Origin of the sequence: Pedobacter sp. ok626, assembly GCF_900100435.1 — a bacterium.
Classification (GTDB): domain Bacteria; phylum Bacteroidota; class Bacteroidia; order Sphingobacteriales; family Sphingobacteriaceae; genus Pedobacter.
This window is the reverse complement of sequence record NZ_FNEX01000003.1, coordinates 1-115,343: the sequence shown is the minus strand read 5'-3', so window position 1 is coordinate 115,343 and position 115,343 is coordinate 1. Positions and strand designations below refer to the sequence as shown.

99 protein-coding genes and 1 pseudogene (1 of these 100 running past the window's edge) are annotated in these 115,343 nt (G+C 39.6%); 71 read left to right on the top strand and 29 right to left on the bottom strand.

What is annotated here, in order from left to right:
- Both BLS35_RS04825 and BLS35_RS04820 read left to right on the top strand, forming a co-directional pair.
- Positions 1–17, top strand: partial view of a potassium channel family protein gene (locus tag BLS35_RS04825; protein ID WP_090778372.1) — the final stretch only. 667 nt of this gene lie to the left of the window's left edge; only the last 17 of its 684 coding nucleotides appear in the window; its start codon lies off the left edge, out of view; the stop codon is at positions 15–17.
- A 25-nt stretch (positions 18–42) separates the two neighbouring features.
- On the top strand, positions 43–1,470 hold the full coding sequence (locus BLS35_RS04820; protein WP_090778370.1) for an SDR family oxidoreductase: 1,428 nt from the start codon (positions 43–45) through the stop codon (positions 1,468–1,470).
- Here the strand turns inward: BLS35_RS04820 and BLS35_RS04815 are convergent.
- Positions 1,433–1,870, bottom strand: coding sequence for a helix-turn-helix domain-containing protein (locus tag BLS35_RS04815; RefSeq protein WP_090778368.1), 438 nt, complete (start codon positions 1,868–1,870; stop codon positions 1,433–1,435). The genes BLS35_RS04820 and BLS35_RS04815 overlap by 38 nt on opposite strands.
- Position 1,871: 1 nt before the next feature.
- On the bottom strand, positions 1,872–2,204 hold the full coding sequence (locus tag BLS35_RS28355; protein WP_090778366.1) for a type II toxin-antitoxin system HigB family toxin: 333 nt from the start codon (positions 2,202–2,204) through the stop codon (positions 1,872–1,874).
- A 377-nt stretch (positions 2,205–2,581) separates the two neighbouring features.
- Between BLS35_RS28355 and BLS35_RS04805 the strand changes: the two genes are divergently transcribed.
- Complete coding sequence (locus BLS35_RS04805; protein WP_090778364.1) at positions 2,582–3,208, top strand: hypothetical protein; 627 nt, start codon at positions 2,582–2,584, stop codon at positions 3,206–3,208.
- Positions 3,209–3,253: 45 nt separating this feature from the next.
- On the opposite strand, the gene BLS35_RS04800 is transcribed toward BLS35_RS04805, so the two are convergent.
- The 3 genes from BLS35_RS04800 to BLS35_RS04790 form a co-directional block, all read right to left on the bottom strand.
- A complete protein-coding gene (locus BLS35_RS04800) occupies positions 3,254–4,438 on the bottom strand; it encodes a hypothetical protein (protein WP_132225932.1) in 1,185 nt (394 codons plus the stop codon).
- A gap of 14 nt (positions 4,439–4,452) precedes the next feature.
- Positions 4,453–5,475, bottom strand: coding sequence for an LLM class flavin-dependent oxidoreductase (locus BLS35_RS04795; RefSeq protein WP_090778361.1), 1,023 nt, complete (start codon positions 5,473–5,475; stop codon positions 4,453–4,455).
- A 66-nt stretch (positions 5,476–5,541) separates the two neighbouring features.
- Entirely contained in the window at positions 5,542–6,750 is a 1,209-nt protein-coding gene (locus BLS35_RS04790) for an MFS transporter (protein WP_090778359.1), read from the bottom strand.
- A 116-nt stretch (positions 6,751–6,866) separates the two neighbouring features.
- On the opposite strand from BLS35_RS04790, the gene BLS35_RS04785 reads away from it, so the two are divergent.
- The gene (locus BLS35_RS04785) at positions 6,867–7,163 is read left to right on the top strand and encodes a hypothetical protein (RefSeq protein ID WP_132225931.1); all 297 of its coding nucleotides are present in this window, start codon (positions 6,867–6,869) and stop codon (positions 7,161–7,163) included.
- A gap of 17 nt (positions 7,164–7,180) precedes the next feature.
- Positions 7,181–7,555: a nuclear transport factor 2 family protein gene (locus BLS35_RS04780; RefSeq protein WP_090778354.1), complete on the top strand. Its 375-nt coding sequence runs from the start codon at positions 7,181–7,183 to the stop codon at positions 7,553–7,555.
- Between the two features lie 21 nt (positions 7,556–7,576).
- Here BLS35_RS04780 and BLS35_RS04775 read toward each other — a convergent pair whose 3' ends face one another.
- Both BLS35_RS04775 and BLS35_RS04770 read right to left on the bottom strand, forming a co-directional pair.
- Positions 7,577–8,056, bottom strand: a complete 480-nt coding sequence (locus tag BLS35_RS04775) for a DinB family protein (RefSeq protein ID WP_165973221.1) — start codon at positions 8,054–8,056, stop codon at positions 7,577–7,579.
- 40 nt (positions 8,057–8,096) lie between these two features.
- Positions 8,097–8,741, bottom strand: a complete 645-nt coding sequence (locus tag BLS35_RS04770; protein WP_132225930.1) for a hypothetical protein — start codon at positions 8,739–8,741, stop codon at positions 8,097–8,099.
- A gap of 205 nt (positions 8,742–8,946) precedes the next feature.
- On the opposite strand from BLS35_RS04770, the gene BLS35_RS04765 reads away from it, so the two are divergent.
- The 5 genes from BLS35_RS04765 (at position 8,947) to BLS35_RS04745 (ending at position 12,591) form a co-directional block, all read left to right on the top strand.
- Positions 8,947–9,471 (top strand): DUF2199 domain-containing protein, encoded by a 525-nt coding sequence (locus BLS35_RS04765; RefSeq protein ID WP_090778348.1) that lies wholly within the window; start codon positions 8,947–8,949, stop codon positions 9,469–9,471.
- 40 nt (positions 9,472–9,511) lie between these two features.
- Positions 9,512–9,940, top strand: coding sequence for a GNAT family N-acetyltransferase (locus BLS35_RS04760; RefSeq protein WP_090778346.1), 429 nt, complete (start codon positions 9,512–9,514; stop codon positions 9,938–9,940).
- A gap of 14 nt (positions 9,941–9,954) precedes the next feature.
- Entirely contained in the window at positions 9,955–10,416 is a 462-nt protein-coding gene (locus BLS35_RS04755; RefSeq protein ID WP_090778344.1) for an NUDIX hydrolase, read from the top strand.
- Positions 10,417–10,655: 239 nt separating this feature from the next.
- On the top strand, positions 10,656–11,969 hold the full coding sequence (locus BLS35_RS04750) for an AAA family ATPase (protein WP_090778342.1): 1,314 nt from the start codon (positions 10,656–10,658) through the stop codon (positions 11,967–11,969).
- Positions 11,959–12,591: an RloB family protein gene (locus tag BLS35_RS04745; RefSeq protein WP_090778340.1), complete on the top strand. Its 633-nt coding sequence runs from the start codon at positions 11,959–11,961 to the stop codon at positions 12,589–12,591. Before BLS35_RS04750 ends, BLS35_RS04745 begins: the two co-directional genes overlap by 11 nt.
- A 50-nt stretch (positions 12,592–12,641) precedes the next feature.
- Here BLS35_RS04745 and pepE read toward each other — a convergent pair whose 3' ends face one another.
- Positions 12,642–13,352, bottom strand: coding sequence for a dipeptidase PepE (gene pepE / locus BLS35_RS04740; RefSeq protein WP_090778338.1), 711 nt, complete (start codon positions 13,350–13,352; stop codon positions 12,642–12,644).
- A gap of 73 nt (positions 13,353–13,425) precedes the next feature.
- Here pepE and BLS35_RS04735 point away from each other — a divergent pair, with 73 nt between their 5' ends.
- Positions 13,426–13,827 (top strand): hypothetical protein, encoded by a 402-nt coding sequence (locus BLS35_RS04735; protein WP_090778336.1) that lies wholly within the window; start codon positions 13,426–13,428, stop codon positions 13,825–13,827.
- Between the two features lie 41 nt (positions 13,828–13,868).
- A complete protein-coding gene (locus BLS35_RS04730) occupies positions 13,869–14,213 on the top strand; it encodes a hypothetical protein (RefSeq protein WP_090778334.1) in 345 nt (114 codons plus the stop codon).
- A gap of 79 nt (positions 14,214–14,292) precedes the next feature.
- On the opposite strand, the gene BLS35_RS04725 is transcribed toward BLS35_RS04730, so the two are convergent.
- On the bottom strand, positions 14,293–14,799 hold the full coding sequence (locus BLS35_RS04725) for a hypothetical protein (RefSeq protein WP_090778332.1): 507 nt from the start codon (positions 14,797–14,799) through the stop codon (positions 14,293–14,295).
- A gap of 552 nt (positions 14,800–15,351) precedes the next feature.
- Between BLS35_RS04725 and BLS35_RS04720 the strand changes: the two genes are divergently transcribed.
- Positions 15,352–15,810, top strand: coding sequence for a hypothetical protein (locus tag BLS35_RS04720; RefSeq protein ID WP_132225929.1), 459 nt, complete (start codon positions 15,352–15,354; stop codon positions 15,808–15,810).
- 1 nt (position 15,811) lies between these two features.
- On the opposite strand, the gene BLS35_RS04715 is transcribed toward BLS35_RS04720, so the two are convergent.
- Both BLS35_RS04715 and BLS35_RS04710 read right to left on the bottom strand, forming a co-directional pair.
- Positions 15,812–16,072: a MerR family transcriptional regulator gene (locus BLS35_RS04715; protein ID WP_090778328.1), complete on the bottom strand. Its 261-nt coding sequence runs from the start codon at positions 16,070–16,072 to the stop codon at positions 15,812–15,814.
- Between the two features lie 17 nt (positions 16,073–16,089).
- Positions 16,090–16,731 (bottom strand): DUF6266 family protein, encoded by a 642-nt coding sequence (locus tag BLS35_RS04710; protein ID WP_090778325.1) that lies wholly within the window; start codon positions 16,729–16,731, stop codon positions 16,090–16,092.
- A gap of 358 nt (positions 16,732–17,089) precedes the next feature.
- Here BLS35_RS04710 and BLS35_RS04705 point away from each other — a divergent pair, with 358 nt between their 5' ends.
- The 6 genes from BLS35_RS04705 (at position 17,090) to BLS35_RS04680 (ending at position 28,297) form a co-directional block, all read left to right on the top strand.
- Complete coding sequence (locus BLS35_RS04705; protein ID WP_090778324.1) at positions 17,090–17,749, top strand: Crp/Fnr family transcriptional regulator; 660 nt, start codon at positions 17,090–17,092, stop codon at positions 17,747–17,749.
- A 13-nt stretch (positions 17,750–17,762) separates the two neighbouring features.
- Positions 17,763–18,392, top strand: coding sequence for a hypothetical protein (locus tag BLS35_RS04700; protein WP_090778322.1), 630 nt, complete (start codon positions 17,763–17,765; stop codon positions 18,390–18,392).
- Between the two features lie 106 nt (positions 18,393–18,498).
- Positions 18,499–19,227, top strand: a complete 729-nt coding sequence (locus BLS35_RS04695; RefSeq protein ID WP_090778320.1) for an ImuA family protein — start codon at positions 18,499–18,501, stop codon at positions 19,225–19,227.
- A 2-nt stretch (positions 19,228–19,229) separates the two neighbouring features.
- Positions 19,230–20,738, top strand: a complete 1,509-nt coding sequence (locus BLS35_RS04690; RefSeq protein ID WP_090778318.1) for a Y-family DNA polymerase — start codon at positions 19,230–19,232, stop codon at positions 20,736–20,738.
- A 6-nt stretch (positions 20,739–20,744) separates the two neighbouring features.
- The gene (locus BLS35_RS04685) at positions 20,745–23,930 is read left to right on the top strand and encodes an error-prone DNA polymerase (RefSeq protein ID WP_090778316.1); all 3,186 of its coding nucleotides are present in this window, start codon (positions 20,745–20,747) and stop codon (positions 23,928–23,930) included.
- Positions 23,931–24,064: 134 nt separating this feature from the next.
- Positions 24,065–28,297, top strand: a complete 4,233-nt coding sequence (locus BLS35_RS04680; protein WP_090778315.1) for an NACHT domain-containing protein — start codon at positions 24,065–24,067, stop codon at positions 28,295–28,297.
- 56 nt (positions 28,298–28,353) lie between these two features.
- Here the strand turns inward: BLS35_RS04680 and BLS35_RS28350 are convergent.
- Positions 28,354–29,082 (bottom strand): annotated as a pseudogene (locus tag BLS35_RS28350) (hypothetical protein); the annotation flags it as partial.
- Positions 29,083–29,388: 306 nt separating this feature from the next.
- Between BLS35_RS28350 and BLS35_RS04670 the strand changes: the two are divergent.
- The 5 genes from BLS35_RS04670 (at position 29,389) to BLS35_RS04650 (ending at position 35,920) form a co-directional block, all read left to right on the top strand.
- A complete protein-coding gene (locus BLS35_RS04670) occupies positions 29,389–30,399 on the top strand; it encodes a hypothetical protein (RefSeq protein ID WP_090778311.1) in 1,011 nt (336 codons plus the stop codon).
- Positions 30,400–30,409: 10 nt separating this feature from the next.
- A complete protein-coding gene (locus BLS35_RS04665; protein ID WP_090778309.1) occupies positions 30,410–30,742 on the top strand; it encodes a nucleotide pyrophosphohydrolase in 333 nt (110 codons plus the stop codon).
- A 537-nt stretch (positions 30,743–31,279) separates the two neighbouring features.
- Positions 31,280–33,208, top strand: a complete 1,929-nt coding sequence (locus tag BLS35_RS04660; RefSeq protein ID WP_090778307.1) for an ATP-dependent nuclease — start codon at positions 31,280–31,282, stop codon at positions 33,206–33,208.
- On the top strand, positions 33,208–35,034 hold the full coding sequence (locus tag BLS35_RS04655) for an ATP-dependent helicase (protein ID WP_090778305.1): 1,827 nt from the start codon (positions 33,208–33,210) through the stop codon (positions 35,032–35,034). Before BLS35_RS04660 ends, BLS35_RS04655 begins: the two co-directional genes overlap by 1 nt.
- A gap of 13 nt (positions 35,035–35,047) precedes the next feature.
- On the top strand, positions 35,048–35,920 hold the full coding sequence (locus tag BLS35_RS04650; protein WP_090778303.1) for a hypothetical protein: 873 nt from the start codon (positions 35,048–35,050) through the stop codon (positions 35,918–35,920).
- Positions 35,921–36,008: 88 nt separating this feature from the next.
- Here the strand turns inward: BLS35_RS04650 and BLS35_RS04645 are convergent, their stop codons facing one another.
- The 4 genes from BLS35_RS04645 to BLS35_RS04625 all read right to left on the bottom strand — a co-directional run bounded on the left by BLS35_RS04645 (position 36,009) and on the right by BLS35_RS04625 (position 40,834).
- A complete protein-coding gene (locus BLS35_RS04645) occupies positions 36,009–36,914 on the bottom strand; it encodes a DUF4145 domain-containing protein (protein ID WP_090778302.1) in 906 nt (301 codons plus the stop codon).
- Between the two features lie 72 nt (positions 36,915–36,986).
- A complete protein-coding gene (locus BLS35_RS04640; RefSeq protein ID WP_132225928.1) occupies positions 36,987–37,322 on the bottom strand; it encodes a hypothetical protein in 336 nt (111 codons plus the stop codon).
- Positions 37,323–37,896: 574 nt separating this feature from the next.
- Positions 37,897–39,051 carry an AbiH family protein gene (locus tag BLS35_RS04630; protein WP_165973220.1) on the bottom strand — a complete coding sequence of 385 codons (1,155 nt, stop codon included), beginning with the start codon at positions 39,049–39,051 and terminating at the stop codon, positions 37,897–37,899.
- 145 nt (positions 39,052–39,196) lie between these two features.
- Entirely contained in the window at positions 39,197–40,834 is a 1,638-nt protein-coding gene (locus BLS35_RS04625) for an amidohydrolase family protein (RefSeq protein ID WP_090778294.1), read from the bottom strand.
- Positions 40,835–41,295: 461 nt separating this feature from the next.
- On the opposite strand from BLS35_RS04625, the gene BLS35_RS04615 reads away from it, so the two are divergent.
- From BLS35_RS04615 to BLS35_RS04585, 5 genes are all read left to right on the top strand, one after another.
- Positions 41,296–42,159, top strand: a complete 864-nt coding sequence (locus tag BLS35_RS04615; protein WP_090778290.1) for a DnaB-like helicase C-terminal domain-containing protein — start codon at positions 41,296–41,298, stop codon at positions 42,157–42,159.
- A 31-nt stretch (positions 42,160–42,190) separates the two neighbouring features.
- The gene (locus tag BLS35_RS04610; RefSeq protein ID WP_090778288.1) at positions 42,191–44,326 is read left to right on the top strand and encodes a radical SAM protein; all 2,136 of its coding nucleotides are present in this window, start codon (positions 42,191–42,193) and stop codon (positions 44,324–44,326) included.
- A 7-nt stretch (positions 44,327–44,333) separates the two neighbouring features.
- Complete coding sequence (locus BLS35_RS04605; protein ID WP_132225927.1) at positions 44,334–44,525, top strand: hypothetical protein; 192 nt, start codon at positions 44,334–44,336, stop codon at positions 44,523–44,525.
- A 118-nt stretch (positions 44,526–44,643) separates the two neighbouring features.
- On the top strand, positions 44,644–45,324 hold the full coding sequence (locus BLS35_RS04600; RefSeq protein WP_165973219.1) for an SPASM domain-containing protein: 681 nt from the start codon (positions 44,644–44,646) through the stop codon (positions 45,322–45,324).
- A 997-nt stretch (positions 45,325–46,321) separates the two neighbouring features.
- Entirely contained in the window at positions 46,322–46,666 is a 345-nt protein-coding gene (locus BLS35_RS04585) for a hypothetical protein (RefSeq protein WP_090778276.1), read from the top strand.
- A 142-nt stretch (positions 46,667–46,808) separates the two neighbouring features.
- Here BLS35_RS04585 and BLS35_RS04580 read toward each other — a convergent pair whose 3' ends face one another.
- Positions 46,809–47,090: a hypothetical protein gene (locus BLS35_RS04580; protein ID WP_132225926.1), complete on the bottom strand. Its 282-nt coding sequence runs from the start codon at positions 47,088–47,090 to the stop codon at positions 46,809–46,811.
- Between the two features lie 88 nt (positions 47,091–47,178).
- On the opposite strand from BLS35_RS04580, the gene BLS35_RS04575 reads away from it, so the two are divergent.
- The 6 genes from BLS35_RS04575 to BLS35_RS04550 all read left to right on the top strand — a co-directional run bounded on the left by BLS35_RS04575 (position 47,179) and on the right by BLS35_RS04550 (position 53,189).
- A complete protein-coding gene (locus BLS35_RS04575) occupies positions 47,179–47,361 on the top strand; it encodes a hypothetical protein (protein ID WP_048905624.1) in 183 nt (60 codons plus the stop codon).
- 114 nt (positions 47,362–47,475) lie between these two features.
- A complete protein-coding gene (gene gwsG / locus BLS35_RS04570; RefSeq protein ID WP_165973218.1) occupies positions 47,476–48,453 on the top strand; it encodes a grasp-with-spasm system ATP-grasp peptide maturase in 978 nt (325 codons plus the stop codon).
- Positions 48,431–48,619 carry a hypothetical protein gene (locus tag BLS35_RS04565; protein WP_090778270.1) on the top strand — a complete coding sequence of 63 codons (189 nt, stop codon included), beginning with the start codon at positions 48,431–48,433 and terminating at the stop codon, positions 48,617–48,619. Before gwsG ends, BLS35_RS04565 begins: the two co-directional genes overlap by 23 nt.
- A gap of 2 nt (positions 48,620–48,621) precedes the next feature.
- Positions 48,622–49,704 (top strand): grasp-with-spasm system SPASM domain peptide maturase, encoded by a 1,083-nt coding sequence (gwsS, locus tag BLS35_RS04560; protein WP_090778268.1) that lies wholly within the window; start codon positions 48,622–48,624, stop codon positions 49,702–49,704.
- A complete protein-coding gene (locus BLS35_RS04555) occupies positions 49,694–51,895 on the top strand; it encodes a peptidase domain-containing ABC transporter (RefSeq protein WP_090778266.1) in 2,202 nt (733 codons plus the stop codon). Before gwsS ends, BLS35_RS04555 begins: the two co-directional genes overlap by 11 nt.
- The gene (locus tag BLS35_RS04550) at positions 51,885–53,189 is read left to right on the top strand and encodes an HlyD family secretion protein (RefSeq protein WP_090778264.1); all 1,305 of its coding nucleotides are present in this window, start codon (positions 51,885–51,887) and stop codon (positions 53,187–53,189) included. The genes BLS35_RS04555 and BLS35_RS04550 overlap by 11 nt, the downstream gene beginning before the upstream one ends.
- A gap of 13 nt (positions 53,190–53,202) precedes the next feature.
- Here BLS35_RS04550 and BLS35_RS04545 read toward each other — a convergent pair whose 3' ends face one another.
- A complete protein-coding gene (locus tag BLS35_RS04545; protein ID WP_090778960.1) occupies positions 53,203–53,892 on the bottom strand; it encodes a TetR/AcrR family transcriptional regulator in 690 nt (229 codons plus the stop codon).
- A 398-nt stretch (positions 53,893–54,290) separates the two neighbouring features.
- Here BLS35_RS04545 and BLS35_RS04540 point away from each other — a divergent pair, with 398 nt between their 5' ends.
- From BLS35_RS04540 to BLS35_RS04530, 3 genes are all read left to right on the top strand, one after another.
- Positions 54,291–55,994, top strand: coding sequence for a hypothetical protein (locus BLS35_RS04540; RefSeq protein ID WP_090778262.1), 1,704 nt, complete (start codon positions 54,291–54,293; stop codon positions 55,992–55,994).
- A gap of 91 nt (positions 55,995–56,085) precedes the next feature.
- A complete protein-coding gene (locus tag BLS35_RS04535; protein ID WP_090778260.1) occupies positions 56,086–57,027 on the top strand; it encodes a hypothetical protein in 942 nt (313 codons plus the stop codon).
- 3 nt (positions 57,028–57,030) lie between these two features.
- Complete coding sequence (locus BLS35_RS04530; protein WP_090778258.1) at positions 57,031–58,029, top strand: DUF2971 domain-containing protein; 999 nt, start codon at positions 57,031–57,033, stop codon at positions 58,027–58,029.
- Between the two features lie 430 nt (positions 58,030–58,459).
- Here BLS35_RS04530 and BLS35_RS04525 read toward each other — a convergent pair whose 3' ends face one another.
- The 3 genes from BLS35_RS04525 to BLS35_RS04515 all read right to left on the bottom strand — a co-directional run bounded on the left by BLS35_RS04525 (position 58,460) and on the right by BLS35_RS04515 (position 61,955).
- Complete coding sequence (locus BLS35_RS04525) at positions 58,460–59,797, bottom strand: PIN domain-containing protein (RefSeq protein ID WP_090778256.1); 1,338 nt, start codon at positions 59,795–59,797, stop codon at positions 58,460–58,462.
- 562 nt (positions 59,798–60,359) lie between these two features.
- Positions 60,360–61,106, bottom strand: coding sequence for an SMI1/KNR4 family protein (locus tag BLS35_RS04520; RefSeq protein ID WP_090778254.1), 747 nt, complete (start codon positions 61,104–61,106; stop codon positions 60,360–60,362).
- Between the two features lie 42 nt (positions 61,107–61,148).
- Complete coding sequence (locus tag BLS35_RS04515) at positions 61,149–61,955, bottom strand: ribonuclease E inhibitor RraB (RefSeq protein ID WP_256375286.1); 807 nt, start codon at positions 61,953–61,955, stop codon at positions 61,149–61,151.
- 214 nt (positions 61,956–62,169) lie between these two features.
- Here BLS35_RS04515 and BLS35_RS04510 point away from each other — a divergent pair, with 214 nt between their 5' ends.
- Genes BLS35_RS04510 through BLS35_RS04500 form a run of 3 tightly spaced genes read left to right on the top strand, consistent with a single transcriptional unit; the run spans position 62,170 to position 63,781 of the window.
- Positions 62,170–62,943 (top strand): hypothetical protein, encoded by a 774-nt coding sequence (locus tag BLS35_RS04510; RefSeq protein ID WP_090778250.1) that lies wholly within the window; start codon positions 62,170–62,172, stop codon positions 62,941–62,943.
- An 8-nt stretch (positions 62,944–62,951) separates the two neighbouring features.
- The gene (locus tag BLS35_RS28140; RefSeq protein ID WP_256375284.1) at positions 62,952–63,326 is read left to right on the top strand and encodes a ribosomal maturation YjgA family protein; all 375 of its coding nucleotides are present in this window, start codon (positions 62,952–62,954) and stop codon (positions 63,324–63,326) included.
- A complete protein-coding gene (locus tag BLS35_RS04500) occupies positions 63,314–63,781 on the top strand; it encodes an SRPBCC family protein (RefSeq protein ID WP_090778248.1) in 468 nt (155 codons plus the stop codon). The genes BLS35_RS28140 and BLS35_RS04500 overlap by 13 nt, the downstream gene beginning before the upstream one ends.
- Before the next feature lie 19 nt (positions 63,782–63,800).
- Here BLS35_RS04500 and BLS35_RS04495 read toward each other — a convergent pair whose 3' ends face one another.
- Both BLS35_RS04495 and BLS35_RS04490 read right to left on the bottom strand, forming a co-directional pair.
- A complete protein-coding gene (locus BLS35_RS04495) occupies positions 63,801–65,132 on the bottom strand; it encodes a paraquat-inducible protein A (protein ID WP_090778246.1) in 1,332 nt (443 codons plus the stop codon).
- The gene (locus BLS35_RS04490) at positions 65,122–66,438 is read right to left on the bottom strand and encodes a paraquat-inducible protein A (RefSeq protein WP_090778244.1); all 1,317 of its coding nucleotides are present in this window, start codon (positions 66,436–66,438) and stop codon (positions 65,122–65,124) included. Before BLS35_RS04490 ends, BLS35_RS04495 begins: the two co-directional genes overlap by 11 nt.
- A gap of 221 nt (positions 66,439–66,659) precedes the next feature.
- Here BLS35_RS04490 and BLS35_RS04485 point away from each other — a divergent pair, with 221 nt between their 5' ends.
- The 8 genes from BLS35_RS04485 (at position 66,660) to BLS35_RS04450 (ending at position 74,051) form a co-directional block, all read left to right on the top strand.
- A complete protein-coding gene (locus BLS35_RS04485) occupies positions 66,660–67,229 on the top strand; it encodes a dihydrofolate reductase family protein (RefSeq protein WP_090778242.1) in 570 nt (189 codons plus the stop codon).
- An 82-nt stretch (positions 67,230–67,311) separates the two neighbouring features.
- Positions 67,312–68,409: a sensor histidine kinase gene (locus tag BLS35_RS04480; RefSeq protein WP_207909083.1), complete on the top strand. Its 1,098-nt coding sequence runs from the start codon at positions 67,312–67,314 to the stop codon at positions 68,407–68,409.
- Between the two features lie 78 nt (positions 68,410–68,487).
- Complete coding sequence (locus tag BLS35_RS04475) at positions 68,488–69,834, top strand: alkaline phosphatase family protein (RefSeq protein ID WP_090778240.1); 1,347 nt, start codon at positions 68,488–68,490, stop codon at positions 69,832–69,834.
- 28 nt (positions 69,835–69,862) lie between these two features.
- Positions 69,863–71,704, top strand: a complete 1,842-nt coding sequence (locus BLS35_RS04470) for a cytochrome-c peroxidase (RefSeq protein ID WP_090778237.1) — start codon at positions 69,863–69,865, stop codon at positions 71,702–71,704.
- 87 nt (positions 71,705–71,791) lie between these two features.
- The gene (locus BLS35_RS04465) at positions 71,792–72,361 is read left to right on the top strand and encodes a dihydrofolate reductase family protein (protein ID WP_090778235.1); all 570 of its coding nucleotides are present in this window, start codon (positions 71,792–71,794) and stop codon (positions 72,359–72,361) included.
- Positions 72,362–72,425: 64 nt separating this feature from the next.
- Positions 72,426–72,656 carry a hypothetical protein gene (locus tag BLS35_RS04460; RefSeq protein ID WP_090778233.1) on the top strand — a complete coding sequence of 77 codons (231 nt, stop codon included), beginning with the start codon at positions 72,426–72,428 and terminating at the stop codon, positions 72,654–72,656.
- A gap of 60 nt (positions 72,657–72,716) precedes the next feature.
- Positions 72,717–73,265 carry a GNAT family N-acetyltransferase gene (locus tag BLS35_RS04455; RefSeq protein WP_090778231.1) on the top strand — a complete coding sequence of 183 codons (549 nt, stop codon included), beginning with the start codon at positions 72,717–72,719 and terminating at the stop codon, positions 73,263–73,265.
- A gap of 48 nt (positions 73,266–73,313) precedes the next feature.
- The gene (locus BLS35_RS04450; protein ID WP_090778229.1) at positions 73,314–74,051 is read left to right on the top strand and encodes a hypothetical protein; all 738 of its coding nucleotides are present in this window, start codon (positions 73,314–73,316) and stop codon (positions 74,049–74,051) included.
- Here the strand turns inward: BLS35_RS04450 and BLS35_RS04445 are convergent.
- Positions 74,044–75,057 carry a Gfo/Idh/MocA family protein gene (locus tag BLS35_RS04445; protein WP_090778228.1) on the bottom strand — a complete coding sequence of 338 codons (1,014 nt, stop codon included), beginning with the start codon at positions 75,055–75,057 and terminating at the stop codon, positions 74,044–74,046. The genes BLS35_RS04450 and BLS35_RS04445 overlap by 8 nt on opposite strands.
- Before the next feature lie 3 nt (positions 75,058–75,060).
- Positions 75,061–75,927 (bottom strand): SMP-30/gluconolactonase/LRE family protein, encoded by an 867-nt coding sequence (locus tag BLS35_RS04440; protein ID WP_090778226.1) that lies wholly within the window; start codon positions 75,925–75,927, stop codon positions 75,061–75,063.
- A 544-nt stretch (positions 75,928–76,471) separates the two neighbouring features.
- Here BLS35_RS04440 and BLS35_RS04435 point away from each other — a divergent pair.
- From BLS35_RS04435 to BLS35_RS04340, 20 genes are all read left to right on the top strand, one after another.
- Positions 76,472–79,633 carry a SusC/RagA family TonB-linked outer membrane protein gene (locus BLS35_RS04435; RefSeq protein WP_090778224.1) on the top strand — a complete coding sequence of 1,054 codons (3,162 nt, stop codon included), beginning with the start codon at positions 76,472–76,474 and terminating at the stop codon, positions 79,631–79,633.
- Between the two features lie 10 nt (positions 79,634–79,643).
- Positions 79,644–81,092 carry a RagB/SusD family nutrient uptake outer membrane protein gene (locus BLS35_RS04430; protein WP_090778222.1) on the top strand — a complete coding sequence of 483 codons (1,449 nt, stop codon included), beginning with the start codon at positions 79,644–79,646 and terminating at the stop codon, positions 81,090–81,092.
- A gap of 104 nt (positions 81,093–81,196) precedes the next feature.
- Positions 81,197–82,324, top strand: coding sequence for an acyltransferase family protein (locus tag BLS35_RS04425; protein WP_090778220.1), 1,128 nt, complete (start codon positions 81,197–81,199; stop codon positions 82,322–82,324).
- Between the two features lie 10 nt (positions 82,325–82,334).
- Entirely contained in the window at positions 82,335–85,112 is a 2,778-nt protein-coding gene (locus BLS35_RS04420; protein ID WP_254778671.1) for a DUF4962 domain-containing protein, read from the top strand.
- A gap of 521 nt (positions 85,113–85,633) precedes the next feature.
- Positions 85,634–88,807 (top strand): SusC/RagA family TonB-linked outer membrane protein, encoded by a 3,174-nt coding sequence (locus BLS35_RS04415; RefSeq protein ID WP_090778218.1) that lies wholly within the window; start codon positions 85,634–85,636, stop codon positions 88,805–88,807.
- A 12-nt stretch (positions 88,808–88,819) separates the two neighbouring features.
- Entirely contained in the window at positions 88,820–90,661 is a 1,842-nt protein-coding gene (locus BLS35_RS04410) for a RagB/SusD family nutrient uptake outer membrane protein (RefSeq protein WP_090778216.1), read from the top strand.
- Positions 90,662–90,684: 23 nt separating this feature from the next.
- Entirely contained in the window at positions 90,685–91,089 is a 405-nt protein-coding gene (locus BLS35_RS04405; RefSeq protein ID WP_090778214.1) for a DUF5018 domain-containing protein, read from the top strand.
- 14 nt (positions 91,090–91,103) lie between these two features.
- Positions 91,104–92,102, top strand: a complete 999-nt coding sequence (locus BLS35_RS04400) for a DUF4466 family protein (protein WP_090778211.1) — start codon at positions 91,104–91,106, stop codon at positions 92,100–92,102.
- Between the two features lie 141 nt (positions 92,103–92,243).
- A complete protein-coding gene (locus tag BLS35_RS04395; protein ID WP_090778209.1) occupies positions 92,244–92,882 on the top strand; it encodes a GntR family transcriptional regulator in 639 nt (212 codons plus the stop codon).
- Positions 92,883–93,108: 226 nt separating this feature from the next.
- Entirely contained in the window at positions 93,109–94,443 is a 1,335-nt protein-coding gene (locus BLS35_RS04390; protein ID WP_090778206.1) for an aspartate aminotransferase family protein, read from the top strand.
- A complete protein-coding gene (gene dgoD, locus BLS35_RS04385) occupies positions 94,443–95,621 on the top strand; it encodes a galactonate dehydratase (protein ID WP_090778204.1) in 1,179 nt (392 codons plus the stop codon). Before BLS35_RS04390 ends, dgoD begins: the two co-directional genes overlap by 1 nt.
- A gap of 17 nt (positions 95,622–95,638) precedes the next feature.
- Positions 95,639–96,412 (top strand): SDR family NAD(P)-dependent oxidoreductase, encoded by a 774-nt coding sequence (locus tag BLS35_RS04380; RefSeq protein ID WP_175459570.1) that lies wholly within the window; start codon positions 95,639–95,641, stop codon positions 96,410–96,412.
- A complete protein-coding gene (locus BLS35_RS04375; protein ID WP_090778200.1) occupies positions 96,409–97,770 on the top strand; it encodes a neutral/alkaline non-lysosomal ceramidase N-terminal domain-containing protein in 1,362 nt (453 codons plus the stop codon). Before BLS35_RS04380 ends, BLS35_RS04375 begins: the two co-directional genes overlap by 4 nt.
- Positions 97,771–97,802: 32 nt before the next feature.
- Positions 97,803–99,374, top strand: coding sequence for an SLC5 family protein (locus BLS35_RS04370; RefSeq protein ID WP_090778198.1), 1,572 nt, complete (start codon positions 97,803–97,805; stop codon positions 99,372–99,374).
- Positions 99,375–99,551: 177 nt separating this feature from the next.
- On the top strand, positions 99,552–100,757 hold the full coding sequence (locus BLS35_RS04365; RefSeq protein WP_090778196.1) for an Nramp family divalent metal transporter: 1,206 nt from the start codon (positions 99,552–99,554) through the stop codon (positions 100,755–100,757).
- 18 nt (positions 100,758–100,775) lie between these two features.
- Positions 100,776–101,792: an NAD-dependent epimerase/dehydratase family protein gene (locus BLS35_RS04360; protein ID WP_090778195.1), complete on the top strand. Its 1,017-nt coding sequence runs from the start codon at positions 100,776–100,778 to the stop codon at positions 101,790–101,792.
- A gap of 3 nt (positions 101,793–101,795) precedes the next feature.
- Positions 101,796–102,866, top strand: coding sequence for a dihydrodipicolinate synthase family protein (locus BLS35_RS04355; protein WP_090778194.1), 1,071 nt, complete (start codon positions 101,796–101,798; stop codon positions 102,864–102,866).
- A gap of 22 nt (positions 102,867–102,888) precedes the next feature.
- Positions 102,889–104,379: a PQQ-dependent sugar dehydrogenase gene (locus BLS35_RS04350; protein WP_207909082.1), complete on the top strand. Its 1,491-nt coding sequence runs from the start codon at positions 102,889–102,891 to the stop codon at positions 104,377–104,379.
- Between the two features lie 19 nt (positions 104,380–104,398).
- Positions 104,399–105,679 carry a Gfo/Idh/MocA family oxidoreductase gene (locus tag BLS35_RS04345; protein WP_090778951.1) on the top strand — a complete coding sequence of 427 codons (1,281 nt, stop codon included), beginning with the start codon at positions 104,399–104,401 and terminating at the stop codon, positions 105,677–105,679.
- Positions 105,680–105,715: 36 nt separating this feature from the next.
- On the top strand, positions 105,716–108,547 hold the full coding sequence (locus BLS35_RS04340) for a DUF1080 domain-containing protein (RefSeq protein WP_254778669.1): 2,832 nt from the start codon (positions 105,716–105,718) through the stop codon (positions 108,545–108,547).
- Positions 108,548–108,621: 74 nt separating this feature from the next.
- Here BLS35_RS04340 and BLS35_RS04335 read toward each other — a convergent pair whose 3' ends face one another.
- Positions 108,622–109,386 carry an SDR family NAD(P)-dependent oxidoreductase gene (locus tag BLS35_RS04335; RefSeq protein ID WP_090778190.1) on the bottom strand — a complete coding sequence of 255 codons (765 nt, stop codon included), beginning with the start codon at positions 109,384–109,386 and terminating at the stop codon, positions 108,622–108,624.
- Positions 109,387–109,450: 64 nt separating this feature from the next.
- The gene (locus tag BLS35_RS04330; protein WP_090778188.1) at positions 109,451–109,858 is read right to left on the bottom strand and encodes a helix-turn-helix domain-containing protein; all 408 of its coding nucleotides are present in this window, start codon (positions 109,856–109,858) and stop codon (positions 109,451–109,453) included.
- Positions 109,859–110,065: 207 nt separating this feature from the next.
- Here BLS35_RS04330 and BLS35_RS04325 point away from each other — a divergent pair, with 207 nt between their 5' ends.
- Entirely contained in the window at positions 110,066–110,506 is a 441-nt protein-coding gene (locus BLS35_RS04325; RefSeq protein ID WP_090778186.1) for an SRPBCC family protein, read from the top strand.
- A gap of 11 nt (positions 110,507–110,517) precedes the next feature.
- Here BLS35_RS04325 and BLS35_RS04320 read toward each other — a convergent pair whose 3' ends face one another.
- Positions 110,518–112,092: a Na+/H+ antiporter gene (locus BLS35_RS04320; RefSeq protein ID WP_090778184.1), complete on the bottom strand. Its 1,575-nt coding sequence runs from the start codon at positions 112,090–112,092 to the stop codon at positions 110,518–110,520.
- A 338-nt stretch (positions 112,093–112,430) separates the two neighbouring features.
- Here BLS35_RS04320 and BLS35_RS04315 point away from each other — a divergent pair, with 338 nt between their 5' ends.
- Positions 112,431–114,986 (top strand): adenosylcobalamin-dependent ribonucleoside-diphosphate reductase, encoded by a 2,556-nt coding sequence (locus BLS35_RS04315; RefSeq protein ID WP_090778182.1) that lies wholly within the window; start codon positions 112,431–112,433, stop codon positions 114,984–114,986.
- A gap of 201 nt (positions 114,987–115,187) precedes the next feature.
- Here BLS35_RS04315 and BLS35_RS04310 read toward each other — a convergent pair.
- A partial coding sequence (locus BLS35_RS04310; protein WP_175459569.1) for a transposase occupies positions 115,188–115,343 on the bottom strand: 156 nt, incomplete at its 5' end.

The window sequence follows — 115,343 nt, the reverse complement described above, 5'->3', positions numbered from 1 at the left end:
GCAAGAAAAAAGGTTAAGTGAAGCCCATAAATATTTAAGTATATGAGGATATTGTTAACAGGAGCTACTGGTTACATCGCTCAGCGATTGTTGCCTGTTTTGCTTGAAAATGGGCATCAGGTGATTTGTTGCGTTCGGGATAAAAGCCGATTTGATAAAAGTAAATATGCCGGCTTTGATTTAGAAGTTGTTGAAGTTGATTTCCTGAACAAGGACAGTCTTAACTATATACCTACAGCTATTGATGTAGCCTATTACCTCATGCATTCCATGTCGGCAACGAAGGGCGATTTTTCTGAAGCAGAACTGTCGACAGCAATTAATTTTAAAAGCATCATAGAACGAACCTCTACAAAACAAGTTATCTTTTTAAGTGGAATTGTGAATAGTGCGCATTTGTCGAAACATTTAAATTCGCGTCTGAGTGTTGAGGAGGCCTTGCAATCGCATCAATATGCCTTAACTACTTTAAGGGCGGGCATTATTGTGGGTTCGGGAAGTGCCAGTTTTGAAATTATCAGGGATCTTGTAGAGAAACTCCCTGTAATGATTGCACCTAAGTGGATCAATACGCGTTGTCAGCCCATAGGTATTCGCGATGTACTTCATTTTCTTGAAGGTGTGCTGATGCAGGATTATGCTTTTAATAAAGCATATGATATCGGCGGGCCCGAGGTGATCACTTACAAGGCGATGCTTTTGCGTTTTGCTAAAGTGCGGGGATTGAAGCGATGGATTTTTTCCATACCCGTAATGACACCAAAGCTTTCTTCCTATTGGCTATATTTTGTGACCTCAGTTTCTTATCCTTTGGCTGGCAGTTTGGTAGAGAGTATGAAGGTTGATGTGGTGGCAAAGCCAAACGATCTGCAAGAAAGATTAAACATTAAGCCCGTTACCTATGAGCAGTCTATCGAATTGGCTTTTGATAAAATAGAACAAAACCAGGTGATCTCAAGCTGGAAGGATGCGATGAATGGCTATGTTTATCCTGATCGGTTTAAAAAACTCATAGAAGTTCCCCAGGAAGGCTGTTTTAAAGACGTGCGATCCATGAAGGTAGCTGATCGGGAACGTGTATTGAAAAATGTTTGGGCTATAGGTGGGACAACAGGATGGTATTATGCAAATTGGCTTTGGGGTATTCGTGGCTTCCTGGATAAGTTGTTTGGCGGAGTAGGATTGCAAAGGGGGAGAACAAATTCCAATACCCTATCGACAGGAAGTGTAATTGATTTCTGGAGAGTAATTCTTGCCGATAAAAAGGATGGGCGGTTATTGTTGTATGCGGAAATGAAATTACCTGGCGAAGCCTGGCTGGAATTTAAAATAGATAAGGAAAATAGGTTTATACAAACGGCTACTTTTCGACCTTTAGGTCTCACAGGAAGGTTGTATTGGTACTCAGTTTTGCCTTTTCATGCTTTTATTTTCAAAGGAATGATGCGGAATATTGTTTCGCTAAATTAGATTCTCGGGATCCATTTAGCACTAATTTGTATGGCCTATTAAATGCTTCTTGCCTTACTTTAAAGTAATCGGCTAACTTTCTAATTACGTCTTTTGAGAGTCCCTTTTTGTAATTTAGGATGTCTGAAACATATCCCTTACTAATTCCTAAAATTAGTGTCATGTCCTGAGGTTTTAAATGATGATCTGACATGAACGAACGGAGGAGAGATATAGGATCTGATTCTTGAAAAGTATTGTTATCCTCGTCATATTTCTCTATCAGTAGGGTAACTAAATCAATTTCATCCTGGAGGTCATTAGTAATATCTTGAGTCACCAGAACCTCTAATTGTTTGCAATAGTCATCATATTGACTTTTTGTTTTTATTATAGTGTATTTTAATGCTACTGATTTCATGCTAATATATGTTGATTGTATACTGTTTATTCTCTTTACATATTTTGTCGTATGCGGAATGAACTCCCATCCAACAAATAAATAGATGTACTTGATTACCCCCAAATACATATTTGCAAATCATTCGAAAATTGTTGCCACCAATATCAAAAACAACCCTGTTGCTACTTTTGCCTAAAATATCAGCACTATTGAAAGTGTCTTTTATATCTATGGGGTGCCTCCAATCTGCAAGTCCTATCTTTTCGGTCCAATCATCCAATGGGGCTCTACCTGTTGGGTTTTTAACTACAAAATCTTCTAACGTTCGCTTTTTGATCAAATGTACCTTCATTTAATTATACAAATATAAGTTTTAGTTCTCTTTTTGTGAACTTTTAGTGTGATAATTTTATCATTATTTATAACTGCGGACAGTTAATAATATGTTACACTACAAACCTCTCTAATTATTTTAAGATAATCAAAAAGAAATAATTTGTTGTTTTAAAGAAAATATTGTAATTAATAGCGATGTTTTGATTGTTTTCTTAAAGAAGTTATGCCCCAGCTCAAAATTCTGTGAATCCACCCAAAATATGGTGAATTATACCACCGAGCGATGAAAAAAAAATCTATATTTAAGCTGTATATACCATCCAGAAATGAAAAACTACAGAATGCGACAGATAATAAAAGGAAATCTGAGTAAAAAACATTGACCAGGATAAGATGAACAAGACGATCGGAAAGCTGATGATGGCAGCGGCCTGCCTGCTGCTGGCGCCTACGGCGGATGGACAAGAATATAGAAACGACACGCTTAGACTCGATATCGATCTCGACCAAAGACCGGATACTGTCATTTTTGACAAGGCCAAGGGCATAATCGTCTGCAAGCTATCAACCCAAGGATTCAGGGAAATCAAAAGCCTGAAGCTGAATTTTGACGGGCGGCAGTCGGGTATCGAAAAAAAAGGAAAGGGGTTTACCTACACCGTTCCGCATATGCGGGCGGGCTACCACTGCGATTTTGCGTACAGTAAGGCGCTTAAAAAAATACATCTTATTGGAATGAACCGATACGAATTCGGCCCGGCCAATAATGACGGGAGCGGAGAATCAAGTGTCAATCTGCTGACTGATAGCTATTCTGGAGTATGGAATTATTATGACATGGAAAACAGCAGGCTGGTTGAAATGCCGGCGATAAGAAGAAAAATGGTCCTGCCCAAGACTTATCTGGAAACTTTCGACGACAAGATCATCAACCAGTACATCAGCCGCTGCGTAAAGCTTTTCGAAAAGGAAAAAGCAGATAGGATAGGGCAACGCAAGACAAGCTTTCATCAGGACTGAACCGAAAATAACAAGACCTGAGACCAAAGAACCAGAACGATGATGCTATTTTTTCTTTGGTTTGACGATATAATAAGTTTTCTCATCCAATCTTAGGAGTGCAAGATCCAGACCTTCGGCACTGTAATAGTCCACCGGCCGCGCCCCGCATCCGCCATCGGCATCCTGGGCATAAAGGCTGTCGATCTTGAACCTCGCCGTGTCGTCCCGATAAAAAATCTGGAAGTATCCCGTGCCGTTCCATCGTACCTGCGAACCGGTCCCACATTCCAGTCTGGCTGTCTTGTGGAAGTACTCCAGTCTGACTGCGGCCGTGTCTTTCTGCAGCTCAGTTATCTCATTTTTGCTGTCCGGCCATCCTTCTTGTACCAGCGTCTTTGTGCCGTCGAATATCCAGAAATATGCGCTTTTGGAATCTGCAGGCCTTACAAGGCCTTTGTCGAATATCAGGCTTTCGCTACTGTTAGTCAGCTCTGCTGCATCCAGGCTGTCTGCGATCTTACCCTGCTTGTCGATCCTGAAGATCTTGAAAAGCGGTGCATTCTTATTTGAACTGGCATAGTGCAGGCTAATAATAAGCTCGCCTCTTTCCTCTAGGTAGTAGGGCTGCGAGGCGGTATAGTCTGACCCGGCATCCAGCAGGGGCGATATCTCCAGATCCTGAGACTGCAGGCCCTCGCCGAGGTTTTTGTAAGTAGTATATTTCGGATCAAGCGGGGGCTGGCTTATCTTTTTTGCCCAATAGAAGGCAGCTGCGCTCAGCACGAAGGCCACAGCCACCGAAAGCGCAAACAGCATATTGGCATTAAAAAGAGACCTTGGTGCTGGGATATCTTTCGGCAGTGAAAAATATAACCCGACTCCAATGATGATTGATACTACAGTGATATATAGCAAGTGCGAGCGGAAAAAGCCGCTCAGGGCGGCCACATATCCCGGGGAGTCTGCAAACGCAGGCATGGAAAAGCTTCCGAATGCCAGCCAGAAGAGCAGCAGGATGCACAGGAATGGGAGCAATATCATGCAGACCGCATTCGGGTAAACCAGCCCGGAAACGGCCATATGCGCAACGAGCCTTACGATCAGCGTGCATATAGCAATCGCCGCACCACATAGGAGCCAGAATGCGATCGCACTGCCAAGGCTCAGGAAAGACCCGCCCTTGCCGGTGTAATAGAAATAGGTGAAGAGAAGAATGGCTGCTGCAACCAGGGCCGACTTGATGTTCATGCTGAGATTGTTGATCATCGCCACCCAAGAGCAGGTGCCACGTGTTCCAAAATAGCAGACAGTACATGGATATTGTAATCTACACCCAAAGTGTTCGGAATAGTCAAAAGTACAGTATCCGCTTCCTGTATAGCCTCGTCCTGAGCCAATTCCCTAATGAGCTGATCGGGTTCAGCCGCATAGCTCTTACCAAAGACCGCCCGTTGAGTAGGCTCGATATAGCCAAAGCTATCAGCGCTCTTTCCCTGCTGTCCAAAGTAATACCTGTCCTGATCGTTAACCAGTGCAAAAATAGAACGGCTTACCGAAACCCTGGCCTCACGTTCGTGTCCTGCTTTTTTCCAGGCATCTTTATAAAGTCTAATCTGCTCGGCCTGCTGGATATGGAAAGGCTTACCGTTTTCATCGAATTTCAAAGTAGAACTTTGCAGGTTCATTCCGTTTTCGGCCGCCCAGACTGCTGTAGCATTGGATGCAGCTCCCCACCAGATGCGTTCTCGCAAGCCTTCGGAGTACGGTTCCAATCTTAACAGACCAGGAGGATTTGGAAACATCGGACTCGGATTGGGCTGAGCAAAACCTTCGCCCTTCAACTTATCCAAAAACTCCAGGGCCTTTTCTCTTCCCATATCCGCATCATTTTGACCTTCCTTAGGAGCAAAACCGAAATGCCGCCAACCTTCGATGACCTGTTCGGGAGAACCTCTACTAATACCCAGTTGCAAACGCCCACCCGAGATCAAGTCGGCAGCACCTGCATCTTCTACCATATATAAGGGGTTCTCATAGCGCATATCGATGACGCCCGTGCCAATTTCTATTTTGTTGGTCTTTGCCCCGATTGCCGAAAGCAGTGGAAATGGTGAGGCAAGCTGCCTGGCAAAATGATGAACCCTAAAGTAAGCACCATCTATACCTATTTCCTCTGCGGCAACAGCAAGATCAATGGACTGAAGCAAGGTGTCGCCTGCTGTACGGGCGAGATACGAGGGATGGTCTGACCAATGACCGAAGGATAAAAACCCTATTTTTTTCATTTTTCCAAGATTACATTCAAAGTTACGAAAGTTTAGGATAGGTCATAACCATGGATGAGTTTCGGTCTATTGCTCATTCCTCATTAGATAATATAGGTAGGAGCAGCAAAGCAGCATACCACTGATGACCATCCAAAGTATATTATAACCATAATTTTCTGCGATAAAAAATCCTGCTGTTGGGCCAACAAGTTGAGCTACAGACCAGCACAACATATATCCTGCAGCATACAGTCCTCGGTTAAACTCATTGGAGCGGTTCATCACAAAGGTATTGATGAAAGGTAAAGCGAACATTTCTCCAATGGTAAATAAAACAATACACAAGGATCCTAATACTACAGGATGGCTGGAAGGCAATAATAACACAAGGAAACAAGCCGCAATAAAGAAAACACCTACAACGATGAAGAATATGGGTGACCGTTTTTTCTCGATTTTATGAATCATCACCATTTCGAACAACGCAATGATAATTCCGTTTAACCCCAGGATTAAACCAATCATAAACTCATCAATTTTCCATACTTCCTTAAAAAACACAGGAACCACTCTAAATACCAGGAATGCGCAAATGATAAAAACGGTACTTAGCAATATAAATTTGATAAATACTGGGTCTTGCCATGGTTTTCTCACTACCAGATCTTTGGTTTTTTCTTTAATGGCTTTTCGATAACCCTTGATTTTTGGAAGGAACCATAGAATGCAGAGTCCGGCAATAATGCTTACTGTTCCATCTACAAAGAACAACATTTTGTAGTCGTAAGAAGCAATTAAGCCACCCATACTTACACCTACAGCCCATCCGATGTTAGTAGCAAGACGGTTTAATGAATAAGATCTTGTTTCTAAACCAGGCTTCGCATAAGCAGCAATGGCAGCAAAGTTTGCAGGGCGGAAGGCTTCAGAGAAAAAGCTGATGACAACAGCAAGTACACATAGGGTATGAAAATGTGTGACATTAGCGAAGACCAGAAAGAATATGCCACTAACTATAGCTGCGACAACCTGTACTGGACGGAAACCGACCACATCAGTGAGCTTGCCACCGGCAGCAGAGCCCAGAATGGAACCCAGTCCGAAGAGGGTAATGATAAGCCCTGCATCCGACGCCGGTCTATGCAATGACTGTGTAACAAAAAGTCCCATGAAGGGGACTGCCATGTATCCGCTTCGGTTTATGAGCATTACAATACTCAGTATCCAGGTTTCGCGGCTTAATCCAGTAAAAGATTGTTTATAGGTGTTAGAAATCTCCTTAAATAGCGACATAATAAGTTAGTCCGACAAAGATAGCAAAGCTTATTATTTAAAAGTTGTTTCCTTTTATGGATTTGGTGTTTATGAAGATAAGTTATTTTAAATTTGGTACTATATTTAAATATTGTATGCTAGATTTCTATTTGTTGGATGATGATGAGAATGCTCCGGGCTATCCTGAAGAAGCTGGGATAAATATTGTTGGTAGTATAGATTTTGAGACTTTTGAAAGGCTAAAAGCAAAAAAGATCATTCCCGAAAGGTTTGATTATCATTCGGATTTTCGGTGGGATATGTCCTTGGTTCAGCAAATCCGGAGTAATATTCAAAAACAAGCACCTAATGATAGTGGTGTAGGGCCATTATTGCAATTGCTTGATATCGCTAAAGCGCATGGTAGCGGATTAATGGCTTTTGCTGATTGACGTATAAACAGATAAACATGGATAATATACTAACAGAAAACGGTATCCTTGAGCAGGAAAATAAGCTTTACAGTGCAATCAAAGATTGCAATATCACCGCGCTTGATGAGTTGCTGCATGATGATTTGTTGTTCATTCTCCCAAGCGGGGAAACAATAACTAAGGAGCAGGATCTGGATACCTATCGCGATGGAGCATTAAAGGTTGACGAACTTCTACCAGAAGTTGAAAAACTAAATATTATCGGTGATATGGCGGTGATCACATTGATCATAAAATTGAGTGGAAAGTTTAATGGTGTACCGTTTGAAGCTGGTTTTCGCTATATCAGGTTTTGGAAAAAATTCGGTGATGGGATTAAAGTAGTAGGCGGAAGCGGAAGTGCTATTTGATCGGTGTTATTACTGATTACATTAGAAGCGCATCACATCTGTGTCTGGTGGAAGATGTCCGAGCAATCGGGACATGGTCATGGCCTGGCCTTTATGGTGAAATTCATGGGTAATGACATGTGTAAAAATACTGTAGGCATCAGTTTCAATGTATTTTTCCGTCCATTTATAACCTTTAACCGGCTGAGTTGGATCTGCGGTGAAATGCGCGATAAAACGGCCCATGATTTCATCAACCCCAGTAAACAGGTTTTTGATTTGGGATATATTTAGGGGCTTTTCCTGATCGTAATAGGGATAAGAGCCGTTCAATGCAAAATTGCCTGCCCATGCTATATAAGTATTGGCGATATGGACATACATATAGGAGATGGTTTTGTCGTTAAAGATTGTAAGCGGCTTAGCCATATCATCCATAACGTTTTCTTCCAGGAACTGAAAAACAACAGCTCTGGACTGCTGAACCAATGTATATTGCGCGTATAGTAAATCTGACTTCACAAGATGAATGTATGAAAAATACTTTTGTGTCGGAGGTTTGTTATTGCTGGTTTTGTTTTCTCCATGCTTCCAGGCTGTGCTCGGTGTCTGCTGCCGGATCGTAGACGTTTATTTGATACTGGGGATAGATGTATACCCTAAATATCAGGAAGCGGGAAAAGTTGTCGGCTTCCCGGGTTCCGGTTTCAACAAGGTAGTAGTTTTTTCCCTCCGAGGGTCTTTCGGCAATTGCTACCTGGTCAGCACCACTCTGAACTTCGGGTATATTTCTAACATCGTGCAGTATTTGTTGTTCGTTGATGGGTGCTACAAAGGGTTTTCCTTTGATTGGTTTAAAATGTGACATGCGATTTGCCGCGTACTTGCTGTCGTTGTCGCCTGCTTCATAAAGGGTATCGGTAAACCATTTTACTTCAAATAGCTTGTTTTTAAAATCATCGGTGATCATGCTGTCGGTGACCAGGGATATAGTATCTTTTGATGAATTCAGGAATATGCAGGACCAATAATCAAAATTTCCTTCAAAGTAGATGAACTGCAAGGTGTCGGTATGAATTTCAGCCTGAAGTTTTGTGTGCTTGTTTTGTGTAGTTGTAGTTTGCTTCAGGGGGTGCTCAGCAGCTTTTTTGTTTTTGCAGGCAGCCAGGAGTAGTGCCGCGACAATAAATAAGGGAAATCTTGTCATTGAGGTTTTGAATATGATTGATGTGTTCATCTCCACCAATATTAAGTAATTGAAATGCTACATTCAATTTTTTTTGTGGAGAGTTAGAAAATGTGGTTGAGCCCTAAATTAGAAATAGAATAGAATCGGTGTTCAAGAGCTGTTGGGCATTGAATTCTATGGAAAATTAATTTTATTTTTGGAGTTAAACGTAAAATAGAAAATTATGAATAGTGAACCTGTAACTTTCACTTGTACATTATGTGGGGAAAAACATGCCGGATGGCCAGCTTTGACTTTCCCATGCCCTTCAAATTATGGCGAGCTGACTGAGGAGAAAAAGCAGTACGGACAAACAGAGCTTAACGATGATTTTTGTGTGATTGATTCTCCGGATCAAACGGACTTTTTTATAAGGGTGACTTTAAACCAAAAAGTAATTGGGAACTGTGAAGGACTGGATTACGGCGTTTGGGTTTCATTGAGTGAAACAAGTTTTGTGGATTATAGTGATAATTTTGATAATGAAAATCATGAAGTGACCTACTTTGGTTGGTTATCCAATTGGCTTCCAGACTATGAATACAGTGGCTCAATTCCAATGAATGTGAACACTAAGAAAGGAAATCAGCGGCCTGAGATTGTTCCGCATGCAAACCCTGATCATCCATTCGTTCGTGATTATTTTGCAGGTATTTCGTTGGAGGAGGCAGAACGCAGGATTGCGGCAATGAGTAAAGTTATATCTTGAATCTATCCATCGATTGCGCTGCGACGAGGCAGTAAACATTATGGTTGGGCGGGAAACCCCCACTAATTTATCACAAAGCCGGGAGTTTATTGCAAAAATAGAGAACATGGTTGAAAGGAAGGAAAGCTTGTACTGGGTGATCACCTTGAAAGAGGAAAATAGTTTGATTGGTACTATTTGTTGCTGGAATTTTGATGTTCAAAATGAAATTGTGGAGATCGGTTATGAAATGCTTCCTGAATTTAGGGGAAGGGGGCTGATGAAAGAGGCTTTGAAGAAGGTTATTGAATATACATTCGATGGATTAAACGCAAAGTTGATTACTGCATTTCCGTCAGGGGTCAATGACCGTTCTGTCGGCCTGTTGGAAGCGCTTGGTTTTCAATTAGAGGATAAATGTTATAATAACAAGCATACTAATGTAACTGATATGGTTACCTATACATTAAAAAAACGAGTGGAAGGTTAGAAGAGAAGTAATTTATGGCTACACAAAGCGCAGGTTTATTGTTGTATCGGTTTACGGAAAAGAAACTTGAAGTGTTACTGGTTCATCCTGGAGGCCCGTTTTTTCGGAATAAGGATAAGGGTTGGTGGACTGTGCCGAAAGGGGAGGTGATGGCTGACGAGCAGGCTTTTGATACAGCTTTAAGGGAGTTTAAGGAGGAGACTGGTTATTTGCCTGAGGGGGAATTTAAGCCTTTGAAATCTGTGCTGCAAAAGGGTGGTAAGGTTGTGCATTGCTGGGCGGTTCTTGGTGATCTGGATGCTTCTCATATTGCTTCTAATACTTTTACTATCGAATGGCCGCCTAAATCGGGAAAGATGACTGATTTTCCAGAGGTGGATCAGGCTAGATGGTTTTCTTTGACTGAGGCTAGGATTTATATAAATGAGCGCCAGCAATCCTTTTTGGCTGAGTTAGAAAATGTGGTTAAGCCCTGAATTAGATTCGTATTTCCCTGTGGAAGTGCTGGCACTAATAGTGTTTCTACGTTGCTGGAGGCTACTTATTCAAGGACAGGAGATATCCGAAACGCTTCCGGAGGTATGGATAGGATTACATAATGTGTAGTAATCGTATTTTTTTATATCAATTTATGTAAGTGATTTACAATAAATGGCATGGAAATGTAGATAATGTAGTTTTTTAGTTATATTTGTTAAAATAATATATATCTGCTATGATTATTGAATTTAGCATTAAGAACTTCGGTTCGATCAAGGATAAACAGACCTTGTCATTTGAAGCGACCAAGTCCGATGATCTCGAAGATTACTACGTTATTCATGGGCCAAACAATTTAAGGCTTTTAAAAATGGCTATGATTTATGGTGCGAATGCCTCTGGGAAAACCACCATTTTGATGGCATTAGAATTTTTAAGAGATTTAGTTTTAGAACCTGAAGATAAGAAAACTGAATTGCTTGATTTTAAGCCATTTCTTTTTGATCCAAATACTCCAAATGAAAATTCCGAGTTAAGTATCGACTTTCTACAAAATAGCATTAGATATTCTTATCAGGTAACATTTACAGAAAAGGCCATAATTACTGAAGAACTTTATTATTTTAACCCAAATAAAGCAAGAGTTTACAGTAGGACTACTGATCTGGATAAACAATTTTCAAATATTTCTTTTGGTAGTAAAATTAAAAAAGATAAAACCTTTGATAAGGTTTTGGAAGCTAATACATTGTGGAACAATACAGTGCTTGGAGGCTTTCTAAAAACTAATCTCGAAAATCATGAATTAACAGAAGCTCAAACGTGGTTTCAAGTCTACTTAAGGCCTTTAATTCTCACCAATACTTCATTAGGAGGTTTTATTACCAGGAATATTGATCATGGTGGAATTGAAAAGAAACATGTAGTAGAGATTCTTAAAAAAGCCGACTTCCATATTTCTGATATCATTATTAGTAAAAGTGAAGAAAGCATTCCAGATGGTCTTATTGAATTCTTGGAAAAAACGGATAAGATAAAAGAAGTAAAGCAGGAAATTGAAAATTTGAGAACAAGAGGCAAGGTTACTGCTATGGATGTCAGTCTCGAACATTATGTTGAAGGGGCTAAATATCGGCTTCCTTTAGAATTGGAATCTCAAGGCACGAGGAGATATTATGGATTCGCGGGTTTGTTGGCCTTGTTGATCAAAAATTCTGTTGTATTTCCAATTGATGAATTGGAGTCTTCGCTACATCCAGACCTATATTTACATTTTATACTTTCATTTTTGATAAATGTTAAGAGCTCACAGTTGTTATTTACTACTCATAATAGAGAGTTGTTAAATAGAAGAGACGTTTTTAGAAATGATGTGATCTGGTTTGCGAACAAAGGCGAGTCTTGTGCTACCGAACTTTATTCTCTTGCTGATTTTAATAGTTCTGTGATTAGAGATACAAGTAACGTTTATAATGCATATAAAACTGGTAAACTGGGTGGTATACCTAATCTTGGTGATTACTACATAGATCTTGATAATGAGGAGTAGTGCTAATATATCCTTTAAAGGGAAAAAGACATATGCTATAATAGTAGATGGAGAGACTGAATTTAGGTACTTTCAAATGCTTTTGAGAAATAACAGATCGCTAAGTGTACACTTGAAGCCAGAAATTCCCCAGAAGAAGAAACTTGCAGATCAGTTTGAAAATGTAAAAGAAAGTGCCAGACACTACGACAAAGTGATTTGGATAGTTGACCTGGATGTTATTTTAGCTGAGGATAAAAAAACTAAGAAAGGGAACAAACCAGCGATGGTTCAGTTTAGGGAGTATTGCGAAGCCCTTAAAAAGGAAAAAAATGTAATGGTGATTGTAAATAATCCGTGTTTTGAATATTGGTTGTTGCTTCATTTCGAACCAACAACCAAATTTTTCAGCAAGTGCGATGACGCTATCAGCCAATTAAAGAGGCATTTACCAGACTATGCAAAGACCGAAAAATTTTACACCAAACAAGACAATGATATTTATCTAATGTTGAGGCCTCGTTTAAAAACAGCAATTGCAAATGCTAAAAAAATAGGGTCTTTTTCATTTGATAATCCCCATACAGGAATGTGTGAAATGTTTAATTTTTTTAACCTTGATCAAATTAATACAGCCATTTAATTGAATTAGGTAGTCAATCGATCAGTTGCAGTCATTTCTGTATGAGGATTTTAAAGGCTTTCAAATGCACAAACAGTTCCAGGTTCAATTTCATAGGGGGGCAATTCAGGAAGAAATACTCTGGAAGAAAACATGCCTTCTGTAGTAATTTTGTCTCCTTTTACACGAATCCAGCTACCTTCTCTTAAACCCAATACAGGTACCTTATTGAAGACATGAAACTCTTTAATCCGGGTTTCTCTGGTCTCTCCATTATGCTTTGAATTGGGGTCAGGATCCAGGTAATGTGCATTTAAATTAAAAGGAATAAGCCCTAGTGTATTAAAACTTGGTGGATATACTATGGGCATATCATTTGTGTTCTGCATATTTAAACCACCTATATTACTTCCAGCACTGGTACCTAAATAAGGAACGCCATTTTCAACAACTTCTTTTAAAACATTCATTAGTTTCTGGTCGTGCAATTGTTTTACCAATAAAAACGTATTGCCACCGCCAGTAAAAATGGCTTCAGCATTTTTCAATGCATGTGCGGGATCTTCGAAACGGTGTAATCCCTTTACTTTGATCCCAATTGGTTCAAAAAATTCAGCTACTTTTTGCGTGTATTCATCATGACTAATGCCACTTGGTCTGGCATAGGGTACAAAAATAAGTTCAGAAATCCCTTGAAATAAAATTTCCACTTCTGATTTCAGATATTCAAGATAAGCTTCACCAAATAAACTTGATGTACTGGCTAGAATTACATTTTTCATATGGCGAAGCTAATGAAAAATTCTAGGCTAGGAATAGGATTAAATAGAGATTAAGTTGTTATTTTGTAATTGTATGGCGACACTAAAATTAGATTACCAGCAGGATGATTATGAATCGCTGCAAGAAGGTGAATTGAGCATAAAGGAGTTCTTAAATGAAGTTTTGTTTAGCGGAAGTTATAATGATGAAAGCCCCGAAGATGAGTTGATTGGACTTTTGCTGGCTTATCATTCAGAGGAGGGTGGCGCTCCGATAGTTTCAGATCTTGAATTGGATGATGTGGAGTATGATGAGGAAAAAGGAACTGGAAAAGCTTATTTCTCTTATCTTCTGGAATATCATTTTGCCTGTTCAGACATGGATTCGGAACGTACTGTTGAGGAAGCTGTAGATTTTGTGATTGATGAAGAGTCTGCTGAAGTGACTTTTACTTTTATAGATCTGACTACACGCTCTACTGCTGATGAGTTTTAACTTTTATTTTTTAAGTTTGCCGAAACTAATATTATTATACTATGAGCGAGCTTGAAGAGGCTGCATTTGACGAGCTAGATCTATTATTAAGTGAAATTGCTGATTATAAAAGGAAAGTTCATGCAATGGTGAATCGACAGTTTTTTTTAATTGAAAAAGCGCTATCCAATGCAATTAGAATTTATCAGTTGTTGCCAGATAAGCAAATGGGTGGCTCCAATTTAAATAGACTAGAGCAGATGATTGCAGAAAGGAAATCGAAGATCAATGCAGATTTAATTCCTTTATTTGAGAAGTTAGGCGATCAAGGAAGGTTAAAGCTTGTTATTGGTTTTAGGACGTCATTGGATCGTTTACAATCCATAATTGACAGTAAACCTAGATGATAACAATGCATATATATGCATTGTTATCATCTAGGTTTACTATGCAGCGGAATATCCGATAATATTGGATTTGTATTGGTCAGTATGCTCTTTTTGTTGTGCCCTTAAATAACTCAAGTAATTTTGCCTTCGCCTTCCTGGCCTCATAATGAAAAGCGCCCATAGTAAGACCATATCCCATAATTAACATACCAAATGGAATCAGCATTTCTGGACCATAATTTCCTTCGATGATTAATTTGCTCGTCAAAAATATGCAGGCAAAAAATACTCCAGACAGCCATAATGTAATGAAAACTAAGACAAACGCCATTAGTCGCATCTTTACAACAACTTTACATCCATTCAGATCGTTGGTGATGCTTCCGTTAATGGTAGGGAGAAAAGAGTTTCTGTAATTGATGTTGCGATGAAGTCTGAATCGGTTGTTTTCGACGAATCCATAGAAATAAGGATCTGATCCTGATGATATAAATTTAAAACTAAAAGGCTTGCGCTTTTTTACTTCTTGTTCCAAAGCGGACTGCGCTTCGGCAGGACTTAGGGGACTGAAGATTTCGATGTTATCGTAAGGTAAGAGTTTCATATTGCGTTAATTGATTCGATAGACTAATATAAAAGTTATCCGCACATGTTCACAGAAAAAACACTTTGAATTATGTAAATGGGATAATGTAAGAATAGATCAATCGTTTTAAACGCCTCAAAATTTTGAGAATTCATCCAAAATGTGATAAACTATTACAATAATTAATATTTTAGAAATATTTGTATCATTTAGTTTAAAATATGTATATTTGATAAAATAAAAATGTATGTAACAAGCTAATATTATATTTTTGCCGAATCTTCAAAATATTTGAAGCATTTAGCACTTAAGAATCTCGATCTAGAAACCTAGGAAATTTCAATGGGAATGAGAGGATAAGTGAAAAGTGCTCACGCTTTGCGTGAGCTCTGCTTATTCGTTCCCGGCCTCCTAGGGCCTCTAGATCGGTAAGTGGGGCTCCACGCTTTTTTGTTTAATTATTTCTGCTTAGCGCTGAAAAATGATGAATCACCTATCATCATATCTGTAAATATTCCCTCCTTATTGGATTCCATTAATATCAGCATTAACCTGAAAATGGACCACCAAATGAAAAGATCAAGGAAACCAACTGAACATGTATTAATTAAAGCCAACTCCAGTAGTGATTCGGACCGTGTAGAATTTGCTATTATATATGCAACCGCGTCCTGGAAAGCGCTCATTAAATCTCGCTTAGAAGCGATTGGTAAATTTAAAGCTGACGAGAACTTCAGCTGTCATAGTTTTTGGGATGCCTCACTAAGCTATTATAAGACTGCGGATCATGGCGCCTTAATGAAAGAAATCTTAAGCTCGCACGAAGACTGGGCATATGTTACCTTAAGCCCGGAGGAAGAACGCACATTTCAGCATCCAGAGAATCAACAGGAAGCGCATCAGCTGCTCATCACAGCCAATGGCATCGCTCATTTTAAGGCCTATGCGAAACATACGTTTGAAGTGTATTGGACTGAAGAATTCAACTTAAATAAATTAATGGCACGCCCTCGCATCCAAAAAAAATAATTCATGCGTTAGTCCTTTCCAAGAAGTTCATTACGCTGCTTTGGAGATAAAAATTGGCACCACCAATTTTTTTACTGATCAGCTTGCCACTTTGGACATAGTTAAACAAGGTTCTATCGCCCTTACGCAGCATTAGCTTAACCGTTTGGGAATCTAACCATTTTTCTTTGTTGGCGGCTTCATACATCTGTAGTCGTGCTGCTCGTTGTTCTTCAAAATAAGTTTGGAGCATAAATTCAATGCGTTTTAAAATTATTGTCATAGATTATATTTAGGGATTTATAAAACATGGTTACCTAGGTATATGCTGTTGCTAATGTTTTTCCTATCGTCGGCGATAAAAGACAAATAGGCGTGGAGGTTTAAGCCCTTTACGTCGGCCGGCATTTCCATAAACTCTGTCATTTCGGTATAACGTGCGCCACTAAGTAAGCTAATTGCTTTGCCGCTTTCTTCTATATAAACCAGTAGCATGACCTGTGCACGCCTATCATCCCAGTTAAATACAGGATGATAGTCCCAGGTAAAACGGATACCATTGCCTTCTACTACTGCTTTTGTATTTGCTGGATTTTCGATGCTCCCCTGGGTTAAGCGTACGCCAGGGTAAAAAATACTAATCTCTGGGTACTCACCCTGTAAGGCATTTCGCAACTGATACGATTTAGCAGCGTTATTGGGAGAGAAAGGTTTGCCATCAGCAGCCCCCTCAAAACCGATTCGTACATAATCGGTCATGCTGTTGACGAAATTGTTTACTACCGACATTCGTTTGCGGCAGGTAAGTCGATTGATAGTTGGAGGAACTTTGGATTTCCTTTTTTTAGTCCTTAGATAGGCTTTTCCATAGCGCACATAACCCTCTACATTTCCCACCTTGCCATTAATGCTGCCTAATATGCCATTGTTAAGTCTTGCCATAATTTTTGTTTTTTTTTCTAAATGTAGAGACTAACTCTTTGATTGTCAAGCTAGCTGTGTTCGATCTGAGTATTGCTAAAAGAAAATCACTTGAGTTCTAATTAACCAGCGTTCAACGGAAGCTGAACGGCTCCACCCGTTGAGTGTCCGTTCAATGTCCGTTCATAAGCCGTTCAAATGCCGTTCATTATATGGGCACTTTGCTTTAACTATAAGGAAACTTCCAGACTTGATGATTAAGTTTGAATGCTCAAACTATTTTAAAAAAGTCAACTATTTTTAATATATGTTAAAAATAGTGTTCTGTGAAGTTATTAGATTTGGAATAATCAACCTTATATCAACTAACGCTATCACGATGAAAGAATACAAGAATAGCGCTCTTGTTCGCAAAGAGCTAATTAGTCCGGCCTACTACGATCAGTTTTTCAATTACTTATCTAGTATTTCTTCAGGATCCATCCAGTACCGCACACATTTAAAAGATAAATTGACAGGGTATTATAGCAAGCGGAACCCCTATTTGTTAAAAGCCGATGAGATTTGCGATAAATGCTGGTTTATCAGCAAAGGAATTGTGTTTGCCTTCTATTACGATCAAAACCACGGATTCTCGGTACACACTATTTTTGAGGCGGGTGAAATAGCCATGCTGCCTGATAGCTTTATGACAGGGGAGCCTGGTAATGTTTTTTTAATGGCTTGTCCAGATACGCACCTGCTGGAAATTAATGCAGTAGATGTAGAAGATATTTATGAACAGTATCCAGAACGGGAACGGATTACAGAGATGATTCTTGCTTATCAGGGGCGTAAGTATCAGGAGCGGGATCGTTTACTAAGATTTATTGGTAAAGATCGGGTAATAGAGTTTTATAGAGTCTTTCCCGGATTGCAGCTGACAGATAAAAAGATGATCATGCAGAAAGTAATCAGTTCGTATCTGATGCTAAGCGGCCCGAGATTAAGTAAGCTTCGCAGAGAGATTATGGACGAACAAGAATTGCAACTTGTTTAAGGAGAATCGCATTATGAAAATATCAAGAAATGATCCTTTTGATTTGAACCTCTGCATTAGAGGTTTGGGGGTGCAAGTGACTTATATGCATTCGGATGTTTATGAATTCGTTTATCATTTTACGTTTAAGAAATCTCTTAGATTGTATGCCAAGGATTTTAAAAATCCTTGGGAACAATCTATAGATGATCATGATTTCTTTCTCAAAATTGAAGATCCTGTTGTTCAAAGTGTGCTTACCGCAATGGAAAAACTTATCGACTATAAGCTTGAAATAGCCTTAAGATTCGGAATAGATGAAGTAGCAGATTTGTCGAACGAATTCATTGTTGCCCAAGCCTGGAGATTCAAAACCTATCGTTTGGTTTATAAGCAGTCTAAAAGCTATAAGAAATTAATACCCTACTATGATCGCACTTTAGCGGGTATTATAGCTACTTTATCTTTATACGCTTGTACTTTAACGGCTCAGAGTTACAAAATACCACGTGTATTGAAAGCTCAGTTAGATCTACCAGATATGGATAATTTCAGACTATTGAATCGGGATGATAACAATGTGGACTTACTCATCAACTTAATCGTGGATTTAAAGAAGAGTCTTGATGGATTTAGGGCTTTAATGATCACCAAATCCAAATAAATGACATCCTTTCCAAAAGATTTTTATAAATACTAATATTTTTAGCATTAACTTTGTTGTGTTATTTTTGTTAAGCTAATTATATTAGTATTATAAATTGGAAGTCATGGAAGCTAAACTAGAAATTCTAAACAAGCTGCGGCAGGATTTACTGCTGTGGCAAGGTTTTAAGCCTGCTGAAGGGGAAGCTGCGCAGTGTGTTGGACTTGGTGAAATTGAAGCGGCCTTTCCAGGCGGGGTATTTCCCAGAAAGGCTATTCATGAATTTATTTGTGCAGCGCCTGATCAAACGGCTGCCACTGATGGTTTTATTGCTGGATTATTGTCTGTATTGATGGCTGATGGGACGGGTTGTGTATGGATCAGTACAGCACGTCGACTTTTTCCACCCTCGCTAGCTGCCTTTAATGTCGAGGCCGACCGTATCATTTTCGTAGATGTACGGAATGATCGCGAGGTGCTATGGGTGATGGAAGAAGCATTGCGTTGTGAAGGCCTGGCAGCAGTAGTGGCTGAAGTAGATAGCTTGAGTTTAGTAGAATCCAGGCGACTCCAGCTGGCTGCAGAGCAGCAGGGCATTCCTGCAATGATTATACGCAAAGATCCCAAAAGATTGGTTGCGGGTGTGTCGACTGCGCGTTGGCAGATTTCTCCATTGCCCAGTTCTGCTGAACAGGGGATGCCTGGGGTTGGCTTTCCTCGCTGGCGCGTAGACTTGTTAAAAGTCAGAAGCGGCAATCCAGGAAGCTGGGTATTGGAATGGGAGGCGGACAGATTTTTACAGGTTCCTGCGCAAAAAGTTTTTGTTCAAAGGGTACAGGAGAAAGTTGGTTAATCATGCAGCGGAGGTTTATTTCCATATGGTTTCGTCATTTACTGGCGGACTGGCAGCTGATATGGCGGCCGGAATTAAAGGAAGTGCCCTTTGTTTTTGCTGCCCCCGATCATGGCAGGATGATCGTTACGGCGGTCAGCCAGCTTGCCGCTGAACATGAGGTAACATCAGGAATGTCAGCGGCAGATGCCAAAGCGATTTGTCCCGGTCTGGAAGTATTGGATGATAAAGTCGGTCGTGCGGGGAAACTACTTAAAGGATTGGGTGAGTATTGTATTCGTTATGCACCGATTGTCGCGATTGATGAATTCAGTATGGATGGCCTGATGCTGGAAGTAAGTGGTTGCGCACACCTTTGGGGTGGCGAGCGTGAATATTTAAAGGAAATTATTTCCAGGTTAAAAAGTAAGGGCTATACGGTTCGCCTGGCGATTGCGGATACACCTGGCGCAGCCTGGGCGGTATCGCGCTTTGGAAAAGTCACGCCGCTTATTGCTCCAGATGAGCATGTCGAAGCTTTACAGCTTTTACCTCCAGAGGCTTTACGATTGGAAGAATCAACGCTTTCTAAACTTAGAAAACTGGGGTTTTACCAGATTAGAAGTTTTATAGGAATGCCCAGGTCGGTCTTGCGCAGGCGTTTTGGTGAAGCATTTTTGCTGCGACTGGCGCAGGCGCTGGGAACAGAGGAGGAAGTACTGCAAGCCTTACGGCAGCCAGTTCCCTTCCGGGAGCGACTGGCTTCTCTGGAGCCGATCAAAACCAAGACCGGAATTGAGATCGCGATTACCAGGCTACTGGAAGTCTTGTGTAAACGTCTGCAAACTGAAGGCCTAGGTTTACGTTCCGGGCTATTGACTGCTTACCGGATTGACGGCAAAATCGTACAGATTGCTATAGGGACCAGTGGGGCTTCTCATAGTGTGGCACATTTGTTCAAACTTTTTCAGTTGAAAATCGACCAGATTAAACCTGCATTGGGAATTGAACTCTTTGAGCTCGAAGCGGTAAAGGTGGATGCCTTAGAAGTTCCCCAGGAAATCCTATGGAATAGCAAGCCGGGACTAAACAATAAGAGTATTTTACAGTTGATCGACCGGGTAAGCGGCAAGCTTGGTGCTGCTGCGGTACATCGTTATATACCGGAAGCGCATTACTGGCCGGAGCGGTCGGCAGGCAGGGCGCGTTCATTAACAGAACTGAGGGTAATGAACTGGAATATGGATAAACCCAGGCCTACAGAGCTATTGCCCCGTCCGGAAGTTATACAGGTAATGGCTTTGATTCCGGATCATCCTCCAAAATTTTTCATTTATAAAGGTGAGCAACATCAGGTGGTCAAAGCCGACGGCCCTGAGCGCATCGAAAGGGAATGGTGGCTGGATGCTGGTGAACACCGGGATTATTATCGGGTAGAGGATGCCAGCGGTCGTCGGTACTGGCTGTATCGGTCGGGACATTATGGTGCCAATCAGTCTTTTCAATGGTTTGTTCATGGATTTTTTGCGTAGAGGGTTATGGAATATAGTGAGTTACAGATGACGTCGAATTTTAGTTTCCTTCGGGGCGCTTCACATGCACATGAGCTAGTGGCTCAGGCTGCGATTTTGGGGTATAAGAAAATAGCGGTTACAGATCGAAATACTTTAGCAGGTATTGTGCGCGCACATGCTGCTGCGAAGGAAAAAGGGTTGGGTTTTATCCCGGCCTGTAGACTGGACCTGCTAGACGGCCCAAGTTTATTGGCCTATCCTACGGATAAGGAAGCTTATGGTCGACTGTCAGCCTTATTAACTAAAGGCAATCTGCGTGCTGAAAAAGGGGAATGCCATATCTCCCGGGCAGATGTTTATGAACACGGCAAGGGGATGTTGTTTACCGTAGTTACACCTAATCAGCTGGATCGTAGGTTCAAATTTGAAGATGATTTTGTGAATGCGCTCGCACAATATCACGAGGCCTTAACTGGACAGCTATATCTCTCTGCAAGTATGTCGTATTCTGGTTATGATGAAAAACTGATGTTTCGGATTCAGCAACTCTCAGATCGCTTTGGTATTCTAATGGTGGCTACTGGCGACGTGCATTACCATGATCCTTCCCGTAGGGAGTTGCAGGATGTACTAACTTGTGTAAGAGAGAAATGTACCATTCAGGAAGCTGGTTTCCGACTGCATATGAATGCAGAACGCTATATGAAACCAGTAGGAGAGATGCACCGGCTGTTTCGCAAATATCCCCAGGCATTACACAGTACATTGGAGATTTCAGAGGCATGTGGTTTTTCCTTAGACGAGCTCAGGTATGTCTATCCGGCAGAAATTAACCAAAGCGGGCGAATGCCACAGGAAGAGCTGGAATACCTTTGCTGGAAAGGTGCACATGATTTTTACGGGGAGATTGTCCCGGAGAAAGTTGTGAAGATGATCGCTCATGAAATGGAGTTCGTAAAAAAAATGGATTATGCGAATTATTTCCTTTTCGTAGAGGATATCGTTAGAGAAGCACGTAGTCGTGGGATATTATGCCAGGGGCGGGGATCTGCAGCAAACTCGGCTGTTTGCTTTTGCCTGGGCATTACTTCAGTAAATCCCATGAAATTTGAGTTGCTGTTTGAGCGCTTTATTTCTTCAGATAGAAATGAGCCGCCGGACATTGATGTAGACTTTGAACACGAAAGACGGGAAGAGATCATCCAGTACATCTACGATAAATATGGGCGCGACCGTGCGGCTATTGTGGCTACGGTTACTCAGCTGCATCAGAAGGGCGCGATTCGTGATGTAGGTAAGGCAATGGGTCTATCGGTAGATACCATTAACCGGCTTTCCAATTCGATCTGGGAGTTTACCGATGAATGGTTTGAAGGTAAGCGTATTACTGAACTAGGGCTGAATCCGCGGGATCCCCATTTGAAAAAGACCTTGGAACTCACCGCGCAGATGATGGGCTTTCCCCGCCAACTCGGTCAGCATACAGGGGGATTTGTGGTGACCAATGGTCAACTGACTGATTTATGCCCGATACTGAATGCCAGAATGGAAGACCGGACCAATATTGAATGGAATAAAGACGATATTGACGCATTGGGCTTTTTAAAAGTTGATGTGCTGGCTTTGGGGATGCTCACCTGCATTCGTAAGGGCTTCGATTTATGTAAACAACATTACGGGCTGAACCTCACCCTTGCCAATGTACCCCAGGATGACCCTGCGGTTTATGACATGATCTGCCTGGCCGATACGCTGGGCGTTTTTCAGATTGAAAGTCGAGCACAGATGTCCATGTTACCGCGTTTAAAACCCAGGGTATTTTATGACCTGGTTATTGAAGTGGCCATTGTCAGACCCGGACCGATTCAGGGTGATATGGTTCATCCTTATTTGAGGCGGCGAAATGGTGAGGAGCCCATTGTTTATCCCTCTCCGGAATTGAAAGAGATTTTGGGCAGGACTTTAGGCGTACCCTTATTTCAGGAGCAGGCCATGAAGATTGCGATTGTCGCAGCCGGGTTTACACCTGCTGAGGCTGATGGCTTGCGTCGCAGTATGGCGACTTTTAAGTCCAAAGGGCTGGTAAATCAATACGAAAGGAAGCTTATTGATGGGATGATGGAGAAGGGCTATACGGAGGAGTTTGCCAAGCGAATTTTTAAGCAATTGGAAGGTTTTGGTAGTTATGGTTTTCCGGAAAGCCATGCTGCTAGTTTTGCATTGCTGGTTTACGTGTCCTGCTGGCTGAAACATTATTATCCGGATGCCTTTGCAGTGGGCTTATTGAACAGCATGCCAATGGGATTTTACCAGCCTGCACAGATTGTCATCGATGCGCAAAAGCATGGTGTTGAGGTTCGTCCGGCGGATATTAATTTTTCGACCTGGGATAATCTGTTGGAAGAAAAATCGGGAAGGTATTATGCAGTTCGATTGGGTTTTCGCGAGATCAAAGGGCTTCGAGAAGATGAAATGAATGTTCTGGTAGATAACAGGGCTGAAGGTTATAAAACGATTACATCCTTGCGTGATGCAGGCATTAGTATTGGAACATTAGAACGGCTAGCGGATGCGGATGCATTTCGCTCCATTGGTCTTGACCGAAGGAAGGCACTTTGGGAGGTTACTGCTTTGCAGGATATGCCGGTGGAGATTTTTAAAGGGCAACCTTCAGAAAGTGTACTCGAAGCACAGGTCGAATTGCCTTTGATGACACAAGCTGAGCATGTGGTGCAAGATTATGCGACTGTTGGCTTGTCATTGAAAGCGCATCCGGTGAGCTTTGTACGGCCGCAATTGGAAATGCTACGCATTTTATCTACACATACGATCAATAATGATTCAAGCAATGGGCAACTGGTCAAAGTAGCTGGATTGGTACTGGTTCGCCAGCGCCCCGGTACTGCCGGAGGCGTGTGTTTTATTACCATCGAAGATGAAACCGGTTATTCGAATCTGGTGGTTTTTGAGAAACTGTTTGAGACTTATCGCAAGGAGATACTGCATTCCAGGTTGTTGATGGTAGAAGGACGATTACAGCGGGAGGGGCTAGTGGTGCACGTGATTGTTAGTAAATGTGTGGACCTGACTAAAATGCTTGGTAAACTTGTGCAACGAGAGCAGGATGATCTACCTGTACTGACTTTATCCCGCTCAGATGAAAAGAGTGCGCCTAATGAGGCCTTTCATGGAGGAAGGAATTTTAGGTAATAAATTAGATCTATCCAAGACTTGCCAATAATTTGAACGACAGTCAATCCAATAATTTTGGTTTCTAATTCTCTCTGTGGTAGTTGCTATATGTTATATTTGCTACTATAACCGAAATAGATTAACAATTGTCAATGTGTGCGATTAAAAAGGGAGCAGATTTCGAAAGACTTGCCAAAATATTTTTAGAAAAGATTTTAGAAGAAATAGGGTATGAAGTAGTTAGATCTAGGAATCAAAATTCTGGAACTCAAGATGGTTATGATAATGCGGTCGTGGTGGTTGACAAATATTTTCGGCACAGTTGTATTTATGTTGAATGTAAGGATTATTCTACACAGCTGAACCATGCCGCTGCTATGGAGAAAATTCCGCATATAATTTCTACTCATAGCAAGATAGATCTGCTGCTATTTATATCCCCCTACAGGGATTTCTCTAATCCTAACGAAGACCTTAAACTGGCTGACTTCTATGAAGTGCTTTCAGATGCTTGCCCGGTAGAATTTCTTACGCCGAATGCTTTTGTTAAAGAATATTTTTCGTTATATCCGGAACTGTATAAACCGATTTATAATCTTGAGCCTGAACCAGTCAAAAATGAACGCAGGCAACAATTATTAAGTAAATTCGAGAAGCTACTATTTTCCGATAAAAATCTTAAAAAAATAATTATTGATGAATCTCACAGACATCTCTATATCGGCGATATTATCAATGATCCGCATCACATTAATAGGTCATTGAGGTCCGAAAACGAGGAGAATATTTACGAGTGGGGAGAGGATGATAGAAAGTTTTTGGGCGATGTGCTGTCTACTTCTAAATGGGGGGTGGTACTATTGGGAAACCCGGGTTATGGCAAGACCAGTGAATTGAAGGATTTTGCAGTTACACTATGGGAAAATAGGGAGACACGGATGCAAATTCCGAAATATGAAAGATTAAGAGAATTTAATTCGGGTATGACAATCGAGAATCTTTTACCTGAAAATTATCAGAATATAGGCTCATTAATAGTTATTTTGGACGGTATTGATGAAATTTATGATATAGCTGATTTCACCAATAAACTTAGGAGATTTTTCTTGGAAAAACGACAATATTTAGATGAAGGCTCTATTAAGTTTATAGTTAGTTGCCGGACCAATATTTACCTCAAATACATCAAGGTAATAGAGAATCTGGAGCCATATTTTATAAACGGCGTATCAGAAGGTGGGGCCGTTCGTTTTTTGCATAACAAATTTAATATCAATCTGGTTGGACGAAAAGAATTCGATTTCTGGAGGTTCAGAGATATCATCCAAAATCCATTTTATCTCGAAATGATTGGTAAAAGCCTTGTGATCAATCCTGATGTTGTCATCTCAAGACCAAAGCTAATCGAATCCTACATTGATCTAAGACTCGAAGAGGACTTTACCGATAAAAACAGAAATGATATAAAGTTTAGTAAGGCGGAACAACTTCAAATTGCAAGTGAGCTGGCGATTGCTTTTGAGATGATGCAACGCTCAGAACTCAAGGAAAACGAGGTAAGAGTTATTCTTGGTGATGGCAGGGATTGCTCAAAAAATCCCTTTTTGGAACAGAGTTCTTCCAGCACCTGGAGTTTTGAGCATAAAAACATACAAGAATACTTGACTGCCAGAAGCCTATCGTTATTATCTTTTGAGAGTATAATAGAATTGATCAGTATAGCTAGCAATATACAAAAGGTTCATCCAAGCTGGCATAACGTGATTTCTTTTCTGCTGAATATGTCTTTCAATAGTTTAACGTATAAAAAGCTAGTAGATTGGCTGGTAAAATATGATCTTGAACTAGTATTTTCCGCTGACCCAGGTAGCATTCCCGAAAACATCAAAAACAGTGCGCTTCAAACTATATTCCATAGCACTACTTTAGACCAAAGTTTATGGCTCCCAAACATTTCGGCCATTGCAACCTTAGGCAATACAGAAGTGAATGTACATTATCTTTTTGATAAACTTGAGGATTCTTCTTTGCATGTAAGAGCAAGAATGTCCGCATCCTCGCTGCTCAGAGAAATGTCGCTAACTGAAAAGTTTCCTGAAAGACTGGAAAGTGTTTGTAAACAGCTGGTAGTGGAATTTATCGCCAGTCCTGGAGAAATGATTTATTTTATGGAGGATGTTCTTAAGCTTGCTCTCGGTGTTCAGGGTCCTGATAAGCCAGCGATTGCAACTTTTTTAATTACTGAGCTTAGGGAATTTGATCAACGAGAAATTGTCAGGCCAATACTTGACAGTATAAACGGAACAAATCTTGCTCAATACATAGATTATGTCCTAGATATTTTGAGCAAGGCAATTAAGGAAAAACCATGGAATCAGCATTCTAAGTATGGGTCATTAGTTTCTACCAAAGAAAAGATATTCAATCTTTTTTGTAAGGTTAAAGATCCGTTACTGCTGATGCAGATTTTTCAGTATCTCATTGAAAGGCATAAGAATTATGAACTTAGGGAAAAGGAAGTCAATGAGTTTTATGTTCACATAACTGCCGTGTTTAAAATCCATGTCTGTGATATCAAGGTTAAGTTGGTGGAATTAATAACCGATGCAGTCTTGGGGGATAAAATCCGGCATTTCGAAGACGATCTGCTCGTAAATCTTGTTAAGGTATGCCATCTACAAGAAGCTATTGCAGAACGGGTACTTGTCCATACTTCCCAACGTTCTATTGCGGTTCATTTTGTTGCGGCTATACTAAATGATAGGCTTATACAAATGATCATCAATGCCTATAATTGTGGGGAGCTGGATGGAGTATTTCTGAACTCGCTACGAAACATTACAAGCTACGATGATATCGATCTAGGTATTCTATTTCAATCAATTACCGAAAACAGAACGAATTATCGTTTTGAGGTATTATTTGATAAGGCAGAGCGAGAAGATGAAATTGCATTTAATCTCAGTCGGGAACAAGCGGATTTTGATATGAAGTTTGACAAACAGGGCCTTATAACGGATATGGAAAAGATCTACGACCATTTTGGTGTTCAAATACTTTCTTATAAAAGGATGGAGATCTTCACTAAGCTTTACTATGAGAAAGTCGCCTTACGTAAAAGAGTAAATGCTTATTCAAAACAGTTTTTAAGGGAAATTATCCACAAGGACTACAAAGTCGGAAAAGGTCTGAATAGGAATAATCTATTAACAGTTTTAGAGGGAAATGAACTTGACCGTATGGAGGATATACAAAATAATCTTCCCACAAATGATAGAATCAGGGTGGTAGTAAACGATCAACAAAAACAAGAGATAGAAGCATGGTGCCTGGACAACCAACAAATAGCTATGGATTTCTATGATGATTCTCTTGATGATCAAAGACTCACTTGTCAACGTACCGTTAGGTTGATTTTAGGTTTCCAGAAGCATTTCAAATTTAAGACGTTAAATCCTGACTTGCTGTTTAAGATGATTTGGGACAGTGCCGACCATGAAAAGTTAAATCTCGATTATATGGATGGAGTAGTTCCAAGAGATAGGCTACACCAGCATATTCTTTCACTTTTAGACGATGAGAACCTGTCAGTTTCTTGCCAATTTTTACTTTATCAGTACTTACGGGATAAAGGTCTTGAAGTTCCAATTTATGATGCCAGGCTCAAACGAGAAATTTTTTCAGAGCTGACCATTGGCAACAACTATTATCCTCGGCAAATAATTAAACTCTTTTTCAAAAATGACGTCCCACTTTTAAAGATGCTTCTACTGGAATTTGGTCTAGACAAGCGACATTCTCATTTTATCCTTTTTTTGCTTGAGCAATTGAATAAAAACGGAGAGGGCGCCCAAGTGGAGTTATTTCTTGTAAAGAACCAATCTATTTTGATCGTAGAAGGAAGCATCGAAGAAAAAGCCATTATTTCGATACTCATGAGAAATAATAGCAAGCTTGCTTTCGAATTGGTGTACCAAAAGATGCAAGAAAAGCTGGTAGAAAGTGAACCACTTATAAGTGGCTATGGTAAGTCTTGGGAATCCTATTCAAATAAAGATGCAATTCCAGTACTTTTGAATATTATTGATGCTCATATTTCAGGTTTTACAGGCAAGGGTATTTATGACCGCACTACAACCTCAGCAATAAGGATGGCAACAGAAGCATTGCTTTCGATAGCCAAGGCTCATGATGAAGACTTGTGTTTATCAGTTCTTGATGATTTTTTATCCAGGAAATTTATTGGAAATGATCATGATGATATTTTTTACCTCAATGGATTCAAAAGAGATATTGAGAATGTGACATCGATGCATCGTTCCAAACCATATAAATTAGGACAGGCCGTTGAAATATTGCAAAAATACAAGTATGATCTTATCTAGAAAAGGATGGAGATCTCCGATATTGAAATAGATGCGCTGAATGCAAAGTGAATTAATCAACGTTTGAGTTTCAACACGTAAATATCTGCCTGCAACTTATTGCTATCATTATCTTCACACAACAAAAATGATAATTCATTTTCTCGGCTATATTGCAAAGTCAGGCCCTCGAATTTATGCCGGCCTGAGATTTCTTTCGTGAAGGTTACCTTCATCGTTTTTATATCGATGCAGCCTATAATACGACCTAAAACCTCACCATCATTATAGGTGGAATTTGTGTTTTCCGCTGCTGCTAAAAATTAAAATTTATCTTCTACTTTAATGGCATCTGTAAAACTGGAACAAACACCTCTAATTTCAGGAAGCTTTAATTCAGTAAATGTAATTTTGGAATTCCCGGTTAAGTGCTTGCCATGTAAGGTGAAAACAATGTTTTTTCCAAAGTTTCCATTTCCGCGGTTAAAGAAATACAAGGAATCTCCTGTATGCACAACCCCTTCAATATTAAATGTTTGGTTATTTAACCCAGATAAATCCTGCATCCTTTTATATAACGCCGATAAATCCAAAACGGAAACTATTTCTTTAGTATCTTCATTTAGCTGAACCATTTTAGTACGATTTTCCGTCGAACCAGATCCGAAAAGATGAAATGAGTTCGCATAAAATGCAAGAGCTTCAAAGTCCGGCTTGAGCCTTTTCTCGATGTTTTTAGCGGGTTTTTCGCATAGGGGATAACGCTTCAAACCTAATGATTTGAGTTCATATTCATACAAATAAGAACTATTGTCCCCCTGTCACATACAGTACATTATCTTTAAAAAATAAACCAGATGCAGAATCTATTCCTACTAATATGAAGTAATAACTCCAGTGTAAAACTATTCATTGATCGGTTGATTTTAGATATTCATTCACATATGAGTTGAAGATTGGCTCCGGAAAGATAGTTAATTATGCAGACAGTACTTCTCCGTTGTTTTTGTTTCAAAATTCTGATCATAAACTTAATTTTTTATACATTTAACTCAAAATATTGGAAAATACGAAGCTATTTGTATGGTATTCCAATAATAATTAGACGCTAAATGAACAGAGTAATTTTACAGCCAGCATCCGATAAAGCTTCCAGAATAAATTATGAAAATACTGTTGTTAATTCCATAAGTATAGATAGTATAGTCAAATATGTCAATCCAGAGCAGGAAGCAGAATTAAGAGGGATATATCCATCGGGGGAATTTAAGATCTGGGGAGTAGACAGAGACGCCAAAGGCAGATCTACGAAGGTGAACGATTGGAACAGAATTACGAAAGGGGATGTTGCAATGTTTGCCAGGGATAAGGAAGTGTATGCATCCGCTACTGTTACTACAAAATTCCGCAATGCCGAACTTGCTATATTTTTGTGGGGCTATAAAGAAGCTGATATTACATGGGATTACCTTTATTTTATAGATGAAGTAATGCCTCAAAATATACCCTACGCCAGTTTAAATGCAGTTATTCCAAAAGGTGATCTCCTGAAAAATCAGTTTTACGATCCAAAAAACAATATCCAGGGCTTCCGGGTACTCAGTGACGTGCAAAGTGAATATGTATTCTCTGTTTTTGCTGATCTGGAAAGTGAAACCTATTTTGATGACACACTTACCGGCAACAGAGATGCTGCAATAGCCAAGCTAAACAAGTTGGATAGCACCGACCGAAATCAAGTCACAAAAGCACGCAAGGAACAAAAGATTTTAAAAGAATGGTTGTTTAGTAATGGAATATATGCAGTATGCGGAATCTGCAATAAAGAATACCCGGTTTCTTTGCTGGTTGTTGCACATATCAAAAAACGATCAAAATCAAACCATGCAGAACGGACAAACCTTGATATCGTTATGCCCATGTGTAAATTGGGCTGCGACGAACTGTATGAACAAGGATACATTGGTGTTAAAGAGGGGAAGGTCGTCAGCATTAATCAGAAGTATACTACGGCAACCATCGAAAGCTTGAAAGAATCATTAAGGGGCAATAGCTGCACTCATTATAATGATCAGACAAAGGGATACTTTGAATGGCACCTAAAAGAGAATAAATTTCAATAACTTTATCCTGATGAGCAACTGGAAAGAACTACAAGAAGCCTTAATTAAATTCAGGAACGAACGTGAATGGGAGCAGTTTCACAATCCCAAAGACTTGGCTCTCGCTTTATCTATAGAAGCAGCTGAGCTAAATGAGCTTTTTCTTTGGAAAAAGGCAGAAGATGCCGACCAAGAGAAAATCAAAGAAGAATTAGCCGATGTGTTGGCTTACGCCATCTTACTTGCCGAAAAATATAATTTTGATATTAATGAGATTGTGTTGAACAAAATCAAAAGGAATGGGGAAAAGTACCCGGTTGAAAAGGCGAGGGGTACTGCCAGGAAGTACGATGAGTTAAAATAACTGATGTGGTACATAGTGCGATTTTAATTATTCAAACCATTGTATTTTTGTTTTTCTGCCTTATTTTGTTCAACATATTAAAGATGAGTAAGATTGATGAGACCCGCGAGTTGGTTGAGGTTCTTACCTCAAATGGAGTGGACTAAGTTATACTAAGGTGAGTTTTTTAAGATTGGTAGATACTCGGTTGCTGAAGCTAAAACTCTGTCTTAATATTGAGATGATTAGAGAAACCAAGAGAAAGATATTTATAAAAAATAGTTATGATCAGGTTATGTATCTAGATTGTGCCTCAGATATTCTAACTTGTTAGCTTCTAGTAATATTCAGTTTCTGCGTTGCATATTTTTTTAAAAAAAAACAATAGATCTTAGATTTGTTTAAATATTTTAGTTTAATGAGATAGTTTTTTAATTTAAATTAGCCTAGGACTTAAAATACTATCGATATTTCAGTTAATTTGGAATTACTTTCTCATTTAATTGGGATATTATTAGACTCCAGCTACTCTCTTAATATAAAACTAAATTAACGCAAATGCATTTAGCATATATAAAAATTGAAAATTATAAAGGTATCGAAGTGATTGAAACAGCTTTCGATGCAAAACTGAACATAATTATCGGTGAAAATGGATGCGGTAAATCCGCAATCATTGATGCCATACGTTTACTATATAATATTGGCGAACCAATTAGGGAACTTTCCGTTTCATTTGATGATTTTCATCAAAAATCTATAGATAATGGTGGGAGTAAAATCATTCAAAAGTCTGCACTAATAACTATTACATATATTTTCAAAGGATTATCAACTGCACAAAAAGGGGCTTTTTATGAATATATGGTGATTGACCCCAATAAGATTGAAGAAGATTATGCTAAAATCATAATTTCTTATGAAGATAAAGACGGAAAATACCCACATTTTACATACAATACTGGAAATATCGACGGTCAAAAAGCCGATTATAAAACGTTTGAGCTATTTCAACACTATTATTTAGGAGCATTAAGAGATAGTACTAAAGATCTACTGAGTACCAGGAATAACATTTTAGGGAAAGTTATAAGACGATTTGTAAAGAGAGAAAAGTCTGAATCACAAATAGAACAAATAATAAAAGATGCAAATTCACAATTGTTAGATCGTGATGAGGTTAAAAATACCCGAGATGGCGTTAACACTAATCTCGAGAGTATTTTTAAAAAAGTAATTGACAATAGAATTGGTGTCAGAATTGAGGAAGCAAAAACAGAATATATAGTCAATGCGATCAAACCTTATCTTCCACATGATAGGAACACTTTGGTTGATGAGGGTTTCCACTTATGGCAAAACAGTTTAGGATTAAACAATCTAATTTATATTGCAGTTGTCCTAGGTGATATAAAAGAACAGATTAAAGATAATGGTCTACCACATTTTGCATTATTGATTGAAGAACCAGAATCTCACCTTCATCCACAATTGCAACTAAGTCTTTATAACTTCCTAAATAATGCGAACGCTACCGAAAATAGTCAATTATTTATAACTACTCATTCACCAACACTAACCTCGAAAGTTCCTCTAAAAAATCTCATATTATTAGATTGTGGAAAAGCAACAAAACTTGATGAACAATTTCAAAATAGGGAATCTGAAAAGATAATTGAAGACACTACCAAAAATAAAGAATTGTTAGATGCAGATTTTGGAAATAGTATGAAGAAACTTCAAAGGTATATTGATGTAACCAAATCTCAGCTTCTATTTGCAAAATCAATTTTATTTATTGAAGGAATATCAGAAGAACTCTTGATTTCAGCATTTACTCTTTTAGAGGACTATAAACTTGAAGATTACAGAACCGAAATTGTTAACGTAAAGGGAACTTCATTTTACCCTTTTCTGTATCTTTTCAACCATTCTAATATATTAAAACGAATTAACAAGCCAATTTCCATCATTACAGATGATGACAGATTTACAGAATCAAAAAAAACTGAGTATAGCTTCAACAATTTGGTAAGCGATACAAAGGTTTTGGATTCATTAAATGATTGTATCCAGAAAGGTAATGCTGTATCAAGAATTAAGAATTTGAATTCTGTTAAAAACAATGCCGATAATATAAAGATTTTTGAGTCATTTAAAACCTTAGAATATGAAATAGCATTGCATAATGTGAGTATTGACAGAAAGATTTTTAAGGACAATTTTTTAGTAAAATATCTTGATATAATAGAAGGTGATAAAGTCAATAAAATTGTTGCGTATATGTCAACATTTACAGATGATCTGATGTCAGATGAGGAAAGAAGAAAAGTCGCGATCCTTTTATGGAAAACATTACCTGCAAAAGCTGAATTTGCACAAGACTTTTCGATTCATTTACTTGATAATTTGGAAGATGCAAAAGCATCATTTATCGTTCCAATATATATATTGAATGCCCTAATTCATTTAAAAAACGGTTTGTAATGTATTTTGAAAATGAGGAAAGACTAGCTTATTTACAAGCTAGAGGGAAAGTTATTTTAAATGCCTGTCCTGGTAGTGGAAAAACAACAACTATCGCAAAGAAGATATTAAATCTAGAGATTTCAAAAGAAATCGGAGGTCATTCTGGGGTAGCTTGTTTGTCATTTACTAACTCTGCAAAAGACGAAATTAATGAAGCATACAGAAGGTTGAGTGGTAAATCACTTCAGTTTCCTAACCATGTATCGACAATAGATAGTTTTATAAATAAGTATATTACACTTCCGTTTTATAATTTACTCAATCGTGATTTTAATAGGCCGAAGATACTTGACCATACGACCATCTTGGATGATATGTGGAAGACTACCTATGTGAAAAATGGAAAAACACTTGATGGATTAGTAAGACCTCTGAATAACACCGAATATAAAGCAAAAAATAATAGAAGTGTTTTTCATCTATATCCGCCAAGTGAAATAAGAATCGAGCCAAATGGAACTTTTTCTATTAATGGAAATCAACCATCACCTGAAAAAGTTGACAAAACTAACTTTGAAAATTATTGTAAATTAATCAAGAATACTCAATTTCGAAAAGGACTTATATCAACTGGAGATTCTGCTTTCATTGCTCTTCACTTGTTAAAAAATAATCCTAAAATTTGCGAATGGCTTAGCTTAAGATTTCCATTTATCATAATAGATGAAGCACAAGACAATTCGTTAATGCACCATGCCATATTTGAAGAATTAGTAAAGCAAGGTTTAAACAATATTGAATTGATTGGAGATCCTTATCAAAGCCTATATGAGTGGAGAGATGCAAAACCAACTGAATTTTTAAGGAAATATGAAAAAGACCAGACTTGGCAATCGTATGATATGACGGATAATCGACGTTCATCTCAAAGCATAATTGATGTTTTCTCAAAAGTAAGACGACCAGGTGATACAAGAATTAACAGTGTAGGTTGTGAAGATCTTAAAGAGTCAATTTTAGTTTACAAATATTCTAGCGCCAATCATCAATTAATTATTAAACATTATGACGATTGTTGTGCAATGAGAAAATACATTAGCAGCTGTATTGTTGTCCGAGGAAATACCTTGAAAGATTCATTGTTGGGAAAAAAGACAGAACAGAGACCTTGGGGAATTGATTTGCCAAAAACAATTATTTATGCTAAAAATCTTTACATGAGTGGTGATATTAAAAATGCAATAAAAGAAATTAGGACAATTTGTATTCCACTCATTCATTCAGATACAACTGAATATCATGGATTGAAAGAAATTGAGAAAGAAAAGAGTTTAGATCCGTACTTTAATTCCCTAATGATTACTATTTTAGATGAATTACCGGGATTTAGTAAAACAATTCAAGATTGGACGACTGAAACTCAGGAATTTTTAAAGAATAAATTAGAACTTAGTTATGATGTTGATTTTGATTTAAGAAATAGAAAATCAAAATATTTAGAAAAATCTACACTTTCTGAAAGTGTTAGCCAACATTTTAAAAAGTCTTTTTCTGCCTTCAATATCCCTATAACTACAATACATCAAGTAAAGGGGCAAACTTTGGATTCAATTCTTGTTTTTTTCAATGAAAGAAAGCATAAGGATAATATCATATTTGACAACATATCCAATATTAACAACACTTTTCCTGACGAGACTAAAAGATTAATATATGTGGCTTTATCTCGGCCTAGACATCTTTTAGCAATGGCTTTCCCGGATTCAATAACAGATAATGAACTCAAAGAGAAGTTCGGCGACGGAATCAGAATAATAAAGGAAGAAGAGTTGAATCCGTTTTAATCTTTATCATTATATGACAGAATTTGAAGAGAGTGAATTTAGAGGCCCATTATTCAACCAGCTTGAAAGAGGAAGCCATCTTTTATGGGAACCGGGACAGGTTTTCGAGAAAACAATTGGTGTAGATAGGGCATTATTATGCGTACATGACTATTTATGGAAGCTGCATGGCTTTAACGCTCCGCTTGGTGGTTCGGTACTTAGGGCTCATAACTTCCATTACATTTGGAGTAGTACGAAGCCTAAGAAACTATTGCCTGATTTTAACCTGAACCTTTTTATACAGGCCAAGCGTTCAGAGTATTCTTCAAGATCGAAAATAAAACTCAGACCTCATATAAACGGTGCTCACTGGTATTTTGAAGTTACCCCACATCAGCAGGTATCTCTTGAATTACTTGAAAAAGAAATGGCAGGAGATGCGCTGGTGGTGTATGCCGCACCGGTATTTCACGAGCAACAGGATCTGTACAACCATACCTCAAATCAGACACTTGTTTCCAACTCTACGTTTCCAAAAGTTTCGATACTCACGGGACACTCAAAATGGTATTATGACAAAGGAGGAATGACTGGCGTTGCAAATCCGGATTTTGAAGATTTTGATGAGCTAAATCTGCTATCACAAATAGAGACTTTGCGCAAACAGGCGGGAAACTATCGTTCTGATAGTCGTATCCGGAATTTACAAAATCTCTCTAAAGCTGTCAGGAATGTAGTGGAGAACCAATCAAATAGTTTTCAGGCTACAAGGTTTGCGTACGAAATAGAGCTGATAGATAATATGATCCTTGATTATGAGGTGAACAACTATGAGGGGGTGAAAGATTATATGCAAATTGAGCTGTTTAGCCATCTTTGGAAATTAAACTGGTTGACTTTTTAAAACGTAATCGCTCGATAAATATACAGTCAGGATGTTCGTGTCTTAATATAACCTCATGATTGGTGTTTTAACCGTTTTTTGGCAGGATTTAAATATCAAATTCCCACAATGTTTTCAAGTCTGGGAGGCTTTTAATATGGAAGAGGCTTTTCGTTTCGTCTACTATTTCAAGGAAATCATATTTACCGGCTTTAACCTCTTTAACAAATGCTGCTGTGAAATCAGTATAATTTTTTTTTGAAACAAGATGTCTGGATTTACCTAAAATATTGTCAATTGATATCTGGGCAGCAATCATTTCCTTTTTCACTAGTTTCAGGAGCATTGTCGTAAATTCTTCGTAATTGTCTACAGCAATATCCAATTTGTCTCTCATCATTTTATCGTTTATGAAAAGATTTCCGAGAAGATGGTTGATGATATTTAGAAGGATAGCAAGTTGTTCAGGTTTTGGTGTTTCAATCTCGTGAAGCGCCTTATTACCCAGAAACCTTATGGAGTGTAGCCTTTTAGATTCGCTCTTACTGAGGTGCCCTTTACTATGCAACAGGTCTATACGCTCGGCGAGATTCGCTTGTTTGATTTTCAAATAATTGCAAATGGCTTCAATGACTGCTCTGAATCCTGCAGCTGTGAGCAGTAAGGATTCGATTTTAAATGCATTGACGGTTTCCCTATAAATGCGTCGAATGTTTTCCGGGACTTGGTTAAGTTGTTTCAGCTCTTCCCCGTTCTTAAGATAGGGTGGGTAAATATCGTCATTTTCATAATACTCCATCCCATCGTGCTCATTCCCGGTCATCATGAAATTGTCGCCATAGCTTTCCAGGAAGGAAATATTTTCACACCCAGCACATTCTATTAATTGGAATCTTTTGGTCCAGTAAAAGTGGTAATCGGCTTCTTCGCCGGTCTTCTTTTTTTCAAAAAGCATACACTGGTTCCTTAGACCACCGCAAGTTCGGCAAAAATATTTTTTTTCCATTATTTCCATAGCGGAAAATTAATTAAAATTTTTGATTGCAGGTGTGCCCAAAACATGTAATAGCAGCTAAGTAAGATAATCCTAGTCAAAATGGTCCCCATTCGCCAATGTGTTGTTCAATGCTTTTACCACCTGCGGCAGCTTGGCATCAGGTAACGCTTCCACATACCCATAACCGCTGAAAGGTAATACGGCAACATACACCGAACAGGCAATCAGCTCACCGGTTGATGCATCAACATAATGCAGCACATCGCCTGCAAAGTCTACCTCTAGTAGCTTTGCAGGATAGTGGACAAAGTGCATGACCGCATTGTTCAGTTTCATTTGATCCTGTAAAAGTTCACAGAATCGGGAATACTGAAACCCTGATGGATATTCGCTGATGTATTCCTCCCAAAGCAGTAAGCGGGGCACACCAGTTCTACTAAGTTCTTTGTTAAAGTATTCAACAAGGCTATTGAAATGAACTTTTCGGGGAGAGTATCCTCCGGTACAAGTGGCTTGATTAAGCCTAGAATCTGTTTCAGCTGCTGGTCGGATCGTTTTAAAAGTTCGCTAAAGTCGACTCCTGTTTGAAGGAACTTCCTAAGGTAGAGGGCAATTATTTTCCTGTTAATCTTAACCTCTTTTTCTATCGATCGCTGGGAAACACCACGTTCAAGAAATAAAAGTATCTGTCTTATCTTATGCATACTAAGTAGCTTATTTGCCAATTACTATAAGTTTGGTTTCAAACCAAACTTATAGTAATTGGCAGTTAAACTCTTCTTAGGGGCGTACTTTGCAGTGGAATATCCACTGCCAATAGCAGTAGTTTTCTTTTTTGTATTTTTTTCTGATGTTTTAGTGTCTCATCGTAAACGTTGGACTGCTCACCCATTTTACTTGCTAAAATGAAGTCATTTTTAAATAGTTGTGCTATGGCATTATTGCCGGTCGAAACTATAGATAAATCTAATTTGCGGTAAATTAGTTTCGGATCAATGTGCTATTGGTTCTTGATAACTTGCGGCATTGGGGAGGAGCGGTCAAATGGGACGATTTTTCTTCTCATATCCTGTTTGTCTTTGAAATGGCGGGATATTTCCTGAGTAAGCCTGGTATAGTCATTTGAATCCCCATTCTGATGATAGAATATTTTTACCGATTTGCAGTTTTTATGCTCGAAGATCATGTTTAGCATAGTGCGATCGGAAAGCCCGCAGGAATGTCCAAGGGTATAGATCTGATAAGGGGCGGAATCGATGAAGCGGATCAGGTTATGGTAATTAGAGGTCTTGAAATACCAGAAGGATTTAATGTACTCGAAGATTCCCTTTGTTCTGTCCAGCTCGAAATCGGCGTAATCCTTGTCTAGCTCATCTCCGAAACCAAAAATCGGCCTATTTTTTTTATCACCAAGTTTACCGTGGATGTAATTTAATATGATGTGGGCGTCATTCATGCTGAGGTCATCGACGTAATTTTCAACTGTGGAGGTGTAGTTGAAGTTTAGGATCATCGTCTGGTCAATCTCTGAATATAGTTCTTCTTTTGCTGTTAATCCGACAAACTCTCCGGCGTCAAAGGGGCTGTCTATGATCGAATCATAACTGGTTTTATGAGCGACGACATCTAAAGTGGAAAGATATTCTTCCAGCTTGTTGATTATAATTTTTAGTGAGCTGTTTAGCGCAGCAATCTCTACTTCTTTTTTCTGCCGGCTTGTGTTCCGCAAGGTATGCTTGAGCTGTTCGTAAAAAGTATTCTCTATATCAACCCAGTTCGCATGATTACAGTTCAATAGTAGGGTAGCGAGTAAATTAGAATGCAGATTGAATTTAAAGGGAGGTGTGTAAGTATTCTGCCAGTTCGGAAATTTTAACGCACTGCCATCTATCATCTGAGAAAAACCCTTTTTATAGAAATAATTTACAAATTCCAGGACGTTATCCAAGCCTTGTGTATGAAGTGCGTTCAGGTCGTAGAGGTCAGGGAAGGTAACAGTCATCAGTTCATCTGCATACTCACGGTGTGTTTGGGCCTGTTGCAGCGCTTCTACCAAATACCATAGGATGAAGTCATTGTAGTTGGTCTTGAGTTGGTGGGCCAGGTCGAAGCCATTTCCAAGTAAGATGAGGCGGTTAATGGGGGATTTTATCATTTTTATTTTCTGATCCAATTTAGTGAAGATTTTGCAATGTTTAAATTCAATCCTCCGTAATTCCTTATTTAGATTGACAAGGTGCATTCTCTGTTAAATTGGGAATGCAGATGCAATTAGTAAGCCTTGTTTCATGTTGGATCTTTTATAAATCCTGTTTTAGTTTTGAAATCCTATCGGAATAAATCTTATCATCCGATGATAAGAATTTTGTGCGTTGAAGCTCCTCATTTAGTACATTCGTTGAGTATGATTTTATGAGTGTGTCCATTTTTTGTATCGCACTTTCAAGATTGAATTTGAGATTGGAATTGATACTGATTCCTTTATATTTTGAATATTGTCCTTCACTGTCCGGGAACTTTTGATAATCGACATTCATACTGTCAAATACCGAAGTATCACCATAAACGATACGTCCATTTATCATCGAGAACCTGATCTTATGATCATCGTTTGCTAAAACATGGTCTGCCACATTGTTGATATCAGCCACCTTATAAACAAAGAGATCGGCACATCCACCTTCTTTAATTTCCGAATAGTTTAAATTACCCAGTGCTTTTGCTGCATTAGTCGATGCCATTCTGAAAATCTCAGCGCTACTAATTCCCAAATTCATTTTATCACTATAATATTTGGCAAACTTCATCTCATCTAAAATATGCTTACTGCCACTTGGGGTCCAATCTGTACCTAGACAAACATTAATCTGTTCAGCGAGTAATGTTTCAATGGGAAGCGTATCATTATAGAGTAGCAGATTTGAAACAGGTGACCAGACAATACTAATGTTGTTGTCTTTAATAAATTTGACCGTCGCCTTGTCTTTATAGTCAATCCCATTTGCATGAACCAATACTAAGTTGGCACTTTTTAAATTGTCAGGATTAACCTTTTGAACCAGCGTTTCCAGTAATGATAAACATTCCGTTTTTGAATATGCATCCTTCTTAGAATGGTATAAATTGCCTGTTTTTCCTTCACCAATGTGCGCAATTGTTGCATAGAATTGGCCATTGTTTTGATGGACAGAAATCGTGAATTGATCCAATGATTTTTGTGCTACTGGATTCCATTTGGAAGTGTCTGTATTAGCGTTACCATCTAATATTGCATCGGGTGTATAAAAATCTACTACAGGAAAGACCTTGAGTGATTTCTCAATACCTAAGTCTTCAGGATTTCCGGTATTGCGAATCAAATAGCGCTTCATGTCAGGTTCTTCATCATCCAGACTTAATGTTTGCAATAGAAGTCCTGTGCCGCCGCAAACAGCCTGAATTTCTGAAAGTATAGCATGAACCCTTTGTATTTCTGTTAGTGCAAGGGTTTTGTATATATCCAGATAGGAAGCATTGGATTCCAAAAACAGTGAATCCATTTTTTTGCTGTCCACATATTCAGCAACAAAACTTTCAACGAGGTTAATGTTGTTTGCCCAGTCCTTCTTAATAAAAGCTACAAAATCTCTTATATCTGCATAATATTTTGGATGATGGCGCCATTGATGCCTGTTATTCCAAACAAAGGGCGAGTTCCAGATTGGCAGGATATTATAACCAATATGTGTATGAAGGTTAATCAAAGCAGGCAGGATAACTTCATCATTAGCCAATTCGATAATGAAATTATTTTGAATAAGGGAAGTGTCTGCTTTGCCATCAATCACCTTAATGACCTTACCATCATTTATAAAAATACTTTTCAGTTCACAACTATCGTTGTTTTGATCGTAAACATTGCCAATGATACAAATGGGTTTCGTAGAACTTATTCTCATATTTTTTGATTAAGATTTCAATTAAATATACGTTTTCTTTAGCTTAACTATTTCGTGGGTGAGGGGTGGAAATAAATTTTATCCCTTAATGTCTCTAGGTTATAAAAAGCTCGTAGGTTTTTCCAGTAGTCAGCAATAAAACCCATTGTATCCTTTACATTTCTAATACTGCTGATCGGAAGTTCTCTGATAACGGATTTTTTCGTTTTTGTTAAAGTACAAATATTTGCTATGCTACATTCCTTGTTTTTTATCTTCGGATACTCCGAGTAACAGTTGGAAATTTTGAGAGGAGTAGCCGAAACAGGTAAAAGAAAAAGAATAAAGATAAATACAAAACATCCCGGATATTTAGTTTGAGAGTCTATAACTTTTAAAAGGCTATTCAAAGACAACTTTGTTAAGTTGTTATTAATCATTATATTAGTTAGGTATTTATTTTAGTCAACTAATCTCGTCTTATGGATATTAATGAGGAAAATAGAATTAAATTCTTCAAGAATTTGCCTTCAGGGACTTTTGAATTGGGAGTTGCTATAGCTCAACTCGATCTGAATAGTGTTATACAGAAAACTAAAAACTCGTTTAACTTATTTTCATTATTTCCTAGCTTGGATGATTATATTGGCGATGTAAGTCGCGGAGATTTAATACTTATTGCTGCTAAAAAAGGGGTTGGAAAAACATCTTTTGCAACAACTGTTGTTCATTTTGCAGCACGTAGCCTTTCTACATCCTGTTTTATTGGTTTTTTTGATACGGATTTTATTGACTATTCTCAAAGACTTTTGGTAACTGAGTCTAGGACAAATATTAATGAACTTATTTTAGAAAGAATTTCTCCCGGAGAAAGCTACAGAATTATCAAAGCTGAGCATAACCTTAAAGATACCCCTATCACGCTCTATAGTGATCCGATTGCTAGTTTGGAGAAACTGTGTTTGGAGGTTTCTAGCTGGTCAAAAACATCCAAATTTAATAGACGACTTATTTTTATTGATACTGTTCAATTTATTGCTCAAAATGATCCTTCTAAACCTTCATTTCAACTCATAGCCGAAACATTAAATGATCTTGCAAAAAGTACAAACTCAACTATAATGTTCACTTCAAACGTATTCTCTGATACTCCGGATGCTAAAACACCATTAATTGAGGACTTAGAAGGTGGTGCTCAATTATCAGATAAGGCAGATACTGTACTTAGTATTAAGACCTATGATCTTTCATCTACGATTACGGTTTTAAAATGTAGGGGTAAAACTTCATTATTCGAGCTTCCTCTTTTATTCGAAGAAAGATGGCAAACATGGTCTCAGATTTAAAATTACTCGTTAATTAATTCTTCATAATATTATGAATTGTAATCAATATAACGTACCGGATAGAAGTGTTCACTCAGGTACTAATAATAAGTTAGCCGTTATTTGGTATGTTGTATCAGAACAGGAGTATGATACTGCCAAGTGTTCAATTCTTACACATCTTAGTTATAAATGGGTTGGAGCTATAGTCGTCGTTTATTCTGGCATAAGGGAACCAATACAGCTAGGAGAACTTTCTGAATATGACTGTCGTGTCTTTGAGTACTGGCAAAGTTTCGGAGATGGGTACGAAACTCCACTAATTGAAGGTGGGTTTGATCAAATTAAAGCTAGGGAGTTTGCTATATCCTTAGCGACAAGTCAAAATTGTTTGTGGATGATTCATTGTGATGCTGATGAGTTTTTTCTTAATGATTTAGGCGAATTTCTTACCTCTTCAGATGCGGATGTAATTAAGACATCGGTTTATCATTTGCTTTCTGAAAATACATTCTGGGTACAAACCAAACAAGTAAAGTATATTGAAGATGGGGAAATTATTTTTAGCCCTAGACTGCGAATTTGGCGAACAAAATTTGAACCTGAAATCCTTTATGATCAACGAAATTCAAATATTAATAATACCAGGCACTGCATAACTTCATTCGCCCACATTTCTTCTATAAAAACTGAATATTTGCCGGGTCTATACCATATTCATATTCATTTTTTATTGTATAAGAGTAAATGGGATGTTCCAAAGCCAGAGGGTATTCTGTCTGAATCACCATTGCCGAAGATTTATCATGATTTTTTAAATGAAAATGGAAATCCAAATTATCATATTAATCAGGTTAATATTGAACTTATAACTGATGTTTTTGAAATTGATTTGGGAGAAGATAAGTGGATAGTCTATGCGCCCCTGCGGGGAACCGCATTTTATACAGACACTCTGGGGGCAAATATGATCAGGGGTTTGCGAAAAGGACAATTTGTAAACTACTCTGATTACTCAATGCCAATAATTGAACAGTTAACTGTGATTGGTGCACTAGGACGTAAAAAGGAATCAGAACCAAAAGTTAATTTAATAACAGAGTTTAAGCCAGTTGAAGCTACATTGTTATTTAATGAATCCTGCAATATGGGCTGTTCTTATTGCTATGCAAGTAGTAAGCCATCTATTGGAGAGATGACATGGGAGCTTGCTGAGGCTTCGCTTCGCTTTGTTGTTGATAATGCAGCAGATACTTTAGAAAAAAACGCCTCTATTCGATATTTAGGCGGAGGAGAACCTACATTAAGTTGGGATCTAATTGAACGAGCTACAAAATTCGTTAGAAATTATGCGAATCAAAAAGGAGTGTCAGTATGGATTAGACTCATTACCAATGGGACTGTCTTGAATTCTGTTCGGAGTCAGTGGTTATTTGACAATGTTGATTATGTTACTTTATCTTTCGAAATATTACCGGAACTACAAGGAAATCTCAGACCGTTAGTCGGAGGACAGAATTCTTATGACCGTGTGATTAAATCTCTTAAAGAATTAAAAGAAGTGGGTGTTCCTTTTGAAATTAGATCAACTGTTTCAGAGAAAAATGCTAGTCGTATGCTTGAAGCAGTTGAATTCTGTAATGAGATTGGTGGTATATCTGAGATTAGATTTGAACCGGTTTCAAGTATCGGGAGAGCATCATTTGACGAAGGAATAAGTTCGGAACAAAAGGCCTTTGTCCGTGAATTTCTTAATGCTCGTTTTAGAGGGAATGAACTAGGTATTCACGTGAGATGTAAAATGACACGAAATATTGATCGAATAGGTGCGCGCTTTTGCGAGGCTGAATTTGCTGTTTCTTATACAGGAATAGTTTCTGCGTGTCACAGGTATAGCAGAAAAGATATAGATGGATTTGAAACCTTTCATATAGGTCAATATTCTGATGGTCATTTTAATTTTAACCTTGACCAGATAAATAAAATTCGGGGTATTTCGGTCAATACTTTTGACGAATGCAAGACTTGTTTTGCAAAATGGAACTGTGCTGGAGAGTGCCTTTCGAAGCGAGTTACAGGGACATCTATAAATACTAAAGGCAGCCATTGTGATATTGTTAGGGGAGTATTAGCTCATATGATCCAGGAGAGATTAAATGGAGAAGAGATTCTTGCACCAATTATTTAGCAAAAATATGGACAATAAAAAAGATTTACAGAATTCATCTGAATCAGAGGAAAGAAAATCAGGACAAAAAGATGATGAAAGCAAAAAGACTCAATCTACGAAAATTCATATTCCAAGACCAGGAATTGTAGTTCACCCTAACGCACCTCAAAGACTAAATGTCGAGGGGGAACCAATAGTAGGTACTTGTTGTGGATAATTTTTATAGGACAATAGAAATAACCACTGTCAGTGGGTGTAGAGTCGGATGCTCCTATTGTCCGCAAGCTAATTTTGCAAAAGCTCATAATGCTGTTTCATCAGAGACTAAGATGTCAATGACAACATTTGTTAATTGTATAGAATCAGTGCCACTTAACGTAGATATCAGCTTTTCAGGATATGCCGAGCCTTGGCTTAATGATAATTGTACAAATATGGTTGAATCAGCCTTAGCAAAAGGACATGGAGTGAAAATTTTCACCACTCTTGTAGGTATGAATCCTAGTGATGCAGAACGAATAATGGCTCTACCTTTGAAAAGGATTGTTATACATTTAGCTGATGATGGCAGTTTTATGAAGGTTAAAATGAGTAAGAAGTATTTAGAAGTACTTGAAATCTTTTTAAAAGCAAAACACCCAAAATTAAGCTTCATGTCAATCGGTAGAGTGAATGAAGAAATTCTAAAAGTACTACCTCAGAAGCAAGTAGGGTATCACGCCTTAATAAGCAGGGCTGGGAATGTAAATCAGGATATTATAATACCGCCAGCTTATCTCGAGGGGCCAATTATTTGTTCGGCTGAAAGGCTTTATAGAAATGTGTTATTGCCAAATGGAGATGTTACACTCTGTTGCATGGATTTTGGACGAGAGCATGTTATAGGTAATCTATTAGTAAATAAATATAAGGACATACATAAAACTTTGGAGTTTAGGAAAGTTATCTCGTTGATGGCTGGAGAGGAAGGAAAACTTTTATGTAGAAATTGTGAGTTTGCAATTCCAGTTACTTAGGAATAAACTTAATGAGGTGACTGTTGGTTGAGATTAATTAATCTAAAATCCAACTAACTTAATCCATAATTTACGATCTCATAAATCTAATGGATTTAAGGATAAGACGATAATTATTGGTGGTGCGGGAATGGCAACAATCCGGTTCTTTTGAAATCTCTAGATTTTATTCCCGTAGGCTTATCTATGATGATCAGATATAGATGGTTGCTTTGCTGTATGTTAATATCAATCGTTCTATCTAAATATTAGATGCGAAATAAAAAGCAACGCTAATAATGCGGCCTCAATTGCTGAAATCCAGAGCAATTTTATCTTGCTAAAATATACTAACCCGTATTCAATCCATAATGCAATTGCGGCAATAAACATTGCGCCCAAGGGCAGTATTCCCCCTAAGCTACTTCCACCTGTTAGTCCCATGTAATAGTATAGTGTCGGAATACCCCAAATAAAAACCACTGGAACTAAAAATAAAAATAGAGTCGATCTATTTTTAAATCTGTTTTTTATCCCCTTAATCATAGTTGCTTTCAGTGAGCGTAAGTTTGTGCATGTTGTACGTGTCGATTATAGCCCGTTAATTGATTTAGGAATTAAAAACTATGCTATGGATCTAAATTACAAATGTAAACTGAGATTTATCATAAAAACACTATTTTGGTTTCTTAATGTATTCTTTAAATTAATTAACGAAAAAACTTACTATCGGAATGATCTGATAGCAACTAAAAAGGTATTTCTGGTAAGCAGTAGAACAGCAGATAAATAGCATGAATAATTATTCAAAAGAAGAATTAGAGGAAGGTTTGAAATCTATCAAATCAACTATTGGTAAATGCGAAAAAGCGATACTCAAACTAAAAGAAAACTCGGCTCAACATACATTGCTGTCTCGAAGGATTAAAGCTTTTCATAGCTCAGTTAACTTGATAGAGACAGAGATGTCATATTTGATTAACTCATTTATGGTAGATGATAAAATGCTAAGATAGAAATGAAAATTATTGGAATATCATTAATTTCAATTGTACTAGGTTCGATCTGCTACTACTTTCTGACATTTGATTTGTTGGAAGTTAAATTAGATGAATTAAAGAGAGTGAGAATTGCCGATAAGCCATATGAACTTATTATTTATCGAGTAAACGGTGACGCAACTGTTCAAAACAGCATTCAGGTTAGAGAGCTTGGGGCTGGAGTTGAAAAGGTTTTGGCCAATTACGAAAGGTATGATTCTTTGGTATCTGTTAACTATGTTCAAAGAAGCCTTCAATTGCTATTGAAGAATCCTACATCAAGGACGACAGTACTGGATACAGTATATCTAGAATTACCATAATACGAATTATAAAAGCAGCCCCACATCTAAGAGAGAAACACCTTATTTTACTTCCTTTCGGAGGATCTACGGAATAGTCTTGAAAGGAATCCTTTCTTAATAGGTTTCTCAATGCCCCAAATTAACTCAGTTTCGTGTCGTTTTACATTGTCAATATTTGACCCAATTTGCCCCATGAAAAGCCATTTTGATTTGATTGGTTTCGTAAGTCTGCAATAACAAAATTGTCTGGAAGAGATTGAGCGAATGTTTTTAAAGTTGGATCACCATCTTGTCTTGCATGTTTAAGTTCAATAAATCCATTGTCTTCTTGCCATATATTGAAAACTACTTCTTCATGAATGATGTCAAGATTATATACAGAAGCCTTTTCTTCAGGCAGGCAAACCACTGAGCACCTAATTCTTAAAATTTTTTGTCTCATTAGTGAGAAATAAATTTGGATTGCATTTTCCAATATTATATTTTTGGCTATCAAATATTAAAACAAATAACTATTAAAAACAAAAATCATGAAAACATTAGAAAAATTAATTTCAAAAAAAGTAAAGTCAATTCATTCAGTTACAGGAGGAAAATTTAGCATGAGTTTGGACATGAGTGAGGGCGATAGCGGAATGACCTGGATTAAATGGGTTTCTGATCACGGAGATCATTGCTGCACAGATAATAAACCAGATCCGAAAGGTTGCTAGTCCTAAAAGGTTAAACGCCCTGATAACAGGGATATTTAAATAGGATAAAAGGCGGTGCTTATTTTAAGCATCGCCCTTGTTAATTATACAAGCCCATGAATTGTTAAAAGTAAGGTGGAAAAAAAGGTTCTAATATTAAGTCAGTCGTATGTGGAAGGAACAACTGACGCCGTTTGTTTATGGTTGGATTACTATCGGTTTCCATTTATAAGACTCAATGGAGAGGACTATTTCAAATTGAAAAAATTAGGAGATCTTCCACAAGACGAACAAATAGGTTTGGTATGGTACCGTAGGAAGTTAGGAAGAACTCCTGCTCATTATACCTTAAAGAAGGAGTCTTTTGAAGTTCGTTATGTCATGCGTCGGTTTCTGATAGATGAATTTAACACCCTGCATTCTCTATTATTTTATTCAATTGACAAAAAAAAATGGCTTAACGACCCCATCATTGAAGACCATTTGAATAAGCTAAACGTTTTATTCCTGGCGAAAAAACTACAATTAAACATTCCATACTCAGAAGTATTGACCGACAAACAGTCGTTGATGGAAATGCTGCAACAGTATCCTCACTTAATCGTTAAACCGTTGAATGAATGCGTACTGCTGGAGGATGCGGATCAGACCTATTATAGAATGCTCACCAAGTCCATTAACGAAAAAGACATTAAATCTATTCCTGATACCTTTTTCCCTTCGTTGGTACAGGAAAGAATAAACAAAAAATTTGAAGTCAGGGTGTTTTACCTGGCCGGAACCTTTTATTCAATGGCCATTTTCTCTCAGAGTAACAAGAAAACTGTAGCTGATTTTAGAAATTACGACAATAAAAGACCAAACCGAAATGTTCCCTACAAACTACCCAATGAAATAGAAAGTAAGTTAAAGCGCCTCATGAAGGAGCTTAATTTTGAAACAGGATCAATAGACCTTATGGTTGATATGGAAGGTAATTATATTTTTCTGGAGATCAATCCCGCAGGCCAATTCGGAATGGTATCCTATCCTTGTAACTACTATCTGGAAAAAAAAATGGCGCAGTTATTTATTCAAACCTCAACTAAAAATGAAAAAAAAATTCATCAGTAATCTAAAGGATAAAAAATGTTTGCCGCTCTCTATATATCTTTTAGAAGCAGATGGCTATAGTTCAAAGAATTTCAAAGAAAATATGATCAAATGTGAAAAAGCTGAGAAGATCAATGCCAAAGGTTATGAATTGCTTAATTTCTATAAAGTAATTTCAAAATTCTAACAATGGAATACGTAAATCTATTTGCGAATTGCCAATTGGTGAAGGGGGCAAACAGATCGCTAATTTGTGATCTGCAATTGCAAAAATCATACCCTGTTTCTAATGACGTATATGACGTATTACACCTTTTAAAGCATTGTTCAATTGAGGAGTGCATAGCACATTTTGGTGCCGATAACAAGGATGCTGTTTTGAGCTATATAGAATTTGTGCTGGACAAAGAACTTGGATTTATAGAAAGCCGGATTTTATCGGAACTTGTTCCGCTTGATTTAAGTTGGGATGCTTTTAGTGAGATCACCAATGTCATAATTGAGTACAACGAAGCGATGAATTATGACAACATATTTTTTAAAGCACTAATTAACCTGAATGTTCATTGTTTAGAGATCCGTTGCTACCATGAACCAGACCTGAAGAAATTAGTACTATTTCTGGATACATTTAATGGGAGTACTTTAAAGCATATTAATTTGGTTTTGCCCTATGCAGGTGACATTGACATTCCTTTACTGGAAAACCTGGTAAGGAATAACCTTAGAATAAAGTCCATTCTGATCCATTCTGCTTCTGAAGATAAAAGTCTGCGAATATACAAGGATACTGTTCCGCTCCATTATTTCTCAAAAGTTATTAGTTCCTGTATGGCCTGTGGCCTGATACTTCCTTATCACTTCATCACCAATATGGAATTATTTGCCGAAAGCCAGCAACACAATACCTGCTTGAACAGAAAGTTATCAATTGACTTTAATGGTTTCATAAAAAATTGCCCTTCTATGCCGGATAGTTACGGCAACATGCTGGAAACAGATTTAGACCAGCTATTGGAAAATAAAGATTTTCGTAAATACTGGTCTGTACGAAAGGATGAAATTGCTGTGTGTAAAGATTGTGAGTTTAGACATGTATGTACGGATTGCAGAGCATATATTGAAAATCCACAGGATTTTTATTCAAAACCTTTGAAATGTGGCTATAATCCATACACTAATGAATGGAGTGAATGGAGTACAAATCCAATAAAGCAGAAAGCAATGGAATATTATAAGCTACAAGATTTGGTAAAAAGCAATGAAGCATAAAAAATTTCCTTTTTACAAACAACCCGACTCAAAAGATTGTGGGCCTACCTGTTTGCGTATAATTTGCAAACACTATGGCAAAAGTACTGCATTACAACACATTAGAGATCTTTCTGAAACAACCAGAGAAGGAAGCGGCTTACAGGGTTTAAGTAACGCTGCAGAGTGCTTGGGATTCAGAACATTAGGTGTTCAGATAGACTTCAATACCTTAACAGATGAGGTTCCTTTACCTTGTATTGTACATTGGAATAAAAATCATTTTGTGGTTGTTTATAAAATCGACAAAACAAATAAAGTTTACCTGTCAGATCCCAGTTATGGACTAATTACTTACGGAAAAGAGGAATTTATCAAACATTGGATTGGCGATGGCGCACATGAGAAAACGGAAGAAGGTATTGCCCTTATTTTAGAAACGAGTCCTGCTTTTTTTGACAATGAGTTTGGTGAAGAGGAAGAAAAAAAAATTAGTTTTTCTTTTCTTTCCAGGTACCTCTTTAAGTATAAGTCATTTTACGTTCAATTGGCTATTGGCCTTCTGGCGGGTAGTTTATTGTCGCTGGTTTTTCCTTTTCTCACTCAGAGTATCGTAGATGTGGGGATACAAAAGCAAGACCTTAACTTTATTTATCTGATACTGTTGTCGCAAGTCATGCTTTTCATGGGAAGGACAGGTATTGAAGTGGTTCGAAGTTGGATTTTATTGCATTTATCGGTAAGAATAAGCATATCTATTATTTCAGATTTCTTTATCAAGCTAATGAAACTGCCCATTAGTTTCTTTGATACCAGGATGACGGGAGATATTATGCAACGGATTAATGACAACCACAGAATAGAGCAATTGCTGACCAGTTCTTCGCTCAATACTTTATTCTCATTAGTGAATCTCGTGGTATTTAGCATTGTATTGCTACTTTACGATTACCGGTTGTTTTTAGTGTATCTGACCGGAGCAATTTTATACGTAGTATGGATCACTTTTTTCTTAAAGAAACGAAAGGAGCTGGATTACAAGAAATTTTCGCAGGTGTCTCAGGAACAAAGCAAGGTAATGGAGCTGATCAATGGGATGCAGGAAATAAAATTGCACAACGCCGAAAAGCAGAAACGTTGGGGTTGGGAATTTTTACAGGTGAAGTTATTTAAAATACAGATAAAATCGCTTTCATTAGAACAATGGCAATCAGTTGGCGGCAATTTCATCAATCAGATAAAGGATATTCTGGTCAGTTTTCTTTCTGCAAAATTGGTGCTAAGTGGAGACCTTACTTTAGGTATGATGCTTTCAGTTCAATATATTATGGGACAGTTGAATAGCCCCCTTCTGCAGTTGGTAGATTTTATTAAACAAGCCCAGGATGCGAAAATTTCGTTGGAAAGATTAGCTGAAATTCATACGAAAAAAGATGAAGAGCATCACGAGGAACAGTATGCTGCTGAAATTCCGCAAAAAGATATTGAACTCAATAACGTGTCTTTCCGATATACCGGCTCTCAGTCTTTTGTGTTTGAAAATCTTGACCTGACTATCCCATATGAGAAAATAACGGCCATAGTTGGCGCAAGTGGTAGCGGAAAAACGACGTTGTTGAAATTACTGATGAAATTTTATGAACCAGATAGAGGGGAGATAAGGATTGGTCATGTCAATATGAAAAATATATCAGCAAGGTTTTGGCGGAACCATTGTGGAGTAGTGATGCAGGATGGTTATGTATTTAACGACAGCATTGCTAATAACATTGCGGTAGGAGAGGATAGTATTGACAAACAAAAATTGAGAAAAGCGACAGAAATTGCCAATATAAAAGATTTTATAGAAGAGCTACCCCTAAGCTACAATACCAAAATAGGTAACGAAGGGGTAGGAATAAGTGGCGGACAAAAGCAAAGGCTTTTTATTGCAAGAGCTGTTTATAAAAGTCCTGCGTTTATTCTCTTTGATGAAGCAACAAGTGCACTTGACGCCAATAATGAAAAAATCATAATGGAAAATCTGGAACAGTTTTTTAAAGGAAAAACTGCAATTGTTATAGCCCACAGATTGTCGACTGTAAAACATGCCGATAAAATTATAGTACTGGACAAAGGAAAAGTAGTAGAAGAAGGCACCCATATCGAACTGGTAGAAAAAAAGCAAGAATATTATAGATTAATAAAAAACCAACTGGAACTTGGAAGCTAAAAAAGATATATTGGAAGACCTGGAACTTAGGTCTGAGGAGGTTCAGGAGGTGCTTTATCAAACTCCGAACTGGATGATTCGCTGGAGTAACCTGTTTTTTCTGATCACTATCTGCGTCTTAATCGCAATTAGCTGGATTTTAAAATACCCCGAGGTGATTACAGCTCCGATTACAGTTACCTCTTATCATCCACCGGAGAAAGTGGAAGCAAGAGCCGATTCGAGGATAGAATATATATTTGTTAAGGACCATCAGCATGTGAAACCTGAGGATCTGTTAATGGTTTTGCAGTCGGCTGCTGATTACAAAGACGTATTGCGCTTAAGGTCAATCATAAATTCGATACCCCAACAGGACATTTCTTCATTTCCATTACAGGCGGCCTCCATGCTTAAACTTGGAGAAGTTCAGGAAGCCTATAATGCTTTTGCAAAATCTTTGCAAGACATGCGTCTTTTTGAAAAATTGCGCCCTTATGTACCGGAAGACGTGGCGGCGGATTTGAGCATCGCGCAATATCAAAACAGGATGGCAACCTACAGGCAACAGAAGGTGCTGGAAACGGACAAATTCAAATTGACGAAAAAAAACTTTGAACGCTTAGCCGCTCTTTTTAAGACAGGTGCAATCTCTGCTCAGGAAATGGAAGCCGAGAAAATGAAGTTTTTGCAAGCGAAACAAAATCTTGAAGCCATCGACATTTCTGTGTCTCAACTTGAGGAATCAGTAAATAATGCAAAAAAAATAAAGAGAGGTGTTACGATTAGCAGCGAGAAGGATAATATCAATTATAAAATGCAGTCGTTACAGTTGTTTGAGCAACTAAGGAAGAAGCTTAGAGATTGGGAACAAAGTTACCTGCTGGTCTCTTCTACACATGGTACCGTAGGCTTCCAACAGTTCTGGAGTCCAAAGCATTTTGTCAAAAATGGGGACTTGTTACTGGCTATCGTTCCGGATCGGAAAGAGAATCTGATGGGGAAAATGTTTGTTCCCGCAGCAAATTCGGGAAAGATAAGCAAGGGAAAAAAGGTACTCATTAAATTGGATAACTACCAATACCAGGAATTTGGCATTGTTCGGGGAAAAGTCCAAAGCATATCTTTGTCACCTGATAAAGATGGAAATTACTACGTTGAAGTACTGTTACCGAGCGGCCTGAATACTTCTTATGGAAAGAAACTCCGGTTTGACAAAGAGCTTAAGGGGAATGCCGAAATAGTTACAGACAACCTGAGGTTAATTGAAAGGATTTTTAATCAGTTCAGGTCTCTACTCAGGTATCAGGATTAATAAGACAGGAGTCTTATTTGTTGACTTTAGCAAGGTTATATACAATTTCGATATTATTTTGAATGGCTTTTGATATCCGTTCTTTTCCTTCAGGTTTATTAATGTCGATGCCACAAAATTTACTACCACAAGATTTTGCATGCAGTGCCAGGTAATAGATACCTGCAATTTGCAGTGCCAAAACTGCCCGGATATCAACCGTCGAGTTTTCAAAATCCTTATCTAAAATTGCAAGCAATTCTATCCCCATTTCTTCTCTCTGATCTGCTGCACTCCTCAACATTTTATTCTTCCCTTCCAATCCCCAATGCATGATCTTTTGCTGAGCTTTATCCTTCAATAGGGCTTCAAATTGCCCCTGCAATAGCAGGTTTACTTCTGCTTTCCCGAGGTGATCTGGATTTTCCACGATGCTTTCGATCATTTTTTTTGCTCCCGACTTCCAGAAGTCTTTTTTAATGACATAAGTTTCCACCAGATTATCGAGCGTTCCGAAATAAGTATAAATAAGTTTCCTGTTTAATCCAGCTTCATTGGCAATATTAACAGCGGTAAGACCGGGGTAGCTGTGTTTCTGCAACACTGTGCCTACCGCCTTTACGAGTTTTTCCATGGAGCGGGCTTTTTCACGAAGTGGTCCCGAAGATACTTTTCTTGATGTTGGCTCCTTACTTTCAATTTCCGTTTTCTTAATTTTTGCCATTATATTCCATGATTGAGAATTTGCAAGTTGTAACTTTTCCATGAAAGATTCAAATACCCAGTCAGATATTGTTTAAAAGCTGTATCTGAGCCAGATTGGGATCCCCTCTGGATTATTTTGTATATCGGTAGATAATCGCTGATAATCACTGCATAATTACGATAGGCAATGATAATTAAATAGTCAACAGTTCACGTGTAGTATTTTTGTGGTAGTCTATGAGGCTCATCTCCGTTAATTTCAGGTAAGGTAGGATTTTACTGTAAAACAGATACAAACATGAAATTAGATAATCAAATACAATGGCAAACTTCCTGTTCAAAAAATTTTATCTATAATGTAATTTTTTGATAACTTGGAGTATAATCCCCAAATAAGGAATTTTTTAATTTAATATAATGACCGGAACAAAAATTTGCGCGCTAAACCTCCATCCGGATGAAATTGAATATTTAGAGCATAAAAATATAAAACTATTTAACGGGAGTATTGGTAAACAGGTAACGATACAATATGGCGCATATGAAAGGGCACGACATTGTTTGCCACAGGTAACTCTTCCTAAGAACCTTCACGAATATAACGTTATCATAATCGACCTCAATTACGTAGATAACTGCCCTTACAATGAACAGGATCACACCAGGGGAAAAAATAAAACAACAAAGGACTACTATTTCGTTTGTCATAAACCTCAAACTTTGTTTGATCCCAGGGCATTCGTACTTCAGACCCTGAGGAATGATTTAGTTCCTGTATTAAAATCAGGTGCAATGGTTGTTGTTTTTTGCAGCGAGGATGAAACAATCGACTATCATTTTAACATGTCAGAGACTGAACATACCGCAAATTTATATTCATTCATTAGTGATTTGCCGAGGCATGAGAATCTGCATGGAGAGGTATTGAAGGTACCAGAGCAAGATGGGGAACTTTTTAATCTGATGAAAAAACATGTCGGAGAGGCAAATTACCATATTGTATTCCATCTCCCTGAAATTTATCAGGATCAAAAATATATATCCAATCCTGCTTTTGTGCCCCTCTTACTCACCGGAAAGAGGCAGGTTGCCAGTTTTTATACGATTCACCAGGATTCGGGTGTTTTTTTCTTTCCCGATATAAAGGAAAAGGGTGCGTTTTTAACCAGCTTTCTAAAGGATGTTGCTCCTATTTACCTGCCGAAATTATTTCCGGAAATGGTTAAAGATAAATGGCTGGAAGAGGCAATGTACAGGCTGCCTAACCAGGACCGGTTATTTGCTGAAAAAGAAAAACTAAAACAGGATTTCCAGAAGGCACTAAAGGATAAGGAGCTGGAAATTAAAGGGAATGAGGAAAAATACAATTTTCTAAAGCAAATGCTGAGTTGTACCGGCAAGGAACTCGTTGACGCGATCATCACATTTTTTAAGTGGATCGGATTCCAGCAGGTTATTGACCCGGATAGTTTAAAAGTACCTGGTCAGGTTCTTGAGGAAGACATACAGATCCAAACCGAGACCGGTTTGATTATTATTGAGGTCAAGGGCATTTTTCGGACTTCCACAGATTCGGAATGTTCGCAGATTAGTAAAATAAGGTACAGAAGGATGAAGGAGAACAAGGATCGCGATATCCATGCGCATTATATCGTAAACCATCAGCGAAATAAAGCAGCATCCGAACGGACGAACCCACCCTTTACTGAGCACCAGATAAATGATGCGAAATATGATGACCGTGGGCTTTGCACAACATGGCAGCTGTTTAACCTTTTTAAGGCAATAGAAAAAGGAGTAATCACAAAAAAGCAGGCCAGAGCAGCCTTTTATAAAACCGGCTACTTAGACTTTATTCCCCTTGAAGCCCGGGAACTAGGAAAACCAAAGGAGCTTTTTAAAAATAATACCATTGCTATTTTGAATATGGAAGATCATCCTAAGGTCAAAGTAAATGACAAAATACTTTTGGTAATGAAAGAAGAATTTGAAACTGCAAAAGTATTGTCAGTTCAAATTGATCAGAAGAGCGTACCTGAAAGTGACAGAGGAGAAGTTGGGCTAAAGTTTGATACATCTATAAAAAAGGGGGCATCACTATACCTGCTAAAAGCAGATTGATCTCGGCCAGGATGTAACATATATTGACACGAACTTTAGACATCACATTGATGAAAGTTTTAATTTAATTATCTTTGGCTAAAACTAAATTATGCTCACGTTACTTTCTAAGACCCCTGCCAGCTGGCAGTCCTGGCTTGTTGCAACCACCCCCTCAGCTTATGAACTAGCCAAAGACATCATATTACCATTAACCCTGGCCGCACTAGCAGCATTTGTGGCCTGGTGGATATTTATTATAGAAACCAAAAGGGACAAGAAAAAGGAAATAAAATTGGAAAGGCAGCAGGAGCGTGACAAGCTAAGCTACTTTTCGATTATGATCCGCACGATTATCGATGATGTAGAATACCAAAATAATGCATTGAAAGAATTTTCGGACCAGATCAGTATAGATCCCCTACAAATCCCTATGATGACCTATTTGTCTCTGAACAATCTGAGAAGGATCACTTTTGATCTGGATCTTGAAAAATATCTGCTGGCTTATGTTAGCTATTTCGACCGGGACAGGCAACAGGCTGTAAGAGAATTTAATACAATGAGCGGTTCCCTGGATGTCCTGTTTGAAATCTTTAAGAGCCTCCCGGAACAGCTTGAAAAGTCCCATGGGTACGATCATTCCAGGAAGGAAAAGTTTCAGGAAATCCAAACTACGGCACATAATTTACTCGGACCCCTCACAATCAGACTACAGACTACCGCACCAGCAGTTGCTAATGAACTAGGTGCTATAGGTCTAAAATTTTTCAGTGCTGCTGCAAGCCCATATGATTTGAAGTTGTATTATGACCTTTTCTTTGTCCCGTTTAATAAGTTCGCCACTAAGTATGTGGGGAGAGGAATGGCTGAGGATGCTCTGATTGCGGAGTTGGCTACCTTAACCAGGGATGGAAAACAGGTTTATCTCCAAATCATTCAGGAAAACAAGGCTATAGCACAAAATTTTTTGGATCAGGTGAACACGATAACAGATGCCATAGCAGATTTGAAAGAGGCATCCAGCCGTCTGAATGAGAATTTTACGAATTAGCAGATGCAAAAGGACAAGTTAAAAATTGTAAGAATTATTAATGAAGGTCTGCAGTCGGCAGATTTGGGAATGGACATGCCGGTGATTACCGTGGATGATCTTAATCTTGCAACTTATTGGGATGAAAGGGGGCTCATTAATTTTTCGGATGTCAGTACAATGAGAAGGATATTTGATAAAATATCCAGGAACAGGATCCGTGATTTTGGGCAGTTTCATCATTTTAAAGGCGTTAAATATGCCAAGCAAATCATTCAGGAGAAGTCAATTCAGATCAGTGATTTATTCTCTAACGATGCTAATGATTTTGCGGAATACACGGAATTTTACAAAAGACTGGGCTTATTTCATCTTTTGATCCCTACCGATTATGCAGATCAGAAGAAGACGGGGAATGGGACGGTCGACTGGACCTCACCAACGCCTTCAGACCTGGACCGGAAAAGGATTTTTGTGCTTTGCTTTACCCAGGATAATCATAATGAACGCTTCTGGGCGAACTATGCCAAAGATGACACCGGGGTAGCTCTCGGTTTCAGGTTTTCAAATTTTAACCAGGACAAATCAGGTTTGTATGACTTCCGGGATGTCTTTTATGATAAGGGATATGCTTTTGACTTTTACAATCAGATCAATTACCGTCTTAAAAAGGAGTTTAAAAGGCAAATGTTCATAACCGATGTTGTGATGTTTTCAAAATTTTATAAAAGGGGGCATTACAATTGGGAAAATGAAACCAGGTTGTGTTTTGATTACGATGAGGTACCAATTTTGAACAAAGGTGTTTTGTTAAGTGAGCTTTTTCCAATGAGCACGGACGAGAGTTCAGGAAGAAATTATATAAACCTGCCTCTAAAGGGGAGCGAGACAATCAATCCGCTATTTGATCTGGAGATTACTGAGCTGGTATGTGGTTCAAAGGTGAGTGAGCAGGATTATCAGGATCTTAAATCGTTATTGAACGTGAACTTTCCAGATGCAAAGATATGGAGAAGGGTATAGTATAGAGGTTATCTATTATGATTGTGCTAAAGATAAGTTACATCGCTTGTGGGACAAAGTCATAATCAAGGTCTTTTTGATTTATATCCTGTTTTGTTGGCCCAGCAAGGCAAGCTCCAATGAAATACAGGGATATTGCTAGTTATTTGAACACTGATCAGTTTCATTTTTCTACCTTAATAAAGAAAATTTATCCAGGTTTGATAAGGAGAATAAATCCTAAATCAAATTAGTGGCCAGCCAGATTGAACAGAATGTTGAGAAGCGTTATGTAAGAGTTACCTGAAGTGACAGATTGGTTGTGAATTATTAGCTTATGCATCGTCAGCATCGCGAAAGAAATTTATGGATTTTTTTGGAATTAAATAAAAAAGAACTCTGAAAATGGATTAAATCATATTTATCCTTATGTGAATCTGGTCCAACGATACTACAGCGGATGGGGCCAATCCAGAAATTTGTCAAGAGATTTACTGTAAGAGGTCGCTGTCCTAGGTGATGTAGGGACAAAGTTTACCTGTAGTTTGCCCTTGAGCAGTTTGGGATCATTGGCTATCATCAGCTCATATTCAAACTCAAACCCCTTCATGTCATCCACTGTTTGGAAACATACGGCAAGCTTACCAAATTTAGAGGATTGATGGTGTTTCAGATAGCTGCACCTCATGTCTACCTGTAGACCGTTAGCCTTTTGAATGGAGATCCAAGGCTTTGGTAAAGATGGTGATGATAGCGCATGAGCCGATGCTTTGTCGTGCAGCTTGTTCGCCTTCATTAGAAGCTCGTCAAGTGGGAGGGGTTTCTCTGGTGGTATAGGAGAAAGCGGAAATGGATTGAATGTGTCGGCTAGTTCGATGTTGATCCCCTTGGGAAACCTCAGGCGTAGATCAATATTCTCTGCGGGAACGTTTCCTTCATTATAGATTTCCAGTTCGATCTCGATGGACAAGAGCCGACTGATATGCCAATTGTAAAGTTGAGGGAGATATCCATGCCGATAATTTTCGAAAAACCAGTCCAGATCTTCATTATACCTTTTGCTTTCGGTATACATGATGCTTTCTGCAAGGGCGCTCTGATATACGAGATCCCTCTGTGTGGGCATTTTGAAGGGGATTTTGTGGTATGCATACTTTTTTTTCACCTCTTCCATCTTCTGAGCGAAATATTGATCAAAGGTCATTGTTCCGTGGAACTCTGGGAAATTTATATGCTTACTTTTTCCTCCAAGGAACAGATCAACTTTGGGAACGCGGTTTTTCAGTTCATTGTTCTCCCTGGCCAGCTTTTGTAACCGAATTTCATTTTCGTCCGGTTCCTCTGCAAGCAATTCGCTATCTAATAGCTTTATCGTTTTGATGCCGAGATTTCTTGCCTTCAGTCTAGGGCCAAAGTCTTCACTGACCAATATTTTTTGGTCACCAGAATTTTCGGGAGAAAATTCCAATATTGCCGCTAGCAGACAATCGTCCTGTTCAGATTTCTCAAGACTGTTTTCCAAAAATGTTGTGGAGGTGGGCCTCTTGTCAATAAGAATCCAGTCCGAATCTTCGTGATCCATGATCTGCTCGAAAAGCTTGGTGATAGATTTGGCCCTGTTGGCGATCTTTTTTTTTGGATTACGCCGGTGCTTATCTATTTCAGCGATAACGATAGGGGCTATCACCATGATGCAAGAACCTTTCGCATAATTATTCCAGTCGATTTCCATTGGCGGTTTACAGTGTAGAAGGATATTGGTGTCAAGAAAAAGAAAGTTTTTTGCCATAGTTGGATTTGCTATCCCGAATCTAGCAAAAGAGAGGGACAATTAAAATTTATGGAAAGTCAGCTTTTTCCAATCTACGATTTCGGCCTGCAAACCCCTAAGCGGTTGCCTTTTTTCTTTTGCCGAAATATCCAATATGGAGGCCGAATTGGGAAATTCGGAGAATGTGGCTGCTTATTCCGAAATCAATATATGTTTTTAAGATTAATAGTTGGCTATAGCTCATATTATGGAGTATCTAAATATGTCCTCTGTAGACAATTACAGAGAAACCATATTTTATTTATCATTAATTAAATATGCTATATTTGATTTGATAACCATATTTGTTTTTCTACACTCTGATCCAAAACAATAGGTAAAATTACGTAAAAAATCAGTGGTTGCAATTTGTTGTGTTTTTGATTTAAGCTATTGATTTATAGTATTTTATATTTTTTTTCATTAGCAAGTAATCGATAAGTGTTGCATAATCACGCGCGGTCAATGAAGAAGTCGAAGGGGTCAGTAATAACAAAACGGTATCTCTAAGTTAATAATTTGCTTAGAGATACACCTTATTTTACTTCTTTTGAGAGGATTTACGGAATAGTCTTGAAAGGAATCCTTTCTTAATAGGTTTCTCGATGCCCCAAATTAGGTATGTTTCGTGTCGTTTTACATTGCCAATATTTGGCTCGAATTTGCCCCAAGAAAAACCATTTTGATTTGATTTGTTTCGTAAGTCTGCAATAACAAAATTGTCTGGAAGAGATTGAGCGAATGTCTTTAAAGTTGGATCACCAGCTTGTCTTGCATGTTCGAGTTCCATAAATCCATTGTCATCTTGCCATATATTGAAAACTGCTTCTTCATGAATGATGTTAAGATTAGATTTCTTACCATTCTTTCCAAATTCGTTAACGTGTTCAATGAATTGAGTCAAGTTATCCGAGTGTTTAACAATAACTGCAGGGGAGTGACATACATAAAAAACATTTCCCCAATTGCCGTTCTTGTCAATATCTAAAATCCAAAAGTTGCCAAATCCGTCACCTGCAAGCTGAACCGAATTTGGAAAGAACTCCTCGAAACCGAATTGTCCAATACCATCAAATGTCACTTCCTCAAGCCCGTAGAATTCAAAACCACTAGAGAATTTAAGAAGGTCTTTAATTTCATTTGGCATTTGTCCAGTTGGGAGTAACCTTTCTAAATCCTCAATCTGTCGATTCGTCAAACCTTGTTTCAGTTCGACTTTATATTCCTCTCCGTCTTCCGAAATATATTGCTCTGTCAATATGGATTTAAGCTGGTCTGTTACTGTCATATTTGTATTCTTCAAAATTTAGTATAAAGCGTTAAAATTGAGCTACTGTATTTTTTTAGCAAGTTCGTAGTTTGTCCACTTCTCATCTTTAATAATTTCGTAGTTAAAGGCGAATATTTTTGATGTTTGTTGAAAGTTTTTCAGGGCTTTATCTGCTGCTTCTTTATTATTAATAGCAATAAAGCAGTTTCTATCACCCTTGTATACGTTTCTGAAAACATAGTAATTTTTAATGTTTTGGGCATTAAGCATGCCTTCAATTGCATGGTCCAGGTTGTCCATTTTAATTAATTCGCTATCACTTGGGAGTTTATGCTCGTCAACTATATCGTAATTGCAGTTTATTTTTATGAAGTAGCAAAATTCTTCTTTGTGTGAGAATTTATCAAATGCGTTGTTTATGACTAATAAATAGAGGTAGCCATCCTTAACAACGTCTCTCGCTGAAAAATCTTCCGGAACAAAATAGCTGTCCGTTTCAATCGCTTTTGCTGGGTCAACATTTCCAACATCATAGCCATCGTAGGATTGCAGATTGTAACGGCTTGCAAGGTTGTAAAGTTCCTTATTTAGTACATACAGAGAGTTACTGTTGTGTTTTTCCTTTCGCTCAACGTGTAACCAATAAATATTATCATCACTCTGATAGATTTTGACAAATTGAAAATTTTTCTTTTTTAGTTCCTCTGCTGCTGCTTCCAAAGGCTTTTTGGTTTCATTCGTAAAAAAATACCCGTAAAGCATAGTGGTATCGGTATTTACACCTTTTTCTTTCATATTGGCGTAAAAGTCCTCAACTTGTTTGAGTGGTATTTCTGTGTAGACTCTATTGTTGCAGGAAAATAGCATAGTCAGAGGGAACAATGCAAGGAGAGGGAGGCGGCAAAATAAATTCATATTAGCGTTAGGTGTTTTTATTATTCGAATATATTAATAAAAGGAGATGGAACTAAAACAATTTTTCACCAGGTTTTAAACTCTACATGAGATTTATCAAAAAAACACTATTTTGGTTTCCTATTGTAATCTTCAAATTAATTAACGCCAATCATAGTCATTCTATATGGGAATATTTGATGTTTTTAAGAAAAAAAGGCAACCTGAAACTATTGATCAAACTGCGGTCAAGGAACCTTATCTCGGTGATTTGGACAAAACTCAATTGATTTTTGAATTGATTGATGTACCACGGGAGAATAGAGGAGAGGAATGGCAAAAGTCTTTTCTGGAAAACATTATATACGCCAGTTTTAGATGTGGCGACCCTCAGGTTATTACTGGCCCTGACGGTTTTCCTTATTTTCAGTTGTTAATGCCTAAACCGAATGAGCATTTTCAGTGTTATGTGATCGACCGTATGAAAGATGATTTTTTGCTACAATCAGGGTATGGTGTGGTCATTAATCCGGATGAAGGACAACCCGACTGGGTTTTATCGTATGGAGATATTCTCAATCTTCATCTTACAGGATCATTTTATACAACTGGACCAACACTTTTTTCAGGTGCTAAGGAAGATGAAACAATTCATAAGGATGAAAAGGTGTTGGTCGGGCAGCCTTCTGAAGTCATATTACCAAAAATGGCAAGGACGATATTGCGGCAATTCTTAATCAATAATGGGGTTAAATCTCCAAAAGTGTTATTAATGTCGAGGCATGGAAGTTCGGATGAGGTAGCATCTCAAGATTTGGTGTTTAATCTGACTCCAGAATCATTTGAGAGTGAAGAACTATTCAGAAGTGTGACGCGGCATTTAGCTTGGTTCTTACCTCGCCATTATTCTTTTGCAGCTTTGGCTGAGAAGCAATTTAGTGATTGCTTCATGCCGCTTTAACTTGTAGCGTGTTGAAGAGTAAGAGGATTATTTATGCGCTATTAGTTATTGTTGTAATAGCGCTCGGTATTATATCAAGAAAAGTAACTGTAATACCATTAATTGTTGGCGATGTATTATATGCGGTAATGATGTTCCTTTTGATAAAATTTCTTCTGATCCAATTGCGTTACTGGAAGGTTGGATTAATTAGTTTGTCAATCTGTTATCTTATTGAAATTAGTCAGCTCTATAATGCTCCATGGATTAATCAGATACGAAATACGACCATAGGTGCATTGGTTCTTGGACATGGTTTTCTTTGGAGTGATATGATTGCATACACCGTCGGCACAGCGATTTGTATACTTTATTCCTTAATATTTTATCCATGCCCAGAATAACCTTAGAAACCTATATCGACGCTGATAAACAAACAGTTTTCGATTTAGCACGTAATATTGATTTGCATCAGATATCTACAAAGCATACCAATGAAAAGGCTATTGCTGGGAGAATGTCTGGTTTGATAGAATTAAATGAAACTGTTACATGGCAGGCTCGGCATTTTGGTATTACTCAAAAGTTGACTAGCAAGATTACCGAGTTTGACAGTCCTGATTTTTTTGTTGACGAAATGCTTTCAGGTGTATTTAAATCAATCAGACATGAGCATCGGTTTATAGAACAAGGCATCGGAACCCTGATGATAGATACATTTGATTATGTTTCACCTTTGGGGGTATTGGGGAGAGTAGCTGACTCCTTGTTTCTTTTAAGCTATTTGAAAGACTTACTGGTCAAACGAAATGCAGTAATAAAAAGCTATGCTGAATCTAAACCTTTGCGAACATCGTGATTATGGCGGAGAAAGAAAATTAGTGATCACTGCCTGAGGTGCGAACATATGATTTAGCAGGTACCAATTTAATGCGTTTTATGATGAGTGACAATATTGATGTATAGACTACGTATGCTAAAAAAATATAATATCCCGGTTGCAAGGAGGTGTTATTTTGTGTTACGGTAGAGAGCAAATCTTCTTGTATGTTCAGATCTGAAAGTTGACTTTTTATAATCTCATTTAGACCGATATAGGTCATAGCAAGACCAACAACCATCACATCGGCCATGTCCCATTTCCTTAAATCAAAGGCTAAAAATTTGACAAGCTTATTCTCTGCGTATTTATCTTTGCCCCATATCATAATGCCCTTTCCAATCATTCGCAGTACAGGTAGGATCACCACGAAAAGTAAGATGAGTATACCAACAAGGATTGCATCGAAATTAGGTTGTATAATTAATGATTCAATAATGCCAATTATACTCTTGCTCTGAAAAAATAATACCTGGTTGTTAAAAGCTAACTTTTCACTTAGTAGTGTGAAATTTAATGACTGGATGCGTGCATCAACTTCTATCACAGTAGCTGTAATACCTACTACTAAAAGGACAAAGGCAAATAGGAGGGAAAGGATATATAGTGTAGTATGAAGGCCTGATTGCTTTCTCATAAACCACCAAAGACAAAGCGCTAGCACCATGCAACCAATCATCGCATACGTATAATGATATAAGCTTGATTGTATGCTGGCTAGTCGCGAATTGATGTTTTTTTCGAAAGCTTCCGTGTCAGCTACTCCGTGTTTTTTATAAATATGCCTGCTTACGGTTACGCTAGCGGGTTCAGTATTGTCGAAAGTTTGCTTTTCCAACTGCTCAACTTTACTAGTGACGATACTTTTGAGTTTTTTCTTACTTTCGGGTTTGTTGATCCTGCTGACAATTGTCGCAGCAAAAACAGGTACTTCGGCCTTGATTTCCTCGGGATCAACCAATGCGTTAAAAGCAAGTTTTTTGAGTTTGCCACCAATACCTTTTTTCGGTTTATTCATGTCGGCTACTGCCTGGTCAACCAGATGGTTCAATTGCTGCTCAACTTTCTCCTGAAGATCATTTTTCAGGGTACTGTTCATACTGAATTCATTGACTTTTTCATTCACCACATTTGCCATTTTCTCGCGCCACTGATCCACGGATAATATGCCAAAAGTGATGTTGTTTACCACACTATAATCTGTTTTTATTTCTTGCTGTCGACTGGAAAGTATAGATATGTGGTAGCCAAACCAAGCTTCTGCGCAAAGCAATACGCTTAACAAAACAACTAGCAGGGTATGGGGATGGCCTATTTTTCTAATGTTCATAAGGAGAAATGAATTTCAATATGGTCGATAAAATAAGCCCGTACAATACGAAGCTGATAAAAATGATAAACCCTGGCTGTAACGCGGTATTATTTGTGGTAATCACGTTTAAGTCATCACTTTTTATATTTAAACTCTTTAGCTGACTGTCCAATAATCCATTTAGGCCGATGTATACCATCAGTACTGCGATAACGATCACATCTGCCATGCTCCATTTACCTGACTGAAACGCAAAATATCTTATGATTTTGTTCCTGGCAATTTTCCTTTTGCTCAGCAAGTGGATGCCTGTTGCACTAAGCTTCATGATTGGAAAGAGTATGCTGAAAATCAATATCAAAACGCCTACTAATACGGATTGTACACTGGATTGACTGATGAGTATTTTTACCACTTCCAGAATGCTCTTACTCTGGAAAAATAATACCTGATTCTCGAAAATCACATGTTCGCCCAACAGCATAAAATCCAATGCTTTAATGCGTGCATCTACTTCTATCATAGAGGCTGTTAAACCTATAAAAAGAAGTATAAATGCGAATAGCAATGACATGATGAAAAGCGTAGCATGTAACTCAACCCGTTTTCTGAATATCCACCAAAGTCCCAATACGACCAGGATACAAGCCAACATACCGAATGAATAATTGTAGGTTGCGGTTCTGATACGAGCTAAGGAGGAAACCAGTTTATCATTTAATTCTTCTGCTGTGGATACCTGGTGTTTTTTATAGACTTTATCGGTAGCGGCTTTTGTGGCGGCTACAGCGCTATCCAAATATTCGGCACGTTCAAGTGCATCAAACTTATTCATTGCCATTTTGCTGAGTTGCCGCTTATTAGCGGGATTATAAACCTTGTCTACAATATCTTTGGCAAGGGAAGGCGCTCTATTCTTTATATCATCTGTATTTACAAAGGTTTTAAAAAGAAATTTCTTAATTTTTCCATCAATGGTTTTTTTCGGCTTGTTGATTAAAGCTTCTGCTTTATTGATCAATGCCAGAACGATTTTCTCAACTTCATGCTCAAGGTCCTTTTTTTGCTTGGCAGTCAGCGTAAAACCGCGTATCTGACGGCTAACAATTCCTGATATTTTATCTCGCCACTGCTCCACAGAGAATAGTCCTGAGCTAATATTGTTCACATTGGAGTAATCCTTCTTAATTTCTTCCTGCTGGTGAGACAGTTGATATAACTGGTAGCCAAAATATCCTTCAGCGCATAATAAAATGGAGAGCACAAAAATCAGTAGGAGTCTTGAAAAAATCTTTTTCTTGTGAGCATTAGGGATTTCATGCATAAGCAGCGGATCGATTAATTATAGTTTAGTTCTGTTTGCTGAACAATGAACGCTTACGGATTGTTTTTAACCAGGGAGAGTTAATCGTTTGAGAATTTAATTTTGATATGGCTTAAACACCCCCTGTTTTTGTCGTGCATCGCCTTGCGGTACTGGGATTCGTATTCTATTTTTGACCTTTACGTAAACCAGATCAGAAAGATCAATTTAAAATTATTTATATGAGAAAGATAATATCATTTATGCACATATCGCTTGACGGTTTTGTAGCAGGGCCAAACGGAGAAATGGACTGGATTAAAGTTGATGAAGAAATTTTTGATCATGTAGGCAAGCGGATCAATGAAGGCGACACAGCATTATATGGAAGAGTAACTTATCAGATGATGGAAGGTTACTGGCCTACCGCAGCAGATAGTCCGACAGCGAGTAAGCACGATATTGAGCATTCGAAGTGGTATAAAGACGTTCATAAAGTTGTTTTGTCGAGAACAATGGAAGCCACAGGCTTGATTAATACAACAATTATTAGCGACAACCTTTCGGACTCCATAAATGAAATCAAACAACAGGAGGGGAGCGATATCTTGCTTTTTGGTAGCCCAAGAGCAACACATGCGCTGATTCAACAGAACCTGATTGATGGCTACTGGCTATTTGTGAATCCAATTATTCTTGGACAGGGTATTCCATTGTTTGTAGACATCAAAGACAAAATAAAACTACAGCTATTATCTACACAACAGTTTACTACTGGGGTTACTGCACTGAGTTATAGTGTGGATAGATAATAACTTTTTTGGCAAAAAACTTTAGTAGATTTGGCCTATGGACAGTTTTTAGCTGTTCAATAAGGAATCAAGCCTAAATTTTATGATGCCTAAAGTAAATAGTCAAAATGGACTTGTTCAGGACAGGTTTGATAGCGAGCCCTTTTTTGAAGTTTCCCAGGACTTGATGTGTATTGCGGGATTTGATGGCTATTTTAAAAGAATCAATCCTGCAGTTTCTAAGCTATTGGGCTATACTGAAGAGGAGTTGTTTTCTAGACCTATCAATGATTTTGTGTACGAGGAAGACAAATATGTTACAGATGGACACCGAAGTAAGCTCAAGAAAAACGTTCCTTTATTAAATTTTGAAAATCGCTACCAGACCAAATCTGGTGAAATTTTATGGTTGTCCTGGACCTCGATTCCCGTTCCTGAATCGGAGCTGGTGTATGCTGTTGCCAAGAATGTCACACAGAAAAAGAATTTAGAAGAGGAGCGGAACAAACTGTTGGTGAGCCTTTCGAAGATAAACGAGGAGCTGCAGCACTTAATTCATATGGCCTCTCATGATTTGAGGGCGCCCGTAAATAATCTGCTTGCCTTATTTGGTCTTTTAGATCTGGAGCGTATTGAGGATGAGGAAACCAGAAGTTTGATCAATGTATTGCAATCCACAACAACAGGCTTGAATGTCACTCTAAATTATTATTTGGATGCTGCCAGTCAGAAAAAAAGTTTGCATGTACCAGTAGAAAGGCTGAATCTTCATGAGGTGCTAAATGGTGTGTTACTTTCTATAAATTCATTAATTACTGGCTCCGGAGCGGTTGTTGATGTTGATTTCTCTGAATTTGATACAGTCGACTTTAATAAGGTTTACATGGAGAGTATATTCCTTAATCTGATGACCAATTCCATTAAGTATGCAAAACCGGATACCCAGCCTGATATTGCTATCGCTACAAAAATAACGAATGGCAACAGGCAATTGATTTTTTCGGATAAGGGTTTGGGCTTTGACATGGAAAAGGTGAAAAACAAAGTATTCGGACTACACCAAACGTTTCACAACCATGCGGATAGTAAAGGGATTGGACTTTTCCTGGTCTATAACCATATCAATAGTTTAGGGGGGCATATTGAAGTAGAAAGTAAGGTGAATGAGGGGGTAAGGTTTGTAATCACATTTAAAGATTAGGTAACTTGTTTGTTATACTACAATGCCAATAGGAATTTATATTTATATATTTAATTCGAATCTTAAAAAGCATACAGAATGAAGTTACAGCGACTTTTTTATACCTCTTTTATCATTTTGTTGATCGGCGGTTGCGGAATCAACAAAAAAGTGCAACACCAAGAAACGTCATTTGATAAAGGTATCGGGCAAATTAAGCACCTGGTAGTGATCTATATGGAAAACCGCAGTTTTGACAATCTATATGGAGAGTTTAAAGGTGCAAATGGGATTAAAAATGCTAAAAAAGGTAACTTCATACAAGTTGATAAAGATGGTAAGCCTTATCAATTCCTGCCTGAGATCCCTCGAAACAACTCTTTCCCTACAAACTTGCCCAACGCGCTTTTTAATATAGACCAATATGTTCCTTCGGACAAAGTAACACCTGATGTGACACACCGTTTTTTTCATAACCAGTTGCAAATTAACGGCGGAAAGATGAATCAGTTTGCCGCTTATAATGATTCGAAAGGTTTGACGATGGGTTATTACAACACCGAAAAAATACCATTGTTCCCGATGGCCCAAAAATATACACTGTGTGATAACTTTTTTCAAAGTGTATTTGGTGGTTCTTATTTTAACCATATTTTCTTGATTTCTGCCGCTGTGCCGGTTTGGCCTGATGCGCCGAAGTCATTGGTCGCGAAATTTGATGCCAATGGCAAGATGATCAAGGACGGTATCGTTACGCCTGACGGTTATGCTGTCAACCATGTGCTTTCGCGAAATGCACCTTACCCTGAAAAATCTGATCTTTCTAAATTATTACCATCTCAGACTATGCCGACTATTGGCGACCGACTGACTGAAAAAAATGTATCCTGGGCCTGGTATTCGGAGGGCTGGAATGATGCTGTGGCTGGAAGGAAAAATAATTTTGCTTATAATCATGAGCCATTCCTTTATTTCGCTAAATATGAAGCAGGGACAGAAGGCCGGAAGCATATGAAAGATCAGGAAGATTTCATCAAAGCAGCCAAGGAAGGCAATCTTCCCAGCGTTTCTTTTGTGAAACCAGGTGGTGGAAATGACGAACATCCTGGGGCTTCTGCTGTGTATTCTTCGGAACAACTTGCCGTAAACCTGATCAATGCAGTATTGGATGGGCCAAATGCAAAGGATGCTTTGGTGATCTTAACCTACGATGAGTTTGGTGGCTTTTTTGACCATGTAGCTCCACCAGTTATTGACAGATGGGGACCAGGAAGCCGTATTCCTGCGATTATGATCGGGCCATTTGCTAAAAAAGGCGTGGTAGATCATACACAGTATGAGACAGTCAGCATTCTTTCTTTTATAGAGCACAGATGGGGAATAGCACCGCTGGCCGAGCGTGACAAAAATGCGAATCCGTTTAGAAATGCTTTGACATTCAATTAAATCATTTGCTGAGGAAGAGGAGGAGGTTATGAGTAAGAGGATCGGAATAGTAGCACTGCTGTTGACAGCGCTATTTATTGTCAGCTTTACCGCCTCTAATTCGAACGATACAGGAGAAACACAAGCCAGATCGCGGGAACAAAAGATTCGAAAAGAGGTTTTCAATCAGATCGTATCCTTCCAGGCCTATGTAAAAGATAGCCTCTTTTTGGAGCTGAATAAAGATAAGCTTGACGAAGGCAAGCTTCGTAGATCCTTTTTAAAATCAAGACTGCTGTTCAAAAGATTTGAATGGGCTTCGGAATATTTTACTGCCGACCTGAGCAAGAGATTAAACGGTCCGCCCGTGCAGGAGATTGAGAATGCGGATTTATTAGATCCTTCTTTAGCTCGCGCTGTAGATCCGATAGGTTTGCAGCTGATCGAGGAAATCATTTATCCAGCTTATGATCCCGCAAGGAAAGAGGAACTGGTCGCTCAGGTAAAGCATTTAATCACCAATACAGCCTATCTGATTTCTTTTTTTAGTGACCATGACCTTGCTGATTGGCGGATATTGGATGGAAGCAAATTAGAGGTATTTAGGATCATCACTTTGGGTATTACCGGATTTGATAATGCTTTGGCTTTGAACAGTATGCAGGAAGCAGCTGAAGCGTTAAAAAGCTTGCGAAATGTGCTGTCTTTGTATGTAAATAAAAAGGATAACACGGCTTTATTGCAGGATTTGGATGCGGCCATAGTCTACCTTGATCATCATCCTAATTTTGACGCTTTCGACAGAGCGCTATTTATTACTCGTTACGGAAATAAGATCAGTACTGGAATAGCACAATTGGAACAGGACTTACCAGGCCCTAAAATTAAATATAACCGAATGCTTAGGCAGGAGGCAAAAACACTGTTTGATTCGGATGCATTTAATGCAGATGCCTTTTCTCCAGGCTCTGAATTTCACACCACAGCTGCAAAGGTGGAGCTAGGAGAAAAACTCTTTTTTGATGCAGCATTATCTGGTAATGGTACAAGAAGTTGTGCTTCTTGTCATAACCCTAATTTGGCTTTTACAGACGGACTAGCAAGGAATACAACCATTCATGACCCTGCAAATCTGCTGACAAGAAATGTCCCTACCTTAGTCAATGCTGCATTACAGTCAAACTATTTCTATGATATGCGGGCCTTAACCCTGGAGGATCAGGTGCGTGATGTCATCAGTAGCAAGCAGGAGATGGATGGCTCGATGAAGGCGATCATCAAATATGTTTCCACTGATAAACCATATGCGTCCTTATTTGCAAAGGCTTTTTCTGCAAGCAGGGAGAAAGGAATCAATTCGGATCAAGTGACCAATGCCTTGGCTTCCTATATTCGCAGCCTGGTAAAACTCAATAGCCGCTTTGATGCGTATATGCAAGGGAATGAAAAGGCCTTGTCGACGCAGGAATTGAAAGGCTTTAATCTATTTATGGGAAAGGCGAAATGTGCTACTTGTCATTTCGCGCCTTTGTTTAATGGGGTTACTCCTCCAAAATTCATTTCGAGTGAGACTGAAGTACTGGGTGTGCCTGTGTCGGTGGCGGACTCCACATTGGACGCGGATTTGGGTTATTATAGTGTGATTGGTATTGATTCCTATAAACATGCTTTTAAGATTCCAACGATCCGGAACATCAAGAAAACAGCGCCCTATATGCACAATGGCGCATATCAGACCTTAGATGAGGTCATGGAATTCTACAACAATGGGGGAGCTGCCGGCTTAGGAATAAAGCTTGCCAATCAAACGCTGTCTGAAGAAAAGCTACAGCTCACTGAAAATGAAAAAAAAGACATCATTGCTTTTATGGAGAGTTTAGAGAGCAGATAGTCGTTGAACACCCTTTTATTGTCATGATTCCCCCTCACATCTGCATCTGCTCTTCTCTAAATTTGGATATAATTAAAAAGAATCAAAATGAGAAAGATCAGAATATTTGAACACATTTCGCTTGACGGCGTGATCGAACACGACGAAGACTATGCTTATGGTGCCTGGACGGCTCCATATCGTACTCCTGCTGGCATGGCTATGCTACTTGATGCATACGGAACAAACTTTGACTTGCTGCTGGGACGCCGCACCTATGATGCCTGGATTCGCTTCTGGCCAAATGCCGGGGACTTCCCAATGGCGAACGCTATAAACGCCGCAACTAAATACGTTGCTACCCATAGACCGGAGAGCCTGGAATGGGGACCGGTAAAAGATCTAGGCGAGGACATCATTGAAGGGCTTCGCAAATTGAAGTCGACAGCAGGCCTTGATCTGGTGCTTTCTGGAAGTACATCACTAACCTCATTGTTGCTTGACGCGGGATTGATAGATGAGGTTGTCCTGATCGTATATCCGGTATTACTCGGGAAAGGCAAGCGCATTTTTACAGAAAAATTTGACGCGCGGGAACTGGAATACGTTAGCACGCTGAGCACACCAACAGGCGTATTACTCAACACTTATAAGCATCTCGGACCACTGAAAAAATAATTTTTCAGAGATGTAAATCACAACGAGCACAATAAAAGTTAATTTCCGACGCTATATTTGCATTATGAGTTTACCGCTACGCATCAATTTTGACGAAAAGGATTATACCTACATTATCGTCACGAAGGGAATTACAAAAGAGACTAATGCCATCCAAATTAGCCTGGAAGGAAAAGAGTATCAGCTTGCATGCAACTCAAAAGGAGATTGGGAAGCGGTAGATGCAACTGTAAGTGATCATCCTGGTTTACTTAAAGCGATAGGAAGAAACATTAAACTTCGGTATCGCTTGTAAAACTAAAAGCGATTTTATGAATATGCATCTATTACTATTACGTTTAGCTCCATAACTCCAATGCTCCAAATCAACTTACCTCGGCTCCCCGAAATAGAAACCAAACGGCTACTGCTTCGTGAACAGAGGCTTTCAGATGCACAGGCATTATTCCAATTGCGGACCAATACTGAAGTTATGCGCTACATAGACCGCCCCTGGCCAAAAGCTGTAAGGGATTCTGAAGCTGCTATTCGAACCATCAATCAACAATTTTATACAGGAATGAGTCTGGTTTGGGCGATCACCCTTAAGGATAACCCAGACCTGATGATCGGTAATGTGGGGTATTGGCGAACAGATCTTGCCAACCACAGAGCAGAAATAGGGTATATGTTACATCCGGATTACTGGAGACAGGGGATTCTTTCTGAAGGCCTTGTCGCTGCTATTGATTTTGGATTCAATACTGTCGGATTCCACTCTATATTTGCGAACATCAACCCAGGAAATGATGCTTCAAGGCAACTCCTGCTCAAGCATAACTTTATAAAGGAAGCTTATTTTAGAGAAGACTATTATTTTGAAGGGAAATTCCTGGATAGTGAAATATATGGTTTGCTGCTGTAGCGTTTTTGTCTTTCGTTGCGTTTTACCTTTAAACCAACAAAAAAAAATATGACTAACTATCTCAACGCTACGACCAAACCACTGACTATTGTACTGGCTTTAATGTTTTTATTTCTAGGCTGTAAAAAAGACGAAACTACCGTTAATGAATGGGGAAAGATGGCAGAGGCCAAGCTAACCGAAATTAAGACGCTTGCATCTCATGTTCCCTGCAGTCAAAAGGACAATGTATCTATACAAGAGATCTCAACAGGCTGCTCTACTTCATATTATACCGTCAAATCATCAGATGTAAATAACTTTAACAAGCTGAAAAAGGAGTATTTCGATTTATTGGGTAAACAGGTAGATGCCATGGTGAGAATGGGTATCATCATTGATCCATGCTATGAATCTATTTGGATAACTGAACAGCCTATCCGACTGGAATGCAATGCGGATACAGTGCAGCTGGTTAGTTCTAAAAATATCAGTATTGAAGAGGCAGGACCTCTTGCTACAAAAACCTATGATGAGATTATGGCTATCGTAAACGCACAGACCTGCACTAGCGAATCGGCATGGTTGCCAACCGCCTTAATAAAAGATAAAATTATGGAGGTTGAATTTATCCCTTATTTGAGGACCCAAGATTTCTCAGTACTTAAGAAAAAGGTTTCTCTTTATAACGGATTGAAATATCGTATTCTTCGGGCCCAAGGTCAAGCGGATTACGTTCCATCCAAAGTAAAAGTGGAAAAGATAGAATGTGTTAATGGCAAGCCAGTGGTTAAGCTGGCTAACTAAATGCTGGCATCGCCACGGGTTTACCAGCCTGGCGTTTACTTTCTGCCGCCGCTTCCATAAAGGCTAAAATTTCTAATGTCTCCCTACTTGATACAGGTGGTTTTCCAGATTCGAAAAATTGGATAATCTCTATAAGTAGGGGGGCATAACCTACATATGGGCCTAACTGTACAATCTCTTTCTCACAATAGCAAGTTCCGCCAAAATCGGTTTTACCGGAGCGCAGACCTCTGTATGTCCCGATTCTGTTGTCTGCCCAGGTACCGATAACCACATCCGTATCCCCAGCGGAAAATTGTGTAACCTGTTTACAGCCTGGTCCCATTACCGAAAAAAGTGTTTCTACACCATGTATCCCATACCAAAATAAATCTGTGTGTGTTTTTTCGAGGTAGGCAGGGCTATAGGTATCAGCGCCTGTTACTTTTCCGTATTTACCTGTATTCACATCCTTAATGGCAGACATAAACCTCAGTGAAGATGAAGAGAACACCGGTACTTTATACTTTTCTGCGGCTTTAAAGATCGCAGCTCCGTCTTTAAATGAAGCTGCCATTGGTTTATCAATGAAAAGTGGCTTGCCCGCTTTTAATACTTCCAGTGCTTGCTCCAGATGAAGCCTTCCGTCGTTAGTCTCCAACAAGACCACATCAACTTCTTTCAATAACTGCGCTATAGAGCCAGTAATTTTTACCCCGTATTTCTTGATTTCCTCCGTTTCAACCGGTATCCGTTTAATGCAAAGTTCAATATCTCTGCTGCCATAGGGATATGCGGCTACAACGCGATAGCCTGCATATTCTGGCCCAGCATTAGCGTCGTTTAAGGCTTTTGTAAAAGCGATACTATGCGTGGTATCTAGACCAATAATACCTACTCTTTTGCCTTTGCCTGATGAAACGTCCTTTGCAAATGAAGACAAGGGGGATAGGTTTAAGCTCATGCCAGCTCCAGCCAGTGCTGCAGATTTAATAAAGTCCCGTCGGTTAAATGATGTCTTTGCCATAGTTTAGCGTTTATTTTGGAAAAAATTTGCTTCAATTCCTCTTGTTCCTGGTTTTACTACAAACAACCCGCCACTGTTTGGCTGCTGGTTTAGATCTGTATCTGATGCTTGTGCTGTTGTGATGTAAAGCAAGTCTAGTTTTTTTCCTCCAAATGCACAAGCGGTAACATTTTTTGAAGGAACGGCTATTGTTGCCAATAGCTTTCCGTTCTCTGGGTTCCACCTGGTAACAGCATAACCTCCCCAGAGAGCAATCCAAATCATGCCTTCAGAATCCAAGGTGGAGCCATCAGGCATCCCCATGTTAGTTGGAATGGTAATCACTTCCTGAGGGTTTGATATTTGACCTGTTTGGTTATCAAAGTCATAAGCAATTACTTTATAGGTGTTACTGTCGATGTAATACATGCTTTTTTGATCCAATGACCACACAATGCCATTTGAGGTACTGATGTTGCTTACCATGGTTTGTATATTGTAGTCAGCATCTATGCGGTATAAAGCGGCTGATTGCTGATTACCCATTGTACCCAGCCATAGTCGCCCGGAAGGGTCACATTTTCCATCGTTAAATCGGTTACCTGTCGTACTATTTTCTGGATTAGAAACAATCAGTTGTAGTTTGCTATTGGCTGTATCATAGCTATACACTCCATCTTTCATTGCAAGGATCAGCGCTCCATCAGTGCTTGGAACCACAGTGCTTATCTTTTGATCAAAAACTATGCTTTGATGAAGTTGAATGGCCGGATCGTACCAATGCAACAAGCAACGGTCGATGTCTACCCAATAGAGTTTTTGGGCTATAGGACTCCATATAGGGCCTTCGCCTAAGGTAGATTGGGTGTCAATTACAAGCCTGGCTTTCATTTTAATTCTAAATATATATCTAATGTATACTTTTTTGGCGTTTTTTAGTTTACATAATTTATTAAAAAATGAATTTTTAATTCCTTCTTATGCTGAGTTTGTAGACCGTTTTTAACTGGTGTTCCATTTTCTAATTTATATACTATTGAATAACAGTAGATTGTACGCTTAATTCTGAAGAGGCTTGGGACAATATTATTTTAATAAAAAAATCAATTAAATTATTTTGTTTACAAAAAAGTTATATATTTGTATACATATTAAGAGCCTAACCAAAATATAAAACCATTTGAGCCGTCTGGAAAACGGTAGCGTACACACCATAGTTGTTACCATGATCGGGACGTTTCGGGATTAGAAATCCTGAAAGCAAGCACAAAACTGTATAACTAAAAAACGGAGGAGTATGATTGATAATTAGACAAGACATTTAGGACTCATGCCTAAATCATCTATTGCGTAAATTGCCATAGATAGCATATTGGTAATTGAGTTGAACCACCAGAATTAATAATTTAATTTTTAATCATTTAATTAAAAATGTATGAGTTTTAAAATTCATATTGAAAATGGGGCCCAGGCTCTTTTTCGCAAAGTCACACTCAATTCTACATTAGGTTTTGCAGTGGTAGGTTTGTTTAGCGCCCAGGTATCGGCGGCAAACTATAGTCCTGATGTTTTTCCTGCGTCATCCTTTGGTTATCACCTAAAGGCTAATGGATATGGGTTAAACGCGGGTAATAAAATTCAAACTATAAATGTTAGTGGTAGAGTAACCGGTGTTGACGGTGAGCCATTACCAGGCGTGTCGGTTCAGGTGTCTGGTAGTTCTCAGGCTACTTCAACGGATGGAAATGGCCGTTATCAACTAACGAATGTGCCCGAAGGAGCTACGCTGACCTTTAAAATGATTGGCTTTATCCCACAACAGGTTGTGGCAAACAAGAGTCAGATCAATGTAGTGCTAAAGGTGGACGTGAAAACGCTGGATGAGGTGGTAATATCGGACGGCTATAGGACGACGACGCTTGCAGCAAATACCAGTGCGATTAGTTCGATTAAAGGTGATGTGATGGAGAATAAGCCTTATTCTACATTTGCGCAGACCTTGCAGGGACAAATAGCGGGTTTGACTGCGCCAACAACCAGTGGACAACCTGGTGCAAACGTAGATATAAGAATCAGGGGTCTTGGTTCACTTTCTTTGAATTCCAATCCTTTGATTGTAATTGATAATATGATTGTAAACTCAGGAAAATTAGGTTACAACTCTACCACGGCTAATGCATTAGCGGGGTTAAATCAAAATGACATTGAAAGTGTGGATGTGCTTAAGGACGCCGCTGCGACAGCTTTATACGGTTCTCGTGGAAGTGCGGGGGTAATTCGTATTACTACAAAAAGAGGTAAAAGCGGGAAAACTCAAATCCGTGTAGATGCTGAATATGGCTCTTCTAAAGCTATGGATAACCCTGATGCAGGAAAAGTTTTGAATGCCGATGATTACGCTGTGTTATTTAGAGAAGCGCTAACAAATTCTGGCAGCACCCCAACGCTGGTGGAAACGGCTGCTGAGAATTACGGCCTAAACAGTGGAAAGAGCAACAATTGGTACGATTTGGTGACACGAACTGGTAGACAGCAGCAGTATAATGTGAGTATGAATGGTGGAACTGAGCAAACAAAACTTTTTGCTTCGGCTGGCTATTTTCAACAGGAAGCTACGACTATCGGCTCTGATTTAAAAAGAATCTCAGGTTTGTTCAATTTTGATCATCAGATCAGTAAAAGATTCCAACTTACAGCGGGTATTAATTTCTCTAATGTAGGTCAGAATACGCCTTACGGTACGCAGTTTTCGGGTAGTCCGACATGGGCCTCACGTGTTTTAAGACCTTTTCAGCGTGCTTATAACGATGATGGATCAATCAATACGTCGAATGTTGGGAATACCAATTTCCCGGGTATCTACAATCCATTGTGGATTGCCGATAATGACAAAAAATACTTGTCGCAAACGCGTATTTTGGGAAACACCCAACTTAAATGGAACATCTGGGATAAACTAAATTACACTAGTTATTTTAGTGTGGACTACAACACCTTAGAAGAAACCTTGTTTCTGAATGCAGTGATGGGAGATGGTGCCGGGCTTAAAGGACGTAGTAAAAACTACTACACCAGGTACTTTAACTGGTTGGCGCGTAATCAGGTTGATTATCGCTATGATATAAATGGCGATAAGGATTTTTATGTGACTGCTGCTTTGGGTTATGAGGCTCAGCGTTCAAAAGAGTATTTATTGGCTGCCGATGGTTTTGGTTTTCCTTCAGCACAATCTGAGTTGACTGCACTCTCTAACGCAGCAACGCCTAATGGTGCTTTTGGGCAGTACAGTAATTACTCTTTTAATTCGCTATATGCCCTTGCTGATGTGAATTTTAAAAACAAATATGCCTTGAGTGCTTCTGTAAGAAGAGACGGTTCGTCGAGATTCCCTACCAAAAACCAGGGGGCTTACTTTTATTCTGTGGGTGGTACCTGGAATGTACATCAGGAAGAATTCTTTAAAAAGCAGCATGTGATGTCTTCTTTTAAACTGAGATCTTCGTACGGTACTACCGGAAATGCCAGTATGGGTAATTATGCCTGGGTGCCTCAGGTAGGTTATAGCAGCTCTTATAGTTATGCCGGTTACACTGGTCAGCAGTATTCATCCAGTGGTAATGTTGACCAACGTTGGGAAACTTCTAAGAAATTTGATGCAGGTCTGGATATTGGATTTGTTCAGGATAGGTTTATGTTGACGGTTGATTACTATTATAACAATATTTACGGTCTGATCCGCAATGTTCCGACTTCGTTAACTACAGGTTTTTCTTCAGTTGGCAAGAATATTGGCGCAATGGCGAATAGAGGTTGGGAGTTGACCTTAAAAGGTGATTTGTTGAGGGTAAATGATTTTAGATGGTATTCTAACCTTAACGCCGCTTTCAATAAAAATGAAATTACCCGTTTGCCTGAAAATACACCTGTGCAGAATGGCTCGTTTTATTTGAAAGAGGGTTACAGCTTTAATACTTACTACATGAAAGAGTTTGCTCGTGTGGATCCTCAAAATGGCGATGCCTTATTTTACAAAGATGCGAGCCGCACTGAAACAACGAATAAAATTGCAGATGCAAGCTTGATTCTGTTAGACAAACAAGCTATTCCTAAGGTTACGGGAGGCTTTAATAATACGTTTTCTTACAAAGGATTGAGTTTAAGCGTAGATGTAAATTATAATTTGGGCTATTGGGTGACCAGTGCTGCTGATATTTACTTTACCAATGCATCTCAATACCTGTACAATAAGTATCAGTATATTTTTGATCATAGGTGGACAACAGTTGGTCAGGTTACAGATGTGCCTAAATATGCAACAAATCCGAACAACGACCCATCTACAAGTACTTACCGTTTATACCGCGGCGACCATATCCGTTTAAGGAATATTAGCCTGGGCTATGATATTAAGAATGTGGCATTGTTTAAGCAGTTGGGCTTGAGTAAGGTTTTTGTTTATGGAAGGGCAACCAATTTAGGTACCATTACTTTTGATAAACGATTGCCAATTGACCCTGAGGTAGGTTATTCCGGTTATGATGACCAGGATATGCTGCAATACAGAACATTCACTTTTGGTATTAATGTCGGACTTTAATTAAATTGAGATGAAAACTAGACATACATATATATCTTTCCTGCTCTTGTTGATCACGTTGACTACCTCTTGTAGTAAAGATTTCCTAAAGGAGGATCCCTCAGTTGCAGTTGCAGTAGATAAAGCCATATTGACTGATGGCGACATGATGGAGGCCCTTGCGGGTACTTACAGGATTTTGCAGAGTTACTTTTTATTTGGGCGGAATTCTGTTGTTATGGGCGATATACTGGCTGACAATGTTTACCTGAGTAGTTCAAATTCAGGTAGACTGCTTACACTGAACAATTACTCTTTTGCAGAGAACGCTACTGAGCCGCGCTATATTTGGGCACAGAGTTATTATGCGATATTGCAAGCCAATAGAATCATTGGTTCTGACTTGAAAGAAAGTGTGAATTCGAGCCAGTTGAGGGGAGAAGCTTATGCTTTAAGAGCCTTGCTATACCTTAATTTGGTTAACTGGTACGGTAAACCTTATACGGTGAACCCTTCTGCAGATGGTGTCCCACTGATCACCATTTCATCTGATAAAGCAGGGGTATTGATTCTGCCGCCAAGAAATACGGTGGCGGAAGTATATGCGCAAATTATCAGTGATTTGGATAAAGCGTATGCGATGATGCCGGCAACGCCGCCAGCTATCCATGTGACCAATACTAATTTCATATCTAAAGCTGCAGTTAAAGCAATTCAGGCAAGAGCCTACTTGTATAAAGGAGATTATGCGAGCGCTCGCGATGCCGCTTTGATCGTAAAAGACGCCGGCTATTCTTTGGCTGTTGGTGCTCCAGCTTTCACGGCTTACTGGGCAGGAACAACACCTAGAACGGATAAGGTAGAGACGATATTTGAGCTCAGTAATACTGCCGTGGCCAATAATGGTGTTGAAGGAATGGATTGGTTGTACGCAAAAGGTGGAATAGGCGATTATTTGGTGACGGATGATACTTATGCCATTTACAGCACAACCGATAAAAGAAGGGATTTGATTTTGAATAGTACGAGAGGAGCAGGTGCCGGTGCCTTCCAGGCTTATTATGTAAATAAATACCAGAATGTGGGGATTGCAGATCGGGATGAGGTGAAGTTATTTAGATATGCCGAGGTGTTGTTGACCTTAGCGGAATCCTACGCAAAGTTGAATGATGAACCGACTGCCAGACAGTATTTGAATATGGTTGCGCAAAATAGAGATCCATCACTTGCTGCTTATACCTATACTGGTCAGGCGCTGATTGATGCTATTATATTGGAGAGACGTAAGGAATTGGCTTTTGAAGGCTTAAGGTTTTTTGACCTGATGCGAACAAATGTGAGTTTTACCCGTCAGAACATGGGTGCTAAAGCTTATTCTGCTTATCCAAATGTGCTGACTACTGATTTTAGAAGGTTGCAGCCCATTCCTGAAGTAGAAAGAATGGCGAATCCTGGGATCGCAAAAAATCCAGGTTATTAGTTTGTTTTTTGGTTTTTTTTAATCAGTCAGGCTGTGTTGTTAATTAACGATACAGCCTGATTGTAAATGATGTTTGATATTAATTTCCTTTTTAGCTGCAAAAAATGACCGAAACTACAACCCGTTTCACTGCACTAGATGTCTTTCGTGGAATGACGATATGTTTCATGATTATTGTCATCAGCCCGGGTTCGGGAGCTTTGCCTTACTGGCCGCTTGATCATGCTCCCTGGCATGGTTTTACACCTACCGATCTGGTTTTTCCATCTTTCCTTTTTGCGGTGGGAAATGCTTTAAGCTTTTCTGAGAAGAAGTTTGTAACGCTGTCTTCTGGTCAGGTGTTGTACCGTATTTTTAAACGGTTTTTTATCATCTTTCTGTTGGGCTATTTGATGAGTTGGTTCCCCTTTTACAGATTGGATGCCCATAACAACATAATTCCTTTTCCGATTGCTGAAACCCGTTATTTCGGTGTTTTGCAGCGTATAGCGATCTGTTATTTGCTGACCGCATTGGCCGTTCGTTACCTAAGCAGCAGGTTTTTGGTTTATTTGGGGCTAGGGATACTCCTGGTGTATTGGGTTGTGCTGTTGATGTTTGGTACCGGCGACCCTTTTTCTATTGAGGGAAATGCAATTACAAAGTTGGATATCTTGCTTTTTGGTAGCGCTCATCTTTACTATGATCATGGCGTTTTTGATCCGGAAGGCTTGCTCAGTACGCTGCCTGCGGTAGTCAATACTTTGGCTGGCTATCTGGTAGGAAAGTATCTCCAGGAAAAGGGCATGTCGCGCCTGGCAATAAGGCCATTGTTTCTCATCGGAATTGCCGGGATTGTGTTAGCGCTTTTATGGAATACTGTATTTCCCATCAACAAGAAAATATGGTCGAGCTCGTTCTCACTTTTAACTATTGGTCTTGATTTGATGCTGCTTCCTCTATTGGTATTGATGACCGATAAAGAAGGTAGTTCTGACAAGGGCTGGGTTCATTTCTTTACCATTTTTGGGAAGAATCCCCTGGTGATCTACATGTTTGCAGAAATGCTATTGATTGTGCTCCGTAAAATCCCGGTAGGCTCAATTAATCTCTACGAACAAATTAACAATAGTGTTTTTCAAGCGATTTTGCCTGGTTCTGCCGGCTCATTGCTTTTTGCGCTTACAAATATGTTGTTCTGCTGGTGCATTGGATGGCTTTTAAATAAGAATAAGATTTATATTAAGGTTTAATTACAAAAGAATGCTGTTCGTTACCCTCGATTTGAAAATGATGATGAAAGTGAAAATAGGTTTTGTTTTTATAATATTATTGAACATTAGTTCATTAGCAGCATTCTCACAGGTACACCCGTACGTTGTGGGGGATAAGTTTGTAAAGCGTTTCCCCGCCGATCAGGCGCAGATTAATGCAAAGACTACAGAAAAAACGTCTGGTGCTGGGAATGAAAACGGCCTGATGTTGAAGAAGAATGAAGTTTCGAAGGTAGATGCTCCACTTTCTGAACCCGATGTGGTATTCGCTGTAAAAGTACCTGAGGCAGGAACCTATCAATTGTCGACCTATGCTGTTCCTGCGGGGGATTTGAAAAAGGACGAGCAGGGCAACGTGATTGCGCTGTATGTGAAGATACAGATTGGAGATGAGCGGCCCACAAAACGTATTCTATATGATTTGCATCAGGCGGCGAATCAGGTATCTGGTAAATTTGAGCTGAATGGCAAAGACCAGCAAGTTAAGCTGTGGTTGCCAAAAGGCGTTCAGTTGGGTTATATAGAGTGGAAGAATTATAATGCTCCGGAAGTACCTTTGGCAGCGCGTAATTATGTGCCCAAGATTGTACCGCCTAGTGGTCACCCAAGACTTTGGGTAACTCCACAGACTTTGCCAATGGTAAAGGCGCGGTTGACTGAGGGCGAAAATCAAGCTATATGGACCAGTGTTTCAGCTTCAGCTAAGGTGCCTTATCGATTTGATTTTGATGCGAATAAGGAAGTTTTTTATCAGGAAGAACTAGAGAAGGCTGCTCAGACCAAAGCTTTTTATTATCTGATGACCAAGGATAAAAAAGTCGGTCAGGAGGCTGCTCGATTGATGGTCAATTACATGACGATGCTGGAGTTTGGGAATGTGAAGTATGGAGACATTACCCGTGAAATCGGTAGAGCTATTTATACTGCATCCCTGGTTTACGATTGGTGTTATGATCTATTGAGCGAAAAAGATAAGCAACTGTTATACGATAAGATGCTAGGCTTAGCCAGAGAAATGGAAATGGGCTGGCCACCATTTATGGATAGTATTGTGAATGGCCATGGAAATGAGGCGCAATTAAGTCGCGACCTGTTGTCGATGAGTATTGCGCTTTATGACAAGAACCCTGAACTGTATAAGTACACCTCTTATGCGATTTTAGAGAATTTAGTGCCCATGCGGAAGTTTGAATATGAGTCGCCGCGTCACAATCAGGGCGTGGATTATGGTGCTTATCGTTTTGGCTGGGAAATGTATGCCGTTTGGCTTTATTATAGGATGACGGGTTTGTCTGTCTTTGACGATAACATCAAGAGCTTGCCTTATTATTGGCTATATATGCGTCTGCCGGATGGCTATATGTTGCGTGATGGCGATATGTTTAGTGTAAAGTTTGGAGGCGAAAGGCCACTTTATTGGAAGCAACCACAAACTATGCTATTGAGTTCTGCCTATGCTAATGATCCGATGATTAAAGGGGAATTTGAACGGGAGGGTGGGTTGCCTGACAATCCAGTGTTGTTTTTGTTGGTGAATGATCCGAAGTTAAAAGCAGATCATAACTTGAATACTTTGCCTTTGACTAAAGATTTTGGAAAAGTATTGGGTGGGATGGTTGCCCGTACAGGCTGGGATAATAAGGAAAGCAGTAATGATGTGATTGCTGAGATAAAAGGTGGTGGCTATCAGTTTGGCAACCATCAACAATCGGATGCCGGTGGATTGCAGATTTATTATCATGGTATCCAGGTAGGTGATATTGGATTGTATTTATCCTATGGCACGCCTTATGATTATAATTTTAATAAAAGATCCATTGCTCACAGTTTGATGCTGGCTAAAGACCCGAATGAGCAATTGCTGTTTCGTTCAAAATTCCTGGATGGCGGAACGCGTTTTAATCAACGTTTCCCCTTAACTCCTGAGGAAGTGACTTCAGATCCTTGGTTTGACAATGGAAAGGTGTTGTCTACCGACTTTGGGCCTTCAAAGCTAAAACCTTCGTATAGCTATTTTAAAGTGGATCTGACAGGCGCGTATAGTGCTAAGATGAGTAATTATACACGGGGCTTTTGCTTTCTGAACTTAAACAGAGCGGATGTGCCTGCTGTGATTATTTTAACGGATGACATGACGACTGCTAATCCTGAATTTCAAAAGTATTGGCAAATCAATACGTTGAATAAACCTGAAGAAATGAATGGGAGTTTGGTATTGAAAAGTGAGCTGAATGGTTTGGTAGGAAAAACACATGTAAATATGTTGGTGCCATCAGCCGCTGATCGTAAGACTGAGATTTTAAGCGGAAAAGCGGCCAACAGTACCTTTGGTCAGCAATTTGAAGTGATTTCGCCAAAGGCAGAAGCGAATGGACATCGCATTATGATCTCTCCAAAAAAAGCCAATAAACGGGATCGCTTTCTGACGGTGTTTCAAATGACTTCTGGGGATACCAAACCATTGCCTTTAGATTTTAAGGAAACAGGGGCATGTTACCAGGTTAGGATTGCTGATAGAATCGTGGTCATGAGCTCAAGCTCAGATTTTATTAGGTCTTCATTTACTGTAGATGTTCCTGCTGGTTCTGCTTATCAGGTTGTGCTAACCGGCTTAGATTCTGGATTTTGGAATGTGAAGAATGCCGACGGTAAAGTGAATTTTAACTATGATGTTGTTCCTGGCAAAAATACGATCTCATTTAAAACCGAGGGCGGGAAGTTTATAGCAACACCAGGTAGGGTTTATGGTGTGGCTGATCTTAGGTAGTGTTTTGTGTTTACTTTTTATATTAAATAATGTTTACATAAATGTGTGTTATTTGAAAGACTTTTGTTGCTGATGTTCTTTTTATCGGTAATAGAGGCTTGAGATTAATTATATGGTTAGTTTTATTGAATGTCACAACCTTTACAGGTTGTGACATTTTTTTTTAACTTCTTGTGGTAAAATAGGTTAAATAACCTTGTGTATTATTTTGTTGTATACAAAATAATTATATATTTGTATACATAACAGCTAAAAAACCAAAACAAACCAATTAGAAAATAAAACCAAACTAACACCATTTAGATTGCCCATACATATTGCTTAATAAATTTTTGAAGCCATTCTTCCGGATGTGCATCCTGGCTATTGCTTGGTCTAAAATTTAGCTGTTTATGATTTGTACGGGTGGTTTGATAAAAGCATGAAAGGAGGTAACGCATGAAAATAAGGTAACTACTCAACTCAGATCTACCCTAATAACTATAAATAAGAAAGTGTTTACTATGCAAATCACATAGGTAATGAAATCAAATTTTTCTTGGCCAAATGGCTTTATTAAATGTTGGAGAATAATGGGCCTGACTGCTGCAGTATCAGTAGTAGGCATATTGCAGGCTGAGGCCGAACCATTGCATAGCCATTTATTCATACAGCAAGACCCTGTCTCTCAAGAGGGAAAGGTTGTTGATTCGGACGGTAGGTCTTTACCGGGAGTTGAAGTGAGAGTCGTTGGGACGAATGTGGTAACTGTTACTGACAGTAACGGACAGTTTAAAATCAAGGCAAAGCGTGGAGATATGCTAAGATTTCATTTATTGGGCTATGCGGATGTCGAGAGGATCGCAGATTTTAAACTTACTGCAGTGACATTGGTGTCTTCTACCCAGAATCTGAATGAACTGGTGGTTGTGGGCTACGGTACGCAAAAGAAAGTAAATTTACTTGGGGCTGTTGCTGCTATAAGAGTGGACGAACAACTGACCAGTAGGGCTTTGCCGAATGTTTCTTCGGCATTGCAGGGGATGTTGCCGGGTTTAGCGGTAAATCAAACTTCTGGTATGGCAGGTAATAATAGTGCTACGCTGTTGATCCGTGGTTTAGGGACGGTGAATGACGCCAATCCGCTAATTGTGGTAGATGGAATGCCGGATGTCAATATTAATCGTATAAATATGAACGATGTGGAGAGTGTGTCTGTTTTAAAAGATGCCGCTTCTGCAGCTGTATACGGCTCGCGTGGTGCAAACGGCGTAATTCTCATCACTACAAAATCTGGAAAAGGGGCGCAAGGAACAAAAATAAATGCTTCGATAAGTTCTACCATACAAAAGCCAACGAATGCCTTTGAGTTTATGTCAAATTATGCCAAAGCGTTAACTGTTACACAGCGTGCACAGGCGGTTAGTTTAGTGCCAGCCTCAATTACATTTAAAAATGGAACAATTGATGAATGGTTTGCTAAGAGTATGATTGATCCGCTTCGTTATCCGAATACAGATTGGTGGGATTTGATCACAAGAAACGGACAGTTGAAAAATTATAATATTTCAGCCACAGGAGGGAATGAAAAGTCTAATTTTTATCTCTCTGTGGGGGCAATGGATGAAAAGGGAATACAGATAGAGAACGATTTTAAGCGATACAACGCGCTTTTTAGTTATGATGCCAAAATTAAAAAGAACATTAGTGCGGGAGTTCGGTTTTCAGGCAACTGGTCGGACTACAAGTATAATTATGAAGAAGGTTTTACAGCTAACGGTTCCAGTGGACTGGATATTTTTACAGCTCCGGCAGGTGTAACACCTTATGATCCGGTTACTGGATACTATGGCGGTGCGATGGCTTATAATGAAAGTATATTGGCTAGCAATCCATATGTCGACTATATCAACAGGAATAAAAATAATGTGGAACGCCAGGAGGCAATGGGAAATATTTATCTTGAGTACAATCCGATCCCCGGGCTCAAAGGACGCATTGATTATAATTTAAATTATGGTAGTCAGTTTACCTGGCGTGCAGATATTCCTTCTAAAGCCTATAATTTTCAAACAGAGCAGTTCAATGGTCGTACTTATGTTGGCGATAATGAAAGAGTTTATAATACTGACAGAAATAATTATAAGACTCAGCTTACGGCAAAAATCAGTTACGATAAGGTGATTGCAAAGAACCATGAATTTAATGTAATGGCGGCTTACAGTGAAGAATTCTGGAAGATTAGAACTTTAAGTGCCAGCAGGGAAAACAGGTATCATCCTTTGCTGCATGAAATCGATGCTGCTTTGAGTAGCCCTTCTCAGACTAACGGCGGGAACTCTACAACGGAAGGGATGCGCTCCTATATCGGACGTCTAAATTATAGCGCATTTAATAAATATCTATTTGAAGCTAACTTCAGGGTTGACGGATCTTCCCGTTTTATTAAAGGCTCCCAATATGGTGTTTTCCCCTCAGGAGCAATAGGCTGGCGTTTTACTGAAGAAGCATTCCTTAAACCGATTACTGATAAAATTGGACTGACCAATGGTAAGTTCAGAGCTTCATATGGCTCGTTGGGGAATAATAATGGTGTTGGCTTGTATGAACAACAGGAAGTGCTGACAAATACGAATTATGTTGCGAGTTCTGTAAATGGTAATGCGGTTACTCAGAGCGCTGTTACTGGCTTTCAAAACAGAAAACTAATCAACACAGATCTGACCTGGGAAAAAACTACCATGTTAAACCTGGGACTTGATATGGCATTTTTTGGAAATAGACTAACTACCGAGTTTGATTATTACAACAGGTTAACAACAGGAATGATTCGTCCCGGAGATTTGTCAATTCTGCTTTCAGCAGCCCTTAATCCCGCTCCAAGGAAAAACCTCGGGGATCTGCGTAATCGTGGAGTTGAAGCTAATCTGACCTGGAAAGAAAATAGAGGTGAGTTTGGTTATATGTTAAATCTAAACGCAAGTTATAATACTACTGTGTTAGAAAAATGGCCAGAATTCCTTAATCGAAGTGCTGTTTTTATCGATATGCCCTATTATTTTGTGTATGCTTATCAATCGTCTGGTATTGCGCAAACCTGGGAGGATGTATATAATGCACCTATACAAGGTGCTTCTCCTGGTGATATTTTGTTGAAGGATGTAAATGGGGATGGAAGAATCGATCACAATAATCAGGTAGCTTATCCAAGTTTTCAAACACAGCGACCAACTACAAATTTTGCTTTTAGGGGTAATGTATCCTGGAAAGGGTTTGATTTGGGGGTGATGTTGCAGGGGGCAGCAGGACGTAAGGATTATTACAATAACAACATGACCAACACAAGGATTACACAAGCTACCAATCAGGCTATAAATTGGAATCAGTACCAGAATACCTGGACTGTAGATAATAGGGGAGCTGCTTTGCCTCGTTTAACAAGCGGTACTGCCGCTGCACCATTTACTACTAATGCGAGTACATTCTGGTTGGATGATGTGACTTACCTACGCGTAAAAAATTTGCAGTTGGGGTATACGTTTAATAAGCCCTATATGAAAAAAATAGGCTTGGGAAGTATTCGTATATATGGTTCTGCTGATAACCTGGCTACGATTACTAATTATCGTGGTTTAGATCCTGAAAAGGTGAGTTACAGCAATGATGTATATCCGCTTAGTAAAATGTTTGTACTGGGCTTGAATGTTGAATTATAAAAGAAGATCATCATGAAACAAAATTATTTTATACGGCTATCTATCATGATTGTCATGCTTGGGTCGTCTTTGCTCAGTTCATGTAGAAAGGATTTGCTGGATCAAAAGTCTACCGTTGGCTTGCCATCTGCGATTTACTGGCAGACAGAAGCAGATGCGACTTCGGCTTTAATGGGCGTTTACAATGCTTTTCGTGCCAGTTTTGACCGTGATTATCATTTTGAAGGGCACGGGGATTTTGTTAAAGTATATAATACTGGCGCTGTTTCCCCTGTACCTCTTGGTGTTAATAGTCCAAGTAATTATGGAGGCTCAGCTTTGGAGACTTACAAAAACCTGTATGGTGTTATTACGCATGCAAATTATGTTATTGAAAATATAAATGTTCGTATGTTGCCTGTTGCTAAGACGGAAGCAATTACAAAGAGTTTGGAAGGTATCGCAGGGGAGGCTCGCTTGTTGCGGGGAATTACCTATTTGCGCTTAATTTCTCTATGGGGGGATGTGCCTTATGTAGGAAAGATTGTTTATAATGCTATAGACGTCGACACCCTGTCGAGGATGCCTATTAGGCAGGTTAAAGATTCTATTTTGGCCGATTTCAGCTATGCCTTTGAGAAATTACCTTTGAAAAATCCGGTAATTAGCCGGCCATCAAAGCCTGCTGCTTTGGCTTTTAGAGGAAAAATGCAATTGTTCTGGGCAAGCTGGAATAGGTTTGGCTGGCCTGAATTGGATAAGTTTACGCCAAGCGCTACTGAAGCAGAAGCTGCTTATAGGGCGGCGGCGGCAGATTTTAAGGGGGTAATTCAGAATTACGGCCTGGATCTTTTCCGGGGAGGTGATCCTGGGCAATGGGGTACAATGGGGGCTGCAGATGTATTGCCTAACTATTATTACATGTTTATTCCTAATCCGGGAAATTCGAACGCTAATGGGGAAATGTTAATGGTGCTGCCACATGGCTCAAGTCTGGTCCCTGTGCAAGGGGATGAATATCAGCGCGTTTTTACTGGTCCGCTTAATGGACTGGGGCAAAACCAGGTGATACCACGTTATGAACTGGCTAATCGTTACCAGTCTACCATTACCGGAGATTTTCTGCCTCCATTAGTACAGATACAGCCAAATGTAGCGGGAGCACGTACAGCTCCGAATTCAGCTATTAATCCAGAGAGTTATAGAGATCGCGATTATCGGATGAAAGCCACTATGCTATGGGACAATGAAAAGATTATGGGGCAGGGAGAAATTGATCAGACTTCTTTTGTGAACTTTGTTTATAAAACATTTAGTGGGAGTTCGACAATTAACGGTGTAGTTTATCCTTATTTTACTGATAACGGAACCAATCTTTCCGGATATCAATTTAGAAAGTTTGTTAGGAACTATGGAGGTTTAGCAAGGAGTAATGGCGACTTTAACTGGCCTGTAATGCGGTTGGCGGATGTATTTCTAATGTATGCCGAAGCGACAAATGCTGTGGACGGGCCGCAGGCAGATGCAATCGGATTAGTGAACCGGGTTCGCCGTAGAGGGAATCTCCCTCCTTTGGCGGCCGCAAAAACCTCAAGTCCTGCTGCATTTTTTAGCGCTATTGAACAAGAACGTATTGTTGAGCTGGTGGGTGAAGGGCAGCGGGCCTTTGATTTGCGTCGCTGGAGAGCTATTGAACGCGTATTTGGTCCAGCATACGGGGATGGAAAATGGTTTATGGATACACATGGTAACAATTGGGAACGCTTTTTTCAAAATGCACCTGAGCTGACTTACCAACGTTGCTATATCTATCAGATTCCTGAAAGTGAACGTACGCGCAACAAGAATCTGACCCAAAATACACCATGGAGATAACCTATTAATTAAAATTGATCGAAATGAAAAAATCAATATATTTTAGCCTAGTTCTTTTAGGATTACTTGCTACAGGATGTAAAAAGGGGTATCCCGTTGACGAAGATGGCTTACTGATCACTACAAGATCGGATTGTTATGTCAGCAGTTTCGAAATACTGGGAGCTGATTACCAAACAGTAAGAAGCAAAGCAGCAGTTGTAGATACAACAGCGCAGACAGTCACCGTGGAAGTGCTTTTTGGAACAGACCTGAAGAATCTTTATCCGCAGTTTACGTTGGTTACGGATGCTAAATTAGATCCTAAAATCCCCGGTAAGGTGGATTTTTCTGACTTGAGTAATCCGAAAAAATGGACTGTAATCTCAGGCAATAGAAAAGTAAGGAAGACTTACACGGTTAATCTTTCAGTTCAAAAAATAAATTAAAAAAAAACAGCGTCATGAAGAATAAATATATTTTATATGTGCTTGGTCTTTTTGTACTTGTTTTTACAGGCTGCAAAGAAAAAGAATACGAAACGCCTACGTCGCCATCGGGACTACAGAACGATTTAATCAAACGATCATTAGGTCCGAGTATAGTAGGAATGGATATTGAATTTGCCTATGCAATGGCTTTGTTGCCTGAAAAAGGGAAGCTTGCTTCGGCAACGGTTACAGCTTCTATTGCAGGTGCCACAGGTACTTACATGGATAATAAATTTTACACGACAACTTCCGGTGGGTTGGATGTGGGGACGGTAGTTGGAACACCATCCGTGAATAGTGGAAATACTACAACTGTAACTTATTATGCTGATATTTCTGCGGCTACCTTACGTTACTTCTACAGGGTTCCGGAAGAGGCGCGGGGCAAAGAAGTAACTTTTACTTTTTCCGTAACTTCTACCAATGGAGAGACAAATAGCTATAAATCAGGTCCACATCCTATCAGAAGAATGGATATCAAAAAAAACCTGATAGTCACAGATCCTACGGCTTGTTACCTGTCTATAGCTGATATGGCGGTTTATGATGCTGCATTTGCTGCTGCTAATCCATCTAAAATTGATCTGGTTTACTTGTATCGTGCGATCACTGGTGTAACCTTTAATCACGCGTTGGTAGCGCCAACAGCAAGTGTTGAATATAGGCCGGGAATAACCTTGCCTGCTGGATTAACTAACAAAACAAAACTGATTAAGGCTTGGGATATCAGAGATCAGCAACTGGTAAATACAACCGGACTGGCGACGAGTGTTTTTGTTGATGATATAGATCTGGAGCAGCGCAATTTTACTGATGCGCCGGATTTCGCTATCAACACACGTGCTGAGTCTGGCGTTTGGGTTGAAACTGCGGACGGTAAATACAGAGCTTATATTTATGTTAATAGTGTAGTGAATACTGCTACAAGCAAACAAATGACCATTGGAATCAAAAGATTGACTATAAAGTAAGTAAGATGTGGGGGCTCTGCCGCCCGATCTCAAAATAAAGTAGGATATTATGTTGTATTAAAAACATAAATTGTTTAGTATCTTGCAATAAAATTTAAAATTGTTTACTTTTTATATTTAAATTCGTTTACATAATTTGACATGAAAGAAGATTCGCAATCAAACAAGGTATATTCTGAACTGCGCAAAAAGATATTGTCTAATCAGATCGTTCCTGGAACCAGGTTAAAAGAGGATGTTTGGGCTACAAAGACGGAGGTGAGTAGAGTGTCGGTTCGGGAAGCATTAAACCGTTTATTAGGGGAAGGCTTACTGGAAACAGGTGAGAAAGGTGGTTATTACGTGAAGACAATGACTGCAGAGGATATTCATGAGATCCGGGAAATCCGGGAATTGCTGGAATTAGGTGCATTAAGACTTGCTTTTAATAACGTAACTGATGAGGATATCGCCGAATTGGATAGGATATGTGATGATTTTACGCAGATGGTGAAGAATGGTTACTTCTCGGGGGCCTGTGAGGCTGATGTAAAGTTTCATGAAACACTGATTAATATGGCAAGGAATGCCAAATTGCGACAGTTATATGAACTTAGTAATATTCCATTGTTCCATTTAAAACTGGGCAGGTCGCAAACACATATGGATGATTATGAGTTGACTGATAAAGAGCATCGCGAAATTTTGAAAGCACTTAAGGCTAAGAGCTTGAAGAAAGCTGAAGAGTTTCTGAGTAAACACTTGCTTCGTGGGGAAGTTGCTTCACTGGAATTGGAGTAGGTAAAATATATTTTCTTTTGAAATGCCGCGGCTTTATGGTCGCGGCATTTTTTTTTTGCCCTAAATAGTCATCATAAAAAAAAAATATTAAATTTTATATCATTATGATGTATACAAAAAAGTTATATATTTGTATACAAAGATAGCGTATTGGGTATCTGATTTCTTAAAGTACACGCTAATCTTAATACTGGTTGTATGATGGATAATTTAAAACGTAAAGAAAATGATAAATAGTTGGCTAAAATCGGCAGCAATAATTACCAAGAATGAAAAATGGATTCCTGGTGGGGTTGTTTCACTTAATCGCAAGTCTGAACCTAATATTTGTTTTTCAAAAGGTAAAGGGAGCAGAGTTTGGGATATTGAAGGTAATGAGTACATTGATTATCAGGCAGGGTTTGCAGCAGCTTTCCTTGGTCACAACGACCCTGATGTAAATGCAGCGGTTTTAGCGTCAATAAATGACGATTCTGTATTGATGGGCGCTGGTCCAACTGATCTTGAAGGACAGTTTGCAGAGTTGTTTTGTAAGAGTGTGCCAAGCGCCGAGAAATTGCAAATTACGACTACGGGTTCTGAAGCGACCTATCATGCCATCCGTATTGCGCGTGCTGTAACAGGCAGAGATCATGTGATCATCATGCAGGGTGGCTACAATGGCTGGCACAACGATGTAGCAGGAAATGTGATTAGTGATTTGGAGGCTATTGGCGAACGGGTAAGTCCGGGTGAGTATCCCTTTGATTCTTTGTCTGCTGGAATTCCGGATGAACACAAAGCATTGATCCATGTGGTCAATTACAATGACCTTGACTCTATTCAATATATCATTAAGCGCTATCCCGTTGCTTGTTTAATACTAGAGCCTGTACTACAAAACATAGGTATCGTAAAACCGGAAGCCGGTTACCTGGAAGGTTTGCGCAAGCTGGCTGATGAAACAGGCTTCCTGCTTATTTTTGATGAGGTGAAAACTGGATTTCGTCATGCCTTAGGGGGGTATCAAAGCATTTGTGGCGTAACTCCTGATCTCAGTACTTTTGGGAAAGCGATTGCCAATGGTTATCCGATGGGGGTGATTGCAGGGAAAGCGAAATACATGGATTACTTTGTACATCCAGATAAGGAAAAGCGGGTGTTGATTGCTGGTACGTTTAATGCGCATCCTTTGACCACTATAGCGGCTATCGCTACCTTAAAGAAGCTTTCTTCATCAGAATTCTCCGTATATCAACACGTTGATAAATTAGGAGCAGCCTTAGAAAATGGCTTAAATGATATTTTGTCGAAGTACGATAAACCCTTTTATGTTGCCCGTCAGGGATCTGCATTTTGTGTTTATTTTATGGATCATGCTCCAAAAGATTTTCACGATATTGCTTTACATAATGATGCTGCTTTTGATAAAAACTATCGCCATAAATTGATAGAACAAGGGATATTTAATTTCCCGCTGCCTTTTAAACAAGGAAGTATATCATTTGCGCATAGCATGGCAGATATAGAAGAAACATTGGAGAAAAATAAAAAAGTATTGTCAGCTTTATTAAATAAGTAATGAAAATAACCGCTATAGAAACTTACGTATGCCATGCGCGTATGCGGAATTGGATCTTTGTAAAAGTTGTAACGGATCAACCTGGCCTTTGGGGTTGGGGCGAAGCGACGCTTGAATGGCATACCCGAAGTGTGGTTGGTGCCATAGAAGATTTGTCGCAGTTGTTGATTGGTGAAGATCCTCGTCGTATAGAGCATCTTTGGCAGATGATGTATCGTCAACATTTCTGGCATGGCAACGGCATTGTGCGTGGTACAGCGATTAGCGGTATCGACATTGCCCTTTGGGATATCGCAGGTAAAATACATGGCGTGCCAACGCATGAGTTATGGGGAGGCCGGGTTCGCGACTATATCAGGTTGTATTGTCACCTTGGCGGTGGTAAAATGGAAGATTTCTATCAGACTAAACCTGATGATGCCAATCGTTTTGGCGAGTTGGCTCAACAAGCGGTAGCGGATGGATTTACTGCATTTAAATCAATGGCAGTGCCCGAAACAATGCCGCTTGAAGGCTTGAAGCCTATCCATTATGCAGAGGCTTGTGTGAGATCGATGCGTGAAGCTGTGGGTAACGATATAGATATTATGGTGGATTGTCATGCACGGCCTAGCCCGCGTATGGGGATGCAGTTTGCCAAAGCACTTGAGCCGTATGGACTTTACTTTTTTGAAGAGCCTTGCTGGCCGGAGTCGATCGAGGATATTGCATTGATTCAAAGGGCGGTATCTACACCTATCGCTAGTGGCGAAAGACTGGTTACCATTCATGCTTTCCGTGAAATGTTTGAAAAAAGGGCGGTTAGTGTGATCCAGCCGGACATTACGCACTGCGGTGGATTGAGTGAAGTGCGACGTATAGCGGCTATGGCCGAAGCTTATCGTGTTTCTATAGCACCACATAATCCACAAGGACCGGTAAGTACGGCAGCTTCAATAGAATTTGGCTTTGCAACACCAGGCTATATCATCTGTGAAAGTGTACACAATGACGTGCCATGGCGTTCGGATATCGTTAGTGAAGGCTTTACAGTAGAAAAGAAAGGAAGAATCGTTCGTCCGAACACTCGTCCCGGACTAGGTATAGAAATCAATGAAGAAGAAGTGAAAAAGCATCCCTTCCAGCAGGAAGTATTGCAAAGAACATTTTATAGAGATGGTAGCGTAGGAGACTGGTAGGTTAAAAAATAATCCACATGGAGAAATTGTTTCAGAATAAGGTCCTGGTGATCAGCGGAGGCTTAGGAGATATTGGACAGGCTATTTGCCGCGAATTTGCGGGACAGGCAGCAGCGATCGCTATTGGCGATTTACAAGCTCAGGAGGATGCTCAGGCGTTTTTAAATGAACTAAAGCAGGAATATCGCGTTGCTGCACATTACACCAAGGTGGATGTATCTGATGCAGCTGAGGTCGATAAATGGCTACAGGAAGTGGAAGAGGTGTTGGGTGTTCCTAGTCTAATCATTTCAAATGCGGCAACAGTTACACAAGCTGGTATTCATCAGGTTAGCCCAGAAGAATGGTCGCGCGAATTGCGTGTGAATTTGGATGGTGCATTTTACCTCACACAGAAAGCCACAAAGAGAATGCTGGAGGAAAAATTGCCTGGTCATGTGATTTTTATAGGAAGTTGGGCTGCAGCGGCTGTTCATCCTAATTTGCCAGCGTACTGTGTGTCGAAAGCCGGTCTGCGGATGCTCTGCAAGTGCATGGCGCTTGAATTGGCGCCACATCAGATCATGGTTAATGAAATTGCTCCGGGATATGTACAGGCAGGTCTGAGCGCTGAAATATGGGCGAAGAATCCGGAATTGATACAACAGGCGGAAGAAAAAGTGCCGGTTGGTAAAATTATGAGCGCCGCTACTGTCGCTCAACAAGTGGCTTATTTATGTCATCCGGCTAATGAGCACATTACCGGTAGTACTTTATTAATAGATGGTGGACTTTCACTGCGTGCATTATGACCTATGATTCATCTTTTACCGGAATAATTGGCGTAGGTCAGGAAGATATTACTCCTCCGGTAGGGATTTACGCCCGGAACTGGGGAGCGGCTACACATGATGTGGCTGAAGGGATACATAAGCCGTTAAAGCTGACTTGTATCACCCTTAAAGAAGCTGAACAGGATAAACCATTGGTTTTGATTTCGGCTGATCTGGGTTGGTGGAAAAGCGCTGCCGATGAAAAGGAGTTGCGTGGGGCCATATTGGAAGCTTTTGATTTGGAAGCATCTCATTTGATGTTTTGCTTGTCGCACACACATGCTGGTCCGGGTTTGTTCTCTGAGGACACTTCAAAACCAGGTGGGGAGTACATCATTCCCTATTTAAAATGCATTAAAGAAGCGGCGATTTTAGCTGTTCAGGCTGCCCTTAGCAGCGCTGCAGTAGCTACGCTTTCCTGGCGTTATGGGAAATGTGAGCTGGCTACCAATCGCGATTTACCGGAAGAGAAAAATGACAGGTTATTGGTAGGGTACAATCCAGACCAAAAGGCTGATGATACTTTACTGGTTGGACGAATTACGAATGCAAAGGGAGCAATTATGGGAACCATCGTCAATTACGCTTGTCACCCGACGACTTTAGCCTGGGATAATCGGTTGATTTCTCCGGATTACGTAGGCGCAATGCGGGAATTGCTGGAAGCGCAGCATGAAGCTCCTTGTCTTTTTTTACAGGGTGCTTCGGGAGAATTGGCACCATCGGAGCAGTATTCGGGCGATTGCCAGTTGGCGGATGGTTATGGTAGACAGTTAGGCTACGCAGCATTAGGTGTACTTGAAGCGATGTATCCTGCAAATTATCAGCTGAAATTGGCTCAGGTAGTAGAATCGGGTGCTCCGCTTGCGGTTTGGAGAAAGTATCCACGTACCGCCTCAACGCGATTAGCGCTGCAAATGATCAATATACCGTTCGCCTTAAAGGAACTTCCCTCGCTGGCGGAAATAGAAAGTCAGTGGCGCGAATGTGAGGATCATGTACTTAAAGAAAGATTGTGGCGGATGCGGGGTATTCGTAAAACCGTTGGAGATGGCGATGTCTCCATGATGCCGCTCTGGGTATGGCGCATTGGTGAGGCTTGTCTTGTTGGACAGCCAAATGAAGCCTATTCTTATTTTCAGCAAGCGCTCCGTGAAGCTTTGTCACCACATGCTGTCGCAGTGATGAACATTGTGAATGGCTATGCAGGCTATTTACCGCCCCGGGAGCTCTATGCGAAGAACATGTACGCCGTATGGCAAACACCCTTTGCTTCGGGCGGGCTCGAGCAGCTGACCACAACCGCGATAACCACTGCAAAAGCATTAATGAAATAATCGAACCACATCAACGAAACCAGATAAACCAAATGAACTCAAATTTTACATCCCTCGATGCTGCCGTTTTTGGTATTTATATTCTTGGTATTATTGCGCTTGGTATTTATGCATCCCGTAAGGGGAGTAATACAAAAAGAGATTATTTTTTAGCCGGCGACAAACTTCCCTGGTGGATGGTTGGCGGTAGTATTATTGCCGCAAACATCAGCAGTCACCAGTTGGTTGGTGTAATGGGCGTGGCCTATAACCGTGGTTTTGTAGCTATGGTGACTGAATGGGGCGCGATCTTAATCGGCTTTAATGCCTTGTTATGGGTGTTTCTTCCTTTTTATCTGCGCAACGGTTTTTATACCATGCCTGAGTTTTTGCAAAAGAGATTTGGAGAAGGTGCACGTACCATCTATTCGGTATTGGTATTGATGACCTATATTTTTGTTGAAATTAGTGCTGTACTTTACCTTGGTGCTTTATCGTTGCAATCTTTGTTGGGCATTCCCATGCTGACAAGTGTATTGGTTTTGGCTGTTACCACGGGTATTTACACAATTGCGGGTGGTTTGCGCGCAGTAATATGGACTGAAATGGTTCAGTTGGCGGTGTTGATGATGGGGATGTTCGCGCTTTCTTATAATACAATTGATGCTGCTGGAGGTTTCTCGGCGGTGTTGGAAACAACGAAGGATTGGAAATTGATGATGCCTGCTAATGATCCTGATTTTCCATGGACAATGTATCTGGGTGGACTTTTGTGCATCAGCATATTTTATAATGCGACCAATCAGTTTATTGTGCAGCGTACGCTGGCAGCTAAAAATGAATGGCATGCGCGTATGGGGATTATATTTGGTGATTACCTGAAGTTTCTACTTCCATTGCTGATTATATTCCCGGCCTTGGTAGCGCCTAAATTGTTTCCTAATCTGGATAAGCCCGATTTGCTGTTTGCTACTTTGGTAGAGAATTTACTTCCTTCGGGATTGGTTGGTTTGGTGATGGCAGGCTTAATCGCTGCAGTGATGTCGCACCTTTCGGGCGCAATAAATTCTTGTACCACCATTTTAACTATGGATGTTTACCTGCCTTATATCAAACCTAAATCTACAGAAAAGCAGTCGGTGAGGTTTGGTCGCATCACTGGGGTTGTCATTATTGTGTTGGGTATTGTTTGTACGGGCTTGCTCACGCTGTATTCTCATAAACCTATTTTTATCTACCTGATGAATGCTTACGGTTATTTTACGCCTGGTATTGCAGCTATGTTTTTATTGGGTATCCTATGGAAACGGACTACGCATACAGGAGCTGTGGCCGCCGGACTTTTAACCATTCCATTGTCGTTGGCTATTGAGTATGGTTTTCCAGGTATGCCATTTTTTAACCGTACGGGCATTGTTTTCTGGGCTTGTATGTTGTGCTGTGTGCTGGTTAGCCTGGTGACTAAACCCAAACCAGCTGAAGAGCTTGTTGGCTTGATTTGGACACGCGATAGTCTTTCTCTTCCTCTGGAGGAAAGGAAACAACAGCGGGGGCTGCGCAATCCATTTATCTGGTGGGCCATTATCACCATTATCGTATTGTATTTCTATATCAGATACGCGTAGTCCGAAGGTATCTAGGCTTTGCCTGTATTTCTATTCGCTTTCTTGAGTATTTAAATTAGTTGCACTGTAGCACAGCACTTTAAGTATTTTATTTATTTTTTAATATTCTTTTTTGTATACAAAAAAATAATATATTTGTATACATATAGTTTTAATAACATAAGCAAACAAGGGTAAATGAAGAATTCTGTAAAAAAATGGTTGGTTTCACTTGGTCCCGGTATTGTTACTGCGGCCATAGTTTTTGGGCCCAGTAAAATTACGATCACCTCGAAAATGGGGGCGATGTATGGCTACAGTTTACTTTGGGTGGTCGTTGTTGCTATTTTCTTTATGATTGTCTTCACTTCTATTGGATCCAGGATTGGTATGGCCACTGACGATTCCATTTTGACTACTATTCGCAAAGAATATGGCAAATGGGTAGCTGGCTTAATGGGCGTTGGAATTTTTTTAGTCAGCACTTCTTTTCAGGCCGGGAACTCTATTGGTATCGGCATTTCGCTATCTGAAGCTACGGGGACTAAGCCTGCTCCATGGATTATTCTTTTTAATTTAATAAGTATAGCCTTGTTGTTTTTTCGCAATTTTTATCAGACCCTGGAGCGTCTAATGATCGCCATTGTTGCTTTGATGCTTTTTGCATTTTTGACGACCATGTTTTTGGTTAAACCAGACCTCTCGGGCATTTTTACTGGTTTTGTTCCTTCCTTTCCACATGGGTCGACGGGTTTAGTTATTGCTTTTTCAGCTTCTTGTTTTTCTATTGTCGGCGCTTTTTATCAGGCTTATCTGATGCAGGCAAGGAAGCGGGCCAATCCGGGCTCTGTTTTGGAAAATAGCAAGGGTTTTATAGGAATGATCATCCTTGGTATAATGAGTGCAGTGGTGATGATATGTGCAGCTGCTGTGCTCAATAAGCAGGGGATTCCAGTAAACAAGGCCTCTGATATGGCACTTGCATTGGAGCCACTTTTTGGCCATAATGCCTCATTGCTATTTCTGGTAGGTTTATTTGGGGCCTCTTTCTCTTCTCTGGTAGGTAATGCAACTATTGGTGGTTCTTTACTTTCTGATGGTTTTGGCTATGGCAGTCAGTTGGATTCGAAAGTGGTAAAGGGTTTTATCGCCTTGGTAATGATTATAGGTAGTATTGTTGCCGTAGGATATGAAAAACCACCACTAGAGCTGATCATTTTTGCACAAAGTATCACTATATTTTTAGTTCCTTTTATAGGCGTTGCGATGTACATGCTTTCGAATCAGCGCAGCTTGATGGGAGAGCATGTGAATAGTCCTTTTGCCAGGTATACAGGTTTTGCCGGACTTTTGGTACTGGTGACGCTGGCGATTTATAACTTTTTTGAACTGTTTTTGAAGTAACACATAAATACACACGATATGAGTAATTTAACCCTGTTAGAACAAGAGATATTAAAACCTTCATCGGCCTTGGTTGAAGATGTCAGCCGTATTAAAGGCGATATCCTATTATTAGGTGTTGCGGGTAAAATGGGACCTTCGATGGCTCGTTTGGCCCGGCAAGCCATTGATATTGCCGGAAGCGGTCAGCGCGTGATTGGCGTTTCCCGTTTTTCAGACCCTGCATCACGTGCAGCGCTTGAAGCATCAGGTGTGGAAACGATTGCTGCAGATTTGCTGAATGAAGCCGAGTTGGCTGCGCTTCCTGATGCAGCGAATGTGATTTATCTGGCGGGCCATAAGTTTGGTACGACCGGAAAAGAGGCTTTTACCTGGGCAATGAACGCTTATTTGCCGGGTCGGGTGGCAGAGAAATACCGCGACTCCAATATCGTTGCTTTTTCTTCTGGAAATGTACTGCCTTTTGTACCAGTTACATCGGGTGGCGTATCTGAAGAAACCAATCCAGAGCCAATAGGTGAGTACGCACAATCTTGCCTGGGTAGAGAAAGGATTTTTGAGTACTTTTCTCAGAAGAACAACACGCCAATGCTCATTTACAGATTAAACTATGCGGTTGATTTCCGTTATGGCGTATTGGTAGAGATCGCGAAATCAGTATTGAGTGGTAAAGCGATCGATCTGCGTACGGAAAATGTGAACGTCATCTGGCAAGGTGATGCAAATGAAGTTGCCATCCGTTCCTTGTTGCATTGTACAGCACCGGCAAAAATGCTAAACGTTACGGGGCCAGAAACATTGTCGACCAGATGGGTTGCAGAACAGTTTGGCGCCATCTTTAACAAACAGCCAAACTTTATTTATGAGAGTGCTGGTACGGCTTTGTTAAACAACGCATCCGAATGTCACCGTTTGTTTGGTTACCCTAAGGTTACTGTAAGAGAAATTATTGAGCTCACCGCAACCTGGATGCAGGAAGGTGGTGAAGCATTAAATAAACCAACACATTTTCAGGAAAGAACAGGTAAATTTTAAGTGATGTCTACAAAATTATTATCTCCCCAAAAGAAATTGATATTGCAGCAAGGAACAGTTATTCCTGCGCATCCGCTAGCGCTTAATGCAAGCCGTAAGTTAGATGAAGCTCATCAGCGACAGCTTACGCAGTACTACCTCGCTTCGGGAGCTGGTGGTGTTGCAGTAGGTGTACATAGCACTCAGTTTGCTATCCGAGATCCTGAGGTGAACTTGTATGAAAGCGTATTGGCGCTCGCAGCAGAAGAAGTAGCAAAGTCGGGAATTCAGGATCGCTTTATTAGCGTAGCCGGTATTTGTGGTGATACTGCTCAGGCGGTTCAGGAAGCTAAAATTGCCTTGAGTCATGGCTATGATATGGGCTTACTTAGTATGGGTGGCTTGCAAGATAAAACTGAGGCTGAGATCCTGGATCGCACCCGGGCTATCGCCGAGATCATGCCTGTATTTGGATTTTATCTGCAGCCTAGTGTGGGTGGACGGATTTTTTCTTATGATTTCTGGCTTCAGTTTGCGGATATAGAGAACGTTTTGGCCATTAAAGCGGCACCCTTCAACCGCTATCAGACTTTGGATATGGTCAGGGCCGTATGTCATTCTAAAAGGAATGAGGAGATTACGCTTTATACGGGTAACGACGATAATATTGTTGCGGATCTGCTGACCAAATATGAGTTTGAGATAGATGGACAGCAGGTTAGCAAAAGATTTGAAGGTGGTTTACTTGGACATTGGGCTGTATGGACTCAGGCAGCGGTAAGACTTTTTGAAGAGGTTAAAGCTTGTCGTAATGCAGGATATAAAGATGTGGCGGCCTTGTTGACAAAAGGTGTAGCGGTAACAGATATGAATGCTGCTATTTTTGATCCATCACATGCTTTTCATGGTTGTATCCCCGGCATCCACGAAGTATTAAGAAGGCAGGGTTTGCTTGAAGGGATTTGGTGTCTTGATCCTAATGAGAAGTTGTCTGCCGGCCAGGCAGAAGAGATCAGTAGGGTTTGTAAGGCTTATCCGGAACTTGTAGATGACGAATTTGTAAAGTCTTTCCTTACAAAAACAATAACTGCTTAGTAAGCTTATAAATCAGGAAAATATGATACGTTTTATCAGAATAATTGCTTTACTACCTTTGGTTGGCTTGTTTATGTATTGCAATTCTTCCAAATTGAATAATGTACCTGAACAGCAGTTTCGGATAGGGGCAAGTATAGTTGGGATACAGTCGGTAGCTACACATTTAAATGTGCCCTGGCAAATTGCATGGGGGCCGGATCAGCAGATCTGGTATACTGAGCAGTCGGGGACCATTAGTAAGGTCAATCCCGAGAATGGTAAAACTAAACGGTTATTGGTGGTTACTGATGTTTTTCGCGACCGTACTTCTGGCCTCTTAGGTATGACCTTGCATCCCGATATGCAAGCGCATCCTTATGTTTTTATAAATTATACAGGTTACTCAAAAGACAAGAATAGAGTGTCGAAAGTGGTACGCTACACTTATAATGCACTAAAAGATACGCTGTTTAATCCGGTAGTTTTTCTGGAATATCCGGCCTGGACTTCGCATTTCGGCTCCCGTATTGTGATTACCCCGGATGGAAAGGTGATGATTTCGACGGGAGATGGTGCGCAGGATGATAATGCACAAAATATCAAATCGCCTAATGGAAAGATCCTGCGTTACAATCTTGATGGCAGCATTCCAGCGGATAATCTATTTAAGGGGAGCCAGGTATGGGCATGGGGCTTGCGCAATCCACAAGGATTGGTATACGCAAATGGTAAGTTGTATTGTTCTGATCATGGTGATGCAATAGACGATGAACTGAACCTGATCCATAAAGGCGCAAATTACGGCTGGCCAGTTGTTGAAGGCTATGTGGATACCGATAAAGAAAAGCTTTTTGCCAAAGATTCTGTAATCACGGAGCCGCTAAAGGCATGGACACCAACCATAGCTCCGGCTGGATTGGCTTATTACAACTCCGATCAGATTCCTGAATTAAAAGGACAGCTTTTGCTGACCACCTTAAAAGGAAATAGCCTGCGTGCGTTAGCTTTAAATGCTGCCGGGACAGGTATTACTAAAGATGTCAATTACTTTGAAAAAGTTTATGGCAGGTTGCGCTCCGTATGTGTTTCGCAAGCGGGTGACATTTATATCGCGACTAGTAACCGTGATTGGAATCCCAATGCAGTGGCTGCAAAGAATGATGACCGGATCATCAGGATCTATCGTATGAAAGATACAAAAGCTGGCGCCGATGTGAAATCAGCGATTACTGTAGTTAAAAAGCCTGCTGATTTGAATAAAGGGGCGCTGCTCTTTACTAATTACTGCGCATCCTGTCATAAAGAGGATGGCAAGGGTATCAAAAATATATTTCCGCCATTGTATCAAGCGGCTATTGTTTCGGGACCTAAAGGTCCGCTGATTCATACCGTGTTGAATGGCCGGAAGCAAATGCCTAAGTTTTCTTTTATCGAAGATCAGGATTTGGCCGAGCTGCTCAGTTATGTCCGTAAGCAATTTGGAAAGGCAGATGCGGTATCTGTTGCAGATATACAAGCTCAAAAGAAATAAGATATATAATCATACATATATGAAACCTAGACAACCAGAAAACCAAAGCTCTCGAAGAGATTTTATTAAAAAAACGGCTATAGGACTGGCTGCATTTACGATCGTGCCCAGGCATGTGCTTGGGGGGACAGGGTTTATTGCGCCGAGTGATAAGCTGACGAAGGCTGTAATTGGTGTAGGTGGGATGGGTAGGAACCATTTCCCCTATGATGGGACGCAGGTGGTCGCGATTTGCGATGTAGACAAAAATCATCTTGAGCTGGGAAAATCCATGTTAGATAAAGGTGTTAAGACTTTTAGTGACTATCGTGAACTGATTAAACTACCTGAGGTAGATATTGTACATATAGCAACGCCGCCGCACTGGCATGGAATTATGGCTGTGGAAGCTGCAAATGCGGGTAAAGACATTTGGTGCGAAAAACCGATGACTCATAGTATAGGTGAGGGTAAGCGAGTTATGGAAGCGGTTCAGAAACATGGCAGCATGTTTAGGTTAAATACATGGTTTCGATTTAAAGATAATTTTTATGGAATGGGTACCACCGTAAAGCCCATTAAGAAGCTTGTTGAGAGCGGTTTGTTGGGTTGGCCTTTGAAGGTGACTGTTGGTAAACACACCGGCTACGACTGGAAATTTTATTGGGTAGGTAAAGATCATTTGGAGCCTCAGCCGGTACCACCAGAACTGGATTACGATTCCTGGCTTGGCCCAGCGCCGTATAAACCTTATAATGTTCATCGCGTACATCAGACCTTCCGCGGGTATTGGGACTACGATGGCGGTGGTTTAAGTGATATGGGACAACATTATATCGACCCAATCCAGTACTTTCTGGGTAAGGATGATACGAGTCCTGTTTCTGTAGAGATTGATGCCCCTCAGCAACACACAGATGCTGTTGGAACCTGGAGAAGGATAACCTATACCTATGCAGATGGTTGTCAGATTATATTGGATGGTGAAGGGAGGGATACCAATGTTCCTTATATAGAGGGACCTAAAGGGAAACTTTATCCTGGCTTTAAATCAGACATTCCGGATCTGGAAAGAAAGCTGGCAGCCTTCCCTGATCCTGTACCACAAATGACTGATTTTGTGGAATCTGTTAAGACCAGGCGCAAGTTTGCTTTAAATGAGGCAAATGGACATCGTTCTTGCACCATTGTTAACCTTGGCCTAGCTGCTTTGAGATTGGGTCGTTCGTTAAAGTTCGATCCGGTAAAGCAGGAATTTATTGATGATGAAGGCGCAAATCGGTTAATAAACCCTGTTATGCGCGCGCCCTTTTTTATTTAATTGAATCCTTCAGCTTAATATATTATACTCCTCATAATGAAAAAGATATTATTTATCCTGCTTGCTATAGCTATGCTGCAAAATGCAGCTTATGCACAGGAAAAAAAAGACGAAAGGACTGTGACTACCCGCATTGCCGATTTGATGGCGCAGATGCCCGCAAAAGATGCAGATCTGTTGAAGAACAATATGGTTGATATCGCCAATCTTGGCGAAGATGGTTATGTAACTTTGATCAGCGGGCTTAGTCCTGCCGGAAAAGGAAATAACGCTTTAATCGAATACGCCATAGGTGGCTTCTCTGCCTATGTAAGTCAGACTGGAAAGGAAGACTGGAGAAAAATGGCTGTAAATGCCTACTGTAAAGCCTTACAGAAGTTAAGCGATAAACAAAATAAATCATTTATCATCAGTCAGTTTGATCTGGTTGGTCGTGATGATGCTGTTTCTTGTTTACAAAGCCTTTTAACAGATGATGATCTGGCGGATCCAGCGGCAAGAGCCTTGGTGAAGATCAATACCTCTGCCTCAAAAACGGCCTTATTACATGCATTAGCACAGGCAAATGGCACAGCAAAGCTCTCTATAATTGGAGCACTTGGGGATAGCCGCTTTAAGGCAGCTGCAAAGCCTATTGAAGAGCTACTTGCAAACAGCAATGATCCTAAGCTAAGCAAAACGGCACTCTATGCCTTGGCTTATATCGCTGCACCTTCATCGGACGCTTTGTTTTCTGCAGCTGCAGAGAAAACTGGCTATCAGTATGAAAATACCAATGCCATGGAATCTTACTTGATCTATGCCGGTCAATTATTGAAAGCGGGCAATGCTACCATCGCAGAAAAAATTGCCAAACAAGTATTGCTGAAAACAGCAGCCGATAATCAAGTTAAAGTTCGCGCTGCTGCCTTGGCTGTCCTGGTTGAAGCCAGTCCTGGAAATAATCAACAAATCCTGCTTCAGGCCGCTGGGGATAAGCATACAGTGTATCGAATGGCTGCCCTTCAATTGGCTGCACCTTATATCACATCCGCCAATAGCACACTATGGGTTAAAAAATTAAGTGCTGTTGATGAGGATATCAAAGCAGATATTGTCCACATGCTGGGACAAACTACCGCAAAGAACACTTTACCTGCGATACTTCAACTCGCTAAAAGTAAGTATCGTAAATTGAAGCTCGAGGCTATCAATGCTGCAGTTAACCTTGGACAAGAGCAAGTTCTGGGAGATCTGCTCAAGCTCATGAATAAAGGGGATGACTCAGATATTTCATTGGTTTCCAGTGCAATTCATCGCATGGAAGGGACTGGGATTACAGCGCAAGTGGCTGCAGCTATCCCTGCCGCAGAACCTAAGGTGCAAATTGCTTTGATCAATATTTTAGCCTCGCGTGCTGCAAACCAACAAGTAAATGCGGTTTATGCCCAGCTAAAGAATAAAGATTCCGAAGTGCAGCAAGCCGCTTATACAGCTTTAAGTCAGATGGTTGTTAAAGATGATCTACCTCAATTGTTTAGTTTGCTTAACGAAAGTTCAGGAGCGAAAGAAACTGCTGTACAGCAAGCTATTATTGCTGCAGTGAGTGGATCTGGTGATCATACACCGCAAGTAAATGCGGTGCTGAAGCAAATGGGATCCGTTCCGGAAAGCAAGAAATTGCTTTTTTATAAAGTGCTAGCCAGTTTGGGTGGTGATGAAGCTTTAAAAGCGGTTACTGAGCGCTATTATGGAGGTAATTCGGAAACACAGCTTGCAGCGCTAGAAGCCTTGTCGGTATGGAATGATGATGCTGCGGCTCCTGAGCTTATTGAGATTGCGCGCGAAACCAAAAATGCTGCGTTCTTGAACACCGCGATTCAAGGATATCTTCGTCTCGCTATTAGGGGGGCTTATCCTGCAGAAGAACGTTTATTATTGCTACGTAATGCAATGGCTGTTGCGCAGAGCGATGAACAAAAACAACAAATACTAAAAGCTGCCGAGCAGGCCAAATGTTTGAACACCATTCTTTTTGCCGGTCAGTATTTAAATGACCCTGCATTACAACAGGCCGCAGCAAATGCTGTAATGATAGTTACCATGGCGGGCGAATACAGTGGAGATCTGGTTAAAGGTCTGCTCCAAAAAACTATAGCGGTTATTACCGGTCCGGATAGTGGATATCAAAAGGAGGGAATGAACAGATATATTTCTGAAATGAAAAGTGCTGAAGGATACGGTCGGGAAATTCCACGTGCAAAACCATTTGTGTTAAGTGCAGCAGAAAAAAAGGAAGGTTTTAAAGTCCTGTTTGACGGTACCAATATGCACAACTGGACAGGTAATACGGTAGATTATACGATTGAAGATGGCAATATTGCTATTCGTCCAAAACCAGGAAAAGGTTCTGGAGGTAATTTATATACTAAAGAAGAGTTCAGTGATTTTGTTTTCCGGTTTGAATTTCAATTGACACCTGGAGCAAACAACGGCTTAGGGATCAGGGCGCCTTTAGCGGGGGATGCGGCTTATGAAGGCATGGAGTTGCAGATCCTTGACAATGAGGCTCCGATCTATAAAGACCTTCATGTCTATCAGTATCACGGCTCCGTTTATGGCACTATACCAGCAAAAAGAGGTTTTTTAAAACCGGTAGGTGAATGGAATTATGAAGAAGTTGTTGCCATAGGTCCCAAAATTAAAGTGATCTTAAATGGTACGGTAATTCTGGATGCCGATATTACAGATGCAAGAAAGAACGGTGCTGCAGACGGAAAGAACCATCCGGGATTATTGCGTGAAACCGGTCATATTGGTTTTCTTGGTCATGGTTCCGAAGTACAGTTTAAAAACATTAGGATCAAAGACCTGAGCAAAAAGAAGTGATATTCCTATCGCTTTAGATAGAAAGGCTTTATGGTAATCCCCTCATAGAAATCAGTTCTTGAGGGGATTATTGTTTATAGAAACATTCCGCCTGATATTTCAATACGTTGAGCAGTAATCCATCTAGCATCTTCAGTGCACAAAAAGGCAACTACACCACCGATATCATCCGGCAGACCAACTCTGCCTAGCGCTGTTTGGGAAGCAATTGCGGTGTTGAGTTGTTCGTTGTCGCGCACCAAACCATTACCAAAATCAGTCTCGATGGCTCCAGGAGCTATGATATTGGATCTTATCCCTCTTGGTCCCAATTCTTTAGCTTGATATCTGGTTAAGGTTTCCATGGCGCCTTTCATTGCAGCATATGCAGCATAACCAGGTGTAGCGAAACGCGCTAAGCCCGAAGAAACATTGATAATTCCACTGCCATCATTTAGTAATGGTAAAGCTTTTTGTGTTAAAAAGAATGCGCCTTTAAAGTGAATATCAACCAGGTTGTCAAATTGATCCTCGGTAGTTTCAGCAAAAGATGCATGCACACCTATACCTGCATTGTTAATTAAGAAATCAAATTTATCCGTTTTGAAAACTGATTGAAGAACGGATTCAATTTCTGTAAAGAAAGAATCAAAGCTTTTGGTGTCAGCAACGTTTAGCTGTAAAGCTGCTGCATTGACACCTAGCTTTTTGATTTCTTCAACAGTATTTTCTGCTTCTTCTTTTTGCGATTGATAGGTTAAGATAATATTAATTCCTTTAGCTGCGATTTTTAGCGCTGCGTTTTTACCTAAGCCGCGACTACCGCCTGTTATTAGGGCAATTTTATTTTTTATTTCCATTGTCTTTTTATTGATAGACAAAGCTAGACGGAAAACGTTTTAAAAAATGGTGAGTGTTTAAGTATTATGCGCTGGCTTCTTCCTTACTACGCGACAAAGATTGGAAATAAGCTTCGCGATACTGTTTTGGTGTCTGCCCGGAAAAATGCTTAAAGAACTTGGTGAAGTTCGATGGATCATAGGTTAGCGTTCTGGCAATCTCCGAAATTGGGACATTCAACTGCTGTAGCATGGATTTTGAAATCTCTATCAAACGTTCTTCAAAGAAATAGCAGGGTGAATGCCCTGTAGCCGATTTGATTGTGTTGCTTAAATGGGTAGGGTGGACATGGATCAATTCTGCAAAATCTCTGACCTCAAACATCTCGCTAACTCTTCCAGATACGACATCATCGAGATGTTTATCTAATTCCTTCAAAAAATCAGCAGTGATTTCATGCTGTCGGGCTAGGAATTTTTGAGGAACTTTCATGTCTGCAACGATTGTTTGCACAAAGATAACACATTCACACATATGTGTCCAAAACAGTTATTCGATGAATTTGTTAGGGCTTCCCTCATGGAGTGCCGACCACAGGTGTCGCAATAGGCCCTGTTTAATGTCGCTTTCGCACAGCCTTGCTTTAGTCTATAAAGGCTAGCTTTACATAGCTTAAACAGTTTCATAAAACAAATCATCATGAAAAAATTAGAATTCAGCATTACAATTGATGCAAGTCCAGAAAGGGTTTGGGAGATCATTATAGGAAAAGATACTTATAGCCTATGGACAGCTCCATTCGCGGAGGGATCTACTGTGGAGACCGACTGGAAAAAAGGAAGCAAAGCTTTGTTTGGGGATGGAAAAGGAAACGGAATGGTCTCAAAAATTGTAGAGAGTATTCCGGGGAAGTTCCTTTCGATTAAACATCTGGGGGAATTAAAAAACGGTGTGGAAGATCCTACAACTTATCAAGGTGAGGAATGGGGCGAGGCATTGGAGAATTATACCCTAAAGGAAGTTGATGGTAAAACCCTTTGGATAGTCAATATGGATATGAACGAGAAGTACGCGCAATACATGGAAGACACCTGGCCACTGGCTTTGGCTAAAGTAAAGGAATTGGCTGAAAAGAGCTGATTTTAATGGATTTATAGAAAACTTAGTTTTTCCTCTTCCATATCCAGGTATCTCAAATGTTTTCTAATGATTTCTTCATTGAGCGTCTGTTCGTCATTGTTCTTTTGAAGCAGCCATTGCCTTTGTTGGTTTAGAATATCAATATAAACGAATTTACATTCTTCAGCCATAAATTCATCTTCTGTGATGGTTGCATTTTGCTCCCATTTACGAGCCATTTGCTGTAGTGCCGGCTGATTGTTTAACTGCTTGCTGTAATTGGTTTTTAAATGTGTTAAAGCGTGCTGAGCCAATTGTTTGCTGATCGTATGATAAACTTCCTCTTCAGATAAGGTTTCGTCTAAATTAGGGATTGGTATTTTCTTGATCAAATAAGGGAGGGTTAGTCCTTGAACCAATAAGGTCAACAGAATAACAATGAAGGTGATAAAAAGGATCAGGTTTCGCTGTGGAAATGCTGAACCATCTGGCAGCTGCAGTGGAATGGATAATGCGGCAGCAAGGGATACCACACCACGCATACCGGTCCAACCAATGATAAGGGGGACTTTGTAGCCAGGATTTCTTGTGTCTGCGACAGTAATGAAGTTGCGCGCAATCAATGTGACGAATACAGCGCCATAAGCCGATACGATTCGGCCAACGATCAATACGGCAGTAATTAAGACTCCGTAGCCAATTGCCGATGACAGGTTAACACCTTCTAGTCCTGCAGTGACTTCGGGAAGGACTAAGCCGATAAGCATAAATACCAATCCATTCAATACGAAGGAAATACTTTCCCAGACATTAACCCCATGTAGTCGCGAAACGCTAGTTAAAAAGAGATGTCTTTTGTTGGATAGCAATAATCCTCCACTTACTACTGCTAGCACACCAGAACTGTGCACTTCCTCGGCGGAGATGTACATCACGTATGGGGTTACAATCGTCAATATGATATCCATATTGGTGTCAGTTGGCAGATGTTTATGTGCTTTCATGAAGATCCAGCCAATCGCCAAACCAATACATATACCACCAATCAGCATCCAACTAAAGCTTAGGGCTGCTTCATACCAAACAAACTGACCAGTTGCTACCGCTATTAGCGCAAAACGGAAGATGATCAGCGAGGAAGCGTCGTTTAATAGGCTTTCTCCCTCTAATATTGATGATAGTCTTTTGGGAACTTTTACAAATTTTAATATTGCACCTGCACTTACAGCGTCTGGTGGCGATACAATGCCTCCCAATAAAAATCCCAATACCAATGAAAATCCGGGAATAAAATGATTGGCTACAAAAGCGACCGACATGGCTGTAAGAAATACTACGACAAAGGCAAAGCTGGTAATGATGCGGCGCCAGCGCCAAAGTTCTTTCCAGGAAATTCCCCATGCAGCTTCGTATAATAATGGGGGTAAAAAGATCAGAAAAATAAGATCTGGGTCGATATGCATAGCTGGTATCCCGGGAATAAAGCTAATCAGTAGACCTGCTATGACTAATAATACTGGATAGGCTACTTTTATTTTGTTCGCCAACATGATCAGCAATACGATAATTATAATCAAACTCAGGTAGAAGGGAAAGTTCTCTAGCATCCAGAAAAATTTATTTACTACAATTTAGTTTGATTTTTTTGGAACTGCAAGGGTAATTATCCTGGCTGATGGCTGTCAATTGAATGTGTAATGTAGCGGATTTCTGCTTTTAAAAGTTAATGGGCTGTAAGCTTGGCTATTAGGTTTAGAATTGTTGGATTTTGTTTTATGGTGTTTCAAAAATTTGTAAACTTTTTGTAATTATATAAAAGTTAAATAATTGAAAAACAATCATTTCTGTAATTTTTTTTGGAAACTCTAAATATTTTACACTTGTGTTAGCTTCTCAAATAAGTATCTTTGTGTTCTATTCTTTAATTAAAAAAACGCTATATATTATGAAAGCAGAAGCCCTGGAACAAGCCCAAATCACTTATACTTCTGATGAAGCCTATCGTAAATCTCTTGATTATTTTCAGGGCGATGATCTTGCTGCACGCGTATGGGTAAATAAGTATGCATTGAAGGATTCTGCAGGTGTCATTTATGAAGGTACGCCTGATGATATGCACCGTAGGATTGCCGCTGAGATAGCCCGTATAGAGGAAAGATATCCAAACCCTTTATCAGAAGTTGAAGTGTTTGAGTTGATCAGGAGTTTTAAATATATTATTCCTCAGGGTAGTCCCATGACTGGCATTGGCAATCCCTATCAAATCGCTTCACTTTCCAACTGTTTTGTGATCGGGAATGATGGTGATTCTGACTCTTATGGTGGGATTATGAAAATTGACCAGGAGCAGGTGCAGTTGATGAAACGACGTGGTGGAGTGGGCCATGACCTATCTCATATTCGTCCTAAAGGATCTCCTGTAAAGAATTCGGCATTAACCTCAACTGGTATCGTTCCTTTTATGGAACGCTATTCCAATTCTACGCGTGAAGTGGCACAAGATGGCAGACGAGGCGCCTTGATGCTTTCTGTAGCGATTAAACATCCAGATGCAGAAGATTTTATCGATGCCAAAATGGAGCAAGGTAAAGTGACAGGTGCAAATGTTTCTGTACGTATTGATGATGCGTTTATGAATGCAGTTGCCAATGGCGAATCTTATCAGCAACAATATCCGATAAACAGCAGTAATCCTGTTTATCAGAAAACGATAGATCCAACACAATTGTGGAATAAGATTGTACACAATGCATGGCGCTCTGCAGAGCCAGGTATTTTGTTTTGGGATACCATTATAAAAGAGTCTGTGCCTGATTGTTATGCCGACTTAGGTTATAAAACTGTTTCTACTAATCCTTGTGGCGAAATTCCACTATGTCCCTATGATTCTTGTCGTTTATTGGCTATCAACCTCTTCTCTTATGTAGAGCAGCCTTTTACCACTGAGGCCTATTTTAACTTTGATTTGTTTAAGAAACACATCCATGCAGCACAACGTATGATGGACGATATCATTGATCTGGAGTTGGAGAAGATAGATGCAATTCTGGAAAAGATTGCTGAAGATCCTGAAGGGGAAGAGATTAAGCGTACTGAGATGAATCTTTGGTTAAATATTCAAACCAAGGCTAAAGAAGGAAGAAGAACAGGTATTGGTATTACTGCTGAAGGTGATATGCTTGCTGCAATGGGCTTACGTTATGGTAGCGATGAAGGAACTGCTTTTGCGGTGGAGATCCACAAAATTATCGCTATTGAAGCTTACCGCTCTTCGGTGATTACTGCAAAGGAAAGAGGTGCTTTCACCATATTTGATGCAGACAGAGAAAAGAACAATCCATTTATACAGCGTTTAAAAACTGCAGATCCTGGATTGTACAATGACATGCTAGAGTACGGCAGACGTAATATTGCCTTATTGACCATCGCTCCAACTGGTACCACCAGCTTGATGTCGCAAACCAGCTCTGGAATTGAGCCTGTGTTTATGCCGGTATACAAAAGAAGAAGGAAAGTAAATCCGAACGACAAAGATGCGCGTGTGGACTTCGTAGATGAGGTTGGTGATTCATGGGAAGAGTATGTGGTTTTCCACCCTCGTTTTAAGCAATGGATGGAAGTGAATGGTCATGATCTTACCAAAAACTATGCGCAAAAGGAATTAGATAAACTTGTAGAGCTTTCGCCATATTATAAATCTACTTCAAATGACGTTGATTATTTGAAAAAGGTTAAGATGCAAGGAGAGATTCAAAAATGGATTGATCATTCTATCAGCGTAACGATCAATATGCCATCTGATGTAACTGAGGAATTGGTTGGTGCAGTTTACATGGAAGCCTGGAAGTCAGGTTGTAAAGGGGTAACTGTCTACAGAGATGGTTCACGTTCTGGGGTGCTTATTTCTAATGAGACGCCTAAAGCTGAAGAAGCGGCCACAGAAGCTCAACAGCTGTTTACAACAACAAGGCCTGCAGTTTTGGAAGCTGATGTTGTTCGTTTTCAGAACAGTAAGGATAAGTGGATTGCATTTATCGGCTTAATGGATGGAAAACCTTATGAGATTTTCACTGGTTTTGTGGATGATGAAGACGGTATTTTATTACCTAGATGGGTAAATGATGGCGTAATCATCAAAAGTCGTGAAGCAGACGGCAGCTCGAGATATGACTTCCAATACAAGAACAAACGTGGTCATAAGACAACGATTGAAGGGCTGTCTTACAAGTTTAATCCTGAGTATTGGAATTATGCGAAGTTGATCTCAAGTACCTTAAGACATAGCATGCCGATTGAAAAAGTTGTAGATCTGATCAACAGCTTGCAGCTGGATGAAGCGATAAATACCTGGAAGAACGGGGTGGCTCGTGCATTAAAACGCTATGTTCCTGATGGTACCGCAGCAAATAAGCAACAGTGTCAGAACTGTAATTCTACGAATTTGCATTACCAGGAGGGTTGTTTGACGTGTAAGGATTGCGGGTCGTCAAAATGTGGCTAAGCGCTGGACATAAATTCCTCAATAGAACAAAAAAGTAGCCGTCTCATAAGTCAATTATGAGACGGTTTTTTTATTGTGTTATTTTTTGAGTTATTAGCTACTTTTTTCAGATCAAAGCTACAAGTTTTGGTTGAACGTTGATTTGTGTATGCATCTATGTTCCCCGGTGTACTTTAGCATTAAACAACGATACAAAAAGCTTTACGCTTTCCATTTTTTTAAGTTGTGAGCGATGGAAAGCAACCCGACTTCTACTTCAGCCTTGCTTATCCCTTTCAATAAAAACCGTTTGAAGCCACGATTAGCTTTGATATGTGCAAATACGGGTTCTACATCGACGGGGCGTTGTTTACGATA

Excerpts from the sequence above, each read along its gene's own strand:
- BLS35_RS04470 (WP_090778237.1), top strand. The coding sequence starts at position 69,863 with ATGAGTAAGAGGATCGGAATAGTAGCACTGCTGTTGACAGCGCTATTT.
- BLS35_RS04410 (WP_090778216.1), top strand. The coding sequence starts at position 88,820 with ATGAAACAAAATTATTTTATACGGCTATCTATCATGATTGTCATGCTT.
- BLS35_RS04720 (WP_132225929.1), top strand. The coding sequence starts at position 15,352 with ATGAAAAGATCAAGGAAACCAACTGAACATGTATTAATTAAAGCCAAC.
- BLS35_RS04650 (WP_090778303.1), top strand. The coding sequence starts at position 35,048 with ATGACAGAATTTGAAGAGAGTGAATTTAGAGGCCCATTATTCAACCAG.
- BLS35_RS04545 (WP_090778960.1), bottom strand. The coding sequence starts at position 53,892 with ATGGCAAAAATTAAGAAAACGGAAATTGAAAGTAAGGAGCCAACATCA.
- BLS35_RS04510 (WP_090778250.1), top strand. The coding sequence starts at position 62,170 with ATGGGAATATTTGATGTTTTTAAGAAAAAAAGGCAACCTGAAACTATT.
- BLS35_RS04820 (WP_090778370.1), top strand. The coding sequence starts at position 43 with ATGAGGATATTGTTAACAGGAGCTACTGGTTACATCGCTCAGCGATTG.
- BLS35_RS04750 (WP_090778342.1), top strand. The coding sequence starts at position 10,656 with ATGATTATTGAATTTAGCATTAAGAACTTCGGTTCGATCAAGGATAAA.
- BLS35_RS04330 (WP_090778188.1), bottom strand. The coding sequence starts at position 109,858 with ATGAAAGTTCCTCAAAAATTCCTAGCCCGACAGCATGAAATCACTGCT.
- BLS35_RS04785 (WP_132225931.1), top strand. The coding sequence starts at position 6,867 with ATGCTAGATTTCTATTTGTTGGATGATGATGAGAATGCTCCGGGCTAT.
- BLS35_RS04370 (WP_090778198.1), top strand. The coding sequence starts at position 97,803 with ATGAACTCAAATTTTACATCCCTCGATGCTGCCGTTTTTGGTATTTAT.
- BLS35_RS04535 (WP_090778260.1), top strand. The coding sequence starts at position 56,086 with ATGCTCACGTTACTTTCTAAGACCCCTGCCAGCTGGCAGTCCTGGCTT.
- BLS35_RS04755 (WP_090778344.1), top strand. The coding sequence starts at position 9,955 with ATGGCTACACAAAGCGCAGGTTTATTGTTGTATCGGTTTACGGAAAAG.
- BLS35_RS04585 (WP_090778276.1), top strand. The coding sequence starts at position 46,322 with ATGAAAATTATTGGAATATCATTAATTTCAATTGTACTAGGTTCGATC.
- BLS35_RS04780 (WP_090778354.1), top strand. The coding sequence starts at position 7,181 with ATGGATAATATACTAACAGAAAACGGTATCCTTGAGCAGGAAAATAAG.
- BLS35_RS04700 (WP_090778322.1), top strand. The coding sequence starts at position 17,763 with ATGAAAATATCAAGAAATGATCCTTTTGATTTGAACCTCTGCATTAGA.
- BLS35_RS04760 (WP_090778346.1), top strand. The coding sequence starts at position 9,512 with ATGGTTGGGCGGGAAACCCCCACTAATTTATCACAAAGCCGGGAGTTT.
- BLS35_RS04610 (WP_090778288.1), top strand. The coding sequence starts at position 42,191 with ATGAATTGTAATCAATATAACGTACCGGATAGAAGTGTTCACTCAGGT.
- BLS35_RS04645 (WP_090778302.1), bottom strand. The coding sequence starts at position 36,914 with ATGGAAATAATGGAAAAAAAATATTTTTGCCGAACTTGCGGTGGTCTA.
- BLS35_RS04790 (WP_090778359.1), bottom strand. The coding sequence starts at position 6,750 with ATGTCGCTATTTAAGGAGATTTCTAACACCTATAAACAATCTTTTACT.
- BLS35_RS04475 (WP_090778240.1), top strand. The coding sequence starts at position 68,488 with ATGAAGTTACAGCGACTTTTTTATACCTCTTTTATCATTTTGTTGATC.
- BLS35_RS04450 (WP_090778229.1), top strand. The coding sequence starts at position 73,314 with ATGACTAACTATCTCAACGCTACGACCAAACCACTGACTATTGTACTG.
- BLS35_RS04655 (WP_090778305.1), top strand. The coding sequence starts at position 33,208 with ATGTATTTTGAAAATGAGGAAAGACTAGCTTATTTACAAGCTAGAGGG.
- BLS35_RS04555 (WP_090778266.1), top strand. The coding sequence starts at position 49,694 with ATGAAGCATAAAAAATTTCCTTTTTACAAACAACCCGACTCAAAAGAT.
- BLS35_RS04430 (WP_090778222.1), top strand. The coding sequence starts at position 79,644 with ATGAAAACTAGACATACATATATATCTTTCCTGCTCTTGTTGATCACG.
- BLS35_RS04805 (WP_090778364.1), top strand. The coding sequence starts at position 2,582 with ATGAACAAGACGATCGGAAAGCTGATGATGGCAGCGGCCTGCCTGCTG.
- BLS35_RS04480 (WP_207909083.1), top strand. The coding sequence starts at position 67,312 with ATGATGCCTAAAGTAAATAGTCAAAATGGACTTGTTCAGGACAGGTTT.
- BLS35_RS04600 (WP_165973219.1), top strand. The coding sequence starts at position 44,644 with ATGACAACATTTGTTAATTGTATAGAATCAGTGCCACTTAACGTAGAT.
- BLS35_RS04435 (WP_090778224.1), top strand. The coding sequence starts at position 76,472 with ATGAGTTTTAAAATTCATATTGAAAATGGGGCCCAGGCTCTTTTTCGC.
- BLS35_RS04735 (WP_090778336.1), top strand. The coding sequence starts at position 13,426 with ATGGCGACACTAAAATTAGATTACCAGCAGGATGATTATGAATCGCTG.
- BLS35_RS04345 (WP_090778951.1), top strand. The coding sequence starts at position 104,399 with ATGAAACCTAGACAACCAGAAAACCAAAGCTCTCGAAGAGATTTTATT.
- BLS35_RS04580 (WP_132225926.1), bottom strand. The coding sequence starts at position 47,090 with ATGAGACAAAAAATTTTAAGAATTAGGTGCTCAGTGGTTTGCCTGCCT.
- BLS35_RS04445 (WP_090778228.1), bottom strand. The coding sequence starts at position 75,057 with ATGGCAAAGACATCATTTAACCGACGGGACTTTATTAAATCTGCAGCA.
- BLS35_RS04665 (WP_090778309.1), top strand. The coding sequence starts at position 30,410 with ATGAGCAACTGGAAAGAACTACAAGAAGCCTTAATTAAATTCAGGAAC.
- pepE (WP_090778338.1), bottom strand. The coding sequence starts at position 13,352 with ATGAAAAATGTAATTCTAGCCAGTACATCAAGTTTATTTGGTGAAGCT.
- BLS35_RS04770 (WP_132225930.1), bottom strand. The coding sequence starts at position 8,741 with ATGACAAGATTTCCCTTATTTATTGTCGCGGCACTACTCCTGGCTGCC.
- BLS35_RS04815 (WP_090778368.1), bottom strand. The coding sequence starts at position 1,870 with ATGAAATCAGTAGCATTAAAATACACTATAATAAAAACAAAAAGTCAA.
- BLS35_RS04375 (WP_090778200.1), top strand. The coding sequence starts at position 96,409 with ATGACCTATGATTCATCTTTTACCGGAATAATTGGCGTAGGTCAGGAA.
- BLS35_RS04455 (WP_090778231.1), top strand. The coding sequence starts at position 72,717 with ATGCTCCAAATCAACTTACCTCGGCTCCCCGAAATAGAAACCAAACGG.
- BLS35_RS04495 (WP_090778246.1), bottom strand. The coding sequence starts at position 65,132 with ATGAACATTAGAAAAATAGGCCATCCCCATACCCTGCTAGTTGTTTTG.
- BLS35_RS04415 (WP_090778218.1), top strand. The coding sequence starts at position 85,634 with ATGAAATCAAATTTTTCTTGGCCAAATGGCTTTATTAAATGTTGGAGA.
- BLS35_RS04660 (WP_090778307.1), top strand. The coding sequence starts at position 31,280 with ATGCATTTAGCATATATAAAAATTGAAAATTATAAAGGTATCGAAGTG.
- BLS35_RS04565 (WP_090778270.1), top strand. The coding sequence starts at position 48,431 with ATGAAAAAAAAATTCATCAGTAATCTAAAGGATAAAAAATGTTTGCCG.
- BLS35_RS04335 (WP_090778190.1), bottom strand. The coding sequence starts at position 109,386 with ATGGAAATAAAAAATAAAATTGCCCTAATAACAGGCGGTAGTCGCGGC.
- BLS35_RS04520 (WP_090778254.1), bottom strand. The coding sequence starts at position 61,106 with ATGACAGTAACAGACCAGCTTAAATCCATATTGACAGAGCAATATATT.
- BLS35_RS04390 (WP_090778206.1), top strand. The coding sequence starts at position 93,109 with ATGATAAATAGTTGGCTAAAATCGGCAGCAATAATTACCAAGAATGAA.
- BLS35_RS04500 (WP_090778248.1), top strand. The coding sequence starts at position 63,314 with ATGCCCAGAATAACCTTAGAAACCTATATCGACGCTGATAAACAAACA.
- BLS35_RS04690 (WP_090778318.1), top strand. The coding sequence starts at position 19,230 with ATGCAGCGGAGGTTTATTTCCATATGGTTTCGTCATTTACTGGCGGAC.
- BLS35_RS04425 (WP_090778220.1), top strand. The coding sequence starts at position 81,197 with ATGACCGAAACTACAACCCGTTTCACTGCACTAGATGTCTTTCGTGGA.
- BLS35_RS04405 (WP_090778214.1), top strand. The coding sequence starts at position 90,685 with ATGAAAAAATCAATATATTTTAGCCTAGTTCTTTTAGGATTACTTGCT.
- BLS35_RS04530 (WP_090778258.1), top strand. The coding sequence starts at position 57,031 with ATGCAAAAGGACAAGTTAAAAATTGTAAGAATTATTAATGAAGGTCTG.
- BLS35_RS04685 (WP_090778316.1), top strand. The coding sequence starts at position 20,745 with ATGGAATATAGTGAGTTACAGATGACGTCGAATTTTAGTTTCCTTCGG.
- BLS35_RS04325 (WP_090778186.1), top strand. The coding sequence starts at position 110,066 with ATGAAAAAATTAGAATTCAGCATTACAATTGATGCAAGTCCAGAAAGG.
- dgoD (WP_090778204.1), top strand. The coding sequence starts at position 94,443 with ATGAAAATAACCGCTATAGAAACTTACGTATGCCATGCGCGTATGCGG.
- BLS35_RS04340 (WP_254778669.1), top strand. The coding sequence starts at position 105,716 with ATGAAAAAGATATTATTTATCCTGCTTGCTATAGCTATGCTGCAAAAT.
- BLS35_RS04625 (WP_090778294.1), bottom strand. The coding sequence starts at position 40,834 with ATGAGAATAAGTTCTACGAAACCCATTTGTATCATTGGCAATGTTTAC.
- BLS35_RS04710 (WP_090778325.1), bottom strand. The coding sequence starts at position 16,731 with ATGGCAAGACTTAACAATGGCATATTAGGCAGCATTAATGGCAAGGTG.
- BLS35_RS28355 (WP_090778366.1), bottom strand. The coding sequence starts at position 2,204 with ATGAAGGTACATTTGATCAAAAAGCGAACGTTAGAAGATTTTGTAGTT.
- BLS35_RS04725 (WP_090778332.1), bottom strand. The coding sequence starts at position 14,799 with ATGAAACTCTTACCTTACGATAACATCGAAATCTTCAGTCCCCTAAGT.
- BLS35_RS04575 (WP_048905624.1), top strand. The coding sequence starts at position 47,179 with ATGAAAACATTAGAAAAATTAATTTCAAAAAAAGTAAAGTCAATTCAT.
- BLS35_RS04465 (WP_090778235.1), top strand. The coding sequence starts at position 71,792 with ATGAGAAAGATCAGAATATTTGAACACATTTCGCTTGACGGCGTGATC.
- BLS35_RS04420 (WP_254778671.1), top strand. The coding sequence starts at position 82,335 with ATGCTGTTCGTTACCCTCGATTTGAAAATGATGATGAAAGTGAAAATA.
- BLS35_RS04540 (WP_090778262.1), top strand. The coding sequence starts at position 54,291 with ATGACCGGAACAAAAATTTGCGCGCTAAACCTCCATCCGGATGAAATT.
- BLS35_RS04355 (WP_090778194.1), top strand. The coding sequence starts at position 101,796 with ATGTCTACAAAATTATTATCTCCCCAAAAGAAATTGATATTGCAGCAA.
- BLS35_RS04605 (WP_132225927.1), top strand. The coding sequence starts at position 44,334 with ATGGACAATAAAAAAGATTTACAGAATTCATCTGAATCAGAGGAAAGA.
- BLS35_RS04730 (WP_090778334.1), top strand. The coding sequence starts at position 13,869 with ATGAGCGAGCTTGAAGAGGCTGCATTTGACGAGCTAGATCTATTATTA.
- BLS35_RS04380 (WP_175459570.1), top strand. The coding sequence starts at position 95,639 with ATGGAGAAATTGTTTCAGAATAAGGTCCTGGTGATCAGCGGAGGCTTA.
- BLS35_RS04615 (WP_090778290.1), top strand. The coding sequence starts at position 41,296 with ATGGATATTAATGAGGAAAATAGAATTAAATTCTTCAAGAATTTGCCT.
- BLS35_RS04365 (WP_090778196.1), top strand. The coding sequence starts at position 99,552 with ATGAAGAATTCTGTAAAAAAATGGTTGGTTTCACTTGGTCCCGGTATT.
- BLS35_RS04440 (WP_090778226.1), bottom strand. The coding sequence starts at position 75,927 with ATGAAAGCCAGGCTTGTAATTGACACCCAATCTACCTTAGGCGAAGGC.
- BLS35_RS04460 (WP_090778233.1), top strand. The coding sequence starts at position 72,426 with ATGAGTTTACCGCTACGCATCAATTTTGACGAAAAGGATTATACCTAC.
- BLS35_RS04315 (WP_090778182.1), top strand. The coding sequence starts at position 112,431 with ATGAAAGCAGAAGCCCTGGAACAAGCCCAAATCACTTATACTTCTGAT.
- BLS35_RS04485 (WP_090778242.1), top strand. The coding sequence starts at position 66,660 with ATGAGAAAGATAATATCATTTATGCACATATCGCTTGACGGTTTTGTA.
- BLS35_RS04515 (WP_256375286.1), bottom strand. The coding sequence starts at position 61,955 with ATGCTATTTTCCTGCAACAATAGAGTCTACACAGAAATACCACTCAAA.
- BLS35_RS04350 (WP_207909082.1), top strand. The coding sequence starts at position 102,889 with ATGATACGTTTTATCAGAATAATTGCTTTACTACCTTTGGTTGGCTTG.
- BLS35_RS04800 (WP_132225932.1), bottom strand. The coding sequence starts at position 4,438 with ATGAACATCAAGTCGGCCCTGGTTGCAGCAGCCATTCTTCTCTTCACC.
- BLS35_RS04765 (WP_090778348.1), top strand. The coding sequence starts at position 8,947 with ATGAATAGTGAACCTGTAACTTTCACTTGTACATTATGTGGGGAAAAA.
- BLS35_RS04630 (WP_165973220.1), bottom strand. The coding sequence starts at position 39,051 with ATGATAAAATCCCCCATTAACCGCCTCATCTTACTTGGAAATGGCTTC.
- BLS35_RS04680 (WP_090778315.1), top strand. The coding sequence starts at position 24,065 with ATGTGTGCGATTAAAAAGGGAGCAGATTTCGAAAGACTTGCCAAAATA.
- BLS35_RS04490 (WP_090778244.1), bottom strand. The coding sequence starts at position 66,438 with ATGCATGAAATCCCTAATGCTCACAAGAAAAAGATTTTTTCAAGACTC.
- gwsS (WP_090778268.1), top strand. The coding sequence starts at position 48,622 with ATGGAATACGTAAATCTATTTGCGAATTGCCAATTGGTGAAGGGGGCA.
- BLS35_RS04360 (WP_090778195.1), top strand. The coding sequence starts at position 100,776 with ATGAGTAATTTAACCCTGTTAGAACAAGAGATATTAAAACCTTCATCG.
- BLS35_RS04705 (WP_090778324.1), top strand. The coding sequence starts at position 17,090 with ATGAAAGAATACAAGAATAGCGCTCTTGTTCGCAAAGAGCTAATTAGT.
- BLS35_RS04395 (WP_090778209.1), top strand. The coding sequence starts at position 92,244 with ATGAAAGAAGATTCGCAATCAAACAAGGTATATTCTGAACTGCGCAAA.
- BLS35_RS04525 (WP_090778256.1), bottom strand. The coding sequence starts at position 59,797 with ATGGCAAAAAACTTTCTTTTTCTTGACACCAATATCCTTCTACACTGT.
- BLS35_RS04400 (WP_090778211.1), top strand. The coding sequence starts at position 91,104 with ATGAAGAATAAATATATTTTATATGTGCTTGGTCTTTTTGTACTTGTT.
- BLS35_RS04670 (WP_090778311.1), top strand. The coding sequence starts at position 29,389 with ATGAACAGAGTAATTTTACAGCCAGCATCCGATAAAGCTTCCAGAATA.
- BLS35_RS04695 (WP_090778320.1), top strand. The coding sequence starts at position 18,499 with ATGGAAGCTAAACTAGAAATTCTAAACAAGCTGCGGCAGGATTTACTG.
- BLS35_RS04320 (WP_090778184.1), bottom strand. The coding sequence starts at position 112,092 with ATGCTAGAGAACTTTCCCTTCTACCTGAGTTTGATTATAATTATCGTA.
- BLS35_RS04745 (WP_090778340.1), top strand. The coding sequence starts at position 11,959 with ATGAGGAGTAGTGCTAATATATCCTTTAAAGGGAAAAAGACATATGCT.
- BLS35_RS04795 (WP_090778361.1), bottom strand. The coding sequence starts at position 5,475 with ATGAAAAAAATAGGGTTTTTATCCTTCGGTCATTGGTCAGACCATCCC.
- BLS35_RS04715 (WP_090778328.1), bottom strand. The coding sequence starts at position 16,072 with ATGACAATAATTTTAAAACGCATTGAATTTATGCTCCAAACTTATTTT.